The sequence below is a fragment of the Parabacteroides sp. FAFU027 genome (genome assembly GCF_022808675.1).
Lineage (GTDB): Bacteria > Bacteroidota > Bacteroidia > Bacteroidales > UBA7332 > CAXXIC01.
The window spans coordinates 115,343-230,685 of sequence record NZ_JAKZKV010000006.1 but is presented as its reverse complement, the minus strand read 5'-3'; the positions used below and the strand labels follow the sequence as shown (position 1 = coordinate 230,685).

91 protein-coding genes (2 of these 91 running past the window's edge) are annotated in these 115,343 nt (G+C 43.0%); 41 read left to right on the top strand and 50 right to left on the bottom strand.

Annotated elements, in window-relative coordinates:
• The 8 genes from MLE17_RS11220 to MLE17_RS11185 all read left to right on the top strand — a co-directional run.
• Positions 1-182 carry the 3' portion of a 2Fe-2S iron-sulfur cluster-binding protein gene (locus MLE17_RS11220; protein WP_243348894.1) on the top strand. It extends 784 nt beyond the left edge of the window, so only the last 182 of its 966 coding nucleotides appear in the window; the start codon falls outside the window, past its left edge; its stop codon occupies positions 180-182.
• A gap of 1 nt (position 183) precedes the next feature.
• Entirely contained in the window at positions 184-1,209 is a 1,026-nt protein-coding gene (gene nuoH, locus MLE17_RS11215; protein ID WP_243348893.1) for an NADH-quinone oxidoreductase subunit NuoH, read from the top strand.
• Positions 1,210-1,402: 193 nt separating this feature from the next.
• Entirely contained in the window at positions 1,403-1,990 is a 588-nt protein-coding gene (locus tag MLE17_RS11210; protein ID WP_243348892.1) for a NuoI/complex I 23 kDa subunit family protein, read from the top strand.
• Positions 1,991-2,063: 73 nt separating this feature from the next.
• The gene (locus MLE17_RS11205) at positions 2,064-2,564 is read left to right on the top strand and encodes an NADH-quinone oxidoreductase subunit J (protein ID WP_243348891.1); all 501 of its coding nucleotides are present in this window, start codon (positions 2,064-2,066) and stop codon (positions 2,562-2,564) included.
• A 5-nt stretch (positions 2,565-2,569) separates the two neighbouring features.
• Entirely contained in the window at positions 2,570-2,899 is a 330-nt protein-coding gene (nuoK, locus tag MLE17_RS11200; protein ID WP_243348890.1) for an NADH-quinone oxidoreductase subunit NuoK, read from the top strand.
• Complete coding sequence (gene nuoL, locus MLE17_RS11195) at positions 2,899-4,809, top strand: NADH-quinone oxidoreductase subunit L (protein ID WP_243348889.1); 1,911 nt, start codon at positions 2,899-2,901, stop codon at positions 4,807-4,809. The genes nuoK and nuoL overlap by 1 nt, the downstream gene beginning before the upstream one ends.
• Before the next feature lie 4 nt (positions 4,810-4,813).
• Entirely contained in the window at positions 4,814-6,238 is a 1,425-nt protein-coding gene (locus MLE17_RS11190) for a NuoM family protein (RefSeq protein WP_243348888.1), read from the top strand.
• Positions 6,239-6,344: 106 nt separating this feature from the next.
• Positions 6,345-7,724, top strand: coding sequence for an NADH-quinone oxidoreductase subunit N (locus MLE17_RS11185; protein ID WP_243348887.1), 1,380 nt, complete (start codon positions 6,345-6,347; stop codon positions 7,722-7,724).
• 78 nt (positions 7,725-7,802) lie between these two features.
• Here MLE17_RS11185 and MLE17_RS11180 read toward each other — a convergent pair whose 3' ends face one another.
• The 11 genes from MLE17_RS11180 to MLE17_RS11130 all read right to left on the bottom strand — a co-directional run bounded on the left by MLE17_RS11180 (position 7,803) and on the right by MLE17_RS11130 (position 26,122).
• A complete protein-coding gene (locus tag MLE17_RS11180; RefSeq protein WP_243348886.1) occupies positions 7,803-9,635 on the bottom strand; it encodes a glycoside hydrolase family 13 protein in 1,833 nt (610 codons plus the stop codon).
• 3 nt (positions 9,636-9,638) lie between these two features.
• Complete coding sequence (locus MLE17_RS11175; RefSeq protein ID WP_243348885.1) at positions 9,639-9,941, bottom strand: hypothetical protein; 303 nt, start codon at positions 9,939-9,941, stop codon at positions 9,639-9,641.
• A complete protein-coding gene (locus MLE17_RS11170; protein ID WP_243348884.1) occupies positions 9,914-10,564 on the bottom strand; it encodes a hypothetical protein in 651 nt (216 codons plus the stop codon). The genes MLE17_RS11175 and MLE17_RS11170 overlap by 28 nt, the downstream gene beginning before the upstream one ends.
• A 55-nt stretch (positions 10,565-10,619) precedes the next feature.
• Entirely contained in the window at positions 10,620-13,364 is a 2,745-nt protein-coding gene (locus MLE17_RS11165; RefSeq protein ID WP_243348883.1) for an alpha-amylase family glycosyl hydrolase, read from the bottom strand.
• Positions 13,365-13,525: 161 nt separating this feature from the next.
• Complete coding sequence (locus MLE17_RS11160) at positions 13,526-14,620, bottom strand: SusE domain-containing protein (protein WP_243348882.1); 1,095 nt, start codon at positions 14,618-14,620, stop codon at positions 13,526-13,528.
• A gap of 47 nt (positions 14,621-14,667) precedes the next feature.
• Positions 14,668-16,266 (bottom strand): RagB/SusD family nutrient uptake outer membrane protein, encoded by a 1,599-nt coding sequence (locus MLE17_RS11155; protein WP_243348881.1) that lies wholly within the window; start codon positions 16,264-16,266, stop codon positions 14,668-14,670.
• 24 nt (positions 16,267-16,290) lie between these two features.
• Positions 16,291-19,266 (bottom strand): SusC/RagA family TonB-linked outer membrane protein, encoded by a 2,976-nt coding sequence (locus MLE17_RS11150; RefSeq protein ID WP_243348880.1) that lies wholly within the window; start codon positions 19,264-19,266, stop codon positions 16,291-16,293.
• A 516-nt stretch (positions 19,267-19,782) separates the two neighbouring features.
• Entirely contained in the window at positions 19,783-22,359 is a 2,577-nt protein-coding gene (locus MLE17_RS11145; RefSeq protein ID WP_243348879.1) for a fasciclin domain-containing protein, read from the bottom strand.
• A 50-nt stretch (positions 22,360-22,409) separates the two neighbouring features.
• The gene (locus MLE17_RS11140; protein ID WP_243348878.1) at positions 22,410-23,918 is read right to left on the bottom strand and encodes a hypothetical protein; all 1,509 of its coding nucleotides are present in this window, start codon (positions 23,916-23,918) and stop codon (positions 22,410-22,412) included.
• Positions 23,919-23,945: 27 nt separating this feature from the next.
• Complete coding sequence (locus MLE17_RS11135; protein WP_243348877.1) at positions 23,946-25,550, bottom strand: fasciclin domain-containing protein; 1,605 nt, start codon at positions 25,548-25,550, stop codon at positions 23,946-23,948.
• 83 nt (positions 25,551-25,633) lie between these two features.
• A complete protein-coding gene (locus MLE17_RS11130) occupies positions 25,634-26,122 on the bottom strand; it encodes a T9SS type A sorting domain-containing protein (RefSeq protein ID WP_243348876.1) in 489 nt (162 codons plus the stop codon).
• A gap of 612 nt (positions 26,123-26,734) precedes the next feature.
• Here MLE17_RS11130 and MLE17_RS11125 point away from each other — a divergent pair.
• On the top strand, positions 26,735-27,163 hold the full coding sequence (locus MLE17_RS11125; protein WP_243348875.1) for a DUF2231 domain-containing protein: 429 nt from the start codon (positions 26,735-26,737) through the stop codon (positions 27,161-27,163).
• A gap of 39 nt (positions 27,164-27,202) precedes the next feature.
• Positions 27,203-27,814 carry a rubrerythrin family protein gene (locus MLE17_RS11120; RefSeq protein WP_243348874.1) on the top strand — a complete coding sequence of 204 codons (612 nt, stop codon included), beginning with the start codon at positions 27,203-27,205 and terminating at the stop codon, positions 27,812-27,814.
• Between the two features lie 31 nt (positions 27,815-27,845).
• On the opposite strand, the gene MLE17_RS11115 is transcribed toward MLE17_RS11120, so the two are convergent.
• The 5 genes from MLE17_RS11115 to MLE17_RS11095 all read right to left on the bottom strand — a co-directional run bounded on the left by MLE17_RS11115 (position 27,846) and on the right by MLE17_RS11095 (position 34,681).
• Positions 27,846-28,478: a hypothetical protein gene (locus MLE17_RS11115; protein ID WP_243348873.1), complete on the bottom strand. Its 633-nt coding sequence runs from the start codon at positions 28,476-28,478 to the stop codon at positions 27,846-27,848.
• A 13-nt stretch (positions 28,479-28,491) separates the two neighbouring features.
• Positions 28,492-29,889, bottom strand: coding sequence for an efflux transporter outer membrane subunit (locus tag MLE17_RS11110; protein WP_243348872.1), 1,398 nt, complete (start codon positions 29,887-29,889; stop codon positions 28,492-28,494).
• Positions 29,890-29,904: 15 nt separating this feature from the next.
• Positions 29,905-33,051, bottom strand: a complete 3,147-nt coding sequence (locus MLE17_RS11105; RefSeq protein ID WP_243348871.1) for an efflux RND transporter permease subunit — start codon at positions 33,049-33,051, stop codon at positions 29,905-29,907.
• 12 nt (positions 33,052-33,063) lie between these two features.
• The gene (locus MLE17_RS11100) at positions 33,064-34,158 is read right to left on the bottom strand and encodes an efflux RND transporter periplasmic adaptor subunit (protein ID WP_243348870.1); all 1,095 of its coding nucleotides are present in this window, start codon (positions 34,156-34,158) and stop codon (positions 33,064-33,066) included.
• A gap of 205 nt (positions 34,159-34,363) precedes the next feature.
• Positions 34,364-34,681: a hypothetical protein gene (locus tag MLE17_RS11095; RefSeq protein WP_243348869.1), complete on the bottom strand. Its 318-nt coding sequence runs from the start codon at positions 34,679-34,681 to the stop codon at positions 34,364-34,366.
• 720 nt (positions 34,682-35,401) lie between these two features.
• Here MLE17_RS11095 and MLE17_RS11090 point away from each other — a divergent pair.
• Together MLE17_RS11090 and MLE17_RS11085 are read left to right on the top strand one after the other, a co-directional pair.
• On the top strand, positions 35,402-36,217 hold the full coding sequence (locus MLE17_RS11090) for a hypothetical protein (protein WP_243348868.1): 816 nt from the start codon (positions 35,402-35,404) through the stop codon (positions 36,215-36,217).
• A gap of 211 nt (positions 36,218-36,428) precedes the next feature.
• Positions 36,429-37,412: a glycoside hydrolase family 43 protein gene (locus tag MLE17_RS11085; RefSeq protein ID WP_243348867.1), complete on the top strand. Its 984-nt coding sequence runs from the start codon at positions 36,429-36,431 to the stop codon at positions 37,410-37,412.
• Positions 37,413-37,658: 246 nt separating this feature from the next.
• Here the strand turns inward: MLE17_RS11085 and MLE17_RS11080 are convergent, their stop codons facing one another.
• Positions 37,659-39,161, bottom strand: coding sequence for an IMP dehydrogenase (locus tag MLE17_RS11080; RefSeq protein ID WP_243348866.1), 1,503 nt, complete (start codon positions 39,159-39,161; stop codon positions 37,659-37,661).
• Positions 39,162-39,488: 327 nt separating this feature from the next.
• Here MLE17_RS11080 and MLE17_RS11075 point away from each other — a divergent pair, with 327 nt between their 5' ends.
• The 12 genes from MLE17_RS11075 (at position 39,489) to MLE17_RS11020 (ending at position 53,457) form a co-directional block, all read left to right on the top strand.
• Positions 39,489-41,492 (top strand): peptidylprolyl isomerase, encoded by a 2,004-nt coding sequence (locus MLE17_RS11075; protein WP_243348865.1) that lies wholly within the window; start codon positions 39,489-39,491, stop codon positions 41,490-41,492.
• A 51-nt stretch (positions 41,493-41,543) separates the two neighbouring features.
• Entirely contained in the window at positions 41,544-42,398 is an 855-nt protein-coding gene (locus MLE17_RS11070) for a hypothetical protein (RefSeq protein WP_243348864.1), read from the top strand.
• Positions 42,399-42,427: 29 nt separating this feature from the next.
• A complete protein-coding gene (locus MLE17_RS11065; protein WP_243348863.1) occupies positions 42,428-43,795 on the top strand; it encodes a peptidylprolyl isomerase in 1,368 nt (455 codons plus the stop codon).
• A 13-nt stretch (positions 43,796-43,808) separates the two neighbouring features.
• Positions 43,809-45,449, top strand: coding sequence for an OstA-like protein (locus tag MLE17_RS11060; RefSeq protein WP_243348862.1), 1,641 nt, complete (start codon positions 43,809-43,811; stop codon positions 45,447-45,449).
• A 49-nt stretch (positions 45,450-45,498) separates the two neighbouring features.
• Positions 45,499-47,436 (top strand): DNA mismatch repair endonuclease MutL, encoded by a 1,938-nt coding sequence (mutL, locus tag MLE17_RS11055; RefSeq protein WP_243348861.1) that lies wholly within the window; start codon positions 45,499-45,501, stop codon positions 47,434-47,436.
• A 633-nt stretch (positions 47,437-48,069) separates the two neighbouring features.
• The gene (locus MLE17_RS11050) at positions 48,070-48,618 is read left to right on the top strand and encodes a helix-turn-helix domain-containing protein (RefSeq protein ID WP_243348860.1); all 549 of its coding nucleotides are present in this window, start codon (positions 48,070-48,072) and stop codon (positions 48,616-48,618) included.
• Positions 48,619-48,709: 91 nt separating this feature from the next.
• On the top strand, positions 48,710-50,365 hold the full coding sequence (locus MLE17_RS11045) for an AMP-binding protein (protein WP_243348859.1): 1,656 nt from the start codon (positions 48,710-48,712) through the stop codon (positions 50,363-50,365).
• Between the two features lie 221 nt (positions 50,366-50,586).
• Complete coding sequence (locus tag MLE17_RS11040) at positions 50,587-50,901, top strand: GIY-YIG nuclease family protein (RefSeq protein WP_243348858.1); 315 nt, start codon at positions 50,587-50,589, stop codon at positions 50,899-50,901.
• Between the two features lie 90 nt (positions 50,902-50,991).
• Positions 50,992-51,504 carry a DUF421 domain-containing protein gene (locus tag MLE17_RS11035; RefSeq protein WP_243348857.1) on the top strand — a complete coding sequence of 171 codons (513 nt, stop codon included), beginning with the start codon at positions 50,992-50,994 and terminating at the stop codon, positions 51,502-51,504.
• A 10-nt stretch (positions 51,505-51,514) separates the two neighbouring features.
• A complete protein-coding gene (locus MLE17_RS11030; protein WP_243348856.1) occupies positions 51,515-51,853 on the top strand; it encodes a cupin domain-containing protein in 339 nt (112 codons plus the stop codon).
• Between the two features lie 111 nt (positions 51,854-51,964).
• Positions 51,965-52,894: a D-2-hydroxyacid dehydrogenase gene (locus MLE17_RS11025; protein WP_243348855.1), complete on the top strand. Its 930-nt coding sequence runs from the start codon at positions 51,965-51,967 to the stop codon at positions 52,892-52,894.
• A gap of 245 nt (positions 52,895-53,139) precedes the next feature.
• The gene (locus MLE17_RS11020) at positions 53,140-53,457 is read left to right on the top strand and encodes a nucleotidyltransferase domain-containing protein (RefSeq protein WP_243348854.1); all 318 of its coding nucleotides are present in this window, start codon (positions 53,140-53,142) and stop codon (positions 53,455-53,457) included.
• A gap of 119 nt (positions 53,458-53,576) precedes the next feature.
• Here the strand turns inward: MLE17_RS11020 and MLE17_RS11015 are convergent, their stop codons facing one another.
• Positions 53,577-54,974, bottom strand: coding sequence for a hypothetical protein (locus MLE17_RS11015; RefSeq protein WP_243348853.1), 1,398 nt, complete (start codon positions 54,972-54,974; stop codon positions 53,577-53,579).
• A 103-nt stretch (positions 54,975-55,077) separates the two neighbouring features.
• Complete coding sequence (locus MLE17_RS11010) at positions 55,078-56,415, bottom strand: MFS transporter (RefSeq protein WP_243348852.1); 1,338 nt, start codon at positions 56,413-56,415, stop codon at positions 55,078-55,080.
• A 158-nt stretch (positions 56,416-56,573) separates the two neighbouring features.
• On the opposite strand from MLE17_RS11010, the gene MLE17_RS11005 reads away from it, so the two are divergent.
• Together MLE17_RS11005 and MLE17_RS11000 are read left to right on the top strand one after the other, a co-directional pair.
• The gene (locus tag MLE17_RS11005) at positions 56,574-59,249 is read left to right on the top strand and encodes an AMP-binding protein (protein WP_243348851.1); all 2,676 of its coding nucleotides are present in this window, start codon (positions 56,574-56,576) and stop codon (positions 59,247-59,249) included.
• Positions 59,250-59,436: 187 nt separating this feature from the next.
• Positions 59,437-60,030: a hypothetical protein gene (locus MLE17_RS11000; RefSeq protein ID WP_243348850.1), complete on the top strand. Its 594-nt coding sequence runs from the start codon at positions 59,437-59,439 to the stop codon at positions 60,028-60,030.
• A 53-nt stretch (positions 60,031-60,083) separates the two neighbouring features.
• Here MLE17_RS11000 and MLE17_RS10995 read toward each other — a convergent pair whose 3' ends face one another.
• The 18 genes from MLE17_RS10995 to MLE17_RS10910 all read right to left on the bottom strand — a co-directional run bounded on the left by MLE17_RS10995 (position 60,084) and on the right by MLE17_RS10910 (position 79,512).
• Positions 60,084-60,959 carry a DUF4349 domain-containing protein gene (locus MLE17_RS10995; RefSeq protein WP_243348849.1) on the bottom strand — a complete coding sequence of 292 codons (876 nt, stop codon included), beginning with the start codon at positions 60,957-60,959 and terminating at the stop codon, positions 60,084-60,086.
• A gap of 30 nt (positions 60,960-60,989) precedes the next feature.
• Complete coding sequence (locus MLE17_RS10990) at positions 60,990-61,628, bottom strand: site-2 protease family protein (RefSeq protein WP_243348848.1); 639 nt, start codon at positions 61,626-61,628, stop codon at positions 60,990-60,992.
• A gap of 223 nt (positions 61,629-61,851) precedes the next feature.
• A complete protein-coding gene (locus MLE17_RS10985) occupies positions 61,852-62,130 on the bottom strand; it encodes a hypothetical protein (RefSeq protein WP_243348847.1) in 279 nt (92 codons plus the stop codon).
• A gap of 106 nt (positions 62,131-62,236) precedes the next feature.
• A complete protein-coding gene (locus MLE17_RS10980) occupies positions 62,237-63,046 on the bottom strand; it encodes a hypothetical protein (RefSeq protein WP_243348846.1) in 810 nt (269 codons plus the stop codon).
• A 140-nt stretch (positions 63,047-63,186) separates the two neighbouring features.
• The gene (locus MLE17_RS10975; RefSeq protein WP_243348845.1) at positions 63,187-63,801 is read right to left on the bottom strand and encodes a porin family protein; all 615 of its coding nucleotides are present in this window, start codon (positions 63,799-63,801) and stop codon (positions 63,187-63,189) included.
• Between the two features lie 89 nt (positions 63,802-63,890).
• A complete protein-coding gene (locus MLE17_RS10970; RefSeq protein ID WP_243348844.1) occupies positions 63,891-64,514 on the bottom strand; it encodes a hypothetical protein in 624 nt (207 codons plus the stop codon).
• A gap of 43 nt (positions 64,515-64,557) precedes the next feature.
• Positions 64,558-65,052: a hypothetical protein gene (locus MLE17_RS10965; RefSeq protein WP_243348843.1), complete on the bottom strand. Its 495-nt coding sequence runs from the start codon at positions 65,050-65,052 to the stop codon at positions 64,558-64,560.
• A gap of 8 nt (positions 65,053-65,060) precedes the next feature.
• Complete coding sequence (locus MLE17_RS10960; RefSeq protein ID WP_243348842.1) at positions 65,061-66,032, bottom strand: tetratricopeptide repeat protein; 972 nt, start codon at positions 66,030-66,032, stop codon at positions 65,061-65,063.
• 20 nt (positions 66,033-66,052) lie between these two features.
• Positions 66,053-66,616: a DUF3575 domain-containing protein gene (locus MLE17_RS10955; protein ID WP_243348841.1), complete on the bottom strand. Its 564-nt coding sequence runs from the start codon at positions 66,614-66,616 to the stop codon at positions 66,053-66,055.
• Between the two features lie 30 nt (positions 66,617-66,646).
• A complete protein-coding gene (locus MLE17_RS10950) occupies positions 66,647-67,237 on the bottom strand; it encodes a hypothetical protein (protein ID WP_243348840.1) in 591 nt (196 codons plus the stop codon).
• 297 nt (positions 67,238-67,534) lie between these two features.
• Positions 67,535-72,547 carry a leucine-rich repeat protein gene (locus MLE17_RS10945; protein ID WP_243348839.1) on the bottom strand — a complete coding sequence of 1,671 codons (5,013 nt, stop codon included), beginning with the start codon at positions 72,545-72,547 and terminating at the stop codon, positions 67,535-67,537.
• 31 nt (positions 72,548-72,578) lie between these two features.
• Entirely contained in the window at positions 72,579-73,238 is a 660-nt protein-coding gene (locus MLE17_RS10940) for a hypothetical protein (RefSeq protein WP_243348838.1), read from the bottom strand.
• 88 nt (positions 73,239-73,326) lie between these two features.
• On the bottom strand, positions 73,327-73,743 hold the full coding sequence (locus MLE17_RS10935) for a hypothetical protein (protein WP_243348837.1): 417 nt from the start codon (positions 73,741-73,743) through the stop codon (positions 73,327-73,329).
• Positions 73,744-73,860: 117 nt separating this feature from the next.
• Positions 73,861-74,475 carry a transposase gene (locus tag MLE17_RS10930; protein WP_243348836.1) on the bottom strand — a complete coding sequence of 205 codons (615 nt, stop codon included), beginning with the start codon at positions 74,473-74,475 and terminating at the stop codon, positions 73,861-73,863.
• A 509-nt stretch (positions 74,476-74,984) separates the two neighbouring features.
• Positions 74,985-75,284 carry a hypothetical protein gene (locus MLE17_RS10925; protein WP_243348835.1) on the bottom strand — a complete coding sequence of 100 codons (300 nt, stop codon included), beginning with the start codon at positions 75,282-75,284 and terminating at the stop codon, positions 74,985-74,987.
• Between the two features lie 275 nt (positions 75,285-75,559).
• Positions 75,560-77,116, bottom strand: coding sequence for a PQQ-binding-like beta-propeller repeat protein (locus tag MLE17_RS10920; protein ID WP_243348834.1), 1,557 nt, complete (start codon positions 77,114-77,116; stop codon positions 75,560-75,562).
• Between the two features lie 155 nt (positions 77,117-77,271).
• Positions 77,272-78,081 carry a hypothetical protein gene (locus MLE17_RS10915; RefSeq protein ID WP_243348833.1) on the bottom strand — a complete coding sequence of 270 codons (810 nt, stop codon included), beginning with the start codon at positions 78,079-78,081 and terminating at the stop codon, positions 77,272-77,274.
• A 321-nt stretch (positions 78,082-78,402) separates the two neighbouring features.
• Positions 78,403-79,512, bottom strand: coding sequence for a hypothetical protein (locus tag MLE17_RS10910; RefSeq protein WP_243348832.1), 1,110 nt, complete (start codon positions 79,510-79,512; stop codon positions 78,403-78,405).
• A 961-nt stretch (positions 79,513-80,473) separates the two neighbouring features.
• Here MLE17_RS10910 and MLE17_RS10905 point away from each other — a divergent pair.
• The 4 genes from MLE17_RS10905 (at position 80,474) to MLE17_RS10890 (ending at position 84,301) form a co-directional block, all read left to right on the top strand.
• Positions 80,474-80,641, top strand: a complete 168-nt coding sequence (locus MLE17_RS10905; RefSeq protein ID WP_243348831.1) for a hypothetical protein — start codon at positions 80,474-80,476, stop codon at positions 80,639-80,641.
• Between the two features lie 95 nt (positions 80,642-80,736).
• Positions 80,737-81,351: a fibronectin type III domain-containing protein gene (locus MLE17_RS10900; RefSeq protein WP_243348830.1), complete on the top strand. Its 615-nt coding sequence runs from the start codon at positions 80,737-80,739 to the stop codon at positions 81,349-81,351.
• 237 nt (positions 81,352-81,588) lie between these two features.
• On the top strand, positions 81,589-83,394 hold the full coding sequence (locus MLE17_RS10895) for a patatin-like phospholipase family protein (RefSeq protein WP_243348829.1): 1,806 nt from the start codon (positions 81,589-81,591) through the stop codon (positions 83,392-83,394).
• A gap of 118 nt (positions 83,395-83,512) precedes the next feature.
• A complete protein-coding gene (locus MLE17_RS10890; RefSeq protein WP_243348828.1) occupies positions 83,513-84,301 on the top strand; it encodes a peptidoglycan-binding protein in 789 nt (262 codons plus the stop codon).
• Positions 84,302-84,408: 107 nt separating this feature from the next.
• Here MLE17_RS10890 and MLE17_RS10885 read toward each other — a convergent pair whose 3' ends face one another.
• The 3 genes from MLE17_RS10885 to MLE17_RS10875 all read right to left on the bottom strand — a co-directional run bounded on the left by MLE17_RS10885 (position 84,409) and on the right by MLE17_RS10875 (position 86,652).
• Positions 84,409-85,128, bottom strand: a complete 720-nt coding sequence (locus tag MLE17_RS10885; RefSeq protein ID WP_243348827.1) for a LuxR C-terminal-related transcriptional regulator — start codon at positions 85,126-85,128, stop codon at positions 84,409-84,411.
• 52 nt (positions 85,129-85,180) lie between these two features.
• Positions 85,181-85,879 (bottom strand): response regulator transcription factor, encoded by a 699-nt coding sequence (locus MLE17_RS10880; RefSeq protein WP_243348826.1) that lies wholly within the window; start codon positions 85,877-85,879, stop codon positions 85,181-85,183.
• A 74-nt stretch (positions 85,880-85,953) separates the two neighbouring features.
• Entirely contained in the window at positions 85,954-86,652 is a 699-nt protein-coding gene (locus tag MLE17_RS10875; RefSeq protein ID WP_243348825.1) for a LuxR C-terminal-related transcriptional regulator, read from the bottom strand.
• 1,181 nt (positions 86,653-87,833) lie between these two features.
• Between MLE17_RS10875 and MLE17_RS10870 the strand changes: the two genes are divergently transcribed.
• Entirely contained in the window at positions 87,834-89,429 is a 1,596-nt protein-coding gene (locus tag MLE17_RS10870) for a glycosyl hydrolase family 28 protein (protein WP_243348824.1), read from the top strand.
• A gap of 533 nt (positions 89,430-89,962) precedes the next feature.
• On the opposite strand, the gene MLE17_RS10865 is transcribed toward MLE17_RS10870, so the two are convergent.
• Complete coding sequence (locus tag MLE17_RS10865; protein ID WP_243348823.1) at positions 89,963-91,984, bottom strand: M13 family metallopeptidase; 2,022 nt, start codon at positions 91,982-91,984, stop codon at positions 89,963-89,965.
• Between the two features lie 216 nt (positions 91,985-92,200).
• On the opposite strand from MLE17_RS10865, the gene argB reads away from it, so the two are divergent.
• Positions 92,201-92,974 (top strand): acetylglutamate kinase, encoded by a 774-nt coding sequence (argB, locus tag MLE17_RS10860; protein ID WP_243348822.1) that lies wholly within the window; start codon positions 92,201-92,203, stop codon positions 92,972-92,974.
• On the opposite strand, the gene MLE17_RS10855 is transcribed toward argB, so the two are convergent.
• A complete protein-coding gene (locus tag MLE17_RS10855) occupies positions 92,964-93,890 on the bottom strand; it encodes a ComEA family DNA-binding protein (RefSeq protein WP_243348821.1) in 927 nt (308 codons plus the stop codon). The genes argB and MLE17_RS10855 overlap by 11 nt on opposite strands.
• 181 nt (positions 93,891-94,071) lie before the next feature.
• On the opposite strand from MLE17_RS10855, the gene MLE17_RS18970 reads away from it, so the two are divergent.
• Positions 94,072-94,500: a VanZ family protein gene (locus MLE17_RS18970; RefSeq protein ID WP_410795623.1), complete on the top strand. Its 429-nt coding sequence runs from the start codon at positions 94,072-94,074 to the stop codon at positions 94,498-94,500.
• Here MLE17_RS18970 and MLE17_RS10850 read toward each other — a convergent pair.
• On the bottom strand, positions 94,412-95,074 hold the full coding sequence (locus MLE17_RS10850) for an ABC transporter ATP-binding protein (RefSeq protein ID WP_243348820.1): 663 nt from the start codon (positions 95,072-95,074) through the stop codon (positions 94,412-94,414). The genes MLE17_RS18970 and MLE17_RS10850 overlap by 89 nt on opposite strands.
• Before the next feature lie 322 nt (positions 95,075-95,396).
• On the opposite strand from MLE17_RS10850, the gene MLE17_RS10845 reads away from it, so the two are divergent.
• The 3 genes from MLE17_RS10845 to MLE17_RS10835 all read left to right on the top strand — a co-directional run bounded on the left by MLE17_RS10845 (position 95,397) and on the right by MLE17_RS10835 (position 97,644).
• The gene (locus MLE17_RS10845) at positions 95,397-95,681 is read left to right on the top strand and encodes a YtxH domain-containing protein (RefSeq protein ID WP_243348819.1); all 285 of its coding nucleotides are present in this window, start codon (positions 95,397-95,399) and stop codon (positions 95,679-95,681) included.
• A 151-nt stretch (positions 95,682-95,832) separates the two neighbouring features.
• Positions 95,833-96,969, top strand: a complete 1,137-nt coding sequence (porV, locus tag MLE17_RS10840) for a type IX secretion system outer membrane channel protein PorV (RefSeq protein ID WP_243348818.1) — start codon at positions 95,833-95,835, stop codon at positions 96,967-96,969.
• A gap of 27 nt (positions 96,970-96,996) precedes the next feature.
• The gene (locus tag MLE17_RS10835) at positions 96,997-97,644 is read left to right on the top strand and encodes a WbqC family protein (RefSeq protein ID WP_243348817.1); all 648 of its coding nucleotides are present in this window, start codon (positions 96,997-96,999) and stop codon (positions 97,642-97,644) included.
• Here the strand turns inward: MLE17_RS10835 and MLE17_RS10830 are convergent.
• The 3 genes from MLE17_RS10830 to MLE17_RS10820 all read right to left on the bottom strand — a co-directional run bounded on the left by MLE17_RS10830 (position 97,604) and on the right by MLE17_RS10820 (position 103,724).
• Positions 97,604-98,680 carry a thioredoxin-like domain-containing protein gene (locus MLE17_RS10830; RefSeq protein WP_243348816.1) on the bottom strand — a complete coding sequence of 359 codons (1,077 nt, stop codon included), beginning with the start codon at positions 98,678-98,680 and terminating at the stop codon, positions 97,604-97,606. The genes MLE17_RS10835 and MLE17_RS10830 overlap by 41 nt on opposite strands.
• 219 nt (positions 98,681-98,899) lie before the next feature.
• Positions 98,900-100,726, bottom strand: a complete 1,827-nt coding sequence (locus MLE17_RS10825) for a peptidase U32 family protein (RefSeq protein WP_243348815.1) — start codon at positions 100,724-100,726, stop codon at positions 98,900-98,902.
• A 271-nt stretch (positions 100,727-100,997) separates the two neighbouring features.
• Entirely contained in the window at positions 100,998-103,724 is a 2,727-nt protein-coding gene (locus MLE17_RS10820; protein ID WP_243348814.1) for a PA14 domain-containing protein, read from the bottom strand.
• Between the two features lie 1,178 nt (positions 103,725-104,902).
• On the opposite strand from MLE17_RS10820, the gene MLE17_RS10815 reads away from it, so the two are divergent.
• The 4 genes from MLE17_RS10815 to MLE17_RS10800 all read left to right on the top strand — a co-directional run bounded on the left by MLE17_RS10815 (position 104,903) and on the right by MLE17_RS10800 (position 111,546).
• Entirely contained in the window at positions 104,903-105,784 is an 882-nt protein-coding gene (locus MLE17_RS10815; RefSeq protein ID WP_243348813.1) for a hypothetical protein, read from the top strand.
• Between the two features lie 213 nt (positions 105,785-105,997).
• Positions 105,998-108,238: an RICIN domain-containing protein gene (locus MLE17_RS10810; RefSeq protein ID WP_243348812.1), complete on the top strand. Its 2,241-nt coding sequence runs from the start codon at positions 105,998-106,000 to the stop codon at positions 108,236-108,238.
• A gap of 355 nt (positions 108,239-108,593) precedes the next feature.
• Positions 108,594-110,156 (top strand): thioredoxin family protein, encoded by a 1,563-nt coding sequence (locus MLE17_RS10805; RefSeq protein ID WP_243348811.1) that lies wholly within the window; start codon positions 108,594-108,596, stop codon positions 110,154-110,156.
• A gap of 439 nt (positions 110,157-110,595) precedes the next feature.
• Complete coding sequence (locus tag MLE17_RS10800) at positions 110,596-111,546, top strand: T9SS type A sorting domain-containing protein (RefSeq protein ID WP_243348810.1); 951 nt, start codon at positions 110,596-110,598, stop codon at positions 111,544-111,546.
• A 160-nt stretch (positions 111,547-111,706) separates the two neighbouring features.
• Here the strand turns inward: MLE17_RS10800 and MLE17_RS10795 are convergent, their stop codons facing one another.
• Positions 111,707-111,901, bottom strand: coding sequence for a hypothetical protein (locus tag MLE17_RS10795; protein WP_243348809.1), 195 nt, complete (start codon positions 111,899-111,901; stop codon positions 111,707-111,709).
• Positions 111,902-112,015: 114 nt separating this feature from the next.
• Positions 112,016-112,489 (bottom strand): hypothetical protein, encoded by a 474-nt coding sequence (locus tag MLE17_RS10790; protein WP_243348808.1) that lies wholly within the window; start codon positions 112,487-112,489, stop codon positions 112,016-112,018.
• Between the two features lie 428 nt (positions 112,490-112,917).
• Here MLE17_RS10790 and MLE17_RS10785 point away from each other — a divergent pair, with 428 nt between their 5' ends.
• Complete coding sequence (locus tag MLE17_RS10785; RefSeq protein WP_243348807.1) at positions 112,918-113,298, top strand: HU family DNA-binding protein; 381 nt, start codon at positions 112,918-112,920, stop codon at positions 113,296-113,298.
• 137 nt (positions 113,299-113,435) lie between these two features.
• On the opposite strand, the gene MLE17_RS10780 is transcribed toward MLE17_RS10785, so the two are convergent.
• Together MLE17_RS10780 and pulA are read right to left on the bottom strand one after the other, a co-directional pair.
• Positions 113,436-114,761 carry an MFS transporter gene (locus tag MLE17_RS10780; RefSeq protein ID WP_243348806.1) on the bottom strand — a complete coding sequence of 442 codons (1,326 nt, stop codon included), beginning with the start codon at positions 114,759-114,761 and terminating at the stop codon, positions 113,436-113,438.
• A gap of 21 nt (positions 114,762-114,782) precedes the next feature.
• Positions 114,783-115,343, bottom strand: the end of a protein-coding gene (gene pulA / locus MLE17_RS10775) for a type I pullulanase (RefSeq protein WP_243348805.1). Its footprint extends 1,437 nt past the window's final position; the window shows 561 of its 1,998 coding nt (coding positions 1,438-1,998); its start codon lies off the right edge, out of view; the stop codon is at positions 114,783-114,785.

Here is a 115,343-nt window from a genome sequence, read left to right as displayed (position 1 = left end):
ACGAATACGGTGAAGTGGAAGATTTTATTTGTAACGAATGCCGGTTTGAGAAAAAACAGGCATCTGACTGGATAATCGAAGGACCGAGAAGTATCACACCGAAATCCGTCATTAGCCAAAATCACTACCGGGTGCTCTCCAAGCCTCATGTCATCAATCCGTTAAAAGATAAAATGGAATAGTATGGATATCGAAATGATTATATACAAACTGCTGCTGGCAATCGTCATTTTGCTTGTCAGTCTGGTAGTGGCCATGTATTCGACTCTGGTAGAGCGAAAGTTTGCCGGATTCTTTCAGGACCGTCTAGGACCAAACCGTGCGGGAATATTCGGTATCCTGCAACCGGTTGCCGATGGTGTGAAACTATTTTTCAAAGAGGAATTCATGCCGGCTAAAGCAGATAAGTTTCTCTACATACTGGGGCCTTCACTGACGATGTTTGTGGCATTACTGGGGAGTGCCGTTATTCCATGGAGTACTTCACTGAATATCGGCGGAAAGGAATTTCCTCTTCAGGTTGCCAATATCAATATCGGGATTTTGTACGTATTTGCGGTAGCTTCGGTGGCGGTCTATGGCATCATGGTGGGAGGCTGGGCATCCAACAACAAATATTCGTTGCTGGGCGCTGTACGTGCTTCTTCCCAAATGATTAGTTACGAACTGGCTATGGGGATGTCAATCATCGCTATCGTGATGGCTACCGGAAGTCTCAACCTCAACGATATTGTCAATAACCAGCACGGACTTAACTGGAACGTGTGGCATCAGCCGATAGGATTCTTTGTTTTTACCATTTGTGCTTTTGCCGAATGTAACCGGACTCCTTTTGACCTGCCGGAGTGTGAAGCGGAGCTGATTGGCGGTTACCATACCGAATACAGTTCGATGAAACTGGGATTTTACCTCTTTGCCGAATACATCAACATGTTCGTATCATCGGCAATGATTTCAACGCTCTATTTCGGCGGGTATAATTTCCCCTTTATGGACCAACTGGGTCTTTCTCAAAATGCATTGGCACTGGTAGGACTCGTTGTGTTTTTTGCCAAAATCTCATTCTTCATCTTCCTGTTTATGTGGGTGCGGTGGACATTACCGCGCTTCCGCTATGACCAGCTGATGGGATTCGGGTGGAAATCATTGCTGCCTTTTGCTATCCTGAATGTGGTGGTGACGGGGGTGATTATTTTGCTGAATAAGTGACGTTGAACTTTGACTATATCTTTTTTTCGAAAGGATATATCGCTCTTTTATTTAAAGCAAAAAGATAGAGTAGTCATTCCGCTCTTTCTTTTTCCAGTCGCATGCCGCGGGCCTTACTTTTTGTCAATTGCTAACTCCCCAATTATCGGGGTAAAACTTATGATAAATATAGTATCAACCAATTAGTATTCAAATGAATCAGGATAATCCTATAATAAAACTGACCAAGCGGTCGAAAGTAGTCTCCAACAAGAAGATGACATTGATGGAGCAGTTCTATCTGCCCGCCATCTTCAAAGGGATGCTGATTACTTTCAGTCACTTTTTTAAAAAGAAGACGACCATTCAATACCCTGAAGAACAACGTCCCAGGTCTGATATTTACCGGGGATTGCACGTACTGAAACGGGATGATGAAGGCCGGGAACGCTGTACGGCGTGCGGACTATGCGCATTGGCTTGTCCGGCAGAGGCTATCACAATGGTAGCAGCCGAACGTAAGGAAAACGAAAAGCACCTTTATCGGGAGGAGAAATATGCCGCAGTGTATGAAATCAATATGTTGCGCTGCATCTTCTGTGGAGATTGTGAGACAGCTTGCCCCAAAGAAGCCATCTTCCTGACGGACAGAATTCTGCCGGGTAATATCAGTCGTGACAATTTCATCTTCGGAAAAGACAAGCTTGTGGAACCCATGGATGCCCGCATTGATGTCTCCAAACGTCAAACACCGGAGGTGCTGGAGTTTAAAAAGGATAAAACGCAGTTGCACAATAAGTAAATGATTCGCGATAGCGAAAGGGGCTCTCGAAGCGACTCTTTCGCTATTGCCTGAACAAATAAAACCAACAAAAATGTTGACCCAATACCTTTTTTTCATTCTCAGCGTTATGGCCATCTACGGGGCGGTGATGGTATTGATTTCGAAGAAACCGATACACTGCGTACTCTACCTGACCATGACGTTCTTTACATTGGCAGGACATTACATTCTGCTCAATGCTCAGTTTCTGGCAGTAGTGCATATCATCGTTTACGCCGGAGCGATTATGGTATTATTCCTTTTTACGGTGATGTTGCTCAACCTCAACATCGAAGGGCAATTTACCAAAACCGCATTATGGCGTATCGCTGCGACTGTAGCGGGCGGACTGGTTTTCATCACGTTGGTCGGGTCATTGAAATCATTTGCCCTGACTTCGCCGGTTGACCCGCACCTGACACAAATCGGGTTGGTCAAAAACCTCGGTAAAGTATTATTTTCTCAATATTTGCTCCCGTTTGAGTTTTCCTCTCTGCTCTTTCTGGCAGCGATGGTGGGAGCGGTTATGTTTGGTAAAAAAGATAAAGTCTGAATGATATGGAAAATGTCGTAACACAAATACAAGCCCTCCCAATCAGCTACTACATCGTCTTTTGTATGGCACTGTTTGCCATTGGGGTAATCGGCGTGCTGGTGAAACGGAGTGCTTTGGTGATATTTATGTCTATCGAATTGATGCTCAATGCAGCGAACCTATTGCTGGCAGCCTTTGCAGCATATCGCAACGATGCAGCGGGACAGATATTCGTATTCTTTATCATGGTGGTGGCAGCTGCTGAGGTGGCTGTGGGACTTGCCCTGCTGGTAACGGTTTACCGTAATACCAAGACCATTGATATTAACGTACTTAACAGACTCAAATGGTGATGGAAAATATTCAAACTCTACAGGTGTTGTCTGCACTACTGTTCGTATTCCCTCTGATCGGATTCCTGATTACAGGCCTTCTAATGGGCCAGAAAAAGGGAAACGAATCAGGTATTATCGCCTCAACGATGGTGTTACTCAACTTCGTCATCTCGGTCATTCTCTTTACAGGACTTAATCCGGGACTACCCAAAGTCGAAACCCTGCTGTTCAACTGGATTAAGGTTGCCGACATCTCCATTCCCTTCTCCATTACAGTAGACAACTTATCGGCATTGATGCTACTTATTGTCAATGGAGTCGGACTATTGATTCATATCTACTCTATCGGATATATGAAGGGGGATGACGGCGTCAACCGCTTCTTCTCTTACTTCAACCTCTTTATCTTCTTCATGCTCGTGTTGGTGCTAAGTTCCAACTACCTGATGCTCTTCATCGGATGGGAAGGGGTTGGACTATCCTCCTATCTGTTGATTGGATTCTGGTACAAGGACCATGCCAACAACGATGCGGCGAAGAAGGCGTTTATCATGAACCGCATCGGTGACCTCGGATTTCTGGTGGGTATGTTTATGATTTTTACCCATTTCGGCACGTTGACCATTAGCGAAGTGGCCACTCAGGCTTCATCTATACACGCAGGGGATAGAGCATTGTTACTTATCACCCTCTGTCTGTTTATCGGAGCTACGGGTAAAAGTGCCCAGATTCCTCTCTTTACCTGGCTGCCTGATGCGATGGCGGGTCCTACACCGGTATCAGCACTTATCCATGCTGCAACGATGGTAACGGCAGGCATCTATCTGGTAGCCCGTTCAAGCGTGTTGTTTGTTCTTTCTCCGGTTACCATGCAGATTATCCTGGTCATTGGTGTGCTTACGGCCATCGTTGGCGGATTGATTGCTATTTACCAGAATGATATAAAGAAAGTCCTCGCCTACTCTACGGTCAGCCAGTTGGGCTTTATGTTTATGGCTTTGGGACTGGGCTCTTTCTCCGGAGCAATGTTTCACCTGACCACACACGCCTTCTTTAAAGCATTGCTCTTCCTTGCTGCCGGTAGTGTGATTCATGCACTTAGTGACGAACAGGATATTCGTAAAATGGGTGGACTGAAAAAGAAGATTCCGCTCACCTTTGCCGTCTTCCTGATTGGTACAATTGCTATTTCGGGCATTCCTCCGTTTGCTGGATTCTTCTCCAAAGAGATGATTCTGACTGCAGCGTATGAACATGGCATGGCGATGGGACTTATCGCTACTTTTATTTCCCTGTTGACAACCATTTACATGTTCCGTCTGCTCTTTGTGGTCTTTTACAAGCAAGAAAGTGCAGAGGTGAGTGCAAACCACCACATCCATGAATCACCGAAAGTGATGACCTGGCCATTGGTCGTTTTGGCGACATTGAGCGCAATTGCCGGATTTATCCAGATGCCGGCTTTGTTTGGTGAAGTTCGGTTGTTTGACAACTATCTTTCTCCGGTATTTACCTCGGCAAAAAGTCTGATTGAAAATGCAGAAGAGCATTTCTCCATAGGGACAGAGTGGTTGATTCTGATAGTCCCGCTGGCATTGATCGGATTGCTGGTCTGGATTTGTTACCAACGCTTTGCAGGAGATAAAGCGTTTGCCCCGGTGAAAGGCATTCAACAATTGTTTGCCGGAAAATTCTATGTGGATGAAATCTATGATTTTCTGTTTGTCCGACCGACTTTACGCACATCGTTATTAACAAGAGAAACAATTGATCAGCAGATAATTAACAGAGTTATCAACAACATCGGGTTTATAACTGTAGCAGCCGGAAAAAAACTTCGCCTGGTGCAAACCGGTAACATTGGTTTTTACCTGATTGTGATGGTGCTGAGCATTGTTGCCGTACTATTTTATAATCTAATTTTCTAAGGATATGATCTTAGCCTTGATATTGGGAATTCCCTTAGTGGCTTCACTACTGCTCTTCGGAGGAATCAGACGCGGACAAAGCAAATCGTTTGCTCTTATCGCTTCACTTATCGTTACTGCGGTATCGCTTATCGGCGGATACAATTTAACGATTGCCCCGGACAGATGCCTGCATTTCGATAGTCTGATACTGAATCTGCCCATTCCGGCTTTCAGCTTTAAAGCGGATGTTGTCTCCTATCTGCTGGTGCTGATGACTGCAATTCTGGTTCCGGTCATTATCGCCTCCACCGACAAGGATAAAGAACGGGAAAATAGTTTTTTCGCCCATATCCTGCTGATGGAAGCGGCTTTAATCGGTGTATTCTCAGCCACGGATATGATTGTTTTTTACATCTTCTGGGAACTGGCATTGATTCCGATATTCTTTATCACCGCTTTCTGGGGCTCACACGATTGCAAACGGGTTACCATCAAGTTTTTGATATACACCGTGGTGGGAAGTTTGTTTATGCTGGTGGGAATCCTCTACCTTTATACTCTGACGCCGGCACCACATTCGTTTAGCTTTGAAGCTTTCTACGCGTTGAAGTTGCCTTACAGTGTGCAGTTACCGTTATTTCTGGCATTCTTTGCTGCATTTGCCATCAAAATACCGTTGTTTCCGTTCCACTCATGGCAGGCTGAGACCTATTACGTTTCTCCCGTTCAGGGTACCATGCTGCTGGCAGGTATCATGCTTAAAATGGGGCTATACGGTATTTACCGGTTTTCCCTTCCGCTATTTCCGGATGTATTGGCAAATAATTCAATGATATTTGTGGGCCTCGCTCTTATCGGTGTAATTTATGGAGCCATGATTGCCATTACACAACCCGTACTGAAAAAGCTGATTGCCTTTGCATCCCTTTCACACGTCGGACTCATTGCGCTCGGACTACTATCCAATACCCGTTACGGCATTGAAGGTGCAATCCTACAAATGTTTACACACGGTATAAATGTCGTTGGCTTCTTCCTCTGCTACTACATCATCGTGAAACGGGGCAAAGGCAACCAAATCGATAAACTGGGAGGCATTGCCAAAGTAGCACCTAAGTTTGCTGCCGTCTTTATGGTCATCGTTTTGGCCAATGTTTCATTGCCTTTGACGAATAGTTTCGTGGGAGAGTTTCTGATTTTATTGGGATTGTTCCAATACAACATTCCAGTAGCAGTCATTGCCGGACTGACAGTCATTCTGGGAGCCGTCTATATGCTGAAAATGTATCAACAGGTGATGTACGGAGCAAAGAAAGAGCATACTGAACAGTTTCAGGATTTGACCTGGAGTGAAATGGTCATGTTTGCCCCGATAATCCTGTTTATCTTCTGGATCGGTATTTATCCCACAACTTTTTTACAGTGGATTGATTTAGCCGTCCGGTAATTTTGAATTAAGAATTAGTGACCTAACAAACAATAATCATCTGACTTCAAGAGTCCCTCCCGATAGCTTCAGAACGGGAATTTAAGGAGTCAATAATATTCCAACTATGTCAGCCATCATTACCATTTCCATACTTGCAATACTCCTTCTATTTATGGGGGCGATCAATAAGACGAAGCTTTTACTTCCATTGCTTTACATCGGACTGGCAACGGCATTTATCCTGAGTCTCACGGGATGGAATCAGACGCAGCATCTCTACAATGACATGTATATCGGGGACAACTTCAGCATTGCATTTAATGCGGTTCTGATTATCGCCACGCTGCTGATCACGCTGTTTATCCCGGTGTACTATAAAGGAGTGAATCGCAGCCTGGAGGATATTTATGCACTGATACTCTTTTCGTTGGCAGGTGCGTTGGCGATGACTTCGTTTGGAAACCTGGTGATGCTGTTCTTAGGTATTGAGACGCTCTCCATCGCGCTTTATATCCTGGCTGGCAGTAAGAAATACGACCCCAACTCCAACGAAGCAGCAATGAAATACTTCCTGATGGGCTCATTTGCTTCGGGGTTTCTTTTGTTTGGTATTGCCCTGCTTTACGGGGCTTGCGGAAGTTTCAACCTGGCTGAAATAAAAGGATATGTTGCTCAAAACGCAGCACATCTCCCCCTGATGTTTATTGGAGGGATGTTACTGATACTATTGGGAATGATCTTTAAGGTTGGTGCGGCTCCTTTTCATTTCTGGAGTCCGGATGTGTACGAAGGTTCTCCTACTTTGGTTACGACTTTCATGGCTACGGTTGGAAAAATTGCAGCTATTGCAGCCCTCTTCCGCCTAATGAACAGTTGCCTGCTTGACGTGGATTATTTCTGGAAAGGTATATTTGCCCTGATCGCTGTCCTGACCATTGTGGTTGGAAATTTCTCAGCGTTATACCAGAACAATTTCAAACGCCTTTTGGCATATTCCGGTATTGCCCATGCCGGATATATGCTGATTGCACTGGTAGCGCTCAAAGCACAGGTAGCCGGAGTTCTGCTGCTCTATTCCCTTTCTTACATGGTTTCTTCAGTCACCGCATTTGCTGTGTTGATGATGATTCGTGAAGCGACCGGCTCATTTGAGGTAAACTCATTTAAAGGATTGGCCCAAAACAATAAACCCGAAGCCCTGGCACTGACACTTTCGATGCTTTCCCTGGCGGGTATTCCTCCGTTGATTGGATTTGCATCAAAGTATAATCTCTTTATCAAAGCTCTGGAAACAGGAAATAATGTACCGCTGGTAATCGTTGCGGTGATTGGTTCGATGGTAAGCCTCTACTATTACTTCCGTCCTGTGATGGTGATTTATTCCAATCAGGATGAAGCCACAGAGGTCAATTTCGGAAGCGGATATCGTCCGCAAATTATTATTGCATTGGCACTATTGGTAATCAGCAGTTTGGTGCCAATCTGGCTGGTGAATCTTATTTAGGATTACATCAAAACATGAGCAAACAATAAAGGAGTGCAACTTGCGATGCACTCCTTTATTGTTTGCTTTTGATTTTATCTATTTCAATTCAAGAATCAAAGACTCTTTGGCTGATAAATTAAGTTTATCTTTAAGCTCAACAGAACGACCGGTAATCACATCAATACCTTCGTTTGACGAACCGATAGCCTCGGCGTATTCTTTCAATGAAAGGCTGATCTCCGATTTGTTTCCGTTCAGAATCACCAGCACTTTCTTGCCCTGATATTCTCGAAGATAGACATATACGCCATTTCTTAAGGCAAAGTGAAGCAAAGAACCTTTAGCAATAACCTCATTTCCTTTGCGCCATTTCAATAACTTCTGCATATAGTTGAATGCCTCGTTTTGAAGAGCCGTGCGGCCGTCAGCAGTGTAGGAATTCTGAGTATCTCCCATCCATCCACCGGAGAAATCAGTCCTCACATAACCGTCACTTTTTTGTTTGACACCATTCATCAGTATTTCGGTACCATAATAGATTTCCGGGATTCCACGGGTGGTAAACAGGAAAGCAAATGCCTGTTTGAAAACAGACAGATCGGTCGGCATCTCACGAAGGAAACGATCTGTATCGTGGTTTTCGAGGAAAACCAACAGGTTGTTGACATCCGCGTAAAGATAATCCTGAGCAACGACATCAAATATTTTCCCCAGACTATTATCCTGATAAAAGGCATCATGCGAATTAATCATAGTCGGGAAATCCATCACAGTCTTCAGGTTGGAATTAAAGCCCGGATTCAGCTTACTGTTTGCCTGCCAGTACGCTGTACCGGAAACATTTTCATACCAGGCTTCTCCGACAATATTGAAATTTGGATATTCGTTGAAAACCTCTTTGCACCACTCTGCCATCATCGAAGCGTCGGCATACGGATAGGTATCCTGGCGAATGCCATCAAGATTAGCGTACTCAATCCACCAGATGCTGTTCTGGATAAGGTATCTGGCGAGGTGCGGATTGCGTTGATTCAGGTCAGGCATCGATTCCACAAACCAGCCTTCCTTCATCATCTTCTTATCGTATTCAGACGCGTGAGGATCGTAATAGCTGTGCTTAGCGTGGTTGCACTGCATATACTTTCCGCCATTGTTTATCCAGTCGCCGAACGGCATATCTTTCATCCAGAGGTGTCCGCTGCCACAATGGTTGAAGACCATATCCATTACCACTTTCAAGCCTTTCTGATGCGCCTTATTGATCAAACGTAGATACTCGTCATTCGTTCCGAAACGGGGATCAACCTTGTAATAGTCAGTCGCTGCATATCCGTGATAGGAACCGCCGGACATGTCATTTTCCAATACCGGAGTGGGCCAGATTGTTGTCACACCCAAATCAGCCAAATAATCGAGATGCTGCTGGATACCGGCTAAATCGCCTCCGTGACGGGCATTGGGATCATTGCGGTCAACCTGAACCGTCGCATTTTGCATCTTCAGGTTGTCATTGGCCGGATTGCCATTCGCGAACCGGTCCGGCATCAGGAGATATATCACATCAGAAGAGGTGAATCCTTTATGTGACACCGGAGCAATAGTACGCGGTTTCAGTTCATAACTGATTTTTCGCTTCTCCCTGCCATTGGTTAAAAGCAAATCCGTCTTCCCTGCAGTTGCTTTACTCAGATCAAGATAAACAAAGAGATAGTTTGGACTTTCCGCTTTTACAACTCTTTTTACCAGCACATTTGGAGAAAGAGATTGCACCTGCAGATTATTAATATCAGCACCATAGACCATGATCTGAAGCTCGGGATTCTTCATTCCCGCCCACCAGAAGGCAGGTTCCAGCTTGTTGATCTGAATGGCGGCAAACAGCCCGACATACAAGGCCATTAAAGATGTAGTTAGTAGTAGTTTTTTCATTATTCAGGTATATGTTTTTAAGTAAATGGTGAATTGAATGTCCAATATCGCAAATTCATTGCTGAATTCGTCAGATTCAATGTTGATTCTGCCGGATTCATCATTCAATGTGGCAGATTCAATGTTGAATGTACCACCTGCAACGTTCATTTTGGCAAATTCAACGTTCATTCCTCCGGTTTCATGGTTGAATTTGCCATTTTCAATATTCAATTCGATAGATTCAATGTTGTTACCGGCAGATTCGGTGTTGAATGAGTAATATTTACCTAATCCTTTTACCGGTTTATCGGTTGAATAGTCCATTCCGTCACAGGAGCAGGAAGCCCATAGGCAAGGGGCACAGAAACATAGACTATTTCCCCATTATGATTAGCCGCCAGAATCCGGACAAGCGAATGCTCCATACTTCTGACATCCTTTGGTAAAAAGATTGAAAAACCATCCCGGGTAAAAGAAATAAACTCATCAGGTAATGCTACATTTTGCCAGAGCACATAAAACTCATCCGGACGATTCATACAACGGAAAAGCAGGCGATTATTCAAGTAGCTGTTTGGAGTAATCGACAGTTGCACGTCCAGATTCCCCGGTTTCTGTAGTTTGTAAAATAGCAACGAAACCTTTTTGCCCTTTTTGACCACCTCGATTTCATGAATATACCGTGTTGTATCTTTGACATTAATCATCCAGCTTCCGGGTGAATGATTAAGCGGAACTATTTTCAATCCTTTTCCACAAACGGAATCCACTCCTGTTAGTGTCGGAAACAGGATTTTCAGACTGATGGTATCTGCATTAAACCGGTGTTGGACTAACGGAGCCGCTTCCCGGTTTGCCTCGGTCAGGATATTTTCCAAAGGTTCTTTGATATTGCACGATGTGATTACCAAGAAACAGAGCCAGATGATTTCTTTTCCTGTTTTCATAGCCTGTGAGTTTTAAGGTCATCCCCTCCGGTACAGAACGGATAACCAGGTCAGATTACTGCTTACATATCTTGCACTGAATATTGGTTCCGTCTTCAAATCCTATCCGGCCAATGTATATCCCGGCAGGCAATGAGGATAGATTGACCGCCTGACCTGAAACAGAATTCTGATAGACCTTGATTCCGTCTGTACTATACAATTCTATGTTGATCGCTTGTTTACCTTTGATATAAAGATAATCCGTTACCGGATTGGGATATACCTCAACCGATGATATTTTTGTATCTGACACACTATTAATCAAGACATCCGTGTAAATCTTCAGGTCAAATGCCGGAAGTGTGAGCGACATATTCGGATCGGTCACGTTAAGGGTCTCTCCGGAAATCAAATCGAACCATGTACCGGTTTTTCCAAAAGCAGGATTGGCTGTAACTGAACCGACAGCGGTAAAATTGGCAAGTATAACAGCCGTCAGCGTGCCGTTTGTGAGATATATCCTACGTCCATTATTCCAATTGGAAGTGGATACCTGCCAGTTCCAGCTGGTTGGATTTGCAAAAAGGTCTGCATAGTTCTTTCGGAAATTCAGCACCTTTGCATAGGTATCGTGTAATCCCTTACGCAGAGGGTTATTGAGATAATCCCAACGAATAGGCTTCCTACCTGTACGGCCATTGTAGTTGATGGAATAATCATACCCCAACTCTCCAAACTGCCACATCATTCGTGGCCCGGGATTAAGATAGGCAAATGCAGCACATGCAGCTAACTGGTTCATCGCACTGGCCGTATCCTGAAGAGCTGTCACACCTCCGGAAAACAACGCATAAGCCAACCTTTCTTCATCATGACTTTCCGGATAACCGACACGGTTTGTACCCACCATCCCTGTAAAGTCACCTACACTTGATCCCTTAGCTGCCTGTTGGAACGCCCAATTCAGGTTACGCCAGAGCATCGTATTTTTATATGCTGCCAGGGCATCCTCCTCATCTGTATTGCAAAAGTGTTCAAGAATAGTGTATGCGTTTGAATTTACAGCTTTAATTGTATCTGCATATTCTTTGATATAGCTGATGCGGGAAGCATCATAATTTGAAACCGTAGCTTCTGTACTTTGTGTTTGAGTAAATCCTTTACTTAAATCGAAACGGAATCCATCTATATGGTATTCGGTCATCCAAAATGCGAGAGCTCGTTTAATAAAACTTCTGACTAATGTCGAACTGTGATTAAAGTCATTGCCAACGCTATAAGGATGGGGAGCCACCGGGTTGTAATAGGGATTATCTGCAGCAGGTCGGGAATTTACAGCGTCCCACCACAATTTACACCAGGGACTTAACCCCCAGGAGTGATTAAACACAACATCCTGAATAACAGCAATACCCCGTCCATGACATTCGTCGATGAAATGCTGGTAATCCTGTTTAGTCCCATAGGCTTTGTCAGGTGCAAAATAGAAGTTAGGATTGTATCCCCAGCTATCGTTTCCATCAAACTCCGTGATAGGCATCATCTCTATTGCATTGATACCCAAAGTCTGTATATAATCAAGTTTCTGAATAGCGGCATTGACTGTTCCTTCATTCGTAAAATCGCGAAAATTGAGTTCATAGATCATCATGTTATTTTGAGTCGGAGCATGAAACCCGGATGATTTCCATTGATATTTATCCTGATTGATTTTGAAGGTGGACAATACATCCTGTGTTTTGGCTGAGGGATACTGACGAAGATTTGGATAAACTGTCGAACTGATATATTTATCATTCCACGGATCTAGAATCTTTTCGCAATAAGGGTCTCCTATCCGAATAGAGCCATCGGTCAGATACTGGAATGCATACTCTTTGCCCGGATCCAGGCCTGTGAGTGTAAGCCAGAAATATCGCTTTTTTGCAAAAATGTTGCCGGTTTCCTGATATTTCATCAGGTAATTGTTATCAGGATGAAAGTCATTGAAGTCTCCCATCAAATAGAAATACTCTTTTTTAGGAGCATAGATACAAAATGTGACACTTCCGTCTGCATTGTAGGTTATTCCTTCTTTCAGACCAGTAGGACGAACTTCTGAAGAGCGGGTTCCCTTTGCCGTCGAGCAAAAATACGTTGTGTCACGAACAATAGTACCATTACTTTGAGCCTCAGCGATCAGAAAATAATTTCCTGCCGTAAAAGTTCCGGAATAAGAAATCCGGGTAGTTCCAGTGGATTGGGCAATAGGGTTAGAAGAGACAGTATTGAGGTACAGATTCAGACTTGCCGATTGAGAAGACCTGACTGATACCGTTACTGTTGAAGCGGGATCAACTATCGAATTGTTGGCCGGCTGATCAAATGCAACCTGCAACCCTTTTGGATAGACATCAACCATAATATCAGTATTACCCACATCTTTGCCTTGTAGCGTACCGGTAGAATTCCGAAAAACAAAAGCAAGCTTATAGATAAACTCGTTCACGTCTGTAACACCATAATAAGTACGAATATCAGGACTTATAGTAAGTTTCCATTTATCTGTTCCTGCCGAAGTCATTTTATATTTAGCACTGTTATCCAACCACGTCGGAGCATATTTCCAATCTGAAGAGCTTGAACTTTTACTGGTAATCAGGCCGGTATGGGCATAACAATCCGTTGCGCCTACCATCCCCTTGTTTCCTTGCGTAGCATCAAATGTGATCTCAATCGTACCATCTTCAGTGACAAATGCAGGATTCGAAACGACGACTTGCGTATAGGAGGGAATAAAGGAGAGTATTAAGCAAAAGGAAAGTAAGATTCTTTTCATGGATAGGTGATTAGTATGTTGGCAAACAAATATAGAGCTGATATTTATCTTCTCAAATTCCAATAGCTGAGTCTATCGCTGTATATCTTGCTGATTACGAAACTGATTGAAGAAAAAACCCCGCCCATAAATTAGCGGGGTTTTTTACAATGAACATTTGATTACTTAACAGGCAAAAACATATAATGCCCGGTTATTGTATTGATCTGAACATAATACTTTCCTTTCTCAAGAGTTATATTAGATCCATTGAGTGCGCCAATACCAAATGGTAAAGAGGTACTACCCCAGTTTATTCCCCAACCATTATTGGCTCTGAATTTCAGTTCTCCGGTTGCTTCCTGGGTGAAAATGGTACTCCAGATATGAGGATCGAAGTTCATGGCGGACAATGCAAAGTCACCTCCCCAGCTATTGAATGCACCAATCAGTCCTATTGAAGTGTATGTAGTTGCACCGCTGGCATCGTAAGATGATAATGAGAAAGTCATTGCTTTGGCATCCATAGAGAAGGTATAATACCCATCTGCCGGGATTGTGAAGTTATCACAATTATCTTCTTTTACAAGATTACCATTTTTCAACCCATATTGTTGAGCACCCCAGGTGCCTGGTTCAACAATAACCTTAAATCCACCTGCTTTAAAATAGCCTGTATAAGTATAAGTTAGATCTTTCGTATCATTAACATCAGTAAACAGAGGAATCAATCCTGTTCCTATTGCATCCGTTGTATTTTTCCATTGCGCATCCTGGTTCAAGGTAGAGCCAACAATATACAATGGCGCTTTTGTCGGAGCAAGATCCTTAAACGGAATGACAGTAATAATAGTGGGCTCAGAATACGTTATTACAGTTTCAGCGCTGTTCAAAACGGCTTTAATGCGGATATAAACGTTTTTGGGCACACTGGGTGTACACTTCCAGTTGAGCATCACAGCGTTCATCTTGGCAACCGTAACGCTAGCAAACGTAGCATTGGCTGAAGCCAACTCTACACTATCTGTAAAGTTTTCGTTTAGCGAGGCTTGCACTGTAAATGTCGGTGCAGCATCAAAACCGTATTCACCTTTCGACCAGGTAAAGGTTTCCATAATGAAAGGTTTCGATTCTATCGTAAGGGTATAATAGCCTGTCGGAGAGTTGAGCACAGGATTGTCACCCTGTTGATAGATCGGATCCTTTGTATCTGTACATGCCGATAATACAAAGATTATCATCAATATATACTGCGCATGTTTTAGTATATTTTTCATCTTGTTTAAATATTAGAAGTTGAGAAAACTTACTGGATTTGTTAGAATCAATTGTATCCCGGATTTTGTTTCAGGTTAGGATTCGCAGCAATATCTTTGGCCGGAATAGGATAAAGACGATATTTACTATCAATCGCTTTTCCCACAATTACGCCACCTTTCCACGACCATAAATACGAGTCTCCTGTAAATTTGCCAAAACGAATCAGGTCAGTACGACGCTGTCCTTCCCAATAAAACTCACGTCCCCTTTCTTTCAAGATATTATCCAGATTCAAATCAGATGATGAGAAGTCGTTAAGATTTGCTCTTTCCCGGATCAGGTTGATGTATTGAAGAGCTATATCTTTGTTTGTATTTGACCGCACAGCTGCTTCTGCATACATCAGATAAACATCGGCTAAACGAAATACAGGAAAATCAGTATCCGGAAATGCTTTTGCACGTTTTGCTGTATTCGCCCAATCGGTACTCAACAAATTGGTGTATTTGATGCATCCGAATCCATCGGTAAACAATGACATATTGGTATTTTCCTTGTTCCCACTGTCATAGAACAGATAGCGGCTATCGCCTGTACTGAAATTGTCAATAAGTTGCGGTTTGGTTCTGATTCCCCCCCAGGTAGAAGTCAGGCCATAATCAGCTTGTTGCATTTTTCCGCCATAAGCACCGGCTGTCAGGTACATAGTGCCACCGTAACCCTGGGTATGGTCATAATCATATGCGATCGTGAAAATAATTTCGCCTTCATTTCCACCACGTGCATATTTATCATTATCACCTCCGAATAAATACTTATACACAATGGCCAAACCGCCGGATGGACCTCCCCCTTTTGTGGAAATCACTTTTGCACAATAGGTTTTGCAATCTTCCCAATGAGCAGTTCCGGTATAAACTTCAGCGTTCAGGTATAATCTTGCGATAAGAGTTTGTACAGCCTCAAGACCTACGCGTGGGTACTCAGCATTATTGGTCAGTAGATTATTGGTTTCGATGTCTTTCAGGTCCTTAATCAGAAAATCAAAAACATCTTTACGGGACTTTTGTGCAGGCACTGTACCAATTGCATCATCTTCGGTTACAAAAGGAATATCTCCGAATAAGTCAATTGCATGCCAGTAAGAAAGATCGCGCAAGAATCGTACCTCCGCACGGTATTGAGGCATCTTCGTGCGCACTGTTCCAGTAATTCCTCTTTCACTTAATTTTGCGTCTGTAGTCTGACGTAAGAATTCATTACATTGTGCAATCTGGAAATAAATCCGACTGTACAAAGCATAAACGAATCCATTATCACTGGCCCAGTTTAATGTATTCAGATCGGGCAGACCGGGGTCATTCCAACCGACAACGGCCTCATCCGTTGGTAGTTCCTGGAGATTCCAATAAGCACGAATATACTGATACTGTCCTTCATCGGGTGCCGTAATATCTGAATTACCCGAAGGGCCTTGTTGTCCTGTAAGGGACAATCCGGCATAACATTTTGCCAATGCCTGCATGTAGGAAGAGTCTGTTTTGTAAAACTGATCTACAGTTAGCACTTTTTCATCCAGTGGAGTGGTATTCAAGTCATTCACACATGACGTAATTATCAGACCTGATATGAATACCCACGCTATATAGATTATTTTTTTCATAATTCGTTTTGATTTAAGGATGGATTAGAATGATAAACTGACTCCGGCCAGGAAGGTCAAAGGACGAGGATAAACATTGTTATCTATGCCGTTGAACACTTCGGGATCCAATCCGGTGTATTTGGTAATGACAAATGGATTCTGAACGGTTCCGTAAACGCGCATTTTCATGTTCTTGATATTATCAATAGCATATCCCAGCGTTACATTATCGCAACGAACAAAAGAGGCATTACGGACATAATGATCTGTCAGATATTGCACTTTATTGAAATACGTTCCTCTGTTCAATATACTACTGGTATATCCCGTAGAGACATATGTACCGATCAGGGATTGTCCCGCTTCTACATTGTCATATACATAGTTGCCCAGATTAGAGCGCAGAGAGAAACTGAAGTCCCAGTTGTGGTACAATAATTTGGAGGAAAGAGACATTGACACTTTGGGCGCAGGACTGTGGTAACAATACATATCCGATGCATCAATCTTTCCGTCTCTGTTTCTATCGACATACATACCTTCAATCGGAGTTCCGTTTTTGTCATAGACCTGTTCGTACACCAGGTATGAGTTGATCGGGAAACCTACCTTCTGAGCCTGGATAGTATTGCCGGTACCTCCACCAATATTCCCGGTCGGGATATAATAATTGGGATTGTTGCTGTAGTTCAGTTTCGTGAGTTCATTCACATTGTGAGAAATATTAAATCCCAGATCCCAGGTCACATTCTTTGTAGAAATAGGTTTTCCACTTATGGCAAATTCTATTCCTTTATTAGTCAGACTACCCACATTGGTCAGGATCTCATTGGTCAGATTTGAGCCGGCCGGCATTGGTATTTTATTAATCAGATCTTTCGTATCCCGGTTATAAATATCGATCGAACCGGTAAAGCGGCCATTAAGAATACCACAATCCAATCCAATATTATAAGTAGTAGTTTCCTCCCATTTTAGTTTTGGATCATATCCTTCAGCACGGGCAGTATGATAAAAGGCATTTCCCAACGGATAATCGGCATAATAGCCCGAACTAATGGTATAGGTAGCTATATAAGGATAATCACCTGTGTTCAGATCCTGCTGGCCGGTAATACCGTACCCCAATCTTAACTTCAGGTCTGATATTGTTTTTTGATCTTTCAGAAATGGCTCTTCGCTAATCTTCCAGGCCAAACCTACAGATGGAAAAAGTCCACTACGGGTATCAGGTGAAAAACGAGATGTTTGGTCATTGCGCAAAGTGGCTGTCAACAAATACCGATCCATCAACGAATAATTGAAACGGCCAAAGAAAGAAAGCAGCACATATTCCGATGGGGTCACTTTATTAGGTGAGGTAATTTTCCCTGAAGATGTAATTGTCTCTGTTTCTTCTTTTTTGTAGAACTTTTGATATGAATATCCACCCATTACATCGAATCTGCTTTTTAATGAAGATACTTCTTTGACATAGTTCAGATAAAAATCGAGCAAAAGATTGCGTTTAATCTGGCTGTAATCAGTCGTTTCGCCCACACCTTTTTTATCGTTGAGTTTCCATGAGTTTGGCGCATTATCATAATATTGGTTTGTTCCATCACTTTTTGATAAGTCATATCCAAGGTTCAAATTTGCTTTTAAATCTGGCAAAAAGTGCATTTTATAGTCTAACTGGATGTTCCCCAGACTACGGTAAGCGTTTGATTCATCTTTACGCTGTTCCAACATAGACAATGGGTTTAGGGGAGCGACATCGATAAATGTTTTATCAGACGCTTTTAGCCAGGTAAAATAACCATTCCCAATTTTTGTACCCATATTATCGCTATAAACGGGTTGTGTGGGGTCAAATGTTATTGCAGATCCGATAGCGCCCTTATCTGCAAAACGGTTCTTAATATACATACCTTTCACACTGGCATTTACCTTTAAATGATTATCCAGAAACGTTGGATTAAGATTCGCCGACACTGTCGAGCGTTGCATACTTGATGTTTTCAGAATACCGTTTTCATCGGTAAAAGAACCTGAGAATCGATACGGTAGATTTTTGCCAAACTTACCGCTTACACCCAGATTATGGTCTGTACTGAAAGCTGTTCTGAATATCTGATCTTGCCAGTTTGTATTGGCAGTTCCCAGCAAAGCCATTGCAGCTGGAATGGTACCCCATTTTTGTGTATAAATAGCCCTGAACTGGTCACCATCTAACACATCTACCGAATTGTAACGTGTACTAACATGTACACTACCGCCATAAGATACTGTGGGCTTGGCTGCAGCTCCGGCAGAACCAGTCTTGGTCGTTATGATAATAACGCCATTGGAAGCTCTTGAACCATAGATTGCAGTTGCAGAAGCATCTTTCAGCACCGTAAAGGTCTCAATATCATTCGGGTGAATAGTTGACAACGGATTAGACATACCTTTGATCTCTGAGTTATCAACCGGAACTCCGTCGATTACCACCAACGGATCATTACTGGCATTCAAAGATGCTCCTCCTCTGATACGGATAGTTGCACCTGTACCAGGCGCTCCTCCATCAGTGGTAACAACAACCCCGGGGGCCTTACCTAAGAGCAATTCCTGTGGAGAAGTTACAACTCCACGATTGATTTCGTCGGCTTTGATAGCAGTTACGGAACCAGTGGCATCTTTTTTCTTCACCTGGCCATATCCGATGGCGACCACTTCACCCAGTGCTACTGCCGATTCTTTGAGTTGAATCTTTTTCGTACCGGTAATAGAAGAGGCCGGAATTTCCATTCTATCAAATCCGATATAACTGATTTGAATAATGGCACTGGAAGAGCTTACATTAAGGACAAACTTACCGTTTACATCCGTAACAGTACCGTTTGTCGTTCCTTTTTCAACTACGGAGGCGCCAATCACTGTCTGATTGGTATTATCAACCACCGTACCACGCAGAGTTATCTTATTCTGAGCAATAGCACTGAGGCTAATGCATAGCAGAAAAAGCACCGATAGCGTAAATCTGACTTTTTTCATGTTGGATTGAATTAAGATGAATAATATAGGTTAACTAAATAAGATTGCCGAAAGCATACATCATAAAGGAGATGCTTCCGGATTATAGCTTTCGAGAATATCGGGTTGAATCAAGACAGGTGAGGTGTAAAAGTTGTTTTTCATTGGCTGTTTAGTTTTCAAAATAAGGTCAATACAATTTCAGGGCTTATACTACACGAGACGATCATAAATTCTTATTCTTCAATTCGGGCTCGTTTAAGCATTACAAATTTCAACTCATTTACACCTTATTAAAATGTATTCCTGACGAAATGAAGATTTAGACGGATGAAATTCACCACCCAATATCCGGCTGAAGATTTGTGATCTGTTTATGTGATTCAAATATCATGAATTTTCCAGCCCCGGCCAATAAATGCCTGATGAAGTAAAGAATAGAGAAGATGAACTTCAGGGCTATAAATGAGAAAAGCGGCTCCGGTACTTATATACCGAAACCGCTTTAGGTTGATTTCTCAGAAGAACTATTTGATCTTATTCGAAGGTCAAGACATTGTCAATTTGATGAATGACTGCTGAAGATGACGAGGTAATTGTCGAGGTTACGAAATTACTTCCGGTGGCACTCCCTGTTCCATCAATGTTTTTGTACTTTGAGGGAAGTTGAGCGAAGACGTAATCTTTGGCAATGATATTGTACAAACCATCCTGAGTGACAACATTAGCCGTTTTCCCATTTTCGGTTGTGAGCTTAAGAGTATTATCTGTACCCGTCACCCCTATTTTCAGGAACTTGTTTTTCGCTGTATTCCAATAAGACAGAGCGTCATTTTGTTTAATGGTTTGGGTGCGAAATTGTTTAGTCAGATTTTGTCCGTAGAAAACGGCATTATCCTGAAAATGGTAACGTAGGAAACGGAGCATTTTATTGATCGCAGCACTTTGTACTTGTCCGGGTACCAATCCATAGATCTGACTCCAGGGAGTAATCGTTCCATTATCAATGGCAGCCTGAATAGCTTCATTGGTCGGTACGTACACCGTGTAATTAAATGCATTGAAAAACCTTACCCGGTAATCAATTCCTTGTTGTGTAAAAATCTGAGAAACACAGGTATCAGGCACACCCTTAAGCAACTCAAAAAACTTTGAAAACTGAGGAGTTGTCGATAACACTTTATAAACCGACTTCAAGGTAGGATCAACCGGTTTGGTCAGAAAACAGGCAGTTCCATTCTCCTGATTAAAGACCTGTCCATCGGAGACTTCAGCTTTCGTATTGTTTTCAAGATCCCGACCGCCCTGTACTGTTAATGATGAACCGCTTCCCGAAACTTTGATTATATCATTCGATCTGGAGATGTAATATCCGTTTCCGGAATCTATACTTCCTGATACAATATGCTGGTCAAGCATGTGATAGAGTCTGTTCAGGATAAAGGCCTGGTCAGTAATTACACCAACGGAATCTCCTACCACATCCGTTGTTTTGTTGTATCTATATAGCGTTGCATACACCGAAGAAGACTGCTCATTATACCTGAATTTTATAACTCCTGGTACATCCTGGCCATAAGCTATAGGATCAATATAACGATTGAAACTTTCATCTGCAGGGATATACAGATTTGTTTTATTCTTTAATGCATTGAGATACAACTTGTAAAAAGAAAAAGGAGTACCATCCTTTGTTGTACGATTGTTACATTTGATCACCCAGTTCATTATTTTTGTATTACTACCCAGTAAAACAGGCGAATATAATGACTGGAAATCTTGACTTGGATAAACCTGGTTCGTAACATACACTACGCCGTTACAACCCAAATAAGTTTTAGTGATTTGGCTTTTTTCAACAGGTAATCTATAATTGTCGGCATCAATCATCTTACCGAATCGTCCGGGAACTGATTCATTTAAAGAAAGACGCATATGTCTTTTAATTAGTGGAAGAACAATAGCATCAGGTATATTTTCCCAGTTATCAAATCTTTTTTTCAGAACATATCCGATTCCTCTATTCAGAAAATCAGTCATCGCCTGATCTGATGGAGCAAATATAGCACCCATATCAGTCTCAAATGCTCTTGTTAAGAGGTCGAAATGATTCCATCCGGGATCAAATTCCAATAAGTTATTTACTATTTGGTAATTCGGAATCACTGTTTTTCCTCCATAGTAAGCAAAGTACTTTTTCACAAAAATAGAATCACTAGATTCGGGATATAACTGTTTGTAGATGCCAGTAAATGAGCCATCATAATAAGGTGCAGAAAAACGCGCCATTAATTCGGAAAATATTTTCGTGCTTTGACTGGGATCTCCATCTTTATTATCAAACAGAAACTGGGCCATATTTTTTTGAGGTACAAGTACGGAATGTAAGACATTGATATATCCGTTACTGCAAGGAATATCTTTTTGGTCAACTTTGATATTAAACACATGGACATCATTATATTGACGCGACTTAATCCCACACATGATATCCAGATCTTCATTTGTGAACGAATGCTGGTCTATATTTTGTTGGGTAAAAAACACAAGAGGAGAAATCGTATTATCACAAACCAAATGAATGCCTTTTATACGATAATAATTCCAATATGAGTTAGCGGGTAGCTGGTCCCCTGAAAGAAATGGGACACTGTCCAATACACTTAACATGGTGTTCTTTCGAAATCCCACACCAGGATTTAACATTCCGTTCCAATAATTATCCCCAAGACTTGACAAAGGATAAGCATTATTGATGATTGAGTAATTCAATAAAAGTTTTTTCTGAGCATTGGAGAGTTGGCTGTAACCCGAAACATGCCATGCATTATTCTTAAAGAATTCTGCAAACGCGGCATCATCGGATACAAACAGAGTTTTATCTGATCCAGCCTGAGATAAAATATCCTTATAGTTCAGATCATCTATTAAGTTTAAGTAAGTATTGAAATGACCATCTGATTGCAAATAGTCGTATGTGCTTTTCAGGGTTGTTTGAGAAAAAACACTTGAAGAAAATACCGTAAATAAGATCAGAAGTCGCATTACACTAATTCTATGCAGAATCACTTCTTCTAATGATTTTATAATTGCAGGAAAATTGATTTGTTTCATTTTCTGTTAGTTTAAATGGAGATAATCCGGGTGTCCCGTTGGCATAGTAATCAATAGATATCTTCGTTTTCGAGTGCAGTGGTTGGCACAAACTCAATAAAGTCGATTTGAAATTCACCGTTACACAATCCCTGCACTAAGATCTTATGTTTCCCGGATTGAGCAAAAGTATAGGTCCCCAATATTCTTCGGAGACTATTTGCATTATTACGCGCCGGGCCTGATTGCCATCTGCTATCCGGGGTTGTATAACAAGCCGGACCTTTCATATACCCATGATTGCGCAAAGACTTATCATTCAGGTATCCGTATGGATCATCAGCAACGGAGCCTGTCACCTCTTTGCCAATAACCGGATTGGTAGCTGATAAGTCAAAGTCAACAGGGGCTCCGTTAGGAATACTATCGACAAATATCTGAGCAACTCCTCTTTTTCCATTAGTCAGATACCCTATCCGGATTTCGTAGTTTCCGGCAGGAACGGGAGGAGTATCAAAGGTAAAATCATAAACTTTACCAGATTGGGCACTGAAAAACATTTCATCTCCTTCATAATCCAGAAACGCATCAAATGGTGCCAGGTAGCAAACAGTCGTATTGACTGACGCAGAAAGATTCTTGAGGTATCCGTCAGGAATGTAATATTGTTTGCTCTTCTGGGCATAAGTTGTACTAGCCTGTGTCTTGAAGCCATTATTTGTCAACTCAGGAAACAGACTTGCCATATCAAAACGCAATCGTTTATTTGATAAGATCCTGGCAACATCTGGATTGTAGCTCAATATTTTGTCTATCCCATAATAAAAGCCATTATACGTAATAGAATCATTGAACCCGGATATAATCTGAATCGTATTTCCGGTATCCGGATTACGATTTATCAGATTCGTTTTGTTTATCGCCCTGATTTTTGAGACCTCTAACAGCGTATTCGGACACAACGTCTCATAATACTCAGTCATATCCACGGTCTTCAACATATGACCGGTATCATAAATATCAATCAGATTTGACAAAGAAAGCCTTTTATTGATGATATGATAGGCAATGAACCGGTTCAGGCTATTCCTCCTGTTTTTCACATCGGTAATACCGGCATCTTCCGGATAGACCTGATTATATACAGAGGCTGCATAGTCCTTCAATTCTGACAAACTATTTATACTATAACTCCTGAATAGAGAGTCGTTCTCTATTAGCAAGGTATTTCCATAACGCTTATAAGCAGGAACATCTACAGTAGTCCATGATGAAGAATATTTGTAGCTTAAATATTCTTTATCGCTATACTTCTTGTCCCTATCAGACCTCAAAGAATCGACTAATCCTGTGGCGATAAGCCCCTGGTAAAAAATTGAATAGTTGTTATCTTTCGCTATCTTTTCTGTAATGCATTTGCGATTAAGCAAGGCGTTCTCAAAACTTATGCTATCAAGGTCCTTCACGGCTACTTTATAGGCAACCTGCCCCCAACGCATAACATATAAGGTATCCTGTGAAGATGCTAAAGCACTGATAAATGGCAGGAAGACCAGTATGATTCTTATTATTGATTTCATTTTAATATTACTTGTATAGTTTAAATCTTACTGGACTGGCTCCAGGATAATACTGTCAATACGGATAGTGCGGTTATAATTAAGGTTTTCCGTTGATGAGGTTCCAGTTGCATTTTGTACTTTTAAAAAGACATTGACTTTTCCGGGTGAATTCCATGCCGGGTTCCCGGAAGTAGGAAATCCACAGACAATATTGCTGTAAGGAAACTGAAAATTCTCTGCAACCAACATTTTGGTAGGAGCAGTTCCACTTGTCGTAAATGTGGCAATCTGGGAGGTCGTCGTAGTCAATTGGTGATTGATATCAAACCCGGCTTTACTGTATGGTGCAGTTCCATTTATTAAAGCTCCGTTTGCATCTACGTAAGTCAGATAAAACTTAACTTTATAGGGCCTTTTATCCAATGAGTCAACAACAGAGGTCGGGACAAAATTGCAATAAATATTATACCTCGTCGATAAGGTGTTTGGAATGGGAAATCTGGCATACAAAACCGCAATAGCACTCGTTGTTGTGGGGACGTAAGTAACATAAGGAGTCGAATTACCATCAAGATAGTTTGTTATTGTTGATGAGTAATTACTTTTTAATGAATCAAGATACGCTAAAGATTGGGCCTCCACCTTAATCGTTTTATTCCAGTACTCCGGATCATACATTTTGAGATGACTCACATTGATAATATTTCCATTAGAAACATTTGTAGCTTGTGCGCCATCCAGCATCGTTTTCGGGGTATTGAGTTTGTACCCGGATGTCGATGTATATATACTATCAGAAGCCGTATTCATCCTGCCCTTGAAGAAGTTATTGTGGATAATTGCCAGTTTTGCGGCATCCCCCTGATTATCAGGTGATGCACAATAAGGAAGCAGCTTATTATATGCGTCTGTCCACGCCTCATCAGAGGGGACTAAAACAGAGTAGGTTAATGACTCATTATTCGTAAAACTAAGCAGATCGGCCAAATCGTTGGTTGTAGTGGTTACACCGGTGGATGAATTTATTACCGTTTTATTGTGCGAGTTGATATATGCTTTCAACAAATCGTGCCCGGGTTCTTGCATAATATATTCCCAGATATTTTTAGTATAGGGCAGATAGCCGTCCAGTACATGAACAACCGAACTTGCAATAAAAATATTGGGTGTCGATATAGTATACCCACCCAGTGAATAACCAGGACTGGTTGCGAAAACATATCTCTTCGAATTTAGCATGGTAACCATCATCGCGCCATACGGATATGTACTCCATATCTTCGTTTTAGCAATATGATTGTTCACAACCCTTTTCACCAAAGCAGTATCGGACAGACTAATTTCGCTTAACGCATTATCCACAGGCGCCCAGACGGTGACACTATCGAGTCTGTTTTCATATCCCGCAATCTGGATCATTCGGGCAAACAGCGAAAGTTGCGGATTGGAACGGATATTTTCAAAGACGAGGTTTGAGCGTGATGTTGAATAATCTTTTGGAGAGAAATAGGTAAGGCTGTCAACACTATAAACCGATGTCCGGTAGATTATTTTTCCTGATTTATAGAAGAACAACGAGTCTTGTGCCTTTATGGTATTTATACAAACGCCTGTAATTAACAGCAATAACAGAAAGAGGGTCTTTTTCATTCGATTAAAATAAGAGAAGTATAAATCAACTTTCACTCTGTTTTTTTGAGATTCGACAGAATCCTGCAACGATAATACCTGCATCATAACTTAATCAGTTTAGTCAGTTGATTATCAATCTTCACCAGATAAACCCCTCGTGCCAGAAAACTTAAGTCCAATGATTGCGTGGAATTGTAAATGCGACCTGAGAACAGCATAGCTCCATTCAGGTTAAAGATTGAAACCGAGGCTGATTCAACACCCTGATTCCGGAAATAGATCATCCCTTTTGTCGGATTTGGGTATAATACAAATTCATTTTGTTCATTTTTAGGAGTGGATGCTTCTGCTACAGTTTCAAAATAAATCTTCTGGATATCAGAATTGGCATATACCACATTTGACCCATTAAAAGTATTGATATACAGCATACTTGAAGAAAAGTTCATCCTGGAAATATTCCTGATTTTCAATGAATTTGTAATGCCACTCTTTAGCGCGACTACCATACCTCTCTCCTGCGATTTTACAGAACTGATAAAAAAAACCAGACACATGATAGTGCCGGCAAGAATTGTACTTCTTTTCATATCTCATTAATTATCTTTGTTTTGGCTACATTTGTAACTCTAAATAATATCATACTCTTTGATGAAATTTGCTCATGCTCGTTTCATATCTCTTAATTAAGTGTGTGCGCAACCTCTGTTGGCATTTGAATCTTCCAGAGCTTATATTTAAATATATTCTTCCTGGAAATACTTTACTGCTCGTTAAATAACTACCATAGACTCACAGTAGAGCATCTACCTTTAAGTTCACAGAGAAGATAAAAGCAGAAAATAATTTTACAAAATAACAGATATCCAATCAGATTAGCAATAATATTTAACTCAAAATGCGGATTCACCTTCATTTATACATTAAAGGCACAATATGATCCTTGGCATATTTATATACCAGGGAGCTTCGGAGAAGCTGATCAGTCTTCGTAAAAGAGCAGATACCGCGTTGCGTATCCAGGAATAACACACTATATATAAAACAATTGCACCTCTTTGATTTATCCTTTTATTATTATTTCCCAGAACGGGAATCAAACATTTCCAATTAGCAGTTGTTGTTTAAAATGATATCTCAAACAATACTTCAATTTACATGAAGCTCTTTATTCTTTGAAATTCACTCATTAATCTTAGCCTATGATACCATTAAGCCATTTGCATCCATTGTTGGTGCATTTCCCCGTCGCACTTGTTACAATCGGGTTTTTAGCTCAAATCGCATCTTTGATTTTCAAAAAAGAAGTTTGTTTATCAAACACTGCATTTTATCTTCTTGTATGTGGTACACTGGGAGCTTTAGCAGCCTGGCTGACTGGAGCATTATTCACCGGTGAAATGGCCGGATCAGCCGGTGAGATCAGAGAATATCATGAACACGCCGCAACTGTCACCCTACTTGTTTTATTAATCGCTTCAGCATTAAGTATCTCGATGAAAGTGAAAGGAAATTCAAGTATCAATATGCAACGGATGGTTATTGTATTATACGGTTTGGCTACCATTGCGGTGGGTATTACCGGCTTTTTGGGAGGAACATTAGTCTTTAATTATATGATGCCACTCTAAATTATCATTTTCTATTTATAAACCTAAATTATCGAAGCAATGAGAAACATTTTTGTATTAGCATTGATTAGCCTGATAGCTCTGACAGGATGTAAACAGGCCAAACCGGTAAAAACGATTGAGAACCTGAAAGCCGGTATTAAAGGTGAAACTACAGCCAGCGCTAAGTACGCCGCTTTTGCACAGAAGGCAAAAGAAGAAGGACATGATGCTGTTGCCAAACTTTTTGAAGCAGCCTCTAAGGCTGAATCTATCCATGCTGCCAACCATACCAAAGCATTGGAAGCATTAGGTGAAAAGATGGAAGCAATTAAGCCGGAGTTTGAAGTTAAATCAACTGCCGAAAATCTTCAGGCGGCTATTGAAGGTGAATCATATGAAACGACAACAATGTATCCTCAGTTCCTGAAAGACGCTCAGACTGAAAAGGCTGAGAAAGCAGAAAAATCATTTACATGGGCTTTTGATACAGAGAAAAAACATTTGGAGTTTTACAAAAGCGCTTTGAACGCGTTAAATGCCAAAACAGAAGCTCAGCTACCAGCCGGCTATGCCGTTTGTCCTGTTTGCGGTAATACGTATGATGCTGCCAAAGTGGATGAAAAATGCGCATTCTGTATGACCCCCAAAGAAAAGTTCTTGAAATTCTAAAGATATAAAAAAGGGAGCGATGCTCCCTTTTTTATTGTCTGATTATCGAATTCAATAACAGATTCACCTTAAACGTTTTTTGTTCGTAATCATATTCTGCCAGATCCTTTGTCTCTCTGATTGCCTCAGTCATTTTCCGGGAAAGAGTATTATTTTCCCGGGCTAATGCAATCAGTAAATTATCCTGATTCAGCGGTAATACCGGACTATCGGGTTGAAGGCTGAAAAAGAAGAACTTTTGAGGCTGGTACTTTGCATATCGGGGCAAACGATTATAGGGATTCTTCACCATACTATTTTGCACCTTCGAATAGATAGTAATTTGTCCTTTTTCCTCCAGAAGATATGCCTCACCGTTAAACAGCCGATACAACCCGCCTTTCGTTGTCTTTACTGCGTATATCTTCTCTTTGGATAACTTCTTCTTTTTTCCGTCTTTTACTATGGAAACGTAAGGTCGTATGATAAAACAATCAAAATTGAGCTTTTCACCCTTCGAAAAGTCCACCTGTATAGCAAGAGAGTCTTTCAGATAGTCATTAACCGAAAGGTAAATCCCACCCACATTCACATTGGACTGAGCCGGATTACCGGCAAAGGTAGCTGAGAATGGCGCAACAATAAGCGTCATTCCTATAAGGCCAATGGATTTTAATCGTTTCATAATGAACACGTTTTTAACGGCCTCCGCCCAGTGCCCGATAGAGGTCAATCAGGGTGAATAGACGTTCCTTGTGAATATTAACCAGTTCCATTTCTGCATCACGCACTATCTTTTGGGCATTGATAACCTCCAGGTAGGTGGCATAACCATAGGCATAGAGATTATGTGAAGTGTTAACTGCATTATCGAGCACTGCCAGCTCTTTGGCCATGTGCCCTTGTTCTTCATTCAGTAGCTTTAGTTTTGTAACAGCATCCTGCACTTCGGTTATTCCCTGACGGAGAACTTTTTCGTAAGCGATTAATGCCTGCTTCTGTTCCGCCATCCTGATTTTATAATTTCCACGGATTTGGTTTTGCTGGAAGATTGGCGCCACAAGTCCGTTTGTTATCCCCCAAACTAATGATGAGCTATTGAAAAGCAGATTTGTTTTTGCCGAGGCAAAACCGAGCATCGGATCGATGGTCAGGGACGGATAAAATGCCTTTCGGGCAGCCTGAACTTCAAAGCCTGCAGCTTGCAAGGCAAAAGAAGCCTCTGCAATATCTGGTCGCCGCTCCAGAAGCTGTACAGGAACTCCTGTTTTCAGTTCCGGCAAGAACGTTTGTTTGGTTATCTGACGGGAACGGATGATGGGTTGCGGTAAACGTCCGATCAACAGATTCAGGTAATTCTCTGTTCCTGAAACCATGCGTGCCAGATAACATTTTTGAGCACGGGAATTGATTAATTGCGCTTCAAATTGTTGTACGGCGAGGTCAGTGGCTTTACCGGCCTGCTTCTGCACCTTCACAATTTCCAGCGCCGTTGACTGAAGGCGGAGGTTCTTCTCCATCAGGGTAGCCTGTTCGTCATAGGCCATCAGCTCGTAATAGGCTTTGGCGACTTCGGCTACCAATTGCGTTTTTACAAACTGTGCACCGGCCTGAGAGGCAAGTAAACGGGCTTTCGATGCTTTCCGCGAGCTGTTTAGTTTACCCCAAATATCAACTTCCCACGAAGAGCGCAGGCTCAGCTGGAAATCGGTGTAAGCTTTCGACGGATTAGCCGTTGCCGGATTCGATACGTTGGCACTCTCTTTTAGAGTCGCTGAGCCTGCCTGAAGTTGCAGGTTGGGCAAAAGGGACATTCGGCTTGTCTGATAATATACACGCGCAATCTCAATCTGCTGGAGCGCCGATTGCAGGTTACTGTTTCTCACCAGAGCCATATCAATCAACCGGCAAAGATTTTCGTCTTTAAAGAATTCCTTCCAAGCCAAATCTCCCGAAGTAAGAGAATCTGCCGTTATCCCGCGAAAAGCCTGTGGCAGGGCAGAAGGAGCTACTTTAACCGCTTGAGGTGCTTTGCACGAGATAATCGTGCAAAGCGCCAAAGTCATTATGAATAGATTTATTGCTTTTATCTTCATGTTAATCTCTGATTATTATTGTTCCAATTCTTCATCCTCATCCTTCCTGCGGACAAGTCTGGCCTGCAATCCTGCGAAAATGACATACAATCCCGGAATGACCACCAGTCCGAAAATTGTACCAATCAACATTCCTCCTGCCGATGCCATACCGATGGAACGGTTACCCAAAGCACCCGCTCCGCTGGAAAAACAGAGAGGAATCAATCCGGCAACAAAGGCAAACGAAGTCATCAGGATTGGACGGAAGCGGGCTGTTGCTCCCAACTCTGCGGCTTCGAGAATGGAATAACCCTCTTTCTGCCGTTGCAGGGCAAATTCCACAATCAGGATGGCATTTTTCCCCAGCAATCCAATCAGCATAATCATTGCGACCTGGGCATAAATATTGTTTTCCAGTCCGGCCAGTTGCAGTGACAGATAGGAGCCAAATATTCCCATCGGCAGGGAGAGAATAACCACCAAAGGTAGCAGGAAGCTTTCGTACTGCGCCGCAAGCAGCAGATAAACGAATATCAGACAGATGATAAATACGAATATAGCCTGGTTTCCGGCAAGGATTTGTTCGCGTGTCATCCCTGACCAGCTGATGGTGTATCCCTTGGGCAGGACCTTTTGGGCAATCTTCTCTATTTCGCCAATCGCCTCGCTGCTGCTATAACCGGGAGCTGCATCGCCGGAAATCAAAGCAGAGGTGTACATATTGTAACGGGTCAGCTGTTCCGGTCCATAGACCCGTTCCAGCGATGCAAATGCCGAATAGGGAACCATTTCTCCGTTATTATTTTTCACATAAAGCTTCAGGATATCGTCAGGTGTTGCCCGATACTCTGGGAGGGCTTGCAGCATTACCCGGTACATCTGGCCGAAACGGATAAAGTTGGTCGTGTAATAACTACCCACCAGCGTTTGCAGGTTACTCATCGCGGCATCTACCGAAATACCTTTCTGTGCGGCTTTCTCATAGTCTATGTGAATCATATACTGCGGAAAGGATACGTCAAAGTTGGTAAATGCACTTCCGATAACCGGCGACTTTCTTAGCGAATCAATAAACATATTCGTGTTTGTCGCCGTTGTCTGGAGGTTTCCGATACCGGTTTTGTCCACCAATCGCAACTCGTATCCACTGGCGTTACCGAATCCCGGAACAGTTGGCGGTGGGAAGAACTCAATACTGGCATCGGTGATATTCTTTGTCTTTTCTTTCAACCGCCCGATTATATCATCTACTGACGCTTTTCGTTTTTCCCACGGTGAAAGGTTTATCATCGCCATTCCGTATGAAGAACCCGGAGCCTCACTGATGATGCTGTATCCCGACAGAATACTGACCGACTCAACTTCCGGAATCTGTTTGGCTGCAATTTCAACAGCATCCATCACCTTGTCTGTCCGCTCGATGGTAGAACCCGGAGGTGTTACTACATTGACGTAAATCACCCCCTGGTCTTCAGTCGGAATAAAGCCAGTGGGCAGAATCGCACTCAGTCCCCAGGTTCCCAGGAAGAAGAGTATCAGCGTACCGAAGATAATCATACGTCTGCCGGCAATCCGTCCGATTAATCGTCCGTACCAACGTTCAGTCAGGGTGTAGTTGACGTTAAACAGACGGAAGAAACGGGAAAACCGATCCTTCTTCTTATGCAGCGGTTCGTTGTGTTTCAGCAGGATGGCACAAAGCGCGGGCGTAAGAGTCAATGCCACGATTCCCGAGATCACAATGGCTATGGCCAGCGTAATCGAGAATTGCCTATAGAATACCCCGACAGGCCCCGAAAGGAAGGCGACCGGAACAAATACCGCCGTCATCACCAGCGTAATCGCGATAATCGCGTGGCTGATCTCCTTCATGGATTGGATGGTGGCATTTTTCGCATTCAACCCCTCTTCCTTCATTTTCACGTGGACAGCCTCGACCACCACGATGGCATTATCCACAACAATACCGATGGCCAGCACTAACGCAAACAAGGTAAGCAGATTGATGGAAAACCCGAATGCAAGCATAAACGCCAATGCACTAATCAAGGCAATGGGAACTGCAAGCGCGGCAATCAGGGTGGAACGGAAATCCTGCAAAAAGAGGAATACCACAATAAATACCAGGATAAAGGCCTCAAGCAATGTACGCATTACCGCACTGATAGATGCATCGAGGAAGCGGGAAACATCGTAGGCGTAATTATACTCAATATTAGGCGGGAATGAGGTTGCTTTCAACTCCTTCATCCGTTCTTTCACCGCTTTGATAACCTCCTGGGCATTGGAGCCCGGGCGCTGTTTCAGCATGATGGAAGCCGAGGGACGTCCGTTGGTTTTGGAAATCATTCCATAATCGAAGGTGCCGAATTCAATTTCAGCGACATCTTTCAGTTTCAATATCCGACCATTCTTGTCAGCACGCAGCACAATATTTTCATAATCTGACGGCTGATTGAATTTCCCCGTATATCGGAGGATGTATTGCAGGGACTGGTAGATTTTACCCGAACCTTCACCTGTTTTTCCCGGAGCCGCTTCTACGTTTTGCTTTTGCAAAGCTTGCACAACCTCATCTGATGAGATATTGTAAGCCAACAACCTTTCCGGTTTCAGCCAGACGCGCATGGAATATTCGCGGGCTCCCATGATATTGGCATATCCCACACCGTCAATCCGTTTCAGTTCGTTCAACACGTTGATGTCAGCGAAGTTGTAGATGAACTCCTCGTTTTGAGTGGAATCCGTACTGTAAATATTGAGGTAGAGCAGCATCGAGTTGACCTCTTTTTCCGTAACTACTCCGGCCTTGATAACTTCATCAGGCAATTCATCCAGTACTGTCGCCACACGGTTTTGTACATTTACCGCAGCAATATCCGGGTCAACGCCCACATTGAAAAAGACCTGAATCACGGTTGTTCCGTCATTACTCGACACCGAGGAGAGGTAAGTCATACCCGGCACTCCGTTGATTGCCCGTTCCAGCGGCGTGGCTACCGCCTTGGCACAAACATCGGCACTGGCACCGGTGTAGGAAGCCGTAACCACTACGGATGGCGGGGCAATATCGGGAAACTGGGTAATGGGCAAATTAAACAACGCCAGTACGCCCATCAGTGTCAGTATGATTGAGATGACAATCGACAGGACGGGACGTTTTATATATCTTTCAACCATAGTTTCTCTTGTTTAGAATTTCTTTACCGTTGGTTTGATCTTATCTCCGTCACGCAATATCTGTACTCCTTCCAGCACAATCCGGTCACCCGGATTCAGTCCCGATTGTACGATGTAGTCCAGTCCGTTGCGGTTGCCTAATACAATGCCCTGCATTTTCACCCGATTGTCTTTGCCGACAAGGAAAACGTAATTTTTATCCTGGATCTCCATTACCGCCTTTTGCGGAATCATCAGTACATTTTCCACATCGGTACTCAATTTGATTTTTCCCGAAGCCCCGTGCTTCAATAATTTTTCCGGATTGGAAAAGCGTGCACGAAAGGCGATAGCGCCCGTCGAACCTTCGATTTCACTGGCTACCGTTTCTACTTTTCCCTTGTATTTGTACATGGAACCATCCACCAGTTCGAGTTGTACATTATTCTCATCCGGAATAGAATCGCCTTTGCGTTTTGCCTTCAGATAACGCAGGTAATCGGTTTCTGATAAATTGAAATAGGCATAAATGCTCGAAATATCGGAAATGGAGGTCAGCAAATCGCCTTCATTGACCAGACTTCCCATCTTTAGCGGAATGCGGTTGATGACACCATCAAACGGAGCCGTAATGGTGCAATAGGTCATAAAGGCTTTTGCATTGTTGAGCGCTGCTTTAGCCTCCACAACAGCCGCTGCGGTCACCTGCTCTTTCGATTCAGCCAGGATCAGTTCCGATTTAGCGATGATATTTTTATCGACCAGCATTTTTACACGCTCCACCTCCAGCTTTGCCGCCTTATTTTCGGCAATGGCGCGCTGAAGCACTGATTTTGCCTTGGTAAACTCAGCAGTATATTCCGGCGAACTGAGCTTGAATAACGGTTGGCCTTTTCTTACTTCTACACCTTCGTCCACTAATATCTTTTCCAGGAATCCCTTGACGCGGGTCCGGAGTTCTACATTTCGGACCGCCTGTATATCGGCCACAATGTCATTGTTAAACACCGTATTCTTATAATCTACAGTGAATACAGGAATTTGCGGGATACTCTCCCCGCTCTCTTTCTTTTTGCTACACGCAAACAACACGGACAGTAAAACCGCCGATAGAAGCAATCGTCTCATATTTGTTTCTGATTAATAATTGTAGAAAGGATAGATGACCGGCTCTAACCTCTTTTACTTAAGGTTACCATGTAGCCTATAGCATAATCACTTATGCGGCTATTCCCAATATTGAATATTGGTGTAAGCCGGGGCAACAGCATCTGACCCATGACATTAATGGTCATGGGAAGCCGGTACTTTAACCGTAGTTTAAGTCTGAAAATTATACGTTGAAAAGAGAGACCTTAGGCGGAAGCCAAAGTGAAGAAACGTATTGGGGAGAATAGATAAAATCGTTCTGATTGAAATAGGTCAACGGAAGTGACGGAATATTGAGATTGGGATATACCGGGTCAAGGACAACCAACTCTCCGTGGTCAACTCCGATAGAAGATATATTGTTGGTTCCCTCGGGAAGTCCTTGCGCATGTTCGATATGAAACGAGTGACACTGGAAAAGCGTAGTCATACACTCTTCCAGACAGAAAAGAATAGTAAATGGGATTACTATCAGAATAAATATCTTCTTCAACTGTCTCATTCGGAGGCAAAATTACTCTAAATAGGAGAATTGAAAAACCGAATAAATTTGGATTTAAGTTAATAGAGTTAAAAGCTTTTTAGCTATATATTCAGAAAGAGGGAATGTAAAAAATCTAAGATTACTTCCGTTACATTATTGGCTGGTTAATATCCTTCCTTAAATTGATTTTGTTTTATGATTAAATCCCCGTAGTCAGTCTCCTGTCAATATCAGTATTAAGACATATAAAAACGTAATAAGCCGCTCAACGAATAGATTCACTTTCATTGTGAGCAAAATAAGTGATTCGTTTTACCTCACCGGAAGAATCACACGCATACACAGCACTCCTCCAGTTAATCATCAAAAAACTTCAGTTTAAACCATAATCGGATTTTCAATCCGACAGCAGACAATTCGCAAGTAAAACAACCGAACCAACTCCCCTCCATCTCCCCACCATAAACGCTTCATATTATAGTTTTAAAATAAGATATCACAGTAGTATTACAGTAATGTCACAGTAGTAACACAGTCATATTACAGTTTTATATAGTACTGTGATATGACTGTGACATTACTGTATCTTCAGTTAAACAATTATTTGTGAGAGGTGTTTAAACATATAATAGACCGTGCTTATGGTATATGGAGACTCTTGCGCAAATAAGCATGCATACGGAGTTGAAATACCGGGAATCATGATCTTTAAATATTCATGTTAAACAATTCAACACTATGGCAATAATAAAAGGAGCCTTCCAGATGGAGGGTAGTATCAGTGGGGTATCATTTTATTCCATGGCGGGCAGCGACAAAGTAATCATGCGTACGAAAGGTGGCCCCACCAAACGACGGATGAAAGAAGGAAAAGAGTTTGAGATGGTAAGGAGGCACCAGACGGAATGGGCTGCGTGCGTACTCTTCTCCAGGGGATTAAAATGGGCTATGGGCGACACCTACCGATTGGCAGACTACAACGTTTCTCCCGTATGGAACGGAATCGGCAAGAAGCTGATCAATCTGGATGAAGAGAGCACACTGGGTGAACGCCATTTGCGCCTTTCGGTCTATCGGGAGGCGATTGCCGGATTCAGCCTCAATAAAAACTACTCTTTCAATGCAGTGATGCGGGCTATCCCGACATTTGAGGTAGATAAGGAAAAACGTTCGGCAATTGTTCGTTTTCCACAAATCAACACCGGAAACGACCTGCTAAACGTGCAGAAACTCCCCTATTTTAGGTTAATTGTTGCCCTTGGGGTAGTTTCGGACATCCACTATCGTCCGGAAAATCCCCGCGACAAATACGAACCTGCGCTGAAAGATGCCAACGGTATCAGGCAATCCATAACCACTGAATGGTTTTCAGCCCATGACATTATCCTGGAACAAACCCTTGAAATTATGTTTAATGAAAGCATGCAAAAGTACAGATCAGATTACGACACTCTGCTGTTAAGTGTGGGAATAGAGTTTGGAACAACCGCATTCGGGGGAAAAATAGAGGGGGTGAAACGGGCCGGTTGTGCCAGGATTATGGCGGCATTATAGAAATGGCTAGTGAAGGCGGGACTTAAAGTCGCACCTTCACTAACGTACCCGGGTGGACAAATAACAAAATCAAGTGGACTTTCCTGTTTTTACTGTTGGATGAACGAATTTCATGTTATTTTTGAACTAATAGATAAGTGTATATATTACACTAATATTTTATATTTGCATCCAATGAATTATCACATAACACTTTAATCTCTTTTCCACCATGAGAAAATCCTTTTTTCTGATGGCAGCCTTAGTGCTGTCTGCTTTTCAATTGATTAATGCTCAAACCGTAACGAAAGACACCACCTTTCATGCCAATGGCAACCCCATCATCCGCCACAAATATACAGCCGACCCGGCTGCAATGGTCTATAAAGGCAAAGTATATCTCTATGCCGGCCACGATGTATGTCCTTCACCGCAGAACCGATATGTCATGAATGATTGGGCGGTATTCTCGTCCGATGATATGGTCAACTGGACCGAACATCCGACACCGTTGAAAACTTCCGACTTTAAATGGGCGAGTGGCGATGCCTGGGCTGGCCAGGTAATCGAACGTAACGGTAAGTTTTATTGGTATGTCGCTATTTCTCACGGAACAATTCATGGTAAAGCAATCGGTGTAGCGGTATCCGACAGTCCGACCGGTCCATTTACGGACGCCCGAGGGTCAGCGCTTATCACCAATGATATGACTACCAAATACACCAAAATATCCTGGGATGATATCGACCCGACTGTCATGATCGACAAAGACGGACAGGCTTATATGATCTGGGGAAATACGCAATGCTACTGCATCAAACTGAAAGAAAACATGATCGAGACCGAAGGTGAGATTATGCCTATCAATCTGCCACGCTATACTGAAGCTCCCTGGATCCACAAACGTGGCGACTGGTACTACCTCTCCTATGCGACTGAATTCCCCGAGAAGATCTGTTATGCAATGAGTAAAAAGATTACCGGTCCGTATGAATACAAAGGCATTCTGAATGAGCTGGCTGGTAACTCTAACACCAACCACCAGGCCATTATTGAGTTTAAAGGGAAATGGTATTTCATTTACCATAACGGGGGAATGGATGTAAACGGAGGAAGCTTTCGCCGTTCGGTATGTATCGATTATCTTAACTACAATCCCGATGGCACGATGAAACGGGTACAAATGACCACCGAAGGGGTGAAACCTGCAAAATAATCTTGATATAAAGACAGTAATAAGCCGCAAATCAGGGAATAGAGGGCCCTGTTTGCGGCTTTTTACATGATTTAATTCTGGATAATTGAGAGGATGTCGTAAAGCCATTTCTTTCATTGATCCCGCTTGCGGGATAAGAAGATAAAACCTAACAGGTTTTGAAAACCTGTTAGGTTTGGACTTTATAGAAATAAAAAAGGCTCCGGTAACCCCGAAGCCTTTTATTATTTTGAATCAACGAATCAATTATCCGTTGTTATGAGAGTCTTTTACCACTACGTCGTGTGCACCACCTTCTATGATACTGGTCGATGACACGAGAGTGATTTTAGCATTTTGCTTCAAATCATCCAGAGACATCACGCCACAACTGCTCATGGTTGATTTTATTTTACCCAGCGTGATCGCTAAGTTGTCTTTCAGTTTACCTGCGTAAGGCACGAAGCTGTCAACCCCTTCTTCGAATTTAAGGCCTTCACTGCCACCGGCATCGTAACGTTGCCAGTTACGGGCACGGTTTGAACCTTCGCCCCAGTACTCTTTCATGTAATTGCCGTTAACCATCAGTTTACGGGTAGGACTTTCATCGAAACGGGCAAAATAGCGTCCCATCATAATGAAATCGGCACCCATAGCCAAAGCCAGCACCATGTGATAGTCTTGTACAATACCACCGTCAGAACAGATAGGAATATACACCCCGGTTTTTCTGAAATATTCATCACGCGCCTCTGCCACTTCGATAATCGCTGTAGCCTGGCCACGACCGATACCTTTCTGCTCACGGGTAATACAGATAGAACCGCCACCTACACCCACTTTAATAAAGTCAGCACCAGCTTCTGCCAGGTAAAGGAATCCGTCACGGTCAACCACGTTACCGGCACCCACTCTTACCTGATCACCAAAAGTAGATTTGATATATTCGAGAGTCTCTTTCTGGTATTCAGAGAAACCATCTGAAGAGTCGATACACATAACATCGACACCGGCTTCAACCAGCTTCGGTACACGCTCTTTGTAGTCGCGGGTATTGATACCGGCGCCCACAAGCAATTTCATGTTGTCGTCTGACAGTTCGTTGGGATTTGCCTTGTGATTCTCGTAATCTTTACGGAAAACCAGGTATTTGAGGTTTTGATCTTTGTCAATAATAGGAAGGCAATTCAACTTATTATCCCAGATAATGTCGTTTGCGTCAGTAATTGAGATGCCCAGTTCACCGGTCACAAGTTTAGAAAACGGAGTCATAAACTCTTTTACCTTCTTATCCATGCTATCGCGGGTAATGCGGTAATCACGTCCGGTTACAATACCAAGCAGCTTTCCTTCTGATGTACCATCTTCTGTAATACCAATTGTACCATGACCGGATGCCGCTTTCAGTGCAATCACATCACGAAGGGTATGTTCGGGAGTCAGGTTGGCGTTGCTTACAACGAATCCGGCTTTGTAGGTTTTCACCTTACGCACCATTTCTGCCTGAGATTCGATGCTTTGTGATCCGAAAATAAAAGAAAGCCCCCCATTACGAGCCAGGGCAATGGCCATTTTGTGATCCGACACCGACTGCATGATAGCCGATACAAACGGAATATTGAGGGATATCGACGGAGCTTCGTCTTTTCTGAATTTGACAAGCGGAGTCTTCAGTGAAATATTTTCGAGCGTACAATCTTTGGTTGTAAGTCCCGGAATCAATAAGTATTCGCTGAATGTTCTGGAGATGTCATTTAAATACTGTGCCATACCTTATTCTTTTTTCGATAAAAATTGGGCAAAGATACTCAAAACCATCATAATGTCCAAAAATCAAGAGTAAACTGAGTTCATTTATCTTCAATCTTAATTAAAAACAGGGGAATCAGCCTTCTGAAGCCGCAAACAGTCATCTTCCCACCTCTTCCAACAACGCTACTTAGGCGTAAAGTTTTTACTCCGATAAAGAATATCACCAAAAAAGCCTAAATAAAATAGACCAAGTTGACGAATAGAACACTATATTTGCGCTCGCTTCGTTAGAATAGAGTATTTTATTTTTATCACGATTAACCGTCTAAAAATTGTTTTGATAGCATGAGAAGAAATTTGTTAGCACTCTCTTTGTCAATCGTTGCTTGTGGAGCAAGTGCGCAAACGAATGATCCGGTCATTATGAAGATTAATGGCAAAGAAATTAAAAAGTCTGAGTTTGAATACATTTACAATAAAAACAACTCCGCGACCTCCATGGACAAAAAATCACTGGATGAATACATGGTGTTGTTTAAAAACTTCAAACTTAAAGTAATCGAGGCCGAAAAACTGGGACTTGACACGACCAAATCATTTGTTAATGAACTATCCGGATACCGTCGCCAACTGGCACAGCCTTATCTGACTGACAAAAGTGCGGATGATAAGTTCGCCCGTGAAGCATACGAGAGGATGAAGGAAAATGTGGAAGTCAGCCATATCCTGATCAGACTACCCGAAAATCCTACTTCAGCAGACACGCTGGCAGCCTACAATAAGCTGATGGACATCCGCAAACAGCTTGTTCCTGCAGCATTTGTAAAAGGTGGAAAAGCGGCAAAACAACCTGTTATTGATAAAAATCTTTTCGCGAAACTGGCTGAAAAATATTCCGAAGATCCATCTAAAGCGGAAAACAAAGGCTATCTGGGATACATTTCATCATTTATGACGGTATACCCATTTGAACTGGCAGCATACAATACCTCTGTAGGGCAGGTAAGCAAACCCATCCGCACCGACTTTGGCTACCACCTGATATTGGTGCACAGCCGTCGTCAGGATCCGGGACAGGTACTTGTGGCTCACATCATGAAGGCCGTAAAACCGAAAAACGACTCCATCCCGGCAGACATTGCCGAGGCGGATGCAAAGAATGAGATTCAGGCTATCTATAACGAACTACGCAAGGGTGAGGACTTTAGCCGCGTGGCCAGCGTCAAATCAGACGACCGCGGATCGGCTGCAAAAGGCGGAGAGCTGCCCTGGTTTGGCATCAACCGCATGATTAAGGAATTTGAAAACACTGCATTTTCCCTGAAAAATAAAGGCGATATCTCCGAGCCGTTTAAGACCCGCTTCGGCTGGCACATCGTTAAGCTCCTTGACAAAAAAGGACTCGAGCCATTTGAAGACAAGAAAGCCGAGATCGTGCGCATGTTTATGCGTGACCAACGAGCCGAGGGTGGCAAAGATATGATGATCGCCAGACTAAAAAAAGAGTACAACCTGACAGAAGATGCCGCGGCACTAAACGAGATGATCGCACTTGCTGACAAAGCGGGATTCCCTTCTGATTCAGCCTATCAGTTAGCAGCTGCAGAACTGACAAAACCGGTCTTCAAAGTTGACGGTAAAGCATTTACCCAGAAAGAGTTTGCCGCAACATTAAAAGGAAGAAGCAGTGAAAATAAAAAATCGGCTGCTGACTTTATCCGCAACAATTACAAAGAATACGTTGACAACTCTGTATTGAGCTACGAAGACAGCAAACTGGAATCCAAATATCCGGAATTCCGCAACCTTATGCAAGAATACCACGATGGTATGCTGTTGTTTGAAATCAGCAATCGTGAAGTTTGGGACAAAGCATCCAAAGACAACGATGGCCTCAAAAAATATTTTGAACAAAACAAAGCCAACTACAACTGGAACGCACCGAAATATAAAGGGCTGATCGTCTATTGCAAAGACAAAGAGACTATAAAGAGAGCGCAGTCGATCATCAAAAAAACAGGTTCTGACTCAGTAGTTTACGTACTACGCAAAGCGTTGAACGACTCTGTCACCCGTGTAAAAGTTGAAAAAGGACTTTTCGCAAAAGGTGAAAACAAAGTGGTGGACGCCAAAGCATTCAAAGGAGCCGAGTACATTCCTGACAGCCAGTACCCATATTACTTCACCGTGGGAAAAGTGTTAACAAAAGGCCCGGAAGAGTACGCTGACGTTCGCGGCCTGGTAACCGCCGATTACCAGAATTACCTGGAAGAAAAATGGATTAAAGGCCTGAATGATAAGTACAAAGTAGAGATAAACGAGGCGGTCTTAAAAACGGTTAAACAGTAGAGATTGCCGTAAAATCATTCTATCTTTACCCCAACAATTAACTAAGACCGGATGAATAAATTACTGGTTGGAATGTTAGCTTGTATTTTCCTTTTACCTGCCTGCAAAAAAGAAACCTCTTCTCCCGAGAAAGAGGTTTTGGCTGAGGTAAAGGGAAAATACTTGTTTATGAGCGATCTTAAAAACGCACTACCCGAAGGGATATCTCCAAAGGACAGCGCATTGTTTGCCCGTAGCTTTATCGAAAGCTGGGTGACCGATCAGCTTGTTTATAACATCGCCAGCAAAAACATTCCCGACAAAGAGAAGATTGACCAAATGGTGGAGGAATACCGCCGTCAGTTAATCACTTCGGAATATCAGCGATACCTGATCGACGAGAAACTCAGTAAAGAGATATCGGACGAAGAGGTACAATCCTATTACGACAATCATGCCGATGAGCTGAAACTGAAAAGCGGGCTGATAAAGGGAATATTCGTAAAAGTCCCGCTCAATGCACCTCAACGCGGCCAACTGCGTAGCTGGATGGCTCTCCATAACGATGACGATATGGATAAAATCGGGAAATACGCTATCCAGCATGCCGCTGACTACGACTATTTCGCTGAAAAGTGGACCGATTTGAATACCGCTTTGTCTAAAATGCCAGGAAATTACAGTAATTTCGCTCCTCAGATCAGGGCTAAACGGGTAGTGGAAGTAAAAGACAGCGTTTTCTACTATATGCTGGCGGTCAGTGAATTTGCTCCTGCCGGAAGCAAATACCCCGAAGACTACGCCCGTGAAGAGATCCGGAACCAGCTTATTGCTCAACGAAAAACCAGCTATTTGCAACAGTTCAGGCATGATCTTCTCAAAAAAGCGATGGATAAAAAAGAGGCCGTTGTATTTACTCACAAATAATCAACTTTTCGAAGCAAAGAAATTCATACATGTATAAATCAATCCGAACTCTCAGCCTGTTTGCCGCCACTCTGCTGGTGGGGTACTCTGCATTAGCGCAGGACAACGTTATTGACGAAGTCATTTGGGTAGTAGGCGATGAAGCCATCCTCAAATCCCAGGTAGAAGAACAGCGAATAAGCATGACGGCTGCTGGTGAAAAAATCAACGGCGATCCTTATTGCACCATCCCGGAGCAAATAGCATTACAAAAACTTTTCCTTCACCAGGCAAACCTCGACAGTATTGTAGTTCCTGAAACAAGCATACTACAGCAGGTGGATGCAGAGTTAAACTACTACATCTCGCAAATCGGCTCTAAAGAGAAACTGGAAGAATATTTCAACAAGTCATACAACGAAATCCGGGAGGTAAAAAAAGACCAGGTTCGTGACAGAGAAACGATAAAACAGGTCCAGAAGAAGATTGTGGGAACGATCAAGGTAACCCCGTCAGATGTTCGCCGCTACTTTGAAACCGTACCGAAAGACAGCGTACCGTTTATCCCAACCCGGGTAGAGGCGCAAATCGTGGTACTTGAGCCCCGCATTCCCCAAAAGGAGATTGATGCCGTTAAAGACCGTCTGCGTGATTATGCTGACCGCGTAAACAAAGGCGAATCAGAATTCTCGACTTTAGCCGTACTTTACTCTGAAGATGCGGAATCAGCCAAACACGGAGGAGAACTGGGCTTTATGGGAAAAGGCCAATTGGTTCCCGAATTTGCCAACGTCGCTTTTAACCTTCAAGATCCGAAAAAAGTTTCCAAAGTAGTGGAAACGGAATATGGATTTCACATCATCCAACTGATTGAAAAACGTGGTGACCGCGTCAACTGCCGCCACATTCTATTAAAACCAAAAGTGGAAGAGAGTGCAATCAAGGAAGCGTTACTACGTCTGGACTCCATCTCCAACGATTTAAAGAATAAAAAATTCACTTTCGACGAAGCGGCCCAGTTTATTTCTATGGATAAAGACACCCGAAACAACAACGGTCTGATGCTCTTTAATGATCCAAATACCTATAGCAGTACTTCCCGTTTTGAAATGCAGCAATTACCTCCGGAAGTGGCGCGCGTAATCGAAGACATGAACGTGGGCGATATCTCCAAACCATTCCGTATGATCAACAAAAACAACAAAGAGGTCTGCGCTATCGTAAAGCTCAAAAGCCGTGTGGAAGGACATAAAGCAAATGCCAGCGAAGACTATCAAGCATTGAAGCAAATGGTAGAGGAGAAAAAAAGAAACGAGATTATTCAAAGCTGGATTAAAAAGAAGATTACTGACACCTACATCAGAATTAAACCGGAATACAATAAATGTAAGTACCAGTACTCCGGCTGGGTGAAGTAAGTAATTGAATGATATGACAAGAAAATTCCATAACTATCTATACAACAGGCATAAAATACTAACAGGCAGTATTTTATGCCTGTTTGCAGTTTGCATAGTAGCGCAAACGAACAAAAATAAGCCCAGTACACTGCCCACAAAACCGATTATTCACCGGAAAGGGACAAAGGTAAATCTTGAATACGCCAGTGTTCTTGAATACGACAAATTCAGAGGCGCTGACTACCAGTTGCTACATGATTCTGTCCGCTTTCGCCAGGATCACATGTACATGTATTGCGACAGCGCCAAGTTTTTTGACAAAACCAACTCGCTGGAAGCTTTCGGTAATGTAAAAATGCAGCAGGGAGACACATTGTTTGTGTACAGTGATTATCTCTATTACGATGGGAATACACAATTGGCCAAACTGAGGTATAACGTGAAAATGGAAAACCGAAGCGTTACCCTGTTGACAGACAGCCTGAACTTTGACCGCAGGCTTAATATCGGGTACTTCTTCAACGGCGGTGTCCTATCGGATATGCAGTCTTCTAATGTGCTCACCTCTGTCTATGGACAATATTCACCGGCAACCAAGATTGCAGACTTCCGCTACAACGTGAAGCTTGTCAACGATAAGATGACCATCTATTCCGACACCCTGCACTACAATACCGCGACAAAAGTGGCCAACATTGCAGGTCCATCGACGATCTTATCTGACCAAAATACCATTTACACCGATAAAGGCTGGTACAATACGCTGAAAGAAAACTCAATGCTATTCAACCGTTCCTTACTGGTCACCAAAGGGAAAACGCTGACCGGCGATACCCTGTGCTATAACCGCAAAAAAGGAATCGGCGAGGCATTCGGCTACATGCACCTGAAAGACTCGGTCAATAAGGCTGACCTTTACGGTAATTACGGTTATTATAACGAACAGACCAAGAAAGCTTTCTCAACCAAACTGGCCTGGGCAAGGGAATATTCACGTCCGGATACCATGTTCATCAGTGCTGACACGCTGATGGCAACCGAGCCGGATACTACCTACCGTATGTTGTTTGGTTTTCACCGGGTGCGCTTCTTCAGCAAAGACTCACAGGGGGTATCTGATTCGTTGCAGTATTCATCCAAGGACTCGATACTACACCTTTACCGCGACCCTGTATTGTGGAATGCCAACTACCAGCTGGCGGGCGATACCATTCATGCCTACATGAATGACAGCACCATTAAGATGGCATTGGTAAAAGGATATTCTCTCGCAATCGAACAACTGGATAGCATCAAAGGATTTTACAACCAGCTATCCGGAAAATCACTGAGGGCCGATTTTGAGCACGGAGATATCCGAAAGGTGGATGTCAGCGGAAATGTGGAAACCATCTTTTACCCGTTAGATAAAGACAGCACCATGATCGGGTTAAACCATTCCGAGAGTAGTTACCTGACGATGTGGCTGCTTAACCGTAAACTGGAACGGCTTAAAATGTGGCCTACCGTAACCGGCAGCATGACTCCGGAAGAGGCTATTAAACAAAACCAGAAGCAACTGAAGAACTTCAGGTGGTACAGCCAGACACGCCCCCGTTCCCCTATGGATATTTTCAGGCATAAGAATACGAAGATTGAACCTGTGAAACGCATCCAACGACGGAGCAGGTAAATGTCAAAGATCCGATTCAAGTTTTTTACTGCATTTATTTGTCAAAAGAATGAGCGATATCATACATCTTCTCCCCGACTCGGTGGCCAACCAGATTGCCGCCGGAGAGGTTATCCAGCGCCCGGCTTCTGTGGTAAAGGAGCTGGTGGAAAACGCACTGGATGCGAGAGCGACAGAGATACAACTAATCATCAAGGATGCCGGTCGTACCCTGATTCAGGTAATCGACAACGGCAAGGGCATGTCAGCAACTGATGCACGCCTGGCTTTTGAACGACACGCCACGTCAAAAATAGCATCGGCTGACGACCTCTTTGCCCTACAGACCATGGGCTTCCGCGGAGAAGCTTTGGCGTCTATTGCCGCCATCGCACAGGTGGAGCTCAAGACCCGCCGTTATGATGACGAAGTGGGCACTCAAATCCTCATCACCGGTTCGGCAGTGGAAGAGCAAAATGCTGTCTCCTGCTCCACCGGCTGTAATTTTTCCGTAAAAAATATATTCTTCAATGTCCCGGCCCGCCGTAAATTCCTGAAATCAAATCAGGTGGAATGGAACAACATCCTGACCGAATTTGAGCGGATTGCATTGGTATATCCCGAAATTACGTTCAAGGTATTCCATAACGACGCGTTAACGCTAAGCCTTAACCAGTCCGGACTGCGTCAACGCATCATCGGGTTGATGGGCAAAAACCTCAACAACCACCTTATTCCGGTTGATGTGGAAACCTCTGTGATTTCCATTACCGGATTTATCGGCAAGCCCGAATCGGCAAAAAAACGGGGAGCACAGCAGTTCTTTTTTGTCAATGGCCGCTACATGCGTCACCCCTATTTTCATAAAGCGGTAATGCACTGCTACGAACAACTGCTTCCCTCCGGCGAAATGCCGCCCTATTTTCTCTATTTTCAGGTCGATCCATCGTCGATTGACGTGAACATCCATCCGACAAAGACTGAGATTAAATTTGAAAACGAGCAGCCCATCTGGCAGATTATCACGGCAGCAGTCAAAGAGGCATTGGGTAAATTCAATGCCGTACCGTCGATTGACTTCGACACGGTAGATGCTCCGGAAATACCGGTATTTGCTCCGACTCCGTCATTCGATCATCCCGAGCCGCCGAAGGTACATTTTAACCACGACTATAATCCGTTTAAGCAAACCTCTCAGCCCCGTAACCCGATGAGCAAAATGCCGTCGGCAGGCAATTGGGAAAAGCTCTATCAGGATTTTGAAATGGGGAGTCACGCTTCGAAGATCAACAGTAATCCGGTTCCCAACTTTGATTTCGGTTCCGACCCCGAGGAGGAAGAGCCCCAGCCTTTTGCATCACCGGAGACCTATATTCCTTCGGCCATGCCGGAAGCTGTACCCGAACCGATATTCACCCAACCGGCTGTAAACATACCGGTAGAGACAGCCCGTCAGTTGATGCAGATAAAAGGACGTTACATCCTTACCTCTGCCAGGTCGGGGTTGATGGTAATTGATCAACGTAGGGCTCACATCCGGGTATTGTTTGACCAATATCTCGAAAATATAGGCAAAGGCCATGCGCCATCACAAGGCGTACTTTTCCCGGAGATGATTCAGTTGAGCGTTTCGGAAACGGCGATGATGCCGCTTTTAAGCGAAGACCTGCATTTGCTGGGATTCGAGATTGGAGATCTGGGGAACGGCACCTACTCGGTCAATGCCATTCCATCCAGTCTGGAAGGTAAAGATATCCCACAGTTACTCCACAACATCCTGTATAACGCGATTGAAAAAGGGTGCGACCTAAAAGAAGAGATCCACAGCATGGTATCGCTTACCATGGCTGAAGCGGCAGCCATTAACTACGGAAAACCGTTAAACGAGGCAGAGATGCAAAACCTCATCGACCAGCTCTTCGCTTGTCCGTCACATGCCATCACTCCGGACGGAAAAACGATTATGACGATCCTGAGCAATGACGAGCTGGATAAAAGATTTAAGTAAATGCTAACCCAACGAATAACGCCGTTGGCTCATGCAAATCATAATAGGAAAGACTGCTTCATATAAGATGCAGTCTTTTTTGTTCTAACTTTATTACGAATAGTGTGGGAATTCTATTCATTAGGAAAATATTTTCCTAAGCTTCGTGTAATTATTCAGTAAAACAGAATATATCAAAATAGTAAGCCACGAATAAACGAATGAATACTGAGAGGCAAACTTCTCAAGTCTTGAAGAAATAAAGGCCAAATAACACTAATGCTTTTCCGAATCCGGAAAAGAGAAAAATACTTTTATATTCGTGCATTCGTGGCTTAAATTTTGTGTTCATAGAAAACTACACACATATAACGATATCGAGCTTTTGTTTTTTGGAAAACAGACTTAAACTCGGCTGCTCAAAAAATATGGGTTTGTGCATTCTTTCCACGATTCGTTTAAAATTAAGGCTGAATTTGCGATTAATCCCCGTTTTCTCCCGATGCGTTCAATTTTTCTGTTAATTTTGGAATCGCTTGCATCGGAGCAAATGACAGGTATTCATTCGGGTTCGACTTTTCCGCATGATGCTCCGTAAAGCACACTTTTCTGAGTTGGCATTCTTGATAGTTGATATATTTAAAACATAATATTATGGAAGAGCATATCAGGGAAATTGCACTTCGGCTGAAAGGACTTCGTGAGGTGCTGGAAATTTCGGTGGCAGAAATCGCTTCCGTTTGTGGGATTAATGACGATGAATACCAGGAGCTGGAATCCGGGGAACATGATATCCCGATTGGCATTCTGCACCGCATTTGTCACAATTACAATGTGGAACTCTCCGCCATGCTGTTTGGAGATGAACCGCGCATGTCATCGTATTACCTGACCCGTAAAGGGCACGGGCCTTCAGTGGAACGGTCACAGCATTATAAATACCAGTCTCTGGCGGCAGGATTCGCCAGCCGGAAAGCGGATCCGTTTATTGTAACCGTAGAGCCCAACGAAGAACCGGTACACCTTAATGCCCATGCCGGACAGGAATTTGACATGGTACTCGAAGGGACTTTACTCATCTCCATCGGAGGTAAAGAGCTCATTCTGGATGAAGGAGACAGCATCTATTTCGATGCAGCACGCCCGCATGGGATGAAGGCGTTGAATGAAAAACCGGTTAGGTTTCTGGCAATAATTCTTTGAGAATGAATAATGAAAAATGAAAAGTGAAGCATAAGGTGTTCGTTGAAAGAATGGACTCACTCCTTATGACTTACGACTCACTACATAGATAATGATAGCAAAATATCTCAACCAAACTACCTTCTCATCGCAGGAGGATTTTACAAAAAACTTTCGGGTAAATATCCCCGACAACTTCAACTTCGGCTATGACATCGTAGATGAATGGGCGGCTAAAGCGCCCGACAAAGTCGCCCTGACCTGGACCAATGACTCTGGCGAACTTATCAAGTTTACCTTTGCTGAAATCAAAGATCAGAGTGACCGCACGGCTGCCTATTTCCAGTCGTTGGGTATTGGACATGGCGATATGGTGATGCTGATTCTGAAACGTCGCTACGAATTCTGGTTTTCTATTGTAGCGCTGCACAAGATTGGCGCTGTCTGCATTCCCGCCACACACTTACTGACTGAAAAAGACATCGTTTACCGCAACAATGCTGCCGGTATCAAGATGATTGTGGCAGTGGGTGAAGAAGAGGTGATCAAGCATGTAAATGCGGCAATGCCCAAGTCTCTGACCATTAAGCAACTGGTCTCTGTAGGCCCCGTTATCCCGGAAGGCTGGGGTGACTTTACCAAAGGTATAGCTGAGGCAGCACCATTTATACGTCCTGCAAAAGCAAATGATAACGGCGATATCTCCCTGATGTATTTTACCTCAGGAACAACAGGAAATCCGAAGATGGTGGCACACGATTTTACCTATCCGTTGGCACACATCATCACCGCATCTTACTGGCACAATGTAGGCGAAGAGAGCCTTCACCTTACGCTGGCTGATACCGGTTGGGGAAAAGCTGTCTGGGGAAAACTATATGGACAGTGGATTGCCGGATGCAACGTTTTTGTGTATGACTTTGACAAATTCGCACCAGTGGATGTATTGCATATGATACAGAAGTACGGTATCACCTCATTCTGTGCACCACCGACTGTATTCCGCTTCCTGATTCGTGAAGACCTGACCCGTTTTGACCTTTCTACGTTGAAATATTGCACCATTGCAGGGGAAGCGCTCAATCCGAAGGTATTCGAAGAATTCCTCAAGCTGACCGGTATCAAGCTGATGGAAGGTTTCGGACAGACTGAAACGACACTCACCATCGCTACCTACCCGTGGGCAGAACCTAAACCGGGTTCGATGGGAATTGTCAATCCGCAATACGATGTTGACTTGCTTACCGGCGATGGCCGTTGGGCTGAAGACGGAGAGCAGGGAGAGATTGTCATCCGTACGCACGGCGAAAAAGTATTGGGACTCTTCAAGGAGTATTACCGTGATGAAGCACTCACCAAAGAGGCATGGTATGACGATATTTACCACACCGGCGATGTGGCGTGGCGTGATGAAGACGGCTACTACTGGTTCGTAGGTCGTATTGATGATGTGATTAAGAGTAGCGGTTACCGCATTGGGCCGTTTGAGGTGGAAAGCGCACTGATGACACACCCTGCCGTAGTGGAATGTGCGATTACCGGTGTGCCTGATGAGATTCGCGGGCAAGTGGTAAAAGCGACCGTGGTTTTGGCCAAAGATTACAAAGATCAGGCAGGCCAACACCTCATCCACGAGCTTCAGGAGCACGTGAAGAAGGTGACAGCTCCCTACAAATATCCCCGCATCATCGAATTTGTGGATGAATTGCCGAAAACGATCAGCGGCAAGATACGCCGCGTGGAGATTCGGGAGAAGGATATACAGTAAGAAAACGCTTTATTTCAATAGAATCAAAAGCGTCGGTATTCTCCGGCGCTTTTGTTGTTTTTATTCGTTGCAAAACATTTAGTAAGGGGAATTCGTTTTGCTTTTGACTGTGAAACTTATTTCTGGTATTTAATGCGCAACTGTTGATGTTGTCATCCCGCACTTGATGCGGGATCTCTCAACCTGAGAAAAGTTTATATAACCATTCAATTCAATTGGTCATGGCGACAATTCATCAATTCTGGGTCTATATAATGACGAACAAGGGGAATAATGTGTTTTACGTCGGATTCACCAATGATTTGAAACGACGTGTGTTTGAACACAAGAATAAAATCAATCCCGGATTTACTGCCATGTATGAATGCAATAAGCTTATTTATTTCGAAGAACATAATCAGGCTGAGCAGGGTATTCAAAGGGAGAAATTGCTCAAGAAATGGAAGAGAGAATGGAAGAAAGAACTGATTGCAGGAATGAATCCTGAATGGAACGATTTATCGGCAGGTTGGTTCTGTGAACCGTCCTGCGATTGAGAGATCCCGTGTCAAGCACGGGATGACAGTGCTGAACTTTTCCCATTTATAGAGTGATATTCTACTTATTCACCCTCATATTCAAAACCCATGATTCAGAATTATCTCACTATCGCCTTTAGCTCGGCAGCCGTATATGTGTTTATCATCACCGCTATTCGCCTGTTTGGAAAGAAGGAGTTTGCGCAACTATCAGTAAGTGATCTGGTATTTGTGCTACTTATCAGTAATGCTGTGCAGAATGCGATGGTCGGGCCGGATGCCACGTTAAGTGGTGGACTGGTTGCCGCTTCCACATTGTTCATCCTGAACTATCTCCTGAAATACCTGATGTATAAGTTTCCTTCATTACAGAAGGTGGTTTCGGGTGAACCGCTGTTGCTGATCTATCACGGTCGTGTCAATGAAGACCATTTGAAGAAAGCCCAAATTTCGGTAAACGAGTTGATAGAGACAGTGCGTGAACACGGGTGCCAGTCGATTCATGATGTTGACCTTGCAGTGCTGGAAGCAGACGGAAACATCAGCGTGTTATCCCATGACTTCAATAAGCGAAGTTCGCACGAACGCAAACGTCGCAAAAAGCTTACCGTTCAAAACTAATCCTTGATATATGATAAAAAGCAAACCTTTCCTAGTGGAAAATGAACTTCCGTGGGAACCGCTCAATGAGGGCGTAAGCCGCCAGATAATGGGGTACAACGTAGAACTGATGATGGTGAAAGTCTCTTTTGTGGCAGGAGCTATCGGAGCTCTACATTCCCACCCGCATTCCCAAAGCAGTTATGTGGCTTCGGGTAAATTCGAAGTAGAGATAGATGGAGAGAAGCGCATCCTGGCTACCGGTGACGGTTACTTTATTGCCCCTGACCTGGTGCATGGCGTGAAGTGCCTGGAGGCCGGTGTATTGGTGGATTCCTTCAGTCCGGTGCGTGAGGATTTCCTTGAATAATCATTAGCACACAGATGACACAGATGCAAGCAACACTGATTTACACTGATTTCTTATCTGTGTAAATTGATTCAAATCGGTGTCATCTGTGTGCCATAAACAAAATAACCCATGAAGATAGTTTTTCTCGACGCTTACTCCGTAGGGGATGTGGATATGACCGCCATCTCCCGTTTAGGTGAATATGTACAATACGAAACGACTCAACCGTCGCAGGTCATTGAGCGATGTGCCGATGCCGATGTGGTCATCACCAACAAGGTGAAACTGATGCAGCCGGAGCTGGATGCACTGCCCAATCTGAAACTGATTTGCATTGCTGCTACCGGGATGAACAACGTTGACCTCAGTCATGCTGCTATCAAAGGTATCCCGGTGAAGAACGTGGCCAACTACTCGACCGACAGCGTAGCTGAACTTACCCTTTCGCTGGTCATGGGACTGGTACAGAGTACCGGTTATTACGACCGATACGTGAAGAGTGGCGAATACGGTCGCAGCGGACTTTTTACCCATCATGGCCGTCCCTATTTCGAGATTAAGGGAAAGACGTGGGGCATTATCGGGCTGGGCAACATCGGTAGCCGTGTGGCTCAGATTGCTACTGTACTGGGTGCGAAAGTGGTGTACAACTCCACCTCGGGCAAGAACCACAACAAGGGTTTCGACCACAAGTCGCTGGATGAGCTGCTGGCAGAGAGCGACATCATTACGATCCACGCTCCGCTGAATGAGCGCACACAGAATCTGCTCGACTACGAAAAGCTTTGCAGGATGAAGCCATCAGCCTTGTTGGTAAATGTGGGCCGTGGTGGGATTGTCAAAGAAGCGGATTTGGTGCAGGCATTACGTGAAGGACGCCTTGCCGGTGCGGGACTGGATGTCTTCGAACAGGAGCCATTGGCTGCTGACCATACGTTATTGTCTGCCGATATTCAGGACAAGCTGCTGCTGACTCCTCATATTGCGTGGGCTTCCGTGGAGGCCCGCCAACGGTTGGTGAATATGATTGCGAAGCACATCGAGGCAATTACGGTATAGGACGTTGTATCATCGCAGCAAAATGTGTAGAGACGCAAGATTTTGCGTCTCGCATTTAAAGACATATCACAGAGGACAACAAAGAGTTATTGTTGAGATTGATAACATCATGTTACGAAAGATGTTATATTTGTATTGCATTATTTATAGCATCAATTACAAGGACGCTATCCTGATTATAACCCCGGAACACCGGATCGGGAAAAAGTATTGGACTATCTTAAACACACTAATCAGCTAATGCAATGGATAAATTCGAAGTTATAAAACAGCTAAAACAATATATTCTACTGCTTTCGGCAGAAGGGATTGTCGTGAATAGTGCCTATATGTTCGGCAGTTATTCTAACGATACGGCTTCGGATGATAGTGATATTGATCTTTTAATTGTATCTGACAATAACAGCGAAGACAATGATCTTTTGATTGGCAAGATATGGCGTCTTACCCGAAAGGTCAACTCAAAGATCGAACCGTTTATTATAGGAGAGGATAAATTCAGGGAAGAAGAGGCCTCGCCTTTTATTCAATTGATTAAATCGAACGGTATAAAAATTGCCTGACTTCATTTTTATCACAGAGGACAACGGAGATATTGCACAGAGGGCCACAGAGAAACATTAATCTCTGCGGCCCTCCGGTTGTTTATGAGGTTGTATTGATTCACCCGATAAATTATCTGTTATTTCCCCAAAGCCTTATATTCAAACTGTATAGGAGATCTAAACCCTTTGCTTGTCTTCGCTTCCGAATCAAACCTGTTGCTTTCAGCGCTTCTCAAAGACTTTAAAGGAAGTGAAGCTTTGATGGAGCCGGATACAGTCGATCCTATCGGATCATAGAGTGTGTAATCAATCTGATAGTTGCTGCCGGATATCCAGTTTACCGTTACAGATCCGGTGGTTAGTTTCCTTCTGGAGTCACTATCATAATACCATGATCCTCTCGAATAGTAAACTCCATCTGAAGGCATATAAACATACCCGGGAACAAGAGTCAACGGTTTAACCATGAAGCTGCTCAGTGCACTCTTTGTCATCATCCGATAGGTTCCGGTAGGAATATATGAGGTAAATCCCTGATAGGTATTAAACTGTAATACCAGAACCTCCCCATTGAGGGTCGAACTACTCAGATCCACATCTGCTGTTTCAAGGTATGCAACATAAGTATCAGAGAGATCCATATTGTACAGGTCTCCAACATAGTACAACTCCCCTTTGGTAAAGTTGGGAGAGATCGAGACCGGCTTCTCCCTCTGGTCTTTTACGGAGATAGTGCCTGAATATGTGATATGAATGACCTCTCTGGTCTCAGTGGTAAGATCCCCCTCGATGTGGTAAGCAGAACCATTTATACTAACTGTCAGCGTTCCATTCTTTATCAACGTGTAAGAAACGTTACCAGAAGAAAGATCCACCATATTACTACCCATGGGTATGGACTGATCGTTGTAGGTTTTATAATAACCCGCCTGGAAAGTGTTTGCAATATCGACCTGTGATGCTTTGAAAGTCGTAGCCGGAGGAGCCAACTGGGAGGGAGAGAGCAATAGTTCGAGATGGACTAACTGTCCTGTGCCGCTGATCTTACCTAACGAATCGTCAACCGTGAATGACGACGGCATCAGGTACATGCTGCATATATTATTGTCAAAAAGCTCGCTGGCTACACCGTAATTGATTACGAGTGACTGTTCCATGGTCAGCGTCGTCTGCGTGACGGTTACCGTGCAGGTGATACTTCTGGATCCGGAAGAGATATTGACAGTCGTAGTGCCGGGGGCTAATGAGCTAATGACAATACGTTGGCTAAATGAGGAGCCGGACTGCACCCGCTTGGTATCGGACAGACTCGCACTAAGGATCTTACTATCACCGACCGAGATGGTGACGGGTGCGTTGTTCATTTCACCCGAATAGCTTACCACGGCTTCCAGTGAATCGGTTTGGCCAAGCTTGATGCTGAGTTGTTGGTTGTTTAGTTTAATACTGGTGACTTCATCTTTTACGCACGAGCTGAGGAGAAAAAGAAGAAAGGCCATGGCAGGGATTAGCCCTGATCTGAATGATAATTGCATGAGTGTGATTGTATGGTTTATACTATTTTGCTTATTCGATCATGTGGTAGGGATTCAGAGGGTGACTACAAGTCACCCTCTGAATAGAGTCAAATGCGGTCTTTTATTCCTCCCGCTTAAACCGTGTAAATGCAATAATGAGCAGGCTCACCAAAAAGAAAGAGGAGAGCAGCAAAGTGCTGTTTCGCATGCTGCCGGTGATCTGCTCGATTACACCAAAGCCCAGCATACCGCACACGATGGCCAGCTTCTCGGTACTGTCATAGAAGCTGAAGTAGGAGGCCGTATCGGTGGAATCCTTCGGGATAAGTTTCGACCAGGTGGAGCGGGCCTGCGACTGTATTCCGCCCATCACCAGCCCCACGAAGAAGGAGAGGATGTAGAAATGCGGCACACTCTGGACGAAGTATGCCGAGATGCAGACAAATATCCAGATGCTCAGCATCCACAGGAGCGACGTCTTATTGCCGAAGCGCGAAGAAACCTGTCCGAACAGCGCTGCGCCCAGTATGGCCACCACCTGTATGATCAGGATGGTGAGGATCAGTTTGGAGCCGGTAATGCCCAGTTCATTGCTGCCAAAGAGCGATGCAATGATAATGATCGTCTGCACACCCATGCTGAAGAAGAAGAAGGCGAGCAGGAAACGATACATCACCCCATGCTGGCGGATGTAACGAAACACATTACCGATCTCGCGGAAGCCTTTGGTCAGGATAGAGGTGTTAACCTCTACCTTCCGGCGCTCTTCCCGCAGGAAATGAAAGGCGATCTGCGAAATCAGCAACCACCAGATACCCACTTCGATAAAGGCAAACTTCACCGCCTCCATCTTTCCGGAAAAGCCAAGCATCTGGTAATTCTCTATGGAAAAGAGGTTGAAGATCAGCAACAGCATACTCCCCGCGTACCCAAACATAAAGCCGCGGGCACTAATCTTATCCTGATGTTCAGGTGTAGCGATCAGGGGAAGAAAGGAGTTATAATAGACCAACGAGCCGGCATACCCCAACACGGCAAGCATGGGCAAAAGCAGCCCCAGCCCGATATTGCTTCCGTTGAAAGCGTATAGCCCCATGCACGAGAGGGCGCCAAGGGTGGTAAACATTTGCATAAAGCGCTTGCGGTAGCCACCCAGGTCGGCAATGCCCGACAGCGAAAGCGTCAGGAAGATGATAATGAAGTAGCCGAGGGCGATGGCGTATTCATACAGCACTGTATTCTTAATGGTAAAGCCGAGAAACTGCACCATCTCGGAGCCAAAGGCTCTCTTCGTGATATCATCGTAAAAGACGGGATAAAGCACGGTAGCGATGCTGAGGTTGTATGCCGAATTGGCAATATCGTAAGAGCACCAGGCATTCATCACCTTGCGGTTATTGACGGGCATTTGAGTCGGTGAATTCATATTCTTCTGTATTATAGGGGTGTAAAAATACATCTTTAATGCTTAACCGGACAAGTTACGCGGGGGAAATTAGGATAAACTGATTCTTGGATTAACTTTGTGGTACTATTCTTTTGTCCACGAATTACACGAATTAGCACCAATACATTCGTGCTAATTCGTGTAATTCGTGGACTCAAACTCTTTATATTATGAAACAACACCATCCTCTTATAATTGCATTCGCCAAAGGACTTTCCGCCTTGCTTCGCATCCTGCTGTCCCTCCGTTACAAAGTCGAGGTAAAAGGTGCTAATGTGTTGCAAAGCTCTACCCCTTTGCTGGTATTGCCCAACCACCAGGCACTGATTGACCCGATTATTATCATCAGCCAGATTTACAAACGGACAACGGTGATCCCGGTCATTACCTCCGGGTATTACGATATACCGGTGATTAGAAACCTCTTTCGGGAATGGGGAGCCGTGCGTGTCAGCGATCTGGAGAGTGGCAGCCGCAACACCAACGTATTGAACGAAATAGCCGGAGCAGTAACCGATGGCTTTAATATGGGTAAAAACATCATCCTCTACCCCAGCGGACAGATCGCCGGACAGGGCTATGAGAAGATATTCAACAAAAAGTCGGCACACAATATCGTCAGCGAAATGCCCGCTCACGTAAAGGTGGTTGGGGTACGCATCAATGGCTTGTGGGGCAGCATGTGGTCGAAGGCCTGGACAGGCAAGAGTGAGAACTTTATATGGCTGCTGCTCAAGGCTATCTTTTATATATTGGTCAATCTGATCTTCTTCCTGCCCCGCCGCAAGGTGACGATTGAGTTTGCCGACCTGACGAATGAATCCAGACACAAGGCACAGGAAGGACGACAAGCTTTTAATGCACACCTTGAAGCCTATTACAATCATAACGGCGTGGAAACGCCTCTTTTCCTGAAGCACTACTTCTATGGCCCGAAGCTTTACCGCACGCTGCCGGCTACTATTTCAGGTTCGGTAGATGAAAAAGAGGGGGAAGCATTACCCACCGACGTGGAGAACATCCCCGTCGAAGTATTGGAAAAGGTGAAAGCCATCGTTGCTAAAACCCTCAGCATAAATGCAGCCCAGATTACCCCCAACTCTTACCTGATTATGGATTTGGGGGCAGACTCGCTCAATCTGGTGGAGATTGTATCGGAAGTGGAGAATCAGTTCCCCTCCTTCGCTTCGCCCGAAATCAATGACATCAAGACCATCGGTGACCTTTGCCTGGTGGCAATGGGGCAATTCAGCTCCGAAGCCGACCTGAAGCCGTCAAACCTTAACCAGCCGCTTTCCCGCAAGGGGTATATTTCGGTCAAGGCCGATAAGAATATCCTCTGGCAGTTCCTTGACAGCTTTACCGAAAACCCGAATGATCCCTTCACGTATGATGCGATGCTGGGAAGTACGGACCGGAAGTCTTTCCTGCTTAAGGCTTGTGTCGTATCCCAACACCTGAAAAAGCGGGTAGAAGGCAAACATGTCGGTATCATGCTCCCCGCTACCCAAAGTGCCACCCTGCTGGTCATCGCATCCTATATGGCAGGCAAAATACCAGTGATGCTAAACTGGACAGTAGGCAAAAAGGTGTTGGAGCACTGCATCGAAACAGCAGAAGTAGAAGTGATTCTCTCCGCCAGTACCTTTATCTCGAAAGTAGAGGAGCTGTTGCCCGAAAGCATCAAAAGCAAACTCCTTTTCCTTGACAAAGAAGCACCCAATATCGCTCTAAGCACTAAGCTAAAAGGTGTGTTGATATCGAAGCTCCCCAAACTCTTTTTACCTTATAAGAAGCTGGACGAAACAGCAGTCATCCTCTTCACCTCGGGCAGTGAAGCGTTGCCTAAAGCAGTACCGCTTACGCATCGCAACATTACCAGCGACCTCAACAGCGTCTTCCGGATGCTGGAGATTGACCGTAACTATACCTTCCTCGGGTTCCTGCCGCCGTTCCATAGTTTCGGCTTCACGGTATTAATCGCATTGCCGTTAGCCGCAGGGCTGAAGGTCGCCTACACCCCTAACCCCACCGATGCGCGTGAGGTATTGAAGATTCTCAAGCATACCAAAGCCAATATCCTGCTGGGAACACCCGGTTTCCTCAAGCTACTGATGGGAGTCGGCTCGGCCTACTATTTCAAGACCATCCGTCTGGTGATTTCAGGCGCTGAAGCCATGACTCCGATTGTCAAGGAACAGTTTGAACGTCTTACCACCGATGCATACCTCATCGAAGGATACGGCATTACGGAGTGCGCACCGATTATTGCCGCCAATTTGTTTGAGAAACAGAAGCTCAACAGCGTAGGCAAAATTCTACCGGATGTGGAGTGTGTCATTCTGGACCTGAATAGCGGCCAGCGTTGCCAACCGGGTGAGGCAGGTATGATTTACGTGCGGGGGGCCAATGTCTTCTCCGGTTATCTGGGAAATGAAGTTGCCAGCCCCTTTGAGGAGATTGACGGGAAGACCTTCTACAAAACCGGTGACCTCGGCTATCTGGATGAGGAAGACTTTCTCTACATCACCGGCCGCCTGAAACGCTTTATTAAGATTGCCGGAGAGATGATCAGCCTGCCTTTTATCGAAAATATCCTGTTGGAGAGATACGGAGAGGAAGAGCGTCAGGTGCTCGCCGTTGAAGGTTCGGACAAGACCGTTCCGCCACAGATTGTCCTCTTTACCGCCATCCCGATAGATATGAACGAAGCAAACGATTACCTGATCAGTCATGGCGTGGCCCCGATTGCCAAGATTAAAAGTGTCATTCAACTCGAAGAAATCCCGCTGTTGGGAACCGGGAAGACCGATTATAAAGTCTTACGGCAACTGATTGAGAAATAGACACGTTCGGGAAAAGGCAATTCCAAAGAAATAAAAACAATCTATGTAATATTTGAAAAGTGCTGGTTTTTGTAAGTCGGCCATGAACAAAGAAAAAACAAAATCGGTTATATCCCTAACTTAATTAAAGGCACTTCCGGTACAGCCGGAAGTTTTGTTAAACTCAGAAAGACTAAAAACAGATAACATGGATGAAACTTTTGTACGTTGCAAACCTTGCGGTTATGTGATGAAAGAATCGGAACTGCATAAGGTCGGGGTCTGTCCTGCCTGTGGGATGCCAGCCGGAGCCTTCGAGCCTTATCGCGAAAGAGTCTCCGACTACCGGAAACTGATTCTCGACCTTGACATTCACCCCATTGCCATTCACCTGTCACAAACGTTTGTCGGACTGGCTCCGCTATTGATCATTCTAAACATGATCTTTCCCAATCTCTTCTCCGACACCTTTATTTCCGTAACCAACTTCAGCATTTATGTGCTCCCATTTACGCTGGTTTTATCCACCATCTCCGGAGCTCTTGACGGTTACACCCGGTTTAAGACGCTGGATTCCCCTTTGCTTAAGATCAAGATCATTTACAGCATAATTATAATCGTCCTTTCATTCACCAATTTCTTTGTCACCAAGCCAGGTGAATTTACGCCCATCACCCTCGGATTAAGCCTGGCATGCCTCTATTGCGCTGTACGCCTCGGATTATGGGGTAAAAAGTTGCTTAACGTTATTATGCCTGGATCGTTGTTTATTAACATCGGGAAGAAGAAGATAAAAGTATAACCCGATGATAGGTATAAAATAAGCCGTTCTCAATACTGGGAACGGCTTATTTTTTATAGGCTGGTCTGAGTTTCGCTCTCTTTAGCTTTAGCTCTTTTTCTCTTACGATAACGCCGAAATATCATTATCAGTCCTACTAGAATAATAATAAACGGCCACAGGTTTATCAATCCGATAATGGCTGAAACAAATGCTTTCCATCCTCCTGTTAATGCTGATTTTAGTCTGTATAAAAAGCTATTGGACTCTACCGCTGTTGGAGTTTTATCGGTATCAATAAAAAGTGTCAAATCCAACGTACTGTAGTTGATCTGGTCATTGAGGTACTTCAACCGGCCTTCCTTGCTCTCTATCTCCTCCTGAATAAGACGTATTTTCTCCTGAAGCGCAAGGATATCTTTGATATTTCCCGCTTTGGAAAGCAGTTCGGTATATTTCTCAAGATAAAGTTTCTTATTCTTCAGACGGGCCTCCACATCAATATATTCATCGGTAACATCCCTGGCGGTAATGCTTTTTTTGGTAACATCACCTGTCCCATTCTCAAGATTGCCGATAAACTTCTCAAAGAGTTGAGATGGGATTCGTATCTTCAGGTCATAAGACTGATCTGTCTTATTATTGGTCAATGACTCATTCTCATAATAGGCATGAAACTTCCTGAGTTGGCCATCCACCTGCTTTTTTGCCTCATAGATGTCCTTTACGCAAATGCTGATCTCTCCATCCTTGATGATCTTCTTGGTATAAACCTTTGAGGTCTTATTAGCAACACCCTTTTCAACTTCCCCATCGGTTACCGGTGGTACAAATTTGGGCTTTTCTAATTTCATGCATGACAATTCTAATACAGAATTTTCACTTACATGCTTTTTATCACAACTGATTAAAGATGCTGCTATAAACAGCAGAAACAATAATTTCTTCATGACATATTGTTTTTAAAGTTTGAAAGGTCATTAATTAAATGCCAGCAAATCGAGGAAAAATACCGATACCGAGTTTACCATGTTGGAAATAGGCAGGATGGTAAGGCTGGTCTGGTTTTGCAGGATGATGATAGCGAACAGGGCAAAGGTTCCGTATCTGTAAAGATTATACATCAATGTCGGGTTAATCTCCTTCAGATACGAAAGATAGAGGTGAGAACCATCCAGCGGAGGAAGCGGAATCAGGTTGAAAACGAACAAGCCGAAGTTGATCACCCCCCATATAATAAGCAGATTAATCACCTGAAGCCCCAAATGAGTTGACTGAAAAAACTCAGCGGCATAAAGCCCACGGGCAATTGCCAGGAAGAGCAACGCAAGCACAAAATTGGAAAACGGACCGGCAATAGCGATCAGGATTTCGTCACGATGCTTCTTTTTCAGGTTGTCAGGATTAAACAATACCGGTTTAGCCCAACCGAATCCGGCTATAACTATCAGGAAAAATCCCAACCAATCGATATGTTTGAGGGGATTCAGGGAAACACGCCCCTGCTCTTTGGCTGTATTGTCTCCTAATTTGTAAGCCGTGAAGGCATGTGCAAATTCGTGTACAGTGAGGCCAATTACAGCCGCGGGGATGATTTCTATTGTCTGTGTGATGTTCATTGTCTGGTATTTATAGTAAGAGGTAAAATCACTCTGTTTCTTTTTAAACGGAATTTCAGGAAATGGATTGTCTATATATACACGAATTCGCCATAGTTTATAAATAGAGAAAACCGGAAATCCATTGAGACATCTACCAATCTCGAAACGATGGATCCCCGGTTTTACTTATCCGTGTAGTTTATTGCATTTCAAGCAACTGGAAATCCTTTTTCCACGCTGCTTAAACAAATAACTTCATCAAAGCAAAGACGATCAGGGCAAAGATGCCAAGATAGAATAGACGCTGGACTGTCTTGGAAAGGGTTTTGACCGTTTTTTCAAAAAAGAGGATAGCCATACATCCGATTGCAACCCACGAAAAAATAGAGAGAGTAAACGGATGGACTTCATGGGAGAAAACCCGCAAATGATTTCCTTTCATTACAGCTATCGCACAAATGGCAGCATATCCTGTGGCATAAAGGATGATAGTTGTTCGAATGATTTTGATTAGCTTCATAGATTCAATATATTGCGTTAATTTAATTCAGAAAACGGCTCAAAGTTAATAGAAAAAAACCGGCAAAGCGATATGCCTTGCCGGTTCGATCCTGATTATTTGGAAATTACTTCTTAGCCATTCCCTTCATAGCAACACCGACCTTTTCTCCCATTTTTGAGAAAGTATAGTCCAATGCTCCGAAAGAATGCTTAACAAAATATTTTCCGATCGGAGTCTGCCACACCTTAAGGTATTGCTCCAGTTTTTCATCAGAAGCATTCTTATAGGTAAAGAGAGACATGGCCACAATCTGATTGTTCAGTTGCTGGGCGAAATTTGCAGGAAGCTCAGTATTCACCTTATTGATAATTTCTGCCTCCGATAACTGTTTATCCTTAGGCATGATGCTGTTGACACCCTTTGCCATTGAACCAATTACATTCTTGATCATATTAAATGCCATTTCCGAACCACCCAACTCATCATTGAGCTTAGTCAGCATAAGGATACGGGACTGTGACGGCGGGTTACTTTGCAGGTTTTGGAAGAATGTCATTTGTTCTTGTCTTTTGGCCGGGGAGTTAGCCTCCAGCTCCATATTGTTGAACTCCTGCAACACCGGATCATTATACAATACGATGATTTTCTTCAGGCTGTCCTCATTGGTTTTGAGACGGAAATATTCGATATAATAACCCTCTGCATCTTTCGCGTTTATCGCCGATTTCATAATGGTTGAAAACTTGTCGAAATCTGCCGGATTGGAAAAAGTGCTCTTCTTTTCATTCATCTTGGCGGTAAACAGCTCTTCGATTTGTTTGATTTGTGCAGTAGATCCGGTCTTGGTTAAAAGCTCATCGACTGTTTTTTGTGTACTCTGGGCAAATGTATTGAGACATACCAATACCATTGCGAGGGTTGAAAATAGTTTCATTGTTGATTTGTTATTATGTTGTTTCTGTTTAAATCGTTCGTTTGTCCACAGTGACGTAATCCAGTCAACCTCGAAGCGAGAATACTCAACCTAACATGTTCTGGAAAACACATCAGGTTGAGTATTCTTGCTTTGTTTCCTTAGAAATAATATCCTAAAGAGACAGACACATTACGGTTGTATCCTTTTCCCGTATCCATTCCCTGGTAAGTGGATGGATACAGATTGGCAAGACCATGTTCGTAATTCAGGTTTAGAATTAATTTATCCGTGAAAGAGAGTCCTGCTCCGATATTCAGTCCTGCATCAAATCTATTCAATTCAACTCCAGTGCTGTTTTTATTGAACATATCTACAGAAGCACTCACTCCATTCTGTGATGCAGACATTGTTCCGGTAATTCCATAAGCAGCATAAGGCCCCGCCTTGATCTGGAAATTACTGAAATGCATTGCAAGCATTACCGGAATCTCAATATAATTCAACTTGATTTTGTAATTCATTCCGTCTCCGGAACCGCTTGCCCCTTTTTGAGCGTATTGAACCTGATATTGAAGAGAAGTCGTAGCTCCCAGCTTCTTATCAACCATTAACCCCAAAGAGAATCCGGTCAGGTTATCTAATGATTCAGACTGACTCCCTGATTTTTCGATGATATAGGAGGGTAAAAAACCTCCTGTAATTCCAACTTTTGTTTGTGCCTGCAGATTGCTTAAGACATACATCGCAAATGCAATTAAAAGAATTCGTTTCATAATTAATTATTTATGATAGGTTTAACTTGCCTACTCTTTTTCAAGGATTTTCGGCTTACTCCTTTGATATTTTTCAACTTACCAGAGCTCTATTTGTCTTCATAATTTCCCTTTTTCCATTGCTCCAGATTTGCCTTTATTACACGTGTCTCTTCGCTATTTGTTCCATTTTGACGAATAGAAACCTGAATAGCCTTTTCTCCACAGATAATTCCCTCTTGTGTTTTGCCTCCGATGAAATAGAAATAGCTTAAATCAGAATAATCCCTGGCGCGAAGGTCTTTATCCATGATACGATTGATATCCGAATATTGATAAATCGTATAACTATGAATCCGAGAAAGAACAAGCCCGAGGATAATGGCAGTGAGAAGGATTATTGTTTTGGGTGAAAAGAATTTATTTGATTCGCTAATGAGAATAATAGCCACAATACTGGTTGCAATACAGATCAGTAATAGTGGAAAAGAGTAAGGCAAATAATGTAACCGCAAAATCAGATAATCCGCCCAAAGAGAAAGTGCCAGTTCCATCAATCGTTGGGGAACTAAATGCTTGTTTTTGCGTTGAGCTTTGAAAAGGCCGGTTAAGGTTAGAATTGTCAATGATAATACCGAAACAATAGAAAGTATTGCTCCAAACGGAAACCGGAAAAAGGCCAGTACACGGGCAAAGATCAGGATTCCGACGAATATTCGAATCGTTTTTTGCATGATAGATAAATTACGTTTAAAGTGAAATGCTATTTGTAAAGCCTCAAAACTTCGTTTTCTTAAATCCATACAGGGCAATCTGCTCAATCGGATAAGGCCATATCTCTGTGGACGGAACATTCGGAAAGAGAGCCATGACTGAGGTATTCTTAAACTCAGGAACATTGGGACATTGAATGTCCGCATTATATTCAAGAGCAAATTTCAATCCGTGCTTGATAAAAAGCAAAGTCTTTAGGTTCTTCCCATTTCCTTTTTGCCTATCTCCCATTGTGCCAACGCAAAATACGAACTCCAGTGTGTTTTCTTCTAACGAAGCCGGCAAACAAGCTTTATCACTAACATCCGGAGTTTCATTAAACGGTTCAACCTTTAGGACTTTGTAGTGGAAATTTACCGAATCGACAGGAATCAGTTTAATCGTAACTTTTGACTTGATCGGAAATGCAAAGCCTTCGTGAGCTGTCGTATCTGCTTCCTGTGCAAATACTGACAAGCCTGATATTAAAGTAAAAATCAGGCAAAGTATCTTTTTCATATCTATCATTATTGCTTATCGGTGCCCACTGAGATATTATTTGCTTTCATAATCTCGTAGAACTTCTCCTCTTTGTTTTGCTTTTTCATCTCGGTATAGAGAGCAACTATCATCTTTTCGGCATCACTTCGATAAGGAGACTGTTGTTGGGTATATAGAGAATAAGCTTTACAAATATTGTCGAGCCCTTTTTCATATTCCTTCATTACAGAGTAAGTTTGTCCGATTCCATAAAAGACTTCGGGATCTTTGGGATTAAGTGTCGCCAGCTTTTGATAAGCGTCAATGGCCTGAGTGTATTCCTGTTTGTAACGGTAGGCAACGGCAATATTTTGCAATGGCATAAGCCCGTTGGGGTCCAGTTCGAGAGATCTTTTGTAACAATAGATGGCCCGGTCGAAGTTATTCAACTTACGATTACAGATCCCGAGATTGTCCCACGCAAAAGCAAATACAGAATCGATAGCCAACGCTTTCTCAAAGTATGTGATCGCTTTCTTATAGTTTTCGCTATTGGATTCCTTTACCCCTTTTGAATACCATTCGCGGGCTTCCGGATTAGTTGAGACGGACTTGCCGCTCTCCTGCTCCATTGATGACAATTTTACCTTTAGAACCTTACAATTATCCATCAGGTATTGCTCCATTTGGCGATAACACTCTTTATATTCCTTCGAATCCTTATCATTATTCACCAAAACATTGACCGTTTTCTTCCCTTTTCCATCAGCTATGGTATTGGAAAGATCGATATTCATCAGTTTTGCTCCCATCTGGTAGGCCTCGACCTGAGTATCAATACATTTGCTGATCTCTTTTGCAATCTCCTCCTTCGACTTGTTTCGGGTGTCGATGGAATCGATACTTTTACATCCGTTTTCAGCTAATTCTTTGAATAAACGATCGGCTTTTCCGCTCTTCTGACCCATTATATGGAGTGAAGCAAAAACAGCCAGGGTGAGAATCATTTGTTTTTTCATGGTATGGGATTTAAATGGGTTTAAAATCTTTTTCCGATACAAAGTCCTAATCTCGGATAAGCATGTAAAACGGTATTGCCGAAGAGTCGACCGGCACCTATACAAATCTCTCCCGTCACACCGTTGCGGGTAAGGAATTTATACCCGCAGGCAGCACCACATCCGAAAGTGTTGAAAGATCTGGGTGAAATAGTCGAAGATGATAAGTATCCATAATAGGTATTATAGTAGGAATTGTTATAATAAGAGTTATAATCATATTCCCGAACTAAAGCCATATTACCTTCAATAAAAAATCCAGAAGCTTTCTTCTCTCCGAAATAAATCCGATAATAAGGCAACAGCATCCAAAGCATTTCCAGATCTTTCTTTTCAAGGGAAATGGCTGCTGTAAGTCCAACTCCCATATTATCGGTAATGAAGCGTTCGTAGTTAATTTCCGGTAACCCAAATATCGGAGAGGCTACATTGAGCCTGATTTCGTTGTTATCGCAGGGCTTTTTCGTGCTTTCACTATTCGTTTGGCTGAATGCATTCATGCTCATGGCCATAATTGAAAGAGTGATTAGAATTACTTTTTTCATTGTGTATAATTATAGTTAGATATCTGATTGTTAAATGTTTCTCATGGCAACTCCAGGAATCTTCGTTGAAATCATTTCATTAAGCACATGACTTCTATCCTCTTTTAGTGATTTCAGGAAGTCGGTAATTCCATCTCCGTAACTGCGCTTGGTATAAGCATAAATGACAATAGCTTTTTTGCTTTCAGAAAGTTGAATTTCTTTGTAATGATACGCATTGAATTCAACAATAGTCATAAGCTTGTCTTTACTTTCCCCCAGTAAGAAGTCAACTATAAATTCCTTTCCATCCGGACTTTCAGTGACCTGATAATTGCAGACACCATCATGCTTCTTTCTCTCCTTTAATTCTTTCACCTTCTGAGCTACTGCATCCGTTGCATTTATATTTGTCACAAAAAGATGAATAGTCATCATTTGATTGTACCCGGTTGTAGTTTCACCCTTTGGTAAATATTCCTGGATATAATAATTATCATTAGGCTTATCAGTCCATGACAGATTAAAGTCTGTATCATTAAAATGCAGAGTTTCATTGGTTCCTAATCGGTTTATAGGATTTTGAGCTGATATTCCGAATGAAAGAAACAGCATAAGAATGATGACCCGTATTGTCTTCATAAATTTGAGTTTATAGGTTGTTTGTACGATTCCTTTGTTGTAATACTGGTTGACGCTTACTTAACACCTGAAAGTATTGAAAATTATAGCCTAAAGATTATTCCGATTTCTGGCTCATTGCAGTAAAAGAGGAACAAATAGCCAGCGTGATAATCATTAGGTTTTACATGATATGGGATTTAAATAAGTTGTATGACGTATTTTATCCGCTCTTGCTTAGACGTAACACAAAGTCTTAATTCAAAATAAAGCGCAGGCTGAGCCTGTCGCTTTATTTATTTTACATGCTACAGAAATTTATTCCTTTATAAGTTTCTGTTCAATTGTTCCCTCACTAGTTGTTATCCGAATCATATATGTACCTTTATATAATCCCACTATAGATATGGGTTCATTGGGAAATACCTCTTTTGAAAATAAGGCACTACCTTTCAGGTCGTAAACAACAACTTTACAGCCGTCTTTTACTCCACAAATCATGAATGCTCCCTTCGCAGGATTAGGATACAAACTTATTTTAGAATCCCTGATTGTGGGAACGTCTGTAGATAGCTCTAAAATATTCTTGAAATCTTTCCAATACATCGCAGCTTTATATGCGCTTGTTTTTCCCGCAGGGACATAGAGGATACAAGATGTTTTATCTACGCCCCAAAAACTATCACCATAAAATGACATATCAATAGGAGAAGAAGGATATGCATAAACGGTAGATAATGCAGAACAAGCACTAAATACCCCCGCTCCCAATTGTGTAACACTTGCCGGAATATTAACAGACTTCAGACTCGGGCAGGAAAAGAATGCTTTTTCACCGATCTGGGTTACCTTAGGCGGTATTAGAACAGAAGTCAGATTCTTGCAATAAGCAAAAGCTTCGTAATCTAAACTTGTAATCGTAACAGGAAGCTCAATCGTTTTAAATCCACATCCGGAGAACGCATAAGCACCTAAACTTGTAATCGCAGAATTGAGTGTCACGGAGCTTAAATTTTCACAATTAGCAAATCCCAGATAACCAATGGTTGTAATTAATGGAGGAATTACAATCGACTTTAGTGCCGAGCAATTCATAAAACAACCTCCGCCAATATAAGTCAGCGTTTTAGGCAGATCAATGGCAGAAATCCCTGTACAACCATAAAATACTTCATCCGCTAAAACCTTCAGATGGTCTGACAATACTACTGTTTGCAATGAGGTACATAATTCAAAAGCTCTTCGACCTATCGATGTTACAGATGAGGGGAAAACTAATGAAGTTAACCCGATACAATTGTCAAAGGCATTTTGTCCAATAGAATTTAGACTTGAAGGAAAATCAATCTTCTGTAGTTTTCGACAGTAACAAAAAGCGTCATTGCCAATCGACGTTACTGTAGAAGGAATAGAGACAGAGGTTAATCCACTACATTGATAAAATACGCCATCTTCAATAGCGTTAAGAGTTGCTGGCAAAGTTACTGTACTCAGAGCTGTACACTCTTCAAAAGCATGGTAACGTATAGCTGCAACCGTTGACGGTATATTTATGTTTTTCAAATTTGCACAACTGGAAAAAGTAAAATCTTTTATCTCTTTCAAAGAGTCAGGCAGATAAATAGTACCCAGAGCTGTACAAGTTGAAAAAGCTCTTGATCCGATAGTTTTCACAGAGGATGGTAGCACAATAGTTGTCAATCCGCTGCAACCGGAAAATACGCTGTTTCCTATTGCCTCAAGAGAAGAAGGTAGCTCAATAGATTTTATTGCGGTACAACCTTCAAACAAAGAATTATTTAAAAGCCTCAAAGAAGATGGAATCTGAACTGAACATAAGCTAGTACATCCACCGAATGCTCTTTCTCCAATATTGGTCAATGTAGATGGAATAACCAAAGATGTCAGACTTGATCCGCTAAATGATCCGGCACCGATTGATGTAAGGGAAGCCGGAAAACTGATAGAACTCAGGCCTGTTCCTGAAAAAGCGCCATCTCCGATTGTTTTAAGATTCGGAGGAAGATTTATGGACTTCAAGCTACTGCACGATACAAATAAATTAGGACCAATAGTAGTATATGCATCTGGTAATTTTATTGAGGATATTCTGGAACAATAAGCAAATACATATCCTCCGATAAATGTATTTGGTGAAGAAATTTCTAACGAATCAAGTTTGTAACAATAGTAAAATGCACTGGAACCTATTGAATCCATAGATGCAGGAATAGATAATTTTCCAGACAAACCGCTACAGTTTGAAAATGCTATAGCTCCGATTCTTTTAAGTGAATTCGGCAATATTAATCCGGATAGATTGCTAGATTCATTAAATGCAGCTTCTTCGATAATGGTTAATGAATCTGGGAGACTTACAGATGATAATCCTGAACATCTTGAGAAAGAATATTTACCGATCCTTCTGAGTCGTGAAGGTAGTGTAATGGAAGATAATCCTGATACACTGCCAAAGGCATAATCACCAATAGATGTTACAGTGTCGGGAAGTAATACTGATTTTAAAGAGGATTTATAATAAAATGCATCGACAGGCACTTCATTTGCAGGATATTTTATATTTCCACTACCCCATGAAGTTCCACCATTACCTTCATATCCGGCAATAGTTACCCCGGCCAGATTTATCTCTGTCAGCATAGGCATATTATCCCGCATGGTTTTAAAATCACGGGAATCGATGGAACCAATGAGGGCTAATTCGCTTAGTGTACTAAGCTCGGTTGATGTTAATACAGTTGCAAGGCTACCCGGAGAAACTTTCCGGGGTGCAGACGCTTGTGTCACGTCAATTACCTGATCATCAAAACCAGATGCTGAAACAATAATCTTCGCTTTACGAATTGTATCTGCTGTATTTGCCTCAGCGGTCAGCGTAAGTACACTATCTTTCTGATTCACCACGATCCATGATTTATCAGATGTTGCTTTCCATAATACATTGGCTTTTACCTCCACTGCTATACTTTTGCGCACAAGAGTAGATGGGAATTTTACGGCTCTCCGGGTAACCAGGAATCCCTGCGTATTTTCAACTATATTACCAAATCCATTCCATATTGCTGAGGATTTATACAATGAAGCGGTGGCATAAGGAACATTTAAGCTACAAGCGGCTTTATTAATCTTATAGAAGGGATCTCCTGAATTGCTTAAATCTAACGGATATACAGTATTAACATAAATAGAGGTAAGTCCTGTACACCCCTGAAAAGCAGAATAACCTAAAGATGTGATTGATGCGGGTAATTTAACTGAAACCAGACTAGTCTTCGAATAATTAGTACTATAAACGAAAAATGCGTTTGAAGGAAAAGCATTAGCAGCATAAGCTGTACTAAAATCATACGTACCGCCTGCGCCGTTAAAAGCGGCGATACTTGCTTTGCTTAGATCCAAACGGGTTAACTCAGGCATCATGTCTCTCATGGTTTTAACATCACGGGCATCCATTGTTCCGGTAATGGTCAAATCTGTGATTGCATTTAGTTCTTCGGACGACAATACGGATGATAAACGACCTGCTGAGAGATTTACAGATTTAGGGGCACCGGTCTGTGTAACGGTAATGGTCTGAGTTCCAAAACCCGGAGACGATACCGTTATTCTGGCATAACGCCTGATTGAAGAATCATTTGCCAGAGCTGTAATCGTAAGCTTCCCATCTGAAGCACCTGATGCAGGACTAACCGTAACCCAGGTTTGATCAGTCGTGGCTGTCCATTCTACATTCCCCGAGATATCAACGGTTGCGCTTCCTGCATTAAAAGCTACTTTTATATTATTAGTACCGGTAATAAAACCACGAGGATCTTCCTGAACATTGGCAAAATCACTCCAGCCATAAGCTGCCTTATATAAGGTCGCTGATTTATAAGGAACATACAATCTACAAGCCGATTTATTTACATTGTAGAATATGCTATAGTTACCATTAAGATTTATCGGATAAGAGGAATTGGCATAAAGAGAAGTCAGACCGGTACAATTGTAAAAGGCATAATTTCCAATCTTATTTACTGAGGAAGGAATCGTAAATGAGGTCAGGCCACTACAAGCATTAAAAGCATAATTTCCTATTGCGGTAGTTGTTTCCGGTATTTTAATGACCTGAAGCAATGATTTACCTCCTGTATAATAGCTATAAAAGGCATTAGATGGTATTGTATTTGCAGCATAGACTGTATCGCTGGAAGTTCCCCCATTTCCCTTATAGGCTGAAATAGCAACTCCAGATATGTCCAGATCGGTTAATAAAGGCATTTTATCACGAATCGTTTTAAAATCCCGGACATCCATGGTACCGGTAATGCTTATTGATGATATCGAAGCCAGTTCATCTGCTGTCAGTGTTGTCGAAAGACTTCCGGCAGTTATATTGACCCCTCTGGGAGGGATCTTCTGAGTTACTTCAATAATCTGAGATTCATAGCCATCTGACGAAACTGTGACTAAAGCCTTTCTTACAGTGTTTGACGTATTAGCTTCAGCGGTTACAGTCAGGGTATCATTACCCGATCCGGATGAGGAACTGATTGTGAGCCAGGATTGATTACAGCTTACACTCCAGGAAACATTTGCTTTAATGGCAATCTTAGCAGAACTTCCTGCATCAGCAGCAATTGCAACTTTGTTCGAATTAGCTATAAATCCTTGCGGACTTTCGACAATATTTGTAAATGAGCTCCATTGACCGGCAGAAGCATAACCTGTTTTTGCTCCATAAGGTACATGCAATGTGCATTGACTATAGTTGATATAAAATGCACTCCAATTATCCCCCATATTTATAGGGAAACTGCTATTGATATAGATATCTTTCAATCCTGTACAAGAATAGAAGGCATAATAAGCAATGCTCTTTACTGATGCAGGAATGGATATGGAGGTTAATCCTTTACAATAATAAAATGCTGAATTGCCAATACTTGATATACTTGAAGGCAACAATACAGATTTAAGAGTCGTTTTTCCTGTGTAGGTTGAGGCGTTTAGAAAAGCATAATGAGGAATAACACCTGCTAAATAATTTGTCAGGGAGGGATAGGTGCCGTTTGCTCCTGAATAAGCTAAGATATTCACTGTTCTTAAATCCAGATTAGCCAGTAATGGCAAACTGTCTCTCATTGTTCGGAAATCCCGGGCATCAATATTTCCTGTTATTTTCAGGTCTGTAACCGAGCCTTTTTCATCCGATGATAGTAGTGTATTTAATGTTCCTGCTGTCACAACTTCTATCTCTTTTGATACCTGGGATTGACCTAACAGGTAAAAAGATAAGAATAGTAAGAGAATACTAATTCGCTGCATGTTTGATATTCTGTTTAAATGGTGAAATTATTCATTTCAAAAAATAATTGATCAGTGTCGAGTTGCTTTGAATCTTTCCATCTTCAAAATGAATCGATTTTACGCGACCAATGCCACGGGCAAAATAGTCGACAAACTTATCCACATGATGAATGGTTGTTCCCGAATAATAAGAATAGCTATAGGCATTACAGGTAAAAGTTCCCGCCTGTGTCTTTACCGGAATATCTATCCCTTCGCAGGTAAAAGAAAGTGTATCTTCAGTAAAACCAGTTTCCTCACTATAAGTAGCATTGTGCAGAATCCATTTTTCTCCTACCCGGGGATAATTCTTATAGGCAATGGAGTTCAGCGAAACCTGGTTAATATCGGAAGTTCCTCCCACGATTAGACAGTTACCCTGTTCATCCGATCCTAAACAAAAAACCGGATTACCCGGAGCTTCCTCATGCTGGCAATATCCTTCTATTCCATTGATGGTTTTCTTATCGGTTATAAGTACAGAGTCATATGTAGTGTGCCAGCTATACATATTATGGATACTGTCAAGGTAAACCCATTTGTTGCCGATGGCGAAAGGCCATATGGGTTCATTTAAGGAAGCGGGTTCAGTATCTTTAGTACAGGAAAAAAGGGTCATTGCCATAATGGCAGCTATTATAACCAGAGGAAAATAAATTCTTTGTTTCATTGTTATTGTGTTTTATATTATTTGAATGAATGACATTTGACCTTATATCTTCAATTGATTTCCGGCCAGACTATTCCGAAAAAGCTCCCTATTCAACGAATCTGCCATTCCTGATATTAAGCAATACCGTCTTACAAAAGGGAATCGCATATCCGCTTTGCTTTCCGGGGGTCCAGTCAGGCATTTTATTCACGGCATCTTTGTAAATCGCCGGATCCAGCTCTTTGTCGGTCAGATTTAAAAAGGAATGGCAACAGGTCTTCCCTTGTTCATTCACTATTATGCCAAGAATAATCCTTCCGTTTTTAACCCGTTCCAGATTCTTGTCAATGATTGTTTTATTCAGATATTCAATCAGACTCATTTTTTTGGAATTCCATTGAGGTTCTACCTGCGCCTGCATAAATACGCCATCAAAGTTGCATTCATTGAAATTTACAGGCTTGTTTTGACCATAAATGGTCAGACTGAAAAACATGGACAGCGTAATAATTAGTGATCTCATAATGTTTTGTTTTGGTGGTTCTTATTTATCAATTATCTGTTTTTTGTTTTACGTTTGTCCCGTAGAGACGTGGCCTGCCGCGTCTGTTTTCATAGCCTGCCACGTCAATACGCCGTTTCATTCCCCCGAATAGAATTTATCATCCTTCCAGGTGGCCGGATTGTTACGGATATATTGTTCGATACGGCAATATTCCTCCTCATCGCGGATGATATGATCATGAAAACGGGTTTGCCATCCGAATGCTATTTTATTATCGGTTGCAAACCGGGTCAGGGATGATTTCATTCCGCCCATTGCCGTGGATAACAGACCGCATTGATCCGCAATCGCCTGCATTTTTTCGTTTTTTATTGCGGGGGTTTCCGGATTTTCTGTAGAGACGTGGCCTGCCGCGTCTACTGCCGCGTCTATGCCGTTCGTATCCCCCCAATCTGTGGGTTGATTTGTCTGCATCATTTCGTCAATGCAAACAATCAGATGCAGATGATTGGGCATAATCTGATCAACCGTAACTACTGCATAAGGATGATGGTTGGTCAAATCTCTGATCTTATCACTTAATTTCTGTCCCAGCACATTTAAGATCATTTTCTCATGTTCAATATGACCGAAATAGCATTTTCGTCCTGCGGTACAGATCGTGATGAAATAAAACCCGCCATTGTAATCGTGCCACGCAGCCCTCGCCGACGGAATACGGTATTTGTTCATGAATTTATCGTTCCCCATATTGCGATTGGTTATGATTCATTCGTTATTCTGTTTCTGCGTGCGGGATTTCCCACCACATTTATCCATTGATCATCCCCACAATCCATTTTTAAGGATTGGTTGACCGGGAAATACCTGCGATTGGTTTTTCAATTCCGGTTTTGCAGGATGTGTTGTTTCCCCCGCATAGGGACATGGCCTGCCGCGTCTCTTTTCATGGCCTGCCGCGTCTGTTTTGTGGCCCGCCATGTCTGTTTCCATACCCATCCCATCTGATTATATCCGTTTCCCACCGCATTTATCCATGGATCATCCCCCGCAATCCATTTTTATGGATTTGTTGATCGGGAAATACCTGCGATTGGTTATTTGTTTCGGTTTTATTGGGTGTTATTGGGGTTTCAATTCGGGACGTGATTTTATTGGATGCGGTTATATGAGACGCGGCAGGCCACGTCTCTACGTGAATCAAACATCACCCTGCAATCCATCATATAATGTCAGACCATGCAGAACACCCTATTTTTTCAGCCTTTGAACATATTGAAAACAACAGACCACAGGATCAATATCCCAAAGTATATCGCGATTGCATAAAGAATTGACAGTAAATATCTTCTTCCTTCGACAATATCCTTCATCAGGTAGCGACTTACAGACATCAATAAAAGGTATCCCAGATAAAAACCAAGTCCTATAAATGAATAAATGATATATCCGATGCCTTTATCTCCTTCAGAACTATAAACTAAAAGATTAGTAATCATCGAATAGATTACTATAATTCCAATATGGGTAAGTTTAATATTCCGTCCTTTAAGTTCCATATTCACTTTTTATTATCCCGGGTTCTTCTAATGATTCTGCCTTTATCGATAGAGTAACAAAGTCTTTGCTTTATCTTAATAGAATTATGCTTCTTTTATTTCATGACAAAGCAGGAGCTTTGTGTTTACCAGCGGCGTAGGCGGAGCCATACGCCGAACAACTGCCTGCTAATTGTTATTTGATGTTTGGCTACGATGAACGATAAATGAATCGTAAATTCGTTACGACAGATACACTATATTTGCCATTCATAAGCTAGAATAGCGCTTATAGTTTATTTCATTAGCAATCCTGTCAGGTCAACTTCTATGAAGCGATCTTTCTGAATGTCATACAGCTTCTGGTCAATCATTATAGCACTTGGCGAAACTGACATCTCGGCAATTTTTTTGTAATCCTTATCTAAAACAATGGTTTGATTTCCCTGAGAAATAAATCTCAGATCATTTTTTCGAAAATTATATTTGTACATATTCTGATAATCCTGTTGTTTTACCAGTTTAAGGTTGTGATCAAGCGCCAGAATTTTACCTTTATCAGTATAGATGTAATAGAGTGTTGAATCGACCCTATTCAGACTTTGATAAGAGATGGAATCAGCATTCTTTTGATAGACCGAATTGCCCGCAAAGGTTCTTAACTCACCGATGACATTGCTGTCAAAACTATTTTCGGCAATCTTTCTTCCATTGGTCAGATCAAAACTGATTACTTTGTCCTTTGTGCAACAAATCGCACTCTTTTTATCGACTACAAAGGCATTGAGCATGCTTTTTTTCGGGGCAATGGTATCCAGATAAATCTGATTGCCGGTATTTGTATTAAATGCAGCAATGTAAGGTGTGCCAGTTGGAAGAGAGCGTCTACCCATGTTTCCATAAGCCCAATTGATCATATAGAGTATAGAATCTTGTCTGAAAAGAGTGGAGGTTCCGGTTTGTTTCTCCGGAAGTGAAACGTTCCAAATGAGATTTCCTTCGTAATCCAGTTTACTTAGTGCATTTCGGGATGCCATACAGATACTGCTGCTATCAATAAGAGCGTTAGACAACACATTCGTCATCAGGTCGTGGCCGGTCGCAACCATTCCCGATCCGGTAAGTATGGCCGCTGTGATACCCAGAACGTTTAAGGCTACAGTTTTACTGTAATCCTTTATTCCTGTAACCATATCGTAATCCCATCCTTTACCATTATTCAGATTTATGGTATGTAATCCCGATGCACAAACTAATAATACTGAATCGTTGAGGTGATAGATTCTGTTCCATCCATATTCACGGCTAATTACACGTTCCCACAGTTTTTGTCCGTTAGTAAGATTAATACCTTCCAGCTTTTCGGTATTTCCTGACCAGGAACTGAATTTATACCCCAACCCGATCTGATGAACAGGTTCGACAAAATAGAGCTGATCCTTTGACTCCCAGGTATTTTCACCAGTTTCATTATTCAGCCGACTGCAATTCACCTGATTTGCCTGAATGATTACATTGTCATATTGATCAATAGAGCTTTGTTGGTAGTAAATTTTCTTACTCCAATTTACCTGTTTATTTTTGAGATCATATAGTAATACATCTCCTGAGTTATTCAGCCATTTGCCGTTTTTACTAACGCCACGCAGTTGAAAAGTGATTTTATAGCTGGCGGTATCTATGTAATAGTTGTCTATTCTTTCGGGAAGAATGTATTCTATGCCTGATATTTCCTGGTGGACAAGATGGTTTTGTCCAATGGTCAATGGATTATGTATGACCTGGACAGGTTTTTCAGCAAATGCCGCAATAACCATCACGAATAAGAGGTATGGTAATAGTTTTTTCTTCATATATATCTTTTTAGGCAATAAGTTACTTTATATAGAGTGATTGCTTCCCTTTCTTCCAGGATAGATCTATTTTTCTGATCAGATAAATAGTGTCAGGATTTATGTCGATATAGTGATCTTTCACCTTCAAACCAGTAAAAGGCTATCACCAAAAGCTATTCTCCGATCAGCACCAGACTACTCCTGAAAGAATCCGATTTGATCAATGGCGGACGCATCCAGGGAGACAAACCCGGATGCTTCGCAGTAATTCCGGTAAAGATTGTTTCCGATTCTACTGCGATAAGGATACCCTTCTGCCGGTCAATCCAGTAACATCCACTTACCGTGCCCTTATCTGTCAGAGTGAGGTCGCCATCGTAAGTTTCTTTGCTGACATTGCCGTTGAAGTCGATGCGAAAACAATCATGTCCCTGTTTCATCTCAGTGGAGGTGAGCACATTCGTGAATTTCTGAATTTGCATCGAACGATGACCGTTATAATCAGTCTTTTCACTATTCCATGATTTCCCGAAAGCTATACTTTTTGTCGGAAGAGCAAACAGCGTCTCCACATCCGAATTGTCAAACATAGACAAGTAACCGGAGCTTAAGACATCTACGTGATATTGTAGGGGTTTCCTTCCATATTTATCGTATGCGATGGTGAGTTTGACATCTTTCAGTCTGGAAATTTTAGGAGCAAGAGCCGGATTGTGCGCATAATCCTGTAATAAAATAGAATCAATCGTATATTCCAGAGGAAAACTCCCGGTACCTATACTATCTTTAGCCAGTATGCGTAGATATGTGGTATATTGATCATATTTTGATGTGGTTAGCTTTTTATAGCGATACACTTCCCCCGGCAGATAGTGGTATCTGATTAAAATGCCGGAGTTATCCTTCGCATGTTGACCTGCATTGAGATTTATCCCATGCAATATCGTTATGCCGATCAGGATTATTTTGATATATCTATTCATAAATCATTTCTCTATTTGTTATGTTTTGATATTTATTCTGTTATCTGTGGTTCCCCCGTAGAGACGTGGCCTGCCGCGTCTCTTGCTATGGCCTATCGCGTCTATTTTCATGGCCGCCACGTTTCTATCCATGCCATCTACGTCAGTTTCCATACCCACCACATCTGATTATAATCGTTTCCCGCCACATTTATTCATTCGTCATTCCCCGCAAACCATTTATATGGATTTGTTTACAAGGAGATCTCTGGAATTGGGTTTTCGATTCCGGGTTTGTTGGATGTGTTGGGGTTTTTATTCGAGACGCGGCAGGCCACGTCTCTACATCTCTTCCTTCCCCTTCCCCATCGCCCGCTTCATCGAGATCACCGAACCAAAACCACTCACTTGCGCCAGTTCCTCTTGCGTGATTTGTGGATTAAGCTTCTGATGATTATGGGCATGTATAGCGCGAAATTGATTGATGAAGACATTAAAGTTGACCTTGAACTGCCGGTTAATGAGATTCGAAAGAGCAGTCCGGTTTGTGTAAAGCTCCTTGCTGAGAATCGTCAGGTTAAGGTCTTGCCGGAGGTAAGACTTTTGATTGACGACATGCTCGAGTAGTTTTTGGATCAGAACTTCCTCTTTTTCGTGAAGCGGAGGTGTGATTACCGGAGTATGGCAGGCGCCAGAGGCAAATATCCGTGCAGGTTTGTTTTGCCAAAGCGCCAGAAATCCGATTACCCAGATCTGTGCCGACAACAAGCAAAGGAATGTGATAAAGAGCAGGTCATGAAGAGAGGGGAAAGGCCGGAAAATGTAAAAAAGCAGACACAGCAGACTCACCGCCACAAATCCCAGAGTAAACTTCCGCAGCCAGATGAGTGAAAATTGTTCGATATTGGAAAACTCCTCCATCAACTGCCTTTCGTAACAGCGGGTAATCCTGATGATAGCTACGGAATAGCAGACCATCTGCACCAGAATCACCGCTATGCTGGTCATACGTATCACATACATCGTGTGCATGGCAGGTTGCGTAAAGGCTGCCCTGTGCCACGCATTAATCAGATAGGTAATCCGTTCCGCCTGATCGAGCATTCCGTAACATACCGCAGCCGACAAAAGGCCCAGTAAGACTCCCGGCAGCAAGTGGGTGATCTCCCGGCGAAATGCTTGTAAACTTGTTATGTTTGCTTTTATATAGAGATAAAAAGAGGGGAAAAGCCAGAGCATACTCACGATGTGCAGGCTCAACCCGCAGGAATATATCCGGTATGCATGCATAAAATAGAGGTAATCAAAAACGAAGAGAAAGGAGGAATTTAACAAGACACCGATCATCACCAGCTTAGGCAGATTTTTGCCTCTTTGCAGCAGGATGCCGAGCGCCAGTAAGGGCGGAATGAGGTAAGATGCGATGAGCAACATCAGTTTGACATGATTCATCAAAATATCGGTTGTGTGGTGTAAATATTTACAATTCTACTATCCGTCAATACATTATACTTCGAATACAACCATCATCCGGCTTCATCTGCCGGAGCATCGGATATAGGTATAAACGGTTTAACTTGGCAATCGGTACCGCTTATCGCTGTATCTCTATTTTCGTCTTACAGACGATGAGTGTCAGGCTTCGCTTATCTCTTTCTATCCTTATTGTTAGTAATTATAAATGGTAGTAACAAAATATTGTATCTTGTTTAGATGCAAATATAGTAGAAAAGAAATTCACACCAACAGTTTATCATCAGTATTTTTTTAGAAATATCGGGGAATTACTATATAAATTTTGTCCGGATAAAAGCTTATTGTAAAGTTGAACAAATCTACAACACTATATTACAACCACTTAGCCTTAAATCACACATATTTGCAATGAATATATCTTACAGTATCAGTCTGCCTTTACTCCCTGTTATTTCCAAATAGACTTCTCATTTCACACACATCAAAAAAGATTTATCCGAAAGTATTTACAATTTGAACACTATTATTTATGATTTGAACGATTGCAAAATCCACGAAGACATAATTTTGCTTACAACAAACGAAAAGGATTACAAGGGTATGAATCGTAATGAATGCCGCAATGATTACAATCCGATTGTATTCGAACTAATATGAAGTGAAAAACATAGGAGTCGGAACGATAATCTTAGGAATCGGAACGAAATAGGTTGAAATCAGTCCGATTTAATAGGTTTTCGGGTCAAAAACAGTTGGAATCGGAGTGATAAACTAAATAATCGGAACGAAATCTATAGAAATCGGACAGAAATAATCAGGAATCATTCCGATTACAATTGAAATCGGAATGATTATCATGAATATCGGAATAATAACAGTTGGAATCGGACTGAATAAATAGATTATCGGACCAATCCCTATTGAAATCAAACCGAAAATGACCGAATTAGCAGTATCTCTTGATTTAATTCACCTGATAATAAATGGAAATCCCACATTTCCATTCGTGATCGGAGATAGAAACAGGAATAATGATGGTAAAAAAGGGAATTCAGTCCTGCATTCAGCAGTTTCATCAGGAAAACCCGGGGATCTTCCTCATTAAAGGAGATATATTCCCGGATCACAACCATCCCCGTTCCTGACATGCCATTATAATGATATCCAAATACATATATGTCTAATTAAAAAACAATTCACATGAAAAAAGATCGTTTAGTTCTGGACTTCAAAAAACTTTCAGTACCGGAAAAAATTTCTTTTGGTAGGAATGTGCATCAATCCATGACCGGGAATACGCATTTTGCGACACCTGACATTCTATTGGAAACATTAAAACAGAGTACCGATACGCTCGAGCAACGTTTTGTCAATGCTCAGAACGGGGGTAAAGAAGAAACTATGCTTCTTCGTCAGGCCGAGGAATATTGGGATGATTTGCACACCAAAGAAGGTCGTTATGTAGAACGTATTGCCGATGGAGATGGCGCCATCATCCTGAGTGCAGGGTATAACCTGGCCAAACCGCAGGGGCCGGGACAGAAAGCGGAATTTAGCGTTGTACTAGGTAGTGTATCAGGATCGGTATTGCTGCGCCGGCAGGCTTATACGGGCGCAAATTCCTACATCTGGCAAATTTGCGAAGGAACGCTGCCGGAAGATGAATCAGGATGGACGACTATCAAAGTAACTTCCCGTGCATCGGTCGAAGTCACAGGACTAAAACCTCTAACACGTTATTGGTTTCGCGTAGCAGTAGTGACTCCGCAAGGTACTACGGCATTTAGTTCACCTATCATGCAGGGAGTGGTATAGAATATACATTACAGGGGAATTCTCTAAATGGATAACCGAAACTCTTCAACTTCTTCTTACTGGCTCTGTTATATATAAAAGAGTCAGTGAGAAGATTGAGAAGAGAGAGACTACTTCTGCTGACCGGCCACGCTATTCATGGCAGAGTTATAAACCCCTCCCACTAAGGCAATAGGTTATCACCTGCAATCTACGTTACTGAATCATACGCCACTTTAACATAAAACCATCAGTATCATGAATAAAAAAAACACATTTCGAATCGGACTCTCAATGGCTGGTGCCATTTCTGCCGGAGCCTATACCGCCGGTGTGATTGATTACTTGCTTGAAGCTCTCGAAAACTGGCAAAAAGCCAAAGAATTGAATCTGCCGGGAGTCCCAATGCACAATGTGATTATCGAAGTAATTAACGGCGCTTCAGCCGGAGGAATGACAGCAGTAATAACCACAGCCGCACTTCAAAAGAATTTCCCTCATATCAATATGCAGAATTATATGTCAGATTTATCTAAAGAAAATCCATTGTATGACTCATGGGTAAATCTGACCGATAATAGAGAAAAAGATATGATGAGTCAGATGCTCGGTATAGAAGATATTGAAAATTCGAAAGATATTAATCCCGATAAAGAGGTTCGCTCATTATTTAACTCCTTATTTATTGAACAGATTGCCCGGCGGACTTTAGACCATACTATATCTGACGATACAATCAAAAGGCCATACATTGCTCCTGATTATGAGCTGTTTACTACGATTACAAATCTCAGAGGCTATAATTATGAGCTTGAGTTTAAGACCTCTTTGGGCAATAAGGAAGATCGAATGACTGTGCATAAGGATATTGTCCATTTTCAATATAATCCTTTCGGCGCTTATCACCACAATGGCCGGATTCCGTTTCATTATAACGATAGCCTGGGATTAAACCGTAATCTGTTGATCGATGCCGCAATTGCGACAGGCGCGTTTCCTGTCGGTCTATCTCCGAGAACAGTTAACCGGGACGCAAAATACATCAATGATAATCCGTTACTGAAGATGAATAACTCGAAAGATGGTATTATCAACCCGGATATTAGCTATAAAGCTGTATGTGTAGATGGAGGAGTAATAAATAATGAGCCATACGATCTGACAGAGAAGATTCTCCTAAGAAGACAAAACGATGAAGCCGGGAAAGAGGCTACCAATAAGTTGGATGAATTGAAAAAGCAGGCCAATACATTTGACACCACTGTATTGATGATTGATCCATTTCCGAACTATGACGATGTGCCCACGAAAGAGTATCAGGAAAGAAAATCATTACGATTTGCCATGCCGGAATTAATCAATACAATGCGTCAACAACTGATGGTAAAGTCTGACTTATTGGCAAAAGCCTATGATGATGACGATTTTACCCGGTTTATGATTGTTCCCGTCCGTTATCGAAACGAAGAAAAAGAGAAGTATAGCATAGCCTGTGGTTCATTTGGTGGTTTTGGTGGTTTCTTTAGTAAAAAGTTCCGACAACATGATTATATGTTGGGAAGACGTAATTGCCAACGATTCCTACAAAACTATTTCGGTGTACCTCAGGAGAAAAACAATCCAATCATTGCCTATGGATACAAAAATATCACCGGTGAATTGCTAGATCTCTATCTCTCTGATGAAACAAAGAATCTGCCCATCATTCCCGACATACGTATCGCCCGGGATAATATCCAACTCATGAAGCCAGCCGAAGAGGAAGGATTATCTTACCCTGAAATTGAGGTAAAATACCTGCTAAATCTGGAAGATAAAGCAAAAAAAAGATTTGAGTCGATCATTGGCAACTTCGGAAATGGTATAGAAGCGGCTAAACAGAATAGTCACGGACAACTGTTTATTCAAAACTATCGAAAAAAGCCCTGGTTTAAAAAGCTTTTTTCCCGTCTGATGGTTAATCTGTTTATGCTGATTGGCAAACCAAAAGTGGCAGGAATGATTGCTCAGGAATTCATTGATTCGGTAATTGTGGATATGTACAACCGGGGATTGGTAAAATAGAAATAACAAGATAATCTGACAATTGCTAATCCGGAAATATAAGATAAAACTTACAGCCAGGTTTATGTGCCGGATAGAATAGAAGACCAGAACATTAACCTTTAAATCACGAATAAAGATGATCAAAAAGTATTATCAGAAAGAATTAAAGATGGCAGTACCCTCTTTGTCTGTTCAGTCAAAAGGATCAGACGTAAAGAAAGTGCAGGAATGGCTTAATCTATGGCGAAGCTATGATCAACGATGGAATATAATTGTGGACATTGATGGAATTTTTGGCCATCAGACAGAAACTGTTGTAAAGGAATTTCAGAAATTGCAAGGATTACCTGTAACCGGAGTCGTTGACGTGGCAACTTTCAACAAGTTAGTACAATTCCTATCCAATGCATTTCAACCCATTAGCGGTTCCAATCTAAGGACTCTGATCATTGAATATGCAGAACAACATTTACGAAATAAACCTCTGGAGTTAAAGAATAATCATGGCCCCTGGGTGAGAGCCTATGTAGATGGCAATGAAGGAAGTGACTGGCCCTGGTGTATGGGATTTGCACAAACAATTATTGATCAGGCCTGTTCTGTTTTAAATCAGTCATTTACCCAAATAATGCCTCATGCTTATGGATGTGATTCCGTCGGACAGCATGGTCTGGAAAAAAATAAACTTCTTCGCAATAAGGAGATACGGAAAAATCCATCTCTCATAGAACCCGGAGATCTCTTTCTGATAGTCAAAACTCCGCATGACTGGACACATACCGGAATTGTGATTTCTGTAGTCGATGACTGGATTCATACCATTGAAGGAAACACAAACGATGAAGGAGCAAGAGAAGGCTATGAGGTTTGTAAACGTATGAGAAACTTCATGCAAAGTAATATTGATATCTTCAAAGTCTTATAATGCTTTTCACAAGCTCTGTCATTCATGTCGGAGCTTATGTCTTTAATCCGGCATCCATTACCCAGTCCGTCCGATAATCATTCTTAATCATCACTTTGATTTCGCCCCTATCTCCCATTCTCCATCGCAAAGGCGACCAATTCCGCCGTATTCTTCACCTCTGTTTTTACAATCAGGTTGGTCCGGTGTTTTTTGGCAGTAGTAATGCTGATGAAAAGTTCGGAAGCAATCTCCTTATCGGTCTTCCCTTTGGCGATCAACGCCAATATCTCTTTTTCGCGTGTAGTCAGGTGGCTTAACCGGAGCTCACGCTGAAGTCTTGAGATCTCTTTCAGTGCATTATTTAACTGATTATCCGCATGCATAACCTCCGAAATCTCCATGGCTACGGATAACGATTTTTGGGGAGATCCATCTTCAAAAAAACCGATCACTATCGTTTGATTGTAGAGCCAATGATATTGAGTGCTGTTCTTAGGCTTAATCCGGTATATGCAAATAAAGGTCATTTCGGAATGATCAGCGCTGTGCCAACAGTATGAAGAGGGAACAATCTCATGATCATCAGGATGAATAAGTGTTCTCAGAAAATCATATTTCAACTGATCAATCTCTTCCCTCGAATACCCAATCAGCTCATGTCCCCGTTGGTTATACCAGAGATTTCGCATGCTATTGGAATCACCGGGTATATCCAGCTGATTAATGTAAATGATAGCCGGAAGGGAATGCAGGATATTATTAGCAAATGCTGCCTTTTCGGCATATACCCTGTAAGGCTCCGGGATTTCTTCAATATGTATATTATATGGTAAAGGATTGAGCATTACTGAAAGTTGTTTGGGTTAATCTTTTGGGGTTCGAATTCAGAGCAATCGTTTAGCATACTCCACATTCCATGGCAAAAGCCACCAGTTCCGCCGTATTCTTGACCTCCGCCTTAGCGATCAGGTTAGTCCGGTGTTTTTTTGCTGTGCCGACACTGATAAATAACCTTTCAGCGATCTCCTTATCAGTCTTTCCCCTGGCGACAAATGCCAGAATCTCTTTTTCCCGCTGGGTAAATTTACTGAGACGCAATTCATTCTTCAGCCGGGCAATCTCTCTCATGGAATCGATCATATGATTATTGGAATGCATAACCTCTGAAATCTCAAATGCAACATTGAGAAATACTTTAGGCGAGCCATCCTCGTGATATTCGATGATAATAGACTGACCATACATCCAATGATACTTAGTATCATTCTTCGGTTTTATTCTATACATTCCGACAAAAAATAATACAGGTAAATCCGAATATCCCCATTCATAAGAAATAGGACCTACCTTTAAATCATCGGCATACATAATATTCTGCTGAAAGTCATACTTCATATCATCAATCTCTTCCCTTGAGTATTTCATAAAGTCATAACCTCTTTGATTCAGCCATATATTTTTCACCGAATTACAATCTCCGGGGATATCCATCTGATTAATGTAAATAATAGCCGGAAGAGAATGGATGATGTTTTGGTAAAATGCCGTGTCATTTAACCGCACACGAAACGATTGAGGGATTTCATCGATATTCATAAATGACAGGGTTTAAAGTATTATTAAATAGAAATAAGAGTACTGGTTTTTTATTCGAATCGAGAATAATCATTTTAATACACACCACTTTCCATCGCAAAAGCCACCAGTTCAGCTGTATTTTTGACCTCCGCTTTGGCGATCAGGTTGGTCCGGTGTTTTTTGGCAGTAGAAACGCTGATAAAAAGCGTAGAAGCAATCTCCTTATCGGTCTTCCCTTTGGCGATCAATGCCAGAATCTCCCTTTCCCGCTGGGTAAACTTACTCATACGCAGTTCATTCTTAAGCCGGGCAATCTCTTTCAGGGCATAATTCAGCTGATTCTCAGTATGCATGATTTCCGAGATCTCTAAGGCTATGGTAAATGACTGCTTGGGGGAGCCGTCATCGAAATAATCCGCCACGACCGTCTGATAATAAAGCCAACGGTAGGTATCGCAATCCTTTGGTTTTACCCGATGCATTCCGGCAAAGAACATTTCAGGATGATCGGAATAATGCCAGAAATAAGAAGAAGGGACAATCTCCATATCTTCGGGATGGATAATTGCTTTAAAGAAATCATACCTCAACTGATCAATCTCCTCCCTTGAATATTTCATCAGCTCATGTCCTCTCCGGTTAAGCCAGATATTTCTCATGCTATTATAATTTCCGGGGACGTCCAATTGGTTGATATAAATGATAGCCGGAAGGGAATGAAGGATATTATTAGCAAAAACTGCGTTTTCGGCATATCTCCTGTAAGGTTCGGGAATCTCTTCGACATTCATAATCAGCTGATTTAAGGTGGGACAATGAATATTGCTGCGATTGGGGTTTTTCAGTGTGTAAATTAGAAATAGAAGATTCTAAATGTCTTAATGCTACCAGACTTTATGATTTACTATCTCAAGAACTGATATCAGACATCCGATTATCGCAAATGAGGATGTTACAAAAAGAAGACAGTCTATTTAAGAAGTTACAAATTGTAAGTTCGAATTGCCCCAAGCCCCTAAAGGGGATGTTCTGATGTGCAAATTAGATCCGAAATACCACTCTTCAAAGTCCCCTTCAGGGGAATCGAAGATCGGCGTAGCCAATTAGGGGCGGTAAGAATGAATCAACTATCATTTTGTAAGTTCAGTTTTGTTGGAATCGACTTTTGGTACATCCTTATCCGATTATCACAAATATACTACTAAAGTAGTATTGCCCTGCATTTTATCTCGCAGTATTTTTGTAGAAAGATTAAACCGCTTAGATTTTTATAAGCATAATATCATACAGGATATACAATAAGTAACATCCGCTATTAATCAATCTCAACTCCAGGGCTGTCTTCCGGAGAAAGTATTATAGATTCATTCTTAACCGATTAATTACACAAAATCAACAATAAGGATCAAACCGGGCATCTCCTATCGGGGATCGTTTTCGACATTATAATTCACTGATGGATTAAAATATCAGACAGGATAAAAGATATAGAAGATTAAATATTGAGATTGGGCTATTGTTTTTAGGGTTTCGATACCTGATCATCCGGAGCACTTAAGGGTTGTGCTCCGGATATTTTATTCACAGCATTAGTCCTGTTTGCATAAGAAATAAATTGGTGAACGATAGATTGCCACGCGATGATCACCAATATAAGAGGGGGCGGTTGAGGGTTGATATGAAGGGTTATAATATACCGCCCCTTTCTTTTATTTACCACCCTCTTAATCTTTGTCGAATTAATTCAACTTGCCAATAAGACTTTTCCAGCACCATTCTTCCCGGGAAAAACAGGTTTAGATCCCAGGTACAAGATAGCACTCTGTAATATTTATCCGACCATTCTGTAAGGATTCCTCCCTTTATCAATTACTTCACTTTAATTACCAATTTATCTACTTCGTAATCTTCAGAGGAGGTTACTTTTGAGCTCTGTTAGTCAAACCCTTTTCATTCAAAATCATCACGTTCAATGAAAACGAATTATTATGCGATTTTCATTTCGCTACTGGCCATCCTTTTTGGGATAAACTCAGTCAATGCCGCCACGAACATTCCCCTACCCGTAATCCCAACGACACAGTTCCTGGTTACAAACTACGGTGCAAAAACGACGAATACAGACAATGCATCGTATATCAACGCTGCGATCACTGCTGCTAATGCAGCAGGTGGCGGAACGGTAGTTTTACCGGCAGGCACCTTCCTGAGCGGTCCGATCACCATGAAAAACAACGTCAATCTCTATCTGGCCGCCGGTGATACTTTGCGGATCCTTCCTTACGGAAGCGGAAACGGAACTGTTGCCGGAACCTATCCCAATAACGGAACTACCGACCAGTATAATCCTTTTATTTACGGGAAAAGTCTCAGCAATATCGAGGTAAGCGGCTCCGGAGTAATCGACGGACAAGGCTCTGCCTGGTGGACGGCTTATGCTTCCAACAGCAATATGAAACGCCCGAGTCTGATCCGCTTTGTAGCTTGTAACACGGTATGGATTACCGGTATCACGTTGATGAATTCACCGGGGGTGCATCTCACATTAGGACAAAGCAGTACAATGGGTTCCAACGGAACAATCTCTTATGTTACGATCAAGGCTCCTTCCACTTCACCAAATACGGATGCCATCGACACCTGGTACTGGAATGGCATATACATTCATGATTGTAACCTTTCGGAAGGAGATGACAATGTGGCCATGGATACAAACACCAAGAATATTACCATCAAACACTGTACTTTGGGTACCGGACACGGTATCTCTGTAGGTAGTTATGCTACCGGCGTTAATACCGTTACGGTAGATAGCTGTACTTTCAATGGCACTACGAATGGTATCCGTCTGAAGGCTTCCCGTGACCGTGGCGGCAGCGGAGCCAATGCCTGTTACAATCTTTCTTATTCCAACATCACGATGCAAAACGTAACCTGGCCATTTTATATTACCAGTTACTATCCTACTTCCAGTCCTTCCAAGACTGATACGGCACAAGCGATCACAGCTGCAACTCCTACGTGGCGGAATATCTATTTCAAGAATATTACCGTAACAGGTTCGACCTACGCCGGATTCATCTGGGGACTTCCCGAACAGTTGGTTAAAGATGTGGTATTTGATAATGTCCAGATCAGCGCCACAACCCGAGGAATGCAAATCGTGCATGCCGATTCAGTTATATTCAAGAACTGTTCTTCCATTACCCTTCCAAGTGGCAAGGGAAATGCAATCTATTCTCCTTACGATACGATACGTGTCAGTGGAATCAATCCGACAACCGGAAAATCCACCTCTTGCACCACCAGCGCTATCGAAGAGGTCAAAGCCGACGGTGCAGTGACCTGCTACCCCAACCCTGCTCAGGATTATGTAATGATCTCTTCTGATGAGGCAATCGCTGAGATCAAGCTCTATTCGCTGACCGGCACTCAAATCCGTGATATAAACGCCGGTAATGAAAATCAATATTCACTCGATCTGACCTCAATACCCCGTGGATATTACATTCTGAATCTGCTTACGGCAAACGGGACACTCACTTCCCATAAATTATTGAAGCAATAGACCGGATGTAAATTCTGAAAAGAGGGAGAAAATCCAATCCGGGATAAGTAAAAAGCGTGTCGCTCAGTTAATTGAGTGACACGCTTTTTTTGTATGGACCAGATCATCCGGTTTCCGGGAAAAAAGAACTGCTTTTCGGAATATTCCGACTTATACAGACTTAAATATACTACTAAAGTGGTATTGACTTTGCATAAATAAGGAACTAACTTTGTATTATCTAAGGGATAAGTTCTTTACATGAGTTTCTTAGAACACATTAAAGACGATATACCTAAACCTTAGCTTGTTTTTCATTCAGGGTAAAACGATTTGTTATAAGGGTTAACTTTATTCAGAGGGGCGGTTTGGGTTAAGATATTATAGAGAAGGGGCCGCCCCTATCTTTTTCTTTCTTTTGATAGAGTGCCTGATTTTAGATGATTACAGATGCAAAAAGCCGCCTCCTGTTCAGGGAAGCGGCTTTTTTTTGCTTTCATTTATTTAGTGTATTCATCCGATGACTTTGAGTCATCGGATGAATTGAATATATCTTACCACACTACCGCCCGTTTTTCCGGCGCAATATACATCGGACTATCGGGAGTGATATTAAATGCAGCATACCAGGCATCGATATTCGGCAAAGCGCCGTTTACGCGCCATTTACCCAACGAGTGCGGGTCAGTTTGCGTGCGGCGGATGATCTCTTTATCGCGGATATTACCGGCCCATACGGTAGCATAGCCGAGGAAGAAACGTTGTTCGGGCGTAAAGCCGTCGATCTTTTCAGGTTGCGGATTCTCTTTCAGTGCTTTTTGGAAAGCGGCAAAGGCAACCTGTAAACCTCCCTGGTCGGCGATGTTTTCCCCTAAGGTAAATTCTCCGTTGGCGTGCAAAGTATCCAGAACTACAATTTTACTGTAGTGATCTACGAGCGCTTTGGCGCGGGCAGTGAATTTATCTGCATCTTCCTTCGTCCACCAGTCGTTGAGATTCCCCTCTTTGTCATACTGGCGACCCTGATCGTCGAATCCATGGGTCATTTCGTGTCCGATTACCACGCCAATCGCTCCATAGTTGATCGCATCGTCGGCATTCGGATTAAAGAACGGCGGTTGCAGGATGGCAGCAGGGAAACAAATCTCATTCGTGGCCGGATTGTAATAGGCATTGACCGTTTGCGGAGTCATTAACCACTCATCCTTATCGACAGGCTTGTTGGCTTTGGAGAGCATGTAGTCAAATTCAAACTCGCTTGCACGTTTTACATTGCCCCAGTAAGAAACCTTACCGTCGATATTCAGTTTCGAGTAATCGCGCCACTTGTCGGGATAGCCAATCTTCACCCGGAAGGCAGCAAGCTTCTCTTCCGCTTTCTTCTTGGTGACATCGCTCATCCATTCCAGCCCCTGAATGCGTTCTCCCAGCGCAATCTTCAGGTTATTCACCAGTTTCAGCATCTTCGCTTTCGATTCAGCAGGGAAATATTTCTCCACGTACATTTGTCCGATGGCTTCACCCAAAACTCCGTTGGTAGTATCCAGTACCCGTTTCCAGCGCGGTTTGTTTTCCTGCTTGCCGGAGAGGGTTTTGCCGTAAAAATCAAAGTTGGCATTCTCTGCGGCATCGTTCAGGTAGGAAGCCGAATTGTTGAGCAGATGCCAGGTCAGATATGCTTTGATTTCCGCTAAAGTATAGCTGTTAAGAATAGTGCTTACTTCACGGGCCGGTTCCAGTTGAGCTACATTCAGGTCTTTCAGGTTGGTCAGGCCGACAGCATTGAAGAAAGCAGTCCAGTCGAAGTTCGGAGCCTCTTTTTGCAGGGCTGAAACCTCGATCTTGTGGTAGTTCTTCTGCGGGTCGCGCAACGCCTCTTTGGTGAAATGGGCTTTTGCCAGCTGGGTCTCAATCTTCAATACCATTTCTGCATTCTTTGCATTATTCGGATTGGCTTTATCAGCCAGGTTAAACATCGTAGTGACGAATTTCACAAACTCCTTGCGGATATTTGCGTTGGCATCGCTCACGTAATAGTCGCGGTCGGGCAAGGAAAGTCCACCCTGCGCAATGTGTGCGATGTTCATCGAACTATTCATATCATCTGCATAGATGAAAAAGTTAAACGGAATGCCGACACCGATCTTCAACGAATGAGCAAAGTAGGCAGGCAGCTCGCTTTTGCTTTTGATCGCCTTGATTCGGGCCAGATCTTCGCGGATTGGGGCAAAGCCATCCAGATTGAGCTTTTTATCATTCATACCCAGGGCATAAATCGTACCGATCTTCTGCGCCACCGAGCCTTGCGGGTTGTTTTTCTTGCTTAACTCTTCAATTAACCCCTTGAGTTGTTCGCGGTTTTCTTCACCCAGCTTATCGAAGGTGGCGAAACGGGCGTATTCAGCTTTGAGCGGATTATTTTTCATCCATCCACCGCAGGAATATTGGTAGAAATCTACACCCGGTACTGCACTTTTGTCGAGGTTGGAGACATTAAAGGCAGGAGTTTGTTGCGCTAATGTATTCATTGCCATTGCCAGAATTGGAACTGTTAGTGAGAAAGTGATTTTTTTCATACCTCCCTATTTTTAAATTGGATTACAAATTTATACTATTTCTAATCTGAAAGATTTATCATGCAGTTGGAATTCGCATCGCGGACTGCTCATTTCCATATATTTAACGCTTCGGGAAAATGTCGTATCTTTGCAAGGAATAAAACCTAACAGGTTTTCAAAACCTGTTAGGTTTAGGTTCAATAACCCATAAAGTCAATAATCAAACAACATACAATGAACAAACTGACTATCGTAAAAGTAGGCGGAAAGATTGTGGAAGAAGAAGATTCCCTCCGTCAATTACTCGAAGATTTTTCAAAAATAGAAGGCCGTAAACTGTTGGTTCACGGCGGAGGCCGCTCAGCAACCAAAGTTGCAGCTCAACTCGGCATCGAAAGCCAGATGGTAAACGGTCGTCGCATCACCGATGCCGAAACGCTCAAAGTGGTAACCATGGTTTATGCAGGATTGGTAAATAAAACCATCGTGGCCCGTCTGCAAGCCCTTGATATTAACGCACTCGGTCTTACAGGTGCTGACCTCAACCTGATCTGTTCCGACAAACGTCCGGTGAAAGATGTGGATTATGGTTTTGTGGGTGATGTGAAAGCGGTAAATGCGGAGCTGCTTGCTGACCTTATCGAAAAAGAAGTGGTGCCTGTGCTCGCTCCCCTGACACATGACAAACAAGGCAATATGTTGAATACCAATGCAGATACCATTTCAGGAGAAACGGCTAAAGCGTTATCTAAACACTTTGATGTTTCGCTGGTATATTGCTTTGAGAAAAAAGGAGTGCTGCGTGACGAGAATGATGATGACAGCGTAATTCCTGAAATCACTCCTGCCATTTATGAGCAATATGTGAATGAAGGTGTAATCCAAGGCGGTATGATTCCGAAACTGGATAATGCGTTTGATGCACTGAAAGCCGGTGTGAAAGAGGTGGTGATTACCCAGGCTTCCGAACTTGGTAAAGAAGGCGGAACCCGCGTAATTATTGGCTAAAATCAAGATAGTGGGCAAGACGCTCAAAGTCTTGCTTCGTAAACTCTTCATAAAGGGAAAATTGGTCCAACGAGGTCAGTTTTCCCTTTTTCTTTCGGAGTTCCACGATGGCTTTGGCCTGATAGAAATTAAGATATGGGTGCGACATCAGCCGTTCGATACCCGATTTATTGATCGGAATCCGATGTAATGACGAAACATCGTTCAATGCCAGGAAGTGGCTGAATTTCTCCACCTGTTCGGGTGAAAGCTGCTTCATCTCCCGAAGCTGACCAACGGAATAGAATCCGCCTAGACGGGTTCGGTAGTTGATGATCGCATGAGCAATGCCGGAACCGATTCCGGGAACCTTTTTAAGCTCTGAAGTATCTGCTTTATTGAGGTCGATGTGTGTGCCTTCGGCCACTTTTTCCTGCTTCTGATAGACAACCGGTTTGTATTTAACGATAGTATCCCGATGTACGACAATCAGGCGTTGGTCAATTCTGATATGCGGCAACAGCTTTGCATAAAGCGTTTTATCCAGATAAGGAACACGGGCAAAATCTTCCGGTTTGCGGTATTTACCTCCTTTGGATCGATATTTGAGAATCATCCGCGCCTGAAAAGGCTTCAGTCCTAAATGTACAAAAGAGAGGGAATCGGCAGTATTGGGATCGAAGTCGAATAAGGGATAGGTTTGCGGCTGAAATTTAGGATATTGAGAATGTTTGAATACCGGTTTTTCCCTGGTTTTGGAAGCTTCGAAAGCCTTAACCTCCCGTTCAAACGCAGCTTCTCCAGCCCTGTCATAAGAATAAGAATCGCTTGACCGAAACAGAAAAAAACGAACCGCTATAGTGATCGCTATCAATGCGAACAGTATCCATATTGAACGGCGTTCACGCTTGGAGAGACTGAAATACTCTTTCCACATAGTAATACATTGTTGCTAAGAAAAGATGTAGAAAATATTTCTATGGATTTTAAGAAGTAAGCGAATAGATAAAATCCATTAATCACAGCGTGTTTGTCTGTGAATTATATACAACAAATATAATCAATTTTGTCAAGCGAGAAACGATTCCGTATTTTTGGTTCCAATAAATGATTTCGATATGAGAAAATTTAAAGCTATATATCTTTTGTCACCAACAGTTTACCTGGTGATAGCTTATCTGTCTTTAGCACCCAGACACTTTAAAAGCCCGATAGACCTGGGCTTTCTTGCTCCGGATAAAGCTGTGCATTTTACAATGTACTTAGTTGCAGCTTTTGCGACAATGTTTGAACTATCCCGTCTTAGACTCCTGGGGAATAAACGTAATATTATTTGGTTGGCAATAGTCCTTCCAATCTTGTTTGGCGGATTAATGGAGATACTTCAGTTATATGTCCCATTTCGTTCCTGTGACATTCGTGACTTTATTGCAAATTCTTTAGGTGCAATAGTTGGTTTTATACTATTTCGGATAATATCTGTCCGTCTTTCATGGATATCACGCGATCAGTCGCCTTCGCAAGATCGCGATCGTGAGTCACGATGATGAAAGTCTGCTCAAGCTGCTGACGAAGCTGGAAAAAGAGGTTATGCAGCTCCTCTTTGTGCTGCGTATCTAGGCTTCCGGATGGCTCATCGGCCAAAATCACAGCCGGTTTATTAATTAAAGCACGGGCAACAGCAACGCGCTGCTTCTCCCCTCCCGAAAGCTCCGAAGGCTTGTGCTGAAAACGTTCGCTCAGGTTCAGGAAGTCCAGGATTTCCTTCGCACGCTTCTCTGCTTCACTGCGTTTGGTCTTGGCAATGAGTGCGGGAATCATCACATTCTCCAGGGCCGTAAACTCCGGCAGCAACTGGTGGAACTGGAATACGAATCCGATATGCTTGTTGCGGAAAGCCGAAAGCTCCTTCTCCTTCAGGCGTGAAGTCTCGCATTCGTTGATAATCACTCTCCCCTTGTCCGGTTTATCCAGCGTACCCATGATTTGAAGCAATGTGGTTTTACCCGCTCCGCTCGTGCCGACAATCGCCACCACCTCCGCTTTGCTGATTTCCAGATCAATTCCTTTCAATACTTCCAGGCTCCCGAAACTTTTATGGATATTTTCTACGCGTATCATTTCCGTTTAATTTTCTGCAAAGGTAAAAGATTGCACTGAAATCCAATATTCCCTATCCTGAAAAGGTGTTTTCAAACTATTGATTGCCTGTATTGTTTTAAATAATAGAAGGGATGAATTTACAGGCATGGAACATAATCCGGGATTCGTGAACGTATATATCTGATTTCAGTTTACTTCAATAAAGTGAAACCTTTCAGAAGAAGGTTTGGCGCACATTCTCCTTTTGGGCAACCGTGATGTTGTCGAATCGGGAATTCTTCCTCATCCATAAACTATTGATTGGCATAGCCTATTAATCTAACCTTAAAAGTATGATATTATGAGTACAGCAAAAGTAATTTTCTACTTCTCGGCAGGTTTGGTAACCGGTGCATCCCTCGGCGTTTTATTTGCCCCCGAAAAAGGCAAAGGGATGGAAGCTGGCAGTAGAATCCTGAAGATGAAAGACGATTACATCGATGAGTGGAAACAAAAATTCGATGACTTCATTGACGGAGTTTCCGGGAAACTGGAAAAAGTAAGAGACACAGTTAATGACCTGGCAGACCAGGCTCAGACTAAACTGGAAAGTGTAAAACTCGAGACACGGAAAGAGCATGAGTAAAACGAATCAAAACGCTTTGTAAGCCGCAACTTTTAGATAAGTATGCGGCTTTTCTTTTGCGATAAATGCATTCTTAAATTCATTCCCTCTCACCCTCATCCCCTTAATCCCTAATTTCCCTATCTTTGCATTCTAATTAACGTAAAAGACGATGAAAAGATATTTAATCACTCTTCTATTTATTGGCGTAATTTCCAACGCTACTTATTTAAAGGCGCAGGAAGAAGAGATAGTATATAATCCCTTCACGCAAACAGCGCAATTCTTAAACTATCCTACTGATGCCCGCGGTGCAGCAATGGGAAACATTGGAGTTGCATCTTCTGCCGATGCCAATTCTCAATTTTGGAATCCAGCAAAATATGCCTTTATTGAATCAAAAATTGGAGGCCTCGTTTCCTATACAGACTGGACAAGACCAGGGGTTAATGACGTTTCCCTTTTCAATACAGCTGTTTACTACAAATTGAGTGACAACCAGAGTTTAAGCACTTCATTTCGTAGATTCTCTCTTGGTAAAATAGAGATAACAGATGCCGGAGGTATGGTTATGGGAAATGTAAAACCCCGGGAAAACGCTATTGATCTGAGCTATTCACGGAAGCTATCAAAGTATCTTTCCGGAGCAGTAACCCTTCGTTACATTGCTTCTGACATGAATCACTTTATAAAGGAAGAAAACCTAGAAGCAGATGCTTACGCCGGCGATATTGCTTTATTTTATACTCATCCTATTAATAATTCAGAGGAGGATAATGGCTATAAATTAAAAAGAAACTGGAGTCTGGGATTTAATCTTACAAATCTTGGTACTAAAATTGATTATCCTACTGCAAAAAACTTTCTACCGGCTAATCTACGTCTCGGAGGAGGAGCTTATCTCTCTATTGATACTGAGAATGCTTTTGCTCTTAATCTTGATATAAACAAAAACCTTACTCCATCTTATCCATCCTGGGATGGAGATGAAGAAAAATATTATACCCAATTAGAAGAATACTATGATATGTCTTCGATCAAGGGAGTCTTGAAATCCTTTAATAAAGATCAAATGCAGGAGATTATTTATTCCGGGGGAGTAGAATACAACTATAAAGAGCGTTTATTCCTAAGAAGCGGATATTCACTTCAAAAGGAAGGAGTACAAGGATCTCTTTTTTCATTTGGGGGAGGTCTCAAATTGCACGTATTTAACGTCGATGTTTCATATCAAGTATCAAAATGGAACACGAATCCATTGAATCGTACTTTGTGTGTAGCGCTTTCACTAAACATTGATCGACTGTAATAAAACCAATAACATTCAGCAACACTTATGGATACCGCATATCTCTCAACCGCCTATCTCCCACCCGTTCAATATTTCTGCAAGCTTTACCATTTTCCCAAAGTGGTGATTGAGCAGCATTGTAACTACGTGAAGCAGACTTACCGCAACCGCTGCAACATCGCTGCCGCGAATGGTGTAATGCCGCTAACTGTTCCGGTAGAGAGAACCGGTGATGCGAAATGCCTGACGAAAGATGTTCGCATTTCAGACCACGGCAACTGGCAGCACTTGCATTGGCAGGCCATCGTGTCGGCATACAACAATACCCCGTTCTTCGAATATTACCGGGATGATTTTGAGTCTTTCTATCAGAAGAAGTACGATTTCTTGTTTGATTTCAATGAGGCGTTACGGTTGAAAATTGAAGAATTGCTGGAGATTTCCCCGGAAGTATCATTTTCCCAAACCTATGAAAAAGAACCTGGGGCAAACAGTTTCGATTTTCGCGAAACCATTCACCCCAAGAGAGATTATACGTTGGACAGCGAATTTACGCCGCAACCTTATTATCAGGTATTTCAGGAGAAGCTCGGCTTTTTACCGAACCTCAGCATTATCGATTTGCTCTTTAATATGGGTCCTGAGTCGATTCTTATTTTAAGGGATTCTCATTGTTCTCACAAACAGAAGTAACCTTTCCTCCTTTGTCCATAACCAATAAAACCGGTGTACGATTAATGCCGGCTTTGCTGATATTATCGTTTTGGAATCCTCCCCTGACGATAATCTGCTTTCCTTTATAACCGCCTTTGGCTACAGCTGCCTTCCATTCCTCAGCTGAATTGTCAAGGCTGACGGCGATGTAGTTTACTGAATCTTTCTTCGCTTTCTCAAACTGTCCGGAGAGCTTCTTATTGAGATAAGCCGAATATTTATCATCGCTTTGCCAGAATAGCACCACCGTTTTCTTGCCCGATGCCGGATAGAAATAATCCTGCTTCAATTCGCTGTTATAAGCCTGGAAGGAAAGCATGGCAAAACCTTTCTTCAACGGCAGTTTACCCGCTGTTTTTAATTCGCTATGCGGCAGGAACTCTTTCAGCTCGATTGCATCAATTCTGGGAATCAGCTTCTGTAAAGTAACGAGGTCTGAAGTCTGAACGTAGTAATCGCGCAGCGCAATAACAGCAGCGGGAGAAGTACGGTTCTTCCCGATAAACTGTTCCGTTTTCTGAGCCCATGTCTTTTTAACCGATTGCATTTGTGCCGAATAAAGCAGCTCTTCGTAACGCTTCAGGCTGTCGCTGCTCCAGGCCTTATCGGCTTGTTGTTTCGCTTTGGCCAGAGCCTCCATTTCAGGCTGAATGGATTTGCGGTAAGCACTCAGTTTAATATTGACCGAATCGCCATCAATCATAATAGAAGAAGACGAACTGATATCCCCGCTAAAGGTCAGGCGGGAATCTTCATCGGCATAGAACGTTACCGATTTATTATCCGGCAAAATCAAGGTGTACAATTCCGGCTCTGAAGGAGCCTTGTCAAACGCTAACACACCGTTCTTTGCCTTCAGCGTATCAATAACCGGGCTGTTGGCGCTGCCCGAAACCAGATAGACAGGCGTACTACCCAATCCTTTAATCTCGCCATTGATAAAGTGGTTGTTATTCCCCTTTTTGCAGGAGCTCAACGCCACCAATAATGCCATAAAAAGCAATGTCTTCTTCATAGTTGTCTATTTATATTTAGCCACGAATTCACGAATTGATTTTATCGAATTATGCCTTATTCACACGTATCTTTTTCATATAATGAAAAAGAAATATCACCTTATTATCAAGTATGGAAAGGTGGAAATTATTCGTTTTTCAGTCTTGAAAAACATTCGTGTTTTTTTAATCAGGCGATAGTTGTTTATTTAGATTCGTGAATTAGTGGCTGAAATAGTTTATCCCTGATAAACCCTCATCTCGCACTTCCCACAATCAAACTCCAACCTTAGTCGGGTGTTTTTATTCACCAGGTAAAGCGGTTCGCGGTAGTCAGCTTTCGCCTTGTGATGCACAGGACACACGCCCAGCGCATATTTGACGCAATGTTTCATAAACATCAGCGGCACATCTTTGAGCGGATTCAGCTCGAAGGCCGGCGCTACTTCCTTCACCTGATGCTGGAAATAGAAGCGCTCCGCCTTTTTGTTCGCCACATTGGCCAGATAGGTCAGCTTCTGCTCTACAAACGGATGATTCGTCTCCTTTATGCGGGCAATCGGCTGGCGGAAGGCAATCCGGCGCACATTCTCCAGTTTCTCTACGCCAATTCTGCGCCATTCGGCCAGCTGGGAAGCGGGAATAAACCAATCCCCGCGGGTCTTTACCTCAACGTTTGTAGCGGTAAAAATGGTATTACCCAGTTTAGAGAGTTGTCTTGATGTATTTTCCCGTTGCGGGGTTTGCGCCGATTGTTTTTCGTAAGGAAATGTAACGGATGCAGACTTCTTATTCTCATCCGTCAGCGTCAGGGCAAAGCCGAAAGGTACTTCCGACAGTTCAATGGAAATATTTATCTTACGCTCTGCGGTAGGCTTGGAGAGTTGACGTTCAAACTCCTGGTCAAAGTTGCGGTAGAGCTTGGTCTTCGCCTTGATAGTAGGCATCTCTGCCGGAAACACGCGGTTATCCTCCACGCGGTTCACGCGGAAACCCACCAGGTCGCCCTTTTCGTTGATAAAGCAGAGTCCATCGCCGTTATTCAGCGTAACGATGCCTGAAACTGTAAAGAAGTTACGGCCCAATGCTTTTACAAAGCCCACGAACTCGCCCTGCGATTTAGGCGTATTGAAGTTGGCAATACTTTCCTGCTTAGTATTTTTCTTGTCTATGTAATAATCGGTAAATCCGCGGTTGAAGCTCTTCTCCGGTGCAGGCGTGAAGTTGAAGCTGCATTTGCCGGAAGAGGCTGCGCGATACTCAGGGCGGCGGCTGATGATTTCATCCAGCTTCTTGCGGTAATAGGCGGTAATGTTTTTGACGTAGGAAGTCTCTTTCAACCGGCCTTCAATCTTGAGCGAGGTAACGCCCGCATCGAGCAACTGCTCCAACGATTCGGAGCGATTCATGTCTTTCAATGAAAGCAAGTGCTGGTTGGTAGCAATGACTTTTCCGTTGGCATCTTCCAGCCGGTAAGGCAAGCGGCAAAACTGTGCGCACTCGCCGCGGTTTGCACTGCGGTTGGTGTAGGCCTGGCTGACGTAACATTGTCCGCTGTAGCTGACGCAGAGTGCACCGTGAACAAATACTTCCAACGGGACTTTGGTCTGCGAGGCAATCTCTTTTATCAGGGGAATGGTCAACTCACGGGCCAGCACCACTTGTGAAAATCCGCACTCTTCCATAAACTTCACCTTCTCCACGGTGCGATTATCGGTTTGCGTACTGGCATGAATGGCAATCGGCGGAAGGTTCAGCTCCAGGATACCCATATCCTGCACGATAATCGCATCCACACCAATACGATAGAGGGAGTGAATCAGCGCTTCCGCTTCGGGAAGCTGGCTGTCAGTCAGGATGGTGTTGAGCGCAACATACACGCGGGCATCGTACTGATGGGCAAAGGTCACCAACCGTTCTATCTCTTCGAGGGAATTACCAGCCGCGGCACGCGCACTGAATTGGGGAGCGCCGATATATACCGCATCAGCGCCATGACGAATGGCTTCAATACCGGTATCGGCGTTTTTGGCCGGAGCCAGAAGTTCTATGTTTCGGATTCTCATTAATTTATCGGGGAAATATGTCGCAAAAGTACGAAAAAAGAGAGGGTTTGGCAAGTATGGAAATCAATGGTTAAAATATCGGGCTGCTATACCACAGAGTTTTTGTAAATCCGACAAGCGGCGTCAAGCCGCTGTTCGGTGTGGGCTTTACACAAAGAACCACAGAGTAGATTTCCCTAACCTCTGTGGTTCTGCGTACTCTTCTATTGCTAAAGCTGCGCCAAAAGAGTGTTTATTAATAACATTCTCCCCTTATCTATTTCTTCCCGTCTTACTTTATCGCAATTACTTTATTGACCACATTCTCATTTGTGCGAACCGAGACAATGTACATCCCGGCAGGGATTTTACTCACATTAACCTGTTTGCCCGGTTTCTGAATCTCTGTGTTCAGCATCGGTTTTCCATAGAGGTCATACAACGTCAGGGTAGCTTCCTCATCACTGTTGTCATCCATAGAGACATTCATCATTCCGTTAACGACGGGATTGGGTGAGACGGAGACTCCGACAGCACGACTTGTAGTGCGAATGCCCGCTGAAGAAGACCCGGCATACAACTGGCTTTGAGGAACCGCCTCCCTGGATTGCAATGCACTTGCCCATTCCAGCTTGCAACCGGCCGAATTGGTATTTTCAAAGTATTCCACCTTGATATCGTATTTCTGGCCTGCAGTCAGGGTGATGGTTCCGGTATAGGTAGCACCGGGAGTCCCTGTCCACTTATCAATCACCAGCTGATTATCCACCCATACGCGGCAGGCATTATCACCGGTGGAATAGAAGGTATAGGTACCCGAATATCTCGGTTGCACCTGGCCGGTCCATCTTACGGAGAAGGCATCGGTATTAACTCCTGCCATTGGGGAACCGATTCCCCAGCTGAAATTAATATTCGCATCAGTCCTTGTACCCACCTGTGTTTCAAAATTCATCCCGTTATAATAGGTGCCGGTCAATCCCGTTCCGGTTCCCACTACCCCCCCCGGATTTACCGAAAGGTTATTGGCCTCGCGGATCAGCTGGAAGATATGATCGGGACGCACGACGCTATAGTTGGAGTTGAGCGAATTCATCACGTTCTTAAAGCTGGTCGGGGTAATGTTGGTCCACGGCTGAGCCTGGATGATGATGAATTTAGGCTTTGTCCCATCCCATCCTGAAGCGGCAGAGGCTATGGCATCCTTCATCGTCTGTTCGCTGTAGCAATAGTTGCAGGAAAGCGGCATGCCGGGAAGGCTTGAATTGTATAAGCTGAGCGCCCCACCCGTATTCTGGGCAGTCATACCGAGCAATGTCGGAGCGTTGTTGGCAAATGAGAGTCCCACGTTCAGGTTTATCCCGCCTGTGATGGTGTTCCATACGGTGACTACGCGGAATCCGGCCTGATTATTGTACTCTTCCGTTTTGGTCGTGAACTGAGTCAGGCGCGAGCTGGTCCAGTTGTTGGGATAGGTGTAACCATAGCCGGAAGGACCCGAAATCAGGTTATCGTTGTCAGTCGCTGTCTTATAGAAATAGTTGAGCGCACCGGGCATGGCATCCACCATAGCGGGCGACATGGTCCAACCCATTGGCACGGAGCCGCGGTCGGCATTGTTCCAGAGTTTGCGCAACAGGTGCTCGACGTATTGCAGGTTGTCCCCGTCACTCAGTACGAACGCTACGTAAATCTTGTTTTGCAACATCGGTTTCGCCGGCATTGGTCTGACAGTAATGCCCCTTGGCATCCCGCTGTGATAAGTCAGGTTGGTACAGAAGTCGCTGGCGATGGTGGGAATTCCATACACGGAACCTCTCGTTACGCCCGGCTCCTCTTCGGGCCACCAGCCCATATAGTTGGAACCGGCAGGCATGCTGGATAAGAAACGGCTGAGTAATAAGTTTTCGGCAGAGACCTTCGGATCAAGCCAGATCACGGCAGCCCCCAGGGCTATCGCATATTCACGCAGGGAAGATTTATGAACTTCCGGATTTAACCCGATCAACAGGCGGTGGTCAATATTTGGCCAATAGGTATCGTACAGGGTTTGATAAATCTGCTGCTTGCTGGTAAACTTACCCCGCAAATCCACCAACACCGGGAAATTATAGGGAGTTGACGTTAGTTTGGCCTGCAATGATGGGGAAGCAATGATCGCATTCTGGTCTTTCGCGAGTGTGGCCGCCAGGTTTACCGTATGGATCTGCGCCGGATCATAAACGATAAGTCCGGAGATCTCCTTGCGGTATTTGCTGACAAGCACCCAGTTACTGGATTGCTCCAGCCATTTCGACCCCAGGGATTGCATCCAGGTATATGCCCCCTCGGCTCCGGAATCCCCTTCGTAGGAGAAGATGCGTGGTTGAGTCCTGTTGATAATTCCTTTCAACGAAGAGAAGAGGTAGAGTTCCGCATCCGCATTATCCTGCGTCACCCCTACATAATCCACCTTGGTATAGGAAGCGCCTTTCCAATAGACACGTAGCTCGATAGCCTGACTGTCCGCCGGCATCGAAAAGGCAAGTTTAAAACTCATATAACTGCCTGCTGTAGTAAATTGCAGGCGGGTAACGGTCTGAGAAGCGAGCGTGGCTCCGGTCGTTGCATTTCTCACATCAATAACGGCTATCGCATCATCGCTCCCCGTATTACTATCAATCTTCATCCTGAACTCCGCCACGTTTGGCCCGGCGGTGACGTTTCTGTCTTTGGGCCCGTATATCATGTACTGGTTGGCCGCATCTACCCCCACCTGACACAACCAGCCATCGGTCTCCAGCCGTCCTGTATTATGGGAAATGGTAGAATCTTCAGCCTGCCAGCGCCAGGTTTTGGCGTAAGGCGTAACGGAGCCGTTCAGGTAAATCAAATCCTGAGTAGCCGCCGGCGCCGGGAATGAAGGAAGCAATTGTCCGTCAGGCCAGTTAATCTGAGCCATAGTAAACGTATAAAATGACTGCAATAAAAGAAGAAAAAGCAATGCCGCAATGTTTCGTGGTATTCTTAGGGCTTTCATAATTGAGTTATAATGGTTGATCATTTAATGCTTTGATTCGCCGGGATGCCTATCCGGGATCTTCAGCCGGAGTCCGATTCCCGTGCTTGTTTACCAATAAAAATCAGGCTGCTGAAGAGAAGGTAAAGGAACTCATTTCCGCGAAGACCGGACAAGACTTTAAAATCAATAAATAACAATATCTGACCAAAAAGCATCCTCTGCTAGTTAATAGGGTGTGCTGAATGCAATCGTTCCACACCGGTCAGCGGCTTAATGCCGCTTGACGCATATTTCATATTCTCCAATTAATACGACATCAATTCCATCCTATTACATATAACTGTTTTTGTAAATTCAAATTGGGATATCGGATAAGAAACAAGAAAGCAAGCTAATTCAATCATCCTTAATCAACGCTATTACGGTCTTGTCGAAGCTCGAATTAGGCGTATTAAAGCTCCGACAGGGCGTATCCAATCTCCGACAGGACGTGTTAAAGCTCCGACAGCTCCTGTTCAAGCTTTAACAGCCCCGATTAAAGTTCCGACAGGGCGTATCCAACCTCCGACAGAACGTATTAAAGCTCCGATAGCTCCTGTTCAAGCTTTAACAGCTACGATTAAAGTTCCGACAGGGCGTATCCAAACTCCGACAGGACGTGTTAAAGCTCCGACAGCTCCAGTTCATGCTTTAACAGCCCCGATTAAACCTCCGACAGGGCGTGTACAGTCTCCAACAGGGTGTGTTAAAGCTCGGATACTCCCGTAGAGGCTTCATTTCCTCCTATAACAACAACAATTAGCGGTAGTCAAAATCATATTCGACCCGATAAAGCCTCCATCAGAGCAAGATTGACCTTTTTATCTACCTCGTTGATTAAATAGTGTACCAGCAAGAGCAAATATTTCATCAAATTAGCAAATCCAAATACGGATTTAGTAAAACCATAGCTATACACCTATTCCCAAAAGCCCAACATGTGAAATATTCATAATAAAACAACTCATGATGAAGCATTTTTAATCCTTAGTTCATCTTTTTACATAGCCGCTATAATAAATACTTTTTACCATGAAAACTATTACACACTATCCCCGTCTTGTTTTCTTGCGAATCAGACCTAACAGGTTTTGAAAACCTGTTAGGTCTAACCACACACAATCCATTAAATTCAAACACATCTAAAACAAAATATTATGTGCTATCTCAATCGTTATTTATGTCTTGCAGCATTTCTGGTTTGCAGTTTGTTGTCGAAAGCGCAATTTGATTCGGAAAAGTATGACAAAGAAAGTTTTCTCTTAGGAATGCTGGATGAATATATGGGGTACCAGCGGGTATTCAAGCCTGGCGTTGACGGTTTCAACTATCACCGGGTAGATGTTTACCTAAAGGGTCAATTAGGGCAAGCTCTTTTTATCGACTCTCTTTTTAGTACGGATTGTCCTGATATATTTCTTGTAAACAACGGAGCTCCCAAAGGAATAAAGTTGTATTCAGCTGCTTTATCTGCGGCTATCGACAAGTATTTCGACTACAAACCTTCCTGGAACAAAACGCTTAAAGGAGATACCATTTATTCCGGTGATCTGAGGCAAGAGATGCTGAAGACGGAGAAGCAGAAACTGTCCTATCTACTGGGCGCTTTTATGCGTTTTGGGAATTGCGAAACCAAAGAAGGTGAACCCGGCAAGGACAAAAAGATCATGATGGAAAAGTATCCCGATCACCCAGGCATTCACATGATGGACAGGATTGATCCCAACAAGAAAGATGCTAAATGTATCAAATATTGCATCGAGACACCCAACGCTCCCCGAAAAGCTCAATTATGCGCCCAATTACTGATGGAGCTCTGGTGCGAAGAGGTTCAATATATTTTCTACAAAGGTTATTTCCCAAGTTCTTATTTTGCCATATTCAAACCTTCCGAAAAAATCCAACGAATGATTGACGATGCTGAGCATTTGAAAAGTCAGATCGCGGCAATCAATACTGACAAAATAAAATTCACTCCTGATGGCAAAAAGTATGTCTGGGTGGAGCCTTATCGACCCACAATGAAAAAGAGTAAATAGGGGTAATGTCTTCATTGCCGTCAGCTTCAGCTGACGGGAAGGAAATTCAATCACAATTCCGGCTTTAGCCGAAAAACTATCAGGCAAAGCCGGAATTGGAAGCATCCCTTTTATACGTCAGCTAAAGCAGACGGCAATGAATATCCAACTACCGGACATCATAGAAAACCCCTTCAACACAAAATAATATTCTACTATAACACACATACCCAAATGAAGAATCTAAGAAAAACATTGTCCTGTAAGCGGACAAAGAAACAGATGCTTGTCATTCTTACATCCGTCATGCTATTGATGGCTCCGGTCATGGGGCAGGCACAAACCGATTTATCAGCCAACAAGCCCCTTCCCGCATCCAAATACCACCTTCCTTATTTCGGAAAAGCGAAAGTATTGCCCGGTAGCCTGAGTGACGGCATCCGCTTCCGAATTGATGATGGTGCATTTACCGCCGAGGTACTCTCTGCCCGCGAGGGTGTGATCACTGTGCTAAACCGCAATGAGAAAGAGGGTGCAGTGGTCGAACTGAAACATACCGATGGCGAAACCTCCCAATACGCGCATCTGGGAGCAATAGCCCTTTCCCTGCATCTGGGCGATACGGTCAAAGCGGGGGGATTGATCGGTTTTCAGGGAAAGCTAAACAGCGATGACCCAAGCAACCAGTTGCATTTCACCATCAGAGATAAGAACAACCGTTGCGACACGATGCAATTGCGGATTATCCGCAAGATCAGTTCGGTAAAAGAGCCGGCAAAGAGTTCCGAAAATTATTCGATCGTAGCATTTCCATCCGGAAAATGTATCGACATCCCCAATGGTTCCGGTCTGAATGGCAGGGAACTCATCCTCTATGCCCGCAATGAAGGACCCAACCAGCATTGGTCACTCAAAAAAGAGGGGGATTACTACAAAATCATTTCCGAACACAACCGAAAAGCCATTACTGTGGTATTGGGCGAATCCTCTAAAAAGGCAATGATCGTTCAGGAGGATATCAAAGAGACCGATGCCCAACTCTGGACGGTGAAGGAGTTTGGTTATTTCCGTGCATTTATCTCCAAGGTGAACGGTCAGGCTTTGATCCCGGCAACCGGCGATACCCTGATGCAACTTAAACAAGCGGATGATCATACCGCCGGAGTCTGGACAATGAAACCGGCTGAAAACATATTTGCCATCAATAAAGAGACGCTTACACCCACAGAGATGAAAGCCGATCTGGACGAGTTGATTAAAACCCTGGCTAACAATCACCCGGACATGTATGCCTATACCACGAAGGAAAAATTCAATCAGGAAGTGGCCAAAGTGCGGCAGTCGATTAGCCAGCCCCTGCCGTACCGCGAGTTCTTTAGCCGGATGATCCGCCTGAATAAACTTTTTGACGGACATACGAACATTAATCCGATCGTCAATTCCCGTCAAACCATGAGTTATGCAAAATCCGGCGGACTCTTCTTCCCGCATCAGGTACGCATTGAAAACGGCAAACTCTTCCTCTCCTTCAGCCGGAATGATTCATCGAAAATAGAGATTCTCTCGATTAACCAGGTACCGGCCGGTCAAATCCTTTCCCAATTGGGCCAAACCACAAACTATGAAAAGCAGAAGATGAACGACTGGAATGTGCAAAGCAATTTTGGCCTCATTCTGCATGGAATCCTCAACATCCAGGGCCCCTGGTTTGAATACGAAACCCGCTGGAATCAATCAGGAATGAAAGCCAACACCACCGAACAGGGGATCACTGCTCAGAATCTGTTATCCGGCAACTCCCGGTACTACGACCGGAACGAGAAATTCCAGTACCGCTCTTTCGAGAAGGAGTCTATTGCCCTGATTGAATACAATACCTGCCCGATGAATGAAGAAGGTATAAAAGACCTGGACGCATTTCTGGTCAATAGCTTCAATGACATGAAAGAGAAAGGAATCCGGAATCTGTTTATTGATGTTTCCCGCAATGGCGGAGGCGGAGGTGATGAGGTGAACAGCCTTTTGTACAATAAGCTGAACCATCAGGCTCGCAACTGGCAATCGGTGATGTACAAAAAGATGCCGGGCCAGACAAAACTTGATACCGTACCGGTTCATCAATGCACCAATATAATTACCGACGGCTACGATGGCAAAGTTTATCTGATTCAGAGCGGTTACACCTATTCGGCGGCTGTAGGCGTGGCAGCCTGGTTTAAGTTCAGCGGGCGGGGAAAAGTCATCGGTGAAGAGACCGGAGGAACTACGGCTGCTTATGTTTATGCCCCCGTTCACCAGTTGCCAAACAGTAAGATCCTTTATCAGGTCTCAAATACCCTTTGGAAATTCCCCTTCGGTGCGCGAAAAGACCAGGGCATTCTCCCCGATGTTCCGGTCAGTATAGATTATTCTAAGCCTCATTTTGAACTTAATGATCTGAAAGAGTTTTTGATAAAGGGGGATAACCGGAATTAATGGAGACCTAACAGGTTTGCGACCATCGAAACGCAAAAGAGGCGCAACGAAATGCCCCGGAGGCACTGAAAAATGCGTCGTCGGTACTGAAAATCGTGAGGGAGGCACTGAAAAATGCATCATCGGCACTGAAAAGTGCGTGGGAGTCACTCCGAAATGCGTTAGAGGCGCTGAAAAACGCGAGAGCGGCACTGAAAAATGCGAGGGAGGCAGACTCCCGACCATTTTTCAGCCCCTCCGGACTGTTTTTCCGGGACAGCAACCAAAGTCATTGACATCAAAGAACACAATATGACGAAGCAATAGCATTTTATATGCCTGAGCTTCATTTTAATCCAATAATACTTAATTTACTATGAGAAAATTATCAATTCTTTCCGGATTAGCTTTGGGGCTGGTTATAGGGACATCCATTCCGGCAGCCAAGGCACAAAGTAATGAGTCGAAAACCGTAAATCTGGTCGGTACCACCTGGCGGATGGTGCAAAATCTCACTGGCAGTACCCCCTCCGGTCGAACGCTCTATTTCAATAAAAATCTGACCTTTGAAGGCCGGAATAGCAATGGCACCAACTTCAATAGCGGGAAATACAGGGTCTTTGACAATAACACCTTCGTGACCATTCATGACGGACTTAGGACAGCCAATCTTTACACCTTTACCATTCAGAATGATACGCTCCACTTCTGGGGGAATTTTCTGCAATCCAATATTTCCAATTCAGAGCATCAGATGACCTATATGCCTATTGATGAAATTTGGGTAAGAGCCAATGATATTACGGAAGAGAATAACGGAATAAAATTCAGCAATGACTCTCTGCTATCGACAGCATTAGATAAATCGGCCAAAGCAGGCAAGCTGATCTTCATGGATTGCTATACCAAATGGTGTGGCCCCTGCCGTTATCTGGCTTCCCGCATTTTCCCACTGAAAGAGGTGGGAGATTTTTACAATCAAAACTTCATCAACCTCTCCTTCGATATGGAGTCACCCGAAGGCAGGCTTATCGCTAAAAAGTACGGCGTCAGGGCTTATCCCACATTGCTGTTTCTCAATGCCAAAGGCGAAGTGGAACACATGTCCATCGGATGTGGTGGGGCTGAGCATCTGCTCTCATTGGGGAAAACAGCCATGGATAGCAACAATAATCTGAAAGCTTTGCAACAGAAAATCAGCAAAGGCGATCGTTCAGCAGAGACGTTGACCAACTACTTATCGGCCAATAGTTATGCTTCCGACAAGAAATCGCTTTTGGCAGAGTATTTTAATAACAAGACCCCGGAACAACGTTTGACTGAAGGTTCGTGGCGGTTGTATCGTTGGTTTGTGGATGATGTGGACAATCCGCAGTTTAAGTTCTTTGTCAAACATCGCGGTGAATACGAAAAGAAGTTCGGCAAGAAGGAGGTGACTGATAAAATCATGAGCTTACTCGATGCCAACATGCAGGATAGTGTGAAATACATTTCCCTGCGTAAAGTGGATCCGAAACTTTTCGCGAAGCATAAAACGTTTGCCGAATTCCGGATGGCGTATTACAAAGCCCGGTCTCAAAAGAATGACCTGAATAGCTGGAATAAGCTTTTGCAAAAGACGAAACTCTATCTGGCTCAGGATAGCATTTCCCCTTATGACTATAACGATATCAGCTGGTATGTGTACGAAAACTACAAGACCTTCAACGATAAAAATGCGTTACAGCAAGCCAAAGCATGGTCATTCAAGTCCTACCAGTTGAAACCGGAAGAGATACAGATCAACGATACTTATGCCCATATCCTGTTTGAACTCGGTTTCATTCAGGAGGCAATCAAGTTAGAAGAGTTTGCCCTGAAGCGCGGACAGGAAGAAAAAAGCGATTCGGTGAATTTCTTTGCCGATGAACTTGCGAAGTTTAAAAAAGCGTTGAATTAATAATTTCCGGAAGGGCATAGCTGATGAGGCTATGCCCTTTCTGGTTATAATTGGGAATTTAATTCAACTTATCAACTATATTTTCACTTACTTGTAAATTCCATATCTTCATGTTTATAAGTACATTAGCAACACACTATGCATGTGTAATTCTATATTTTTTTTCCACCTGCATTTTTCAAATTCAATATCTTCTATATTTGCCAATATTGATTTCAGTGATCAGACAAAATAATCCTGATTTGTAGAACCTGAAATTATAATCGCAGAAAGTTAACCCTGTTTTTATCACGATCTATTACGAAGAAAGACATTCACAACTGAGATTTACTCTCTACTCTGAATATTGATAGATCCTTCCCCATGACCTGAACCCTGTTTATTTATTTGATCGATTCAACCCTTAATGTTCATTTTTTAACCTTAAAAACGGATGATTATGAAAACCCTAATCTTGTATTCAGCGTGCGGACTATTGCGTTTAGTCAATGTTATTATGAAAAGCGTATCGAAGCATTTCTCTTTTAGATTGGTTTCAGTATTAATATTATCAGTTGGCAGTACGATATTTCAAAGTGCCGTTGCCCAGGAAGTCGTAAAATCGGTTCGTTTACAAGTAGCTTCCGGAAGTTATGTCGATGAACTCTATATCGGTTTTTTCACTAACGCCAGTGACGGATATGACGCATATGATTCCGAGAAAATGGACAATGGACCATCTTATCCTGAAATCTGGACTTACGCAGATGGAGTGCATATTGTAATAAATGGCTTTGCACCCTACACAGGATACAAACAGGTGCCAGTTGGATTCCAGGCCGGACAAACAGGTTCATTTAGTATTAAAGCTACAGAAATACTGAACTTTGATCCGGGAACAACAGTTATTCTGACCGATAACAAAACCGGAACATCTCAGGACTTAACCGTCAATCCGATTTATAATTTTACCTCAAATACAGAAACGTCTGATCGGTTTACATTGACAATATCCACAAAAGCAAGTACAACCACAACAACCTCTGCACTAACCGGAACCTCAACTTCAACAGTAGATCCTACATCTTCAGGCACAACTACTAGTGACTCTAACTCTACAATCCTTAATAGCACACAGACTTCCAACACAATAACCGGCTATACCATTTTAACAACCGATGCTTCTTTTCCTGCTGAAATATCAACCGATGGAAGCGCTATAACCTTAACCTTCAAAGACTCAAAATTCATTGGAATGAACGCTACTTTGTACACGATGTATGGAAAAAACATTACCAGTACGAAGATAACTGATTTGGTTGCCCGGATTGGTAGTAACCTGAAGAAAGGAATCTACATTGTAGAGATTAAATCCAAGAATCAAAAATGGACTCAAAAAGTGTCATTATAATAATGGTTCCGAGACTCGTATTTTCAGACGGACACTTTAGTCCGGTAATATAATCTCTGCACAGCAGTAATAACTTTAGCCTTCATCTCACGGAAAATGAAAATAGGACTCACTTCACGACGAAATGAGTCCTATTTTATTGGATAATTCTTTACCGGAATTATTTCTGTTCAGCTTTCTTTTCAGTTTTGCTATCGGCTTTTTTCTCGCCTTTTTTGCAGCAAGCTTTCTTATCGCCTTTTTTGCAACATGTTGCAGCCTTTGCTGTATCGTTTTTATGGCAGCACTGAGCCATTGCAGAACCGGATGCCATCAAAGCGGCAGATACGAATAATGATGCTATCAGCTTTTTCATACGATGTATTGATTTTAAATTGATTGATAATGCGAATATAATCAATAGTTTGCGAGGCGAAGCTCACTTAACAATATTTGTGCAAGCGCTGTATATTGCATTGATAAGTTTGCATTAAGAGCGTATCAAAAGGTTCAGGCCTACAGCCAGCAAAAAGTAGGCAAAATAAATGCAGACTGTAATTCCGATGATCTTCATGTATTTCATTGTTGCAGTACTTTCGCCCCTGAATATTGAGTAATTCGTGATCGTTCCTGCTGCACCCAATGCTCCACCAATCAACCCTCCGATAAATACCAATAGAAAAGGTAGCCCCCCGATCAGATATTCATGCCATGACATTTTGGCTACAATATGATGCACAGTTCCATTAATTTCCAATGTTGGGACAAACTCAAGAGGTACTCTCTTCGGATAAGCCTTGATAAAACTACCCTCCGGAGTTGGAATCAAATAGGGTTTCCCTTTTTCCCGGGATTGCTCTACAGGGATATTATCTATATATAATCTGGATTTTCCTGACAAGAACGAGGTCTCAATAACAAAATCTGAACCGGGGAAGTCCGGTAATTGGAAGCTGTTTTTCATAATATGATTGTGTTAAATGTTATTGCAATCAGAGTGTTACCCATTGGCATAAGAATCAATGGCAAATATAAAGGATGATTCCGACATTATATACCCATCATGAGCATTAGTCTAAAAGAAACCCCGCTTTTCCGCCTTGACCATACATCACTTTTCTACGGCCTTAATCCGGCTTGACGGAAGAATAGCATGGATTTGGCAAACATATTGATGATTTCCGGAAATGATACTGAAGGTTTTTGAAAATGAAAAGCAACTTATCATGAAATGATGTACATTTGCATATATCAAAGATGTACATCTATGCAATATAAAGATGTAGGTATATTATATAATAAGATGTACATCTTTGAGCATATAAATCAGGTAGTTATTAATAAACTTACCGTATCATTGATATAAAAGTAACGGATAAATATCAAAAAACTATGGGATTCAAATACATTGTAAAGACGAAGCGTAGCGGTGTGGGTGAAAAAAAAGCCAAATATTACGCAATACCTGTTCGTTCAGGCGAAATAGATACACGCCGGTTGGCTAAAGAGTTATCAGAACGTTGCACCCTGACAGAAACAGATGTACGGGCAACGTTGATTGGGTTAGTTGAAATTATGGAAGAATATCTCCATGAGGGATATAGCATAAGGTTGGAAGATTTGGGCCGGTTTACTGTTTCAGTGACCAGCGAAGGGCATGAAACGCCCGAAGAGTGTACCCCAAAACGCGTTAAGGCCAAAAAGATTTGTTTTATGGCTGATAAGCGCCTAAAAGAAAATCTGAGACGCGTGGAATTTGCCCGGAAGAAGTAAAAAACAAGTGTGTGGGGCGTCTCAAAATCAATACCGACAAAATTGATCTTACAAAATGATCGTTGAATCGTTCTTATCGCCCTGCTCGCCCCTCCGCAACTTTTGTTGGTAAATACGGAGGAAAGGGGCTTCTTTTGTCAACCTTTATCCTGAACAAACACAACCGACACAGCGGCAATCAACAGACAAACTCCAGCCATCAAGATGGCATACATGGAATCTGAGTGAAATACATATTTGACAATCGGCCCGTTGGCCAGACTGCTCACTATCTGAGGAATAGTAATGAAGAAATTGAAGATGCCCATATAAACTCCCATCTTAGCGGGAGGAATGGCTCCGGCCAGTATCGCATAAGGCATTGCCAGGATGCTCGCCCATGCAATCCCGATACCCACCATGGAAAGAATCAGCCAATAAGGATTGGTGATAAAGAAAATGGAAATCAATCCCGCCGCCCCAAAGGTCAGGGAGATGGCATGGGTAATCTTCCGGTTGGTCCTGGCGGCAATTCCGGGCAAAGCCAATGCAAAAAACATCGCTACCAGATTATAGACGCCAAAGAGTACGCCCACCCAGTCTCCGGCTTTCTGGTAAGCTTCGGAGTTGGGATCAATTGTTCCGTAAACGTGTTGAGCAACGGCAGGCGTGGTATATACCCACATTGCAAACAGGGCAAACCAGGAGAAAAACTGAACGATGCCCAGCTCTTTCATGGTCTTAGGCATACTGGCAATATCTTTGAGGATGACTGACAATCCCTTGTGCTGATGACTTTCTGCAGGCTGATCATCCGACTGGAACTGGCGATGAATTTCCGGCGGATATTCTTTAGTTTTGATTATGGTCCATGCGATAGCTCCTACCATCATGGCAGCTCCCGCATAAAACGAAATAATCACGTTGACAGGTACCTCTCCATTCGGGGTGTGTTTATCTACATCCATCCATTCCGACAGGATAAATGGTAGCCAGGAGCCAATCACGGCCCCTACTCCAATCAGAAAAGTCTGCACCGAGAAGCCCAACGTCCGTTGATTATCCGGCAACAGGTCGGCTACCAATGCCCGGAACGGTTCCATCGCCACATTAAACGAGGCATTCATCAGCGTAAGCATTCCTGCTCCCACCAACAAAGGCGGAACAATGGCTGAAAGCATAGCCGAATTGGGCATAAAGATAAGCGCCAGCGCTGCCAACAGTGCCCCGGCCAGGAAATAGGGTTTCCGCCGTCCAAGCCTGCCCCAGGTATGATCGGAATAATGGCCGATAATGGGCTGTATAATCATTCCGGTCAGCGGCGCCACAATCCAAAACCACGACAACGACCCGACATCAGCGCCAAAGGTCTGAAGGATGCGGCTCGCATTTGCATTTTGCAAAGCAAATCCGGCCTGAATACCCAGAAATCCGAAGCTCATGTTCCAGATTTGGGCAGAAGAGAGTTGCGGCTTTGTTCTCATGCTGACTATTTCTTTAAGTTCTTATTTTCGAAAAGCGATCAATGATGAAACCGGGGCAATGGTAATCCGGCTATTTTCGATATTGCCCAACCCCGACAGATTAATCTGGCCATCCTTTACTACAGCCATCCACTCCCCGTCAGGAACAGAAACCTCAACCGGCTGTCTGTTTCCGTTGTGAATCACCAGAATATCTTTCCATTCATCCCCATTGGCATGATCGGCAAGTATAAATCCGACCACACATTTTTGATTAATATCGAGAAAACGAAGATGGCTTGCCACATCCGCCTGCGTATTCATCCGGAAGGCGGGATGCTGCTTGCGCAACAGGATCAGATTCCGGTAATAGTCAAACAGATCGTGGTGAATGGTCTTCCAGTGCCAGTCAATCTCATTGATGGAATCGGGAGACTGGAATGAATTGTGAATCCCTTTTTTGGTGCGGAACAGCTCTTCGCCCGACAAGATAAACGGCACGCCCTGCGACGTAAATACAATCGTTTGTGCCAGTTTATTTTGCCGTTTGATCTGATCAGCCTTTGTATTAAACGGCGAGGATTCCCGCAGTTTATCGTTCAG

Bases quoted from the DNA above. Each gene is read 5' to 3' on its own strand.
- MLE17_RS11190 (WP_243348888.1), top strand. From the start codon at position 4,814: ATGATCTTAGCCTTGATATTGGGAATTCCCTTAGTGGCTTCACTACTG.
- MLE17_RS11075 (WP_243348865.1), top strand. From the start codon at position 39,489: ATGAGAAGAAATTTGTTAGCACTCTCTTTGTCAATCGTTGCTTGTGGA.
- MLE17_RS10895 (WP_243348829.1), top strand. From the start codon at position 81,589: ATGAATAAAAAAAACACATTTCGAATCGGACTCTCAATGGCTGGTGCC.
- nuoL (WP_243348889.1), top strand. From the start codon at position 2,899: ATGGAAAATATTCAAACTCTACAGGTGTTGTCTGCACTACTGTTCGTA.
- MLE17_RS10945 (WP_243348839.1), bottom strand. From the start codon at position 72,547: ATGCAGCGAATTAGTATTCTCTTACTATTCTTATCTTTTTACCTGTTA.
- MLE17_RS10940 (WP_243348838.1), bottom strand. From the start codon at position 73,238: ATGAAACAAAGAATTTATTTTCCTCTGGTTATAATAGCTGCCATTATG.
- MLE17_RS10810 (WP_243348812.1), top strand. From the start codon at position 105,998: ATGAAGAATCTAAGAAAAACATTGTCCTGTAAGCGGACAAAGAAACAG.
- MLE17_RS11115 (WP_243348873.1), bottom strand. From the start codon at position 28,478: ATGAAACGATTAAAATCCATTGGCCTTATAGGAATGACGCTTATTGTT.
- MLE17_RS11110 (WP_243348872.1), bottom strand. From the start codon at position 29,889: ATGAAGATAAAAGCAATAAATCTATTCATAATGACTTTGGCGCTTTGC.
- MLE17_RS10795 (WP_243348809.1), bottom strand. From the start codon at position 111,901: ATGAAAAAGCTGATAGCATCATTATTCGTATCTGCCGCTTTGATGGCA.
- MLE17_RS11170 (WP_243348884.1), bottom strand. From the start codon at position 10,564: ATGAAAACAGGAAAAGAAATCATCTGGCTCTGTTTCTTGGTAATCACA.
- MLE17_RS10975 (WP_243348845.1), bottom strand. From the start codon at position 63,801: ATGAAACGAATTCTTTTAATTGCATTTGCGATGTATGTCTTAAGCAAT.
- MLE17_RS10970 (WP_243348844.1), bottom strand. From the start codon at position 64,514: ATGCAAAAAACGATTCGAATATTCGTCGGAATCCTGATCTTTGCCCGT.
- MLE17_RS11085 (WP_243348867.1), top strand. From the start codon at position 36,429: ATGAGAAAATCCTTTTTTCTGATGGCAGCCTTAGTGCTGTCTGCTTTT.
- MLE17_RS10785 (WP_243348807.1), top strand. From the start codon at position 112,918: ATGGGATTCAAATACATTGTAAAGACGAAGCGTAGCGGTGTGGGTGAA.
- MLE17_RS10870 (WP_243348824.1), top strand. From the start codon at position 87,834: ATGAAAACGAATTATTATGCGATTTTCATTTCGCTACTGGCCATCCTT.
- MLE17_RS11050 (WP_243348860.1), top strand. From the start codon at position 48,070: ATGGAAGAGCATATCAGGGAAATTGCACTTCGGCTGAAAGGACTTCGT.
- MLE17_RS10790 (WP_243348808.1), bottom strand. From the start codon at position 112,489: ATGAAAAACAGCTTCCAATTACCGGACTTCCCCGGTTCAGATTTTGTT.
- MLE17_RS11040 (WP_243348858.1), top strand. From the start codon at position 50,587: ATGGCGACAATTCATCAATTCTGGGTCTATATAATGACGAACAAGGGG.
- MLE17_RS10845 (WP_243348819.1), top strand. From the start codon at position 95,397: ATGAGTACAGCAAAAGTAATTTTCTACTTCTCGGCAGGTTTGGTAACC.
- MLE17_RS11080 (WP_243348866.1), bottom strand. From the start codon at position 39,161: ATGGCACAGTATTTAAATGACATCTCCAGAACATTCAGCGAATACTTA.
- MLE17_RS10815 (WP_243348813.1), top strand. From the start codon at position 104,903: ATGTGCTATCTCAATCGTTATTTATGTCTTGCAGCATTTCTGGTTTGC.
- MLE17_RS10995 (WP_243348849.1), bottom strand. From the start codon at position 60,959: ATGAAGAAATTATTGTTTCTGCTGTTTATAGCAGCATCTTTAATCAGT.
- MLE17_RS11015 (WP_243348853.1), bottom strand. From the start codon at position 54,974: ATGCAATTATCATTCAGATCAGGGCTAATCCCTGCCATGGCCTTTCTT.
- MLE17_RS11070 (WP_243348864.1), top strand. From the start codon at position 41,544: ATGAATAAATTACTGGTTGGAATGTTAGCTTGTATTTTCCTTTTACCT.
- MLE17_RS10920 (WP_243348834.1), bottom strand. From the start codon at position 77,116: ATGAAGAAAAAACTATTACCATACCTCTTATTCGTGATGGTTATTGCG.
- MLE17_RS10880 (WP_243348826.1), bottom strand. From the start codon at position 85,879: ATGAATATCGATGAAATCCCTCAATCGTTTCGTGTGCGGTTAAATGAC.
- argB (WP_243348822.1), top strand. From the start codon at position 92,201: ATGAACAAACTGACTATCGTAAAAGTAGGCGGAAAGATTGTGGAAGAA.
- MLE17_RS11205 (WP_243348891.1), top strand. From the start codon at position 2,064: ATGTTGACCCAATACCTTTTTTTCATTCTCAGCGTTATGGCCATCTAC.
- MLE17_RS10855 (WP_243348821.1), bottom strand. From the start codon at position 93,890: ATGTGGAAAGAGTATTTCAGTCTCTCCAAGCGTGAACGCCGTTCAATA.
- MLE17_RS11150 (WP_243348880.1), bottom strand. From the start codon at position 19,266: ATGAAAAAAGTCAGATTTACGCTATCGGTGCTTTTTCTGCTATGCATT.
- MLE17_RS11035 (WP_243348857.1), top strand. From the start codon at position 50,992: ATGATTCAGAATTATCTCACTATCGCCTTTAGCTCGGCAGCCGTATAT.
- MLE17_RS10890 (WP_243348828.1), top strand. From the start codon at position 83,513: ATGATCAAAAAGTATTATCAGAAAGAATTAAAGATGGCAGTACCCTCT.
- MLE17_RS10825 (WP_243348815.1), bottom strand. From the start codon at position 100,726: ATGAGAATCCGAAACATAGAACTTCTGGCTCCGGCCAAAAACGCCGAT.
- MLE17_RS11175 (WP_243348885.1), bottom strand. From the start codon at position 9,941: ATGGACTATTCAACCGATAAACCGGTAAAAGGATTAGGTAAATATTAC.
- MLE17_RS11090 (WP_243348868.1), top strand. From the start codon at position 35,402: ATGGCAATAATAAAAGGAGCCTTCCAGATGGAGGGTAGTATCAGTGGG.
- MLE17_RS18970 (WP_410795623.1), top strand. From the start codon at position 94,072: ATGAGAAAATTTAAAGCTATATATCTTTTGTCACCAACAGTTTACCTG.
- MLE17_RS10900 (WP_243348830.1), top strand. From the start codon at position 80,737: ATGAAAAAAGATCGTTTAGTTCTGGACTTCAAAAAACTTTCAGTACCG.
- mutL (WP_243348861.1), top strand. From the start codon at position 45,499: ATGAGCGATATCATACATCTTCTCCCCGACTCGGTGGCCAACCAGATT.
- MLE17_RS10865 (WP_243348823.1), bottom strand. From the start codon at position 91,984: ATGAAAAAAATCACTTTCTCACTAACAGTTCCAATTCTGGCAATGGCA.
- MLE17_RS11180 (WP_243348886.1), bottom strand. From the start codon at position 9,635: ATGAAAAAACTACTACTAACTACATCTTTAATGGCCTTGTATGTCGGG.
- MLE17_RS10950 (WP_243348840.1), bottom strand. From the start codon at position 67,237: ATGAAGACAATACGGGTCATCATTCTTATGCTGTTTCTTTCATTCGGA.
- MLE17_RS11120 (WP_243348874.1), top strand. From the start codon at position 27,203: ATGAGAAACATTTTTGTATTAGCATTGATTAGCCTGATAGCTCTGACA.
- MLE17_RS11100 (WP_243348870.1), bottom strand. From the start codon at position 34,158: ATGAGACGATTGCTTCTATCGGCGGTTTTACTGTCCGTGTTGTTTGCG.
- MLE17_RS11145 (WP_243348879.1), bottom strand. From the start codon at position 22,359: ATGAAACAAATCAATTTTCCTGCAATTATAAAATCATTAGAAGAAGTG.
- MLE17_RS10875 (WP_243348825.1), bottom strand. From the start codon at position 86,652: ATGAATGTCGAAGAGATTCCCGAACCTTACAGGAGATATGCCGAAAAC.
- MLE17_RS10780 (WP_243348806.1), bottom strand. From the start codon at position 114,761: ATGAGAACAAAGCCGCAACTCTCTTCTGCCCAAATCTGGAACATGAGC.
- MLE17_RS10910 (WP_243348832.1), bottom strand. From the start codon at position 79,512: ATGAATCATGTCAAACTGATGTTGCTCATCGCATCTTACCTCATTCCG.
- MLE17_RS11140 (WP_243348878.1), bottom strand. From the start codon at position 23,918: ATGAAATCAATAATAAGAATCATACTGGTCTTCCTGCCATTTATCAGT.
- MLE17_RS10980 (WP_243348846.1), bottom strand. From the start codon at position 63,046: ATGAAACTATTTTCAACCCTCGCAATGGTATTGGTATGTCTCAATACA.
- MLE17_RS10820 (WP_243348814.1), bottom strand. From the start codon at position 103,724: ATGAAAGCCCTAAGAATACCACGAAACATTGCGGCATTGCTTTTTCTT.
- nuoH (WP_243348893.1), top strand. From the start codon at position 184: ATGGATATCGAAATGATTATATACAAACTGCTGCTGGCAATCGTCATT.
- MLE17_RS10905 (WP_243348831.1), top strand. From the start codon at position 80,474: ATGACCGAATTAGCAGTATCTCTTGATTTAATTCACCTGATAATAAAT.
- MLE17_RS11125 (WP_243348875.1), top strand. From the start codon at position 26,735: ATGATACCATTAAGCCATTTGCATCCATTGTTGGTGCATTTCCCCGTC.
- MLE17_RS11185 (WP_243348887.1), top strand. From the start codon at position 6,345: ATGTCAGCCATCATTACCATTTCCATACTTGCAATACTCCTTCTATTT.
- MLE17_RS11020 (WP_243348854.1), top strand. From the start codon at position 53,140: ATGGATAAATTCGAAGTTATAAAACAGCTAAAACAATATATTCTACTG.
- MLE17_RS11155 (WP_243348881.1), bottom strand. From the start codon at position 16,266: ATGAAAAAAATAATCTATATAGCGTGGGTATTCATATCAGGTCTGATA.
- MLE17_RS11160 (WP_243348882.1), bottom strand. From the start codon at position 14,620: ATGAAAAATATACTAAAACATGCGCAGTATATATTGATGATAATCTTT.
- MLE17_RS10960 (WP_243348842.1), bottom strand. From the start codon at position 66,032: ATGAAAAAACAAATGATTCTCACCCTGGCTGTTTTTGCTTCACTCCAT.
- MLE17_RS10850 (WP_243348820.1), bottom strand. From the start codon at position 95,074: ATGATACGCGTAGAAAATATCCATAAAAGTTTCGGGAGCCTGGAAGTA.
- MLE17_RS11025 (WP_243348855.1), top strand. From the start codon at position 51,965: ATGAAGATAGTTTTTCTCGACGCTTACTCCGTAGGGGATGTGGATATG.
- MLE17_RS10985 (WP_243348847.1), bottom strand. From the start codon at position 62,130: ATGAAGCTAATCAAAATCATTCGAACAACTATCATCCTTTATGCCACA.
- MLE17_RS10935 (WP_243348837.1), bottom strand. From the start codon at position 73,743: ATGAGATCACTAATTATTACGCTGTCCATGTTTTTCAGTCTGACCATT.
- MLE17_RS10805 (WP_243348811.1), top strand. From the start codon at position 108,594: ATGAGAAAATTATCAATTCTTTCCGGATTAGCTTTGGGGCTGGTTATA.
- MLE17_RS10800 (WP_243348810.1), top strand. From the start codon at position 110,596: ATGAAAACCCTAATCTTGTATTCAGCGTGCGGACTATTGCGTTTAGTC.
- MLE17_RS11130 (WP_243348876.1), bottom strand. From the start codon at position 26,122: ATGAAAAGAAGTACAATTCTTGCCGGCACTATCATGTGTCTGGTTTTT.
- MLE17_RS11010 (WP_243348852.1), bottom strand. From the start codon at position 56,415: ATGTATTTTTACACCCCTATAATACAGAAGAATATGAATTCACCGACT.
- MLE17_RS11095 (WP_243348869.1), bottom strand. From the start codon at position 34,681: ATGAGACAGTTGAAGAAGATATTTATTCTGATAGTAATCCCATTTACT.
- MLE17_RS10830 (WP_243348816.1), bottom strand. From the start codon at position 98,680: ATGAAGAAGACATTGCTTTTTATGGCATTATTGGTGGCGTTGAGCTCC.
- MLE17_RS10930 (WP_243348836.1), bottom strand. From the start codon at position 74,475: ATGGGGAACGATAAATTCATGAACAAATACCGTATTCCGTCGGCGAGG.
- MLE17_RS10990 (WP_243348848.1), bottom strand. From the start codon at position 61,628: ATGAACATCACACAGACAATAGAAATCATCCCCGCGGCTGTAATTGGC.
- MLE17_RS11000 (WP_243348850.1), top strand. From the start codon at position 59,437: ATGGATGAAACTTTTGTACGTTGCAAACCTTGCGGTTATGTGATGAAA.
- MLE17_RS10885 (WP_243348827.1), bottom strand. From the start codon at position 85,128: ATGCTCAATCCTTTACCATATAATATACATATTGAAGAAATCCCGGAG.
- nuoK (WP_243348890.1), top strand. From the start codon at position 2,570: ATGGAAAATGTCGTAACACAAATACAAGCCCTCCCAATCAGCTACTAC.
- MLE17_RS11045 (WP_243348859.1), top strand. From the start codon at position 48,710: ATGATAGCAAAATATCTCAACCAAACTACCTTCTCATCGCAGGAGGAT.
- MLE17_RS11065 (WP_243348863.1), top strand. From the start codon at position 42,428: ATGTATAAATCAATCCGAACTCTCAGCCTGTTTGCCGCCACTCTGCTG.
- MLE17_RS11165 (WP_243348883.1), bottom strand. From the start codon at position 13,364: ATGAAAAGAATCTTACTTTCCTTTTGCTTAATACTCTCCTTTATTCCC.
- MLE17_RS10835 (WP_243348817.1), top strand. From the start codon at position 96,997: ATGGATACCGCATATCTCTCAACCGCCTATCTCCCACCCGTTCAATAT.
- MLE17_RS11210 (WP_243348892.1), top strand. From the start codon at position 1,403: ATGAATCAGGATAATCCTATAATAAAACTGACCAAGCGGTCGAAAGTA.
- MLE17_RS10955 (WP_243348841.1), bottom strand. From the start codon at position 66,616: ATGAAAAAAGTAATTCTAATCACTCTTTCAATTATGGCCATGAGCATG.
- MLE17_RS10915 (WP_243348833.1), bottom strand. From the start codon at position 78,081: ATGAATAGATATATCAAAATAATCCTGATCGGCATAACGATATTGCAT.
- porV (WP_243348818.1), top strand. From the start codon at position 95,833: ATGAAAAGATATTTAATCACTCTTCTATTTATTGGCGTAATTTCCAAC.
- MLE17_RS11030 (WP_243348856.1), top strand. From the start codon at position 51,515: ATGATAAAAAGCAAACCTTTCCTAGTGGAAAATGAACTTCCGTGGGAA.
- MLE17_RS11135 (WP_243348877.1), bottom strand. From the start codon at position 25,550: ATGAAAAAGACCCTCTTTCTGTTATTGCTGTTAATTACAGGCGTTTGT.
- MLE17_RS10965 (WP_243348843.1), bottom strand. From the start codon at position 65,052: ATGAAAAAGATACTTTGCCTGATTTTTACTTTAATATCAGGCTTGTCA.
- MLE17_RS11005 (WP_243348851.1), top strand. From the start codon at position 56,574: ATGAAACAACACCATCCTCTTATAATTGCATTCGCCAAAGGACTTTCC.
- MLE17_RS11105 (WP_243348871.1), bottom strand. From the start codon at position 33,051: ATGGTTGAAAGATATATAAAACGTCCCGTCCTGTCGATTGTCATCTCA.
- MLE17_RS10925 (WP_243348835.1), bottom strand. From the start codon at position 75,284: ATGGAACTTAAAGGACGGAATATTAAACTTACCCATATTGGAATTATA.
- MLE17_RS11060 (WP_243348862.1), top strand. From the start codon at position 43,809: ATGACAAGAAAATTCCATAACTATCTATACAACAGGCATAAAATACTA.